Here is a 113266-nt window from a genome sequence, read left to right as displayed (position 1 = left end):
CAAACCCGTCTTCCGGCTTCTCTCGTGCTCCAGATCCTACTCGTGCTCAAGGTTCCCGCGCTCCCATGATTCGTCTCGACACCATCTCCAAGCAGAACGGCCACCAGCTCCTGTTCATCGAGGCCTCCGCGGCGCTCCAGCGCGGCGAGAAGGTCGGCCTGGTCGGCCCCAACGGGTCCGGCAAGACGACGCTGTTCCGCATGATCACGGGCGAGGAGCAGCCCGACGAGGGCCAGGTCTCGGTCGATCGCGGCGTCACCATCGGCTATTTCAGCCAGGACGTCGGCGAGATGGCGGGCCGCAGCGCCGTCGCCGAGGTGATGGACGGGGCCGGCCCGGTGGCCGCCGTCGCGGCCGAGCTCGCGGAGCTCGAGCACGCCATGGCGGACCCGGACCGGGCCGACGAGATGGACGAGATCATCGAGCGCTACGGCGAGGTGCAGCACCGCTTCGAGGAGCTGGACGGCTACGCCCTCGAGGGGCGGGCCCGCGAGGTTCTGGCCGGCCTCGGCTTCAGCCAGGAGATGATGGACGGCGACGTCGGCAAGCTGTCGGGCGGCTGGAAGATGCGGGTCGCGCTCGCCCGTATTCTCCTCATGCGCCCCGACGCCATGCTGCTCGACGAGCCGAGCAACCATCTCGATCTCGAGAGCCTGATCTGGCTGGAGGCGTTCCTCAAGGGCTACGAGGGCGGCCTGATGATGACCTCGCACGACCGCGAGTTCATGAACCGCATCGTCGGCAAGGTGGTCGAGATCGACGGCGGCACGCTGACCACCTATTCGGGCGATTACGAGTTCTACGAAGGCCAGCGCGCGCTCGCCGAGAAGCAGCAGCAGGCCCAGTTCGAGCGCCAGCAGGCGATGCTGGCCAAGGAGATCGCCTTCATCGAGCGTTTCAAGGCGCGCGCCTCGCACGCGGCCCAGGTTCAGAGCCGGGTGAAGAAGCTCGACAAGATCGAGAAGGTGGAGCCGCCGCGCCGCCGCCAGACCGTGGTGTTCGACTTTCCGCCGGCGCCGCGCTCCGGCGAGGACGTGGTGAGTCTCAAAGACGTCCACAAGCGCTACGGCAGCAAGCGCATCTACGAAGGGCTCGACTTCAGTGTGCGGCGGCGCGAGCGCTGGTGCGTCATGGGCGTCAACGGCGCCGGCAAGTCGACATTGCTGAAGCTGGTCGCCGGCGCGGCCGAGCCCGACGACGGCAGCGTGGCGGTCGGCGGCAGCGTCAAGATGGGCTATTTCGCCCAGCACGCCATGGACCTTCTCGACGGCGAGCGCACCGTGTTCGAGCAGCTCGAGGACGCGTTCCCGCAGGCCGGCCAGGGCTCGCTGCGCGCGCTCGCCGGCTGCTTCGGCTTTTCCGGCGACGACGTGGAAAAGCGCTGCCGCGTGCTGTCCGGCGGCGAGAAGGCGCGCCTGGTGATGGCGCTGATGCTCTACGACCCGCCGAATTTTCTGGTGCTGGACGAGCCGACCAATCATCTCGACATGGCGACCAAGGAAATGCTGATCGGTGCACTCTCGCAATACGAGGGCACCATGCTGTTCGTCTCGCACGACCGGCATTTTCTAGCCGCGCTGTCGAACCGCGTGCTGGAGCTCACCCCGGACGGCATCCACCAGTACGGCGGCGGCTACACCGAATACGTCGCCCGCACCGGCCACGAGGCGCCGGGATTGCGGAGCTGATCAGGAGGGGGGCAGGGCGGCTGTAGGGTGGGTTAGGCGCGAAGTGCCGTAACCCATCCGTCGGATGCAAATGATGGGTTACGGCGCTTTCCAAGTGTGACCCAGCCAGCGTGGATTGCTCCCAATAAACGAGGTGGAGAGTAGCTTTGCTGCCGGCGAAGTTTTCGGCCTGCCCCGAGAATTCCGAACGTGACGAACAGCGTGAACTCGTCCTTGTTGCACTTTCCGTAGAGCGCAAAAACCTTGGGGCCTCCGCGGGCTCGTTCCTTAATCGGAATTCTCGGACTCATCTCTTGGCCAATTTTTGCAATGCCCTTGCTTCGGAATCCGTCAGCCGAACGAGCACCTGAGGTGGATGGAAACGGTCTCGGATCTTTCGCAGTTTGCTCATGGAAATTGGTTCAACACGCTCAGCCGCCTCCAATGATATGGCTACCGCTTCCTGAGCACCGTGGAAGTACTCTTTGAATGAGGCGTGATCCAAACCAACTTCATACTTGTGTCTTTGCCATATCTCACTTGGATGCGCTCGATCCACATCCGTGATGGTTACAACACCGACGACTGCTGCGGTGGGGCGGGTAGCATAAATCCAAAGGCGCGAACCGTTCGCTATCTGAGGAATACGCCGACGCAGCTCGATCGTTTTAGTACCATTCAAGATCGCATCCGCAAAATTCGGACGAATCGAGATGATTGCGTCGCATTCGTCAGGCACCGGACCACCCAAGATCAAGAATAGCTGCCAAAAGAGCATTCGGCAGTGCAGTTGTTCTTTGCAGGTTCGACGTCCCCTCGGCGCCGAGTGCTCGCAGTGTATCGAGGCGAACGGGAGTCGGAAACCGAATTAAATTGTCGAATGTTGTTGCTAGAACGTCGGACGAGGCAGTCAGCGGCTCGAGGTCCTCGACAACTGCCCTTTGGCGCAAATCGTCAGGTACCTGAGACTTCAGTATGACAACTGCGTCAACGATGCGGCCGGCCGCAACAATGGCGGCCCGTCCTCCTGACCTCCACGATTCGTAGAAGAGGATCGGCGCACCCGGCCGCATCAACGCCATTGTGCGGGGACTGTTAAAGTAGGTCCGAGAACCAACGAATGCCGCGCGTGGTCGACCGAATAGAGGGAACTGCTCGGCCGTTCCGAGGAGGTCGTCTGCATACGTCTTTGTGATTGGCGCGATAACTCCGTCGCGGCTCGGCCAGATGATCAACGTTGGCGAGAGTGCGTCTTCCAGGGAAGACAGAGAGACTTTCGTCGTGGTCCCGTCGGGACGTCGAACCAGCACGCCGAATTCGAGGGTGGAAGTGTCACGAGGATAATCAGGAAGCTCCAGTCCTGTCCGACGTCGCGTCTGTCGAATGATATTATCCCAAGTGGCGGGTGTTAATGGCCTGCCCATGGCAATCTTAATGAATCTCTCTGGCAGGTTTGTGGGTAAAAATCCTCGGAGCTGGGCTGTGCGCTTCGTGGCCGACTGACCAGGTCCACATTTCAACTCGATCGTTATCGGGCCCGAAGTGCAGGCCTCATAGAGCGCATCATCGAGCAGGTGTTCGACGAATGTGCCGTGCACGACGTGATCAGGCCGCACATGAACCAGGAGCTTGCCAGTCGCATTCACACTTGGCGGCATTTGGTAAATGCTCAGGCCGACGATCTCGCCATTCTCAAACACACCCATTGTTCGAGGACGTGAGAGAGATGAGGTGCTTGGGCAGAACTCCCGGATGACCTCTTCGCTGACTTGCTGAGAGACCAGGTAACGCTTGGCGTCCGGGATCGAAGCCGATTTAGTCTCACATTCTGTCCCCTGAAGCTGGTTGCGCCAGACGTTCGACTCCGGCGTCGGGAGCAGGTGGACAAATTCATCGAGCCCTGCGACATCCACGCCGATCATCTCGAGAATCTCATCGCGCGAGTTCAACAACGCTTCGTCGCTTGTGATGTAGCCGACAGCGCGAGACAGAGCCGCCTCGGCCAGATGACGCGCGTCACTCAACGCTTGGGGGCGGCCTGCCTGCGACCGCTTCTTGTCCTCGAACACGACCCGATGAATATCCGCGGCGAGGGTGTCGACTTCGATTTTCGGGAAGCTCGGCAGCCGTGGAAGTTGCCGCGCCAAACTCAATGTGGGGTCGGCGGCTTCGCCGCGTGATGACCGCTCCAACTCGACAATGAACTCAGGCGCTACCGCTAGACGAACCATGTGTGAAAGCGCAGCACTAAAAAGGTGATTTGCAAGGTCTGAACGCGCACGATCGCGGATGAGATCGAACAGAACGTTCAGATCGAACACATACAGCGGAGCCTCAAAGGCGCTGGGATGACGTAGTCCCAGATCCGCGACAGAAGAAGACATGACGTTCGAGGGGCTCATCAGCGAAAGCAGGCTTTTTGTATCGAGATTACGTGCACGGACAATGATGGTTCTCTGACGAGCCTGTCCACCGGCGCGTGTGCGTCGCTCGATAAAGCCATTTCGCTCGTAGAATGCTTGCGCGTCCGGCAAGTTGGACGCAATGGCCGCTGTCAAATCGATGTATCCTCGTTTCTCCAGGTAGGTCACGAGAGAGCTGATTAGTGCCGACGCGACCCCGCTTCGACGATGACTTGGCGAGACGGCAATCTGCAAAACACGAGCGCTAGGAAACACTCCGCCGAACAAGATATAGCCGGCAATTTCTAAAGTCTCCCCGTCCCGAGCGACCATGGCAAACAGGCGCCTTCGGTAGATGGCCTCGCGCAGGCCCCCTTCCGGGATGAAGCCGAGCGCATCCTTCTCTGCATCACCAATGGCTCGGATGGCCGAGAGGTGGAGCTCCAGGACGGACGGCTCCGTTTCAATGCGATAAGTAAACTTGCCTGAGAACATCATCTGTCGATTGTGCCTCAAGTATAACAAGCTGGATCGCGGGTATGCGACAAGCCAAATACTATAGAATGGAAGGGTGAACATATCACCTGGACGGGGTATAGGAAATCCCCCCGAACCTTATGTGGTACACCGAACAGTTCGTCAGTCTGTCGAGGAAGCGACGCTTCGCCTCGGTCATCCAGCTGTTCTAGACGCGTGCCGCCGTGTTTCTCGCGTGACGGTCGCCACGGGCTACCGCCGCGAAAAATCGCGGTGCCACGGCGAAAACCACACCCGCCGCGGCGGCAGGCACGACGCCGCTCCGGCGGTTTCGGCGAAACTTATCCCCGCTGCGGAAAACAGTCCTATATTCGAAGAGTCTCGCTCGTCGAGGGACGTCGACCGGTGACGTCGGGCGGCGGAGCGGGCCGGTTTTTCGCACGACGGTGTCGTGTGGAACGACCGGCCGCCGGAACTTCCGGGAAATCCGGCCGGCGGATGCGGCGCCTGCGGGTCCGGCCTCGTCCGCCGGGCTCCCGGGGGCTTTTGGGGCTCCGCCCTCCGGGCACGACGACCCGGGCGCGAGGAGCATCGCTGGAGAGGTTTTGGGCTCGGTCGGTCCAAAGCCGCAAGCGCGGCCCGAAAGCCCAAAATCGCCGCGGCGGAGCGCCGGGAGGCGTGCGCATCGACGCTTCGATGCGCGCTGCGTCCCGTCGGACGCAGACAAAGGTGTAGCGCCTGCCGGCGCTCCGCCTCCCTCGGCTTTTCGAAGACCGAGGGCACGGGTCATGGGCAAACCCCGTGCGCGAAAGGCGCGTCGCGGGAGGGAAGGAGATTTTGTGGGAGTACCGAGCGAACGTTTCGGCTTGTTCGGGCACGGCGCTCGCGCTCCTGCTCCCCGCAGGCGGGGAGAAGGTTGGGATGAGGGGGCGTTTCGTGGATACGGAGGCGCCCCCTCACCCGGACCGCTTCGCGGTCCGACCTCTCCCCGCGCAGCGGGGAGAGGTGAAGTGCGCGCCTCAGCCGATCCGGATCCGCGTTTTCGGCCCCACCAGCGCCAGCAGGCGGCGCAGGGCGGCCGGGTCGAGGGCGACGCAACCGGCCGTCGGCCCAAAATTCTCCCGCGTGACGTGGACGAACACGGCGCTGCCGCGGCCGGCCACCCGCGGGCGGGTGTTGTGGTCGAGCTCGATCACCAGGTCGTAGAGCCGGTCGTCGCGCCACAGCCGGTCGCCCGCATCGCGGGCATCGCGCCGGAATGGCCGGTTGTAGCGGCGGTCGCAAGACTCCTCGCACCAGGCGAGGCTTTCGGTGATGCGGCGGACCGGCAGGGCGGTGCGCGGGCGAAAACCGCGATCGGCGCGCCACCACAGGCGGACCGGCCGGAAGACGCCGCGCGGCGTCGCCCCGTCGCCCTCCCGCTTGTCGGCCCGGATGCCTCCGCGGCCGAGCGCCACCGGCAGGCGCAGCGGTCCGGCGGTGAGCCAGCCGCGCGACGGCCGGCCCGGGCGCGGCGCCACGGTGATCTGCCGCAATGCGGCCGGGACTTGTTGCTTCGGGTGATGGTTAAGCCGAATCAAGGGTCTGGCCTGGTTACAATCCGCTCGCGGCGCTTGCTCTTTTGTCCCCGAATGCTCTACTTCGCGCAACGTCGCGTTTTGTGCGTGCGCCAGAGGCCAGCGATGCCGAATGCCAGTAAGATTCTGATCGTCGACGACGAGACCGAGCTGCGCGAGGCCCTGGTCGAGCAGCTCTCGCTGCACGACGAGTTCGAGCCGGCCGCCGTCGACACCGGGGCGAAGGCCGTGCAGGCCGCGAAGAGCGCGCCCTTCGACCTGGTGATCATGGATGTCGGCCTGCCCGATATCGACGGCCGCGAGGCGGTGCGCATCCTGCGCAAGAACGGCTTCAAGGCGCCGATCATCATGCTGACCGGCCACGACACCGATTCGGACACCATTCTGGGCCTGGAGTCGGGCGCCAACGACTACGTACCAAAGCCGTTCCGCTTCGCCGTGCTGCTCGCTCGCATCCGCGCCCAGCTCCGCCAGCACGAGGCGAGCGAGGACGCGGTGTTCGCCATCGGGCCCTACACGTTCCGCCCCAGCTCCAAGCTCCTGGTCAGCCCCAAGGGCAACAAGGTGCGGCTGACCGAGAAGGAGACGGCGATCCTGCGGTTTCTCTACCGGGCCGGGCAGAAGCCGGTGTCGCGCGACGTCCTGCTCCAGGAGGTCTGGGGCTACAATTCGGGAGTCACCACCCACACGCTGGAGACGCATATTTACCGTCTGCGCCAAAAGGTCGAGCGGGACGCGGCGAATCCCGCCATCCTGGTCACCGAGGCGGGCGGCTACAAGCTGGTGCCGTGATCGGCCAGCCGACGGGACCCCGGTACCGTGGCGCCGAGCAGGCCCGGTTCGCGCGAGGGAAAGCGCTCTGACGTTAACAGGTTAGAGTGCGCGAACACGCAAAAACCGGGATTCATTCTTGTCGAATGCGTTCTATTATCGTTTCGGGCCGGCCGGCGGGCGCGCGGTCGGCCTATCCCCGTCGAGCCGGACGCCCCGTGATACCGCCCGTGGCCTGGACCATCGTCGCGACCGCATGAGCATCGAAGACGATATCGGCTTCCTGGAGAGCGTCCCGACGTTCCGGCTGCTGGGGCCGAATGCGCTGCGGATTCTGGCGATCGGCTGCGAAAGCCGGGGGCTCGCCTCGGGCGAGGTGCTGTTCCGGGCCGGCGATGCCGCCGACTGCGGCTATGTGGTGCAGGACGGCGCCTTCCGGCTCGATCCGCCGCGCTCCGGCGGGCCGCTCGTCACGGTCGGCCCCGGCGTGCTGCTCGGCGAGCTGGCCCTGCTGATCGACACGGTGCGGCCCGTGACCGCGACCGCCACCGAACCGGCCTCGGTGATGCGCATCCCGCGCCAGCTCTTCCTCAAGATGCTGGAGGGCTTCCCCGACGCCGCCTATCGGCTGCGCGACCACATGGCGGCCCGCGCCATGGAGACGGCCGACGACATCGCCCAGGTCCGCGCCGGCCTCGATCCGGGACGGTGATGCATCAGTCCGGTAGACTGATGCATCAGATTTCGAGCTTCACCGTCACCGGTACATGGTCGGAGGGGCGCGGCCAGCCGCGCGCCGCGCGGGCGACCGTCATCGACGAGACGCGGTCGCCGATCGCCGGGCTCACCCAGACATGGTCGAGCCGGCGGCCGCGGTCGGAGGCCTGCCAGTCGGCGGAGCGGTAGCTCCACCACGTGTAGAGCTTCTCGCTCTCCGGCACTTTCGCCCGCATGGCGTCGACCCAGCCGCCGGCCGTCTGGGCGGCGACCAGCTTCTCGCACTCGACCGGCGTATGCGACACCACCTTGAGCATCTGCTTGTGGCTCCATACGTCGTGCTCGAGCGGCGCCACGTTGAGGTCGCCGACCAGGATGGCACGGGTGCCATTGACCGGATGCAGGCCGGCGGTGGCGCGCATCTCGTCGAGAAATGCCAGCTTGTGGGCGAACTTCGGGTTGATCTCCGGGTCAGGCTCGTCGCCGCCGGCCGGGACGTAGAAATTGTGGAGCGTCGCCGGATCCTTGAGCCCGGCCTGCTCGCCGAACGTCACCGAAACGTGCCGGCAGTCCTGCTTGTCGCAGAAGCTGCGCGCGTCTTTCGCCTCGAAGGGCAACCGCGAGACGATGGCGACGCCGTGGTAGCCCTTCTGCCCGTTGGTCGCGACATGCGTGTAGCCGAGCCGCGCCAGCCGCTTCGCCGGGAACGCGTCGTTCGGGCACTTGGTCTCCTGCAGGCACAGCACGTCCGGCCGCACCGCCTTGAGAAGCTTGGCGACGAGATCGATCCGCAGCCGGACCGAGTTGATGTTCCAGGTCGTGATCGTGAGGGGCATCGGCACCTGCTCTTACCGCCGCCCTTGATAGCCCGGACGACGGCAGGAGCAAGGCGGTTTCGGGTCCGAGATGCCTGGGTTCCCGCTTCGGAGCAGGGGGACGTCCGGAACCGTGGCGACTGGTCGGATTTTATACTACTCTAAGGTCTCGGAGATATTCGGGAGAAGGCCTCGCATGCCGTCGGCCGAGAAGATCAGCATCACCATGACGGGCGACATGCTGCGCACGATCCGTGACAGCGTGGAGGCCGGAGAGTACGCGTCGACGAGCGAGGCGCTTCGTGACGCCGTGCGGGTCTGGCAGCGGCAGCGGCTGGAAGATGCCGAACGCCTGGCCGCGATCCGCGCCCGGGTGAACCGCTCCCTCGACGATCCCCGCCCCGATCTCGATGCCGGCGAGGTGGAAGACCGCATCGCGACCCTGGCCGCGCAATTGACGGTTCCGTCGCGCCGCGATGCGTAAGTTGGCGGTCCGCTATCGGCCGGAAGCGGTCGCCGACCTCGAGGATGTCTTACGGTACATCGCGCGCGCCAGCGCCAGCGCTTCGATCGCGGAGCAGTATGTCCGGCGGATCATGGACCGCTGTAACCGCATCGGCGAGACGCCCCGCGCAGGCCGTTCGCGCGACGACTTGCGGCCCGGCTTGCGGACCGTCGCGTTCGAGAGGACCGTCGTCATCGCCTACATGGTCGAGGCAGATGCCGTCCGTATCGTCAATGTGTTCTATGGTGGACGTGACTTCGAGGCTCTCTATCGGGGCGCAGACTCAGCCACGGAGACAGAATCCGGCGACTGACGGCCACGGCCGTGCGCGCCTGAAGTCGGCGCGGCCTCAGAACTGACGGCCGCTACTGCAGGATCCGCTCGTAATTGATCTTGAACATGCCGGGGTCGGGCTTCTTGGCGGGGTCGAGATTGTAGACCGCGACCGTGGTGTCGTAGCCCTGCGGGTCCGTCACGGTCCACTGGCGGAGCTGGTAGTCCTTGGCGCCGAACATCATCATCAGCTTGTGCGTGCCGGTGAGCGCCTGCTTCTCCTCGATGACGACGGTGACGAACACGTCGTCGGCCGACACCGACACCAGGTTGGTGTCCTTCATCAGGTCGATCTTCTCGACCAGCAGGTAGCGCAGCGGCGTCTGCGACAGCGGATAGAGGTCCTGGGTGGCGAGCTTGCGGTCGCGCACCACGACCGAGTTGCCGTCGGCGATCACGTCGATCGGGCTCGGCGGGTTGTACTCGAAGCGCACCTTGCCGGGCTTCTGGATGAAGAACTGGCCCTCGGTGCGGCCGCCGTCCGGGCCGACCTGGATGAAGTTCCCGACCAGGGTCTGCATGCCGGACAGATAGCCGCTGACCTTGTCGGCGAGCGCCTTCTGGGAGCCGTTGAACACGCCGGGCTGCGCCGGGGCTACGACCGGAACCACGTTGCCGGTGGTCTGCGGGCCGGTGAGGGCCGGCGCCGAGAGCGGCGGCCGGGCCGGCTGGGTGGCCTGCGCCACCCGCTTGGGCGACGGCACCGGCAGCGGGATGGACTGCGTTGCCGCCATCGCCGTGGCGCCGACGAGGCTGACGCCGATCAGCATGGTTCCGACCAGCGCGGCCGCCCCCGAAGTCCGCATGACCATCTCCGATTCACCCCGTGCCCAGAGAAAAACCTGTCGTCCAGGTCTATGGCGATTTCGCGGCCCGGGAGACGCGGCAACCGCCCCGGCACCGGCCCTGGTCGCCCGGTGCGGCACGCCGCCACTCTCGCCCCAACCGGGTCCGAGTCTCAAGCCTCTTTCGCGGCCGAAGGCCGTCCGGCGCCGGGTTAGTCCGCCCGGCGCGCCGCGCCTCAATAGCCCTCGGCGCCCTCGCCTTCGCCGACCAGGATCTCGCGCTTGCCGGCGTGGTTGGCCTGGCCGACCACGCCTTCGGCCTCCATTCGCTCCATCAGCGAGGCGGCCTTGTTGTAGCCGATCTGCAGGCGCCGCTGGATGTAGCTGGTCGAGGCCTTGCGGTCGCGCATCACCACCTGGACGGCCTGCTGGTAGAGGTCGCCGCCCTCCTGGCCCATGGCGGTGCCGTCGAACACCGCCTCGCCGTCGCCCTCCGGCTCCTCGACCGTGACGTCCTCGACGTATTGCGGCGTCCCTTGCGTCTGCAGGTGGCGGACGATCTTCTCGACTTCGTCGTCGGACACGAACGGGCCGTGCACGCGGCTGATGCGGCCGCCGCCCGCCATGTAGAGCATGTCGCCCTGGCCGAGGAGCTGCTCGGCGCCCTGCTCGCCCAGGATTGTGCGTGAGTCGATCTTGGAGGTGACCTGGAAGGAGATGCGGGTCGGGAAGTTGGCCTTGATGGTGCCGGTGATGACGTCCACGGACGGCCGCTGCGTGGCGATGATGACGTGGATGCCGGCGGCGCGGGCCATCTGGGCGAGGCGCTGCACGGCGCCTTCGATGTCCTTGCCGGCGACCATCATCAGGTCGGCCATCTCGTCGACCACCACCACGATGTAGGGCAGCGGCTCGAGGTCGAGCTCCTCGGTCTCGTAGATCGCCGTGCCGCTCTCCTTGTCGTAGCCGGTGTGCACGGTGCGGCTCAGCCGCTCGCCCTTGGCCTTGGCCTCGGCGAGCCGCACATTGTAGCCGTCGATGTTGCGCACCCCGACCTTGGAGAGCTTCTTGTAGCGGCTCTCCATCTCGCGCACGGCCCATTTCAGCGCCACCACGGCCTTCTTGGGATCGGTGACGACCGGGGTCAGCAGATGCGGGATGCCGTCGTAGACCGACAGCTCCAGCATCTTCGGGTCGACCATGATGAGCCGGCACTGGTCCGGCCGCAGCCGGTACAAGAGGCTCAGGATCATGGTGTTGACGGCGACCGACTTGCCCGAGCCGGTGGTGCCGGCGATCAGGAGATGCGGCATGCGGGCGAGATCGACGATCACCGGGTCGCCGCCGATCGTCTTGCCGAGGCAGAGCGGCAGCTTGGCGCTGGAGTCGTGATACTGCTCGGCCGCCAGCATCTCGCGCAGATAGATTTTTTCCCGCACGGCGTTGGGGAGCTCGATGCCGATCACGTTGCGGCCCGGCACCACGGCGACGCGGGCCGACACGGCGCTCATCGAGCGGGCGATGTCGTCGGCGAGCCCGATCACCCGCGACGATTTTATGCCGGGCGCCGGCTCGAGCTCGTAGAGGGTGACGACCGGGCCAGGGTGGGCGTCCAGGATCTCGCCGCGCACGCCGAAATCGGACAGCACGGTCTGCAGCGCCGCCTCGTTGGCCTTGATCAGCTCCATCGATGGCGCGTGGCGGTCGGAGGCCTTGGGGGCCGCCAGCAGGTTGATCGACGGCAGCTCGTACTCGCTCGGCTTCGCCTTGGCCGGCGCCTTCTTGGCGGCCGGCTTCTTGGGCGAGCGCTTCGGCGCCGGATCGTCGGCGGCGTCCTCGACCTCGTCGGTCGGCACCTCGTCGAAGGGCGGCGCGTCGTCGAACGCACGGCGCTCGACCGCGTCGACGTCCTCGCCGTCGAAGCGCGGCTCGCGGCGGTCGAGCGCGAAATGGTCGAGGTCGGGCGCGCGCGACGATCTGGCCAGCTTAACGCCCGCCGTGACTCCGTGGCGGAGAAGCCGCAGCGCCCGCGCCTTCAGGCTGAGCAGCGAATGCACGACGAAGCCGATCGAAATCGAGGCGCGCTCGTCCTCGTCCTCGGCGTCGGCCTCGCGCGTCTGAGGCGGTGCGGCCGGAGCGGGACGGGTGGGGGCGGCGGGCGCATCCTCGTCGTGCTCGGCGAATCCGACCCCGCTGGCGAACAGGATTGCGGCGGCCGCGAGCGCCCCGTAGAGGAGGCACAGGATCAGGGGGCCGACGCCGGCCGGCAGCAGTGCGGCGGGGTTGCGCACCAGCGCGTCGCCGACCACGCCGCCGAGCCCGCTCGGCAACGGCCAGGCGGCGCTGCGCGGCAGGCACGCGGCGAATCCGGCGGCGAGCGGCGCTCCCAGCGCCCAGGCGAGCACGCGCCACTTCTCGCGATCGAAGCGGCGCTGATTGGCGAGCCGCCACCCCCAGGCGGCGACCGGACCGACCAGGGCCAGGGTGGCGAGCCCGAAAAGCTGCATGAACAGATCGGCCGCGATCGCGCCCGGCACGCCGAGCAGGTTGCGCACCGGCGCGCTGGTGGCGTGGCTGAGGCTCGGATCCTTGACCGACCAGGTGACGAGCGCCGCCGTGCACAGCATGGCGAGCCCGACCAGCAGGAGCCCGCTCGCCTGTCGGATGCGCCGCTCCAGCCCGGCGCGGAACTCGTCCGGCAGCAAGGCGGCGGCTCCGATTCGGCGCTGCAGTGCGGGCATGGCGACTCCACTCGTTTCTGCCCTGGCGGCCACACGGCGCGGCCGCGCCCCTTCAGCCCAGCACGGCGACGAGGCGATGCAACGCCTCGGCCGTGGTCTCCTCGTCCTGCACCATGGCGATCCGGATATAGTCGGCCCCCGGATTGCTGCCGTCGGCCTGGTCGCGGGCGATGTAGCGTCCAGGCAGAACCCGCACGCCGGCCTCGCGCCACAGCCGCAGTGTCACGGCCTCGCTGCCGCCGAGCGCGGCGACGTCGAGCCACAGATAGAAGCCGCCGGCCGGCCGCACGTAGCCGTAGCGGTCGCCGACGATCTGGTCGGCGAGATCGAATTTTCGCGCGTAGAGGCGGCGGTTCTCCTCGACGTGAGCCTCGTCGCCGTATGCCGCGGCCGCGACGATCTGGGACGGCACCGGCACCTGCGGGGCGGCGACGTTGCGCAGATCGAGGAATTTTTGCAGGAACGCCGCGTCGCCGGCCGCGAAGCCGACCCGCAGCCCCGGCAGGTTCGATCGCTTCGACAGCGACTGGAACACCACGGCGTTGGAGAAGTCGCGTCCGGCCGCCTGCAGGATGCCGGGCGGCGCGTGGCGCGTATAAATCTCCGAGTAGCATTCGTCGGCGAACACCAGGAAGCCGTGACGGCGCGCCAGCGCCAGCAGCCGCGACAGATAGGCGAGATCGGCGACGGCGCCCTGCGGATTGGCCGGCGAGGCGATGTAGAAGGCGACCGTGCGGGCGAGCAGCGCCTCGTCGAGCGCGTCGAGGTCGGGCAGGAAGCCGGTGTGCTCGAAGGCCGGCACATAGACGACGTCGCATTCGGCCGCGGTGCCTCCGGCCGGATAGGCGGCGTAGAACGGGTTCGGCACCAGGATGGCGGGCCGCCCGGTCGGGCGGGTGCGCGTCGCCTCGACATGACGCTTGGCGGCGATCGCGCCGAGAAACAGCCCCTCGCGGGTGCCGCACAGGACCAGAAGCTCGCTAGCCGGATCGACCGGGCGCGGCAGGTCGTAGCGCCGCGTCAGCCAGGCGGCCGCGGCGGCCCGGAAGCTGTCCGTGCCCTTGCCGGCCGGGTAGCGGCCGAGCGAGGCGATGTCGGAGACGAGCGCGGCGGCGACGAAGCTCGGCACCGGGTGCTGCGGCTCGCCGATCGACAGGTTTATGGGCGCGCGGCCGGGATCGCTGCCGGCCAGAAGCTCGGTCAGCCGGACGAAGGGCGAGCGTGTGTCGAGCGGCCTTCCGGACGAAGGCGAAGGCACGCGGGCGGCGGGCGTCATGGACATCGATGATGCGTTCGTCGGGCGACCTCCGCCGCCGGCCGGCGGAGACGCGGTTCAACCATAGAGGGGGCGAGGTTAAGGCGCGATTAACCATCGACCGTCAAGCCCCGGAGCCATGCGCTCCGGCAGGCTGTCGTTTTCCCGCACTGCGCGGCTCGCGGCCGGGATCGAGGACGGCGCCGGGCACAAAAAAAGAGGCCCCGACACAAGGTCGGGGCCTCCGATCGAAAGGGGCGGTGCCGGGTCTCCGCCCCCTCCGAGTCCTGTGTTGCCTTACATGTTGTAGGCACGCTCGCCGTGGTCGGCGAGGTCGAGGCCCTCGCGCTCGGCCTCGGGAGTCGGCCGTAGCCCGACGACCAGATCGACGATCTTGTAGAGGATCGCCGAGCCGACGCCCGACCACACCAGCGTGGTGCCGACGGCTTTGCCCTGCGCGACGAGCTGGGCCATGAAGTCGTAGTCGGCGATCTTGTTGGCGACGTAGTCGAAGATGCCGGTGCCGCCGAGCGCCGGGTTGACCAGGATGCCGGTGGCGATGGCGCCGACGATTCCGCCGATGCAGTGGACACCGAACACGTCGAGGGCGTCGTCATAGCCGAAGGCGTTCTTCACCACCGAGCAGAAGAACAGGCAGACGACGCCGACAACGAGGCCGAGCACGATGGCGCCCATCGGGCCGGCATAACCGGCCGCCGGCGTGACGGCGACGAGGCCGGCGACGCAGCCGGACAGCGCGCCGAGGAGCGACGGCTTGCCCTTCACGATCCACTCCGCGAACATCCACGACAGTGCGGCGGCGGCGGTGGCCACGAACGTGTTGGTCATCGCCAGCGCGGCCGAGCCGTTCGCCTCGAGGGCGGAGCCGGCGTTGAAGCCGAACCAGCCCACCCACAGCAGCGCGGCGCCGATCATGGTCTGGGTCAGCGAGTGGGGAGGCATCAGCTCCTTGCCGAAGCCGATGCGCTTGCCGACCAGGAGGGCGCCGACCAGGCCGGCGATGCCGGCATTGATGTGCACCACGGTGCCGCCGGCGAAGTCGATGGCGCCCCACAGGAACACCTGACCGGCGTCGGCCATCACCTCGTCGAGCTTGGCCTGCGCGGCCGCCTTGGCGGCGCCGTCGGTCGCGGCCGCGAGTGCGGCGGTGGCGTCGGCGATCGCGTCGGGGCCGGCCCAGTACCAGACCATGTGGGCGATCGGGAAGTAGATCAGCGTCACCCAAAGCGGGATGAACAGCGCCAGCGCCGAGAACTTCATGCGCTCCGCGAAGGCGCCGACGATCAGGGCCGGCGTGATCGCCGCGAAGGTCATCTGGAAGCAGACATAGATCAGCTCCGAGATGTTGGCGCCGACCGAGAAGGTGGCGGCCTTCGAGTCCGGCGTCACGCCGGCCAGGAACAGCTTGGAGAAGCCGCCGATGAAGGGCGAGCCGCCCGTGAACGTCACCGAGTAGCCGTAGAGGGCCCACAGGACGACGACGATGCAGACCGTGTAGAAGACATGCGCCAGCACCGAGAGCATGTTCTTCTGACGCGCCAGGCCGCCGTAGAACAGCGCGAGGCCCGGGATCGTCATCAGCAGCACCAGCACCGACGAGGTCATCATCCAGGCATTGTCGCCCTTGTTGACCGTCGGCTCGGCCGCGAAGGCCGTGCTCGCCGCCAGCATCGCGATCGCGAACGTCGCGAGCCCCGCACGATACGGATTCTTGTATGTCATCATGTTGCTCCTGTCCGTTGGGTGCGGGTTACAGTGCCGCATTGTCGGTTTCGCCGGTCCGGATGCGGACCGCCTGGTCGATGCCGACGACGAAAATCTTGCCGTCGCCGATCTGGCCGGTCTTGGCGGCGCTCGAGATGGTCTCGATGACCTTCTCGACCTGATTGCTCGGCACCGCGATCTCGACCTTCACCTTCGGCAGGAAGCTCACGGCGTATTCGGTGCCGCGATAGATTTCGGTGTGGCCCTTCTGTCGCCCGTAGCCCTTCACTTCCGTCACGGTCATGCCGTAGACGCCGATGGACGTGAGCGCATCGCGGACCTCGTCGAGCTTGAATGGCTTGATGATGGCCATGACGATTTTCATGAATTCGATCCCCGCTAGAGCCCCCTCTGTGGTGAGGACGGGCTGAAATACACGGCTCCGCACGCGAGATCGCCCCCCGCAGGCTTAGCCACGCCTCCCCCCGAATCAAACGGCGTGCCAACCGGGTTCAAAAGAGCTGCGGCGCTGATTCTGCGGTGCTTTGCCACGCCGTCGCGCTGCGCTGCGCAATGACGGCGGGTGCGGGGCGGCCAAAAGCCGGGCCGCCGGGGCGCGATGGCTATGGGATGCGCAATCGCGGCGGGTTTTCTGCCTAATATTTAGTCGACGACCCGCGCGACGGTTGCCGACGCGTAAACAGGCACGCGATGGTGCGGCGTAGCCCGATGGGGTCGGCAGCTCCGCGCACGAACAGAACCGACCGGCGAAACGCCGGGTCGGGTCTGTCGGACGGCATAGAAGCAGCCGGGTTCCGAAGACGCCTCAGAGCGCGTCGGCGTCGGTCTCGCCGGTGCGGATCCGCATGGCGCGGACCACGTCGGTGACGAAGATCTTGCCGTCGCCGATCTGGCCCGTGCGGGAGGCCGAGGTGATCGCCTCGATCACGGCGTCGACCTGCGTGGCCGGCACCACCACGTCGATGCGCACCTTGGGCAGGAAGCTGACGACGTACTCGGCGCCCCGGTAGACCTCGGTGTGGCCCTTCTGGCGGCCGTAGCCCTTGACCTCGGCGACCGTCATGCCGCTGATCCCGATGCGGGTCAGCGCCTGGTGCACCTCGTCGAGCTTGAACGGCTTGATGACCGCGATGACGAGCTTCATGCCGGCCCCCTCTGTGGTGCTCGGCGGCGCCGTTGCCGCCCAGGCGCCGCGCCCGGCCCGGCCGGTGGCGCCCATCATGGTGACGCGAACCTCGTCCGCGCGCGGATGCGACGCCGACGGCGAAAGGATGCGGCCCGCACCCTACGACAATGCTGCGCCGCCGTCAGCCGTCGCGTGCATGTCCAGTGCGGATCGCGCTACGCGCCGCGTCCCGCGCGCTCAGTCGTGGCGGGGACGGATGACGCCTTCCTGCGCCACCGACGCGATCAGCGTGCCGTCGCGCGCGAAGATCAGGCCGCGGCCGAAGCCGCGCCCCCCGCAGGCGTTCGGGCTGTCCTGGCAGTACAGGAGCCACTCGTCGGCCCGGAACGGGCGGTGGAACCACATCGCGTGGTCGAGGCTCGCCGCCATGAAGTCCTTCTCGAACAGCGTGCGGCCGTGCGGGATCATCGAGGCGTCGAGCAGCAGCATGTCGGACGCGTAGGCGAGCACGCAGCGGTGAATCGCCGGTTCGTCGGGCAGCCGGCCGGTGGTGCGGATCCACACATGGAAGCGGCCTTCCGGATGCGCCTTGCCGAGATAGCGCTCGAACTCGACCGGGCGCAGCTCGATCGGCCGCTCGCGCTCGTAATAGCCGCGCACCGGATCGGGCATCAGCGGCAGGATGCGCTCCTTGAGCTCGAGCTCGCTCGGCAGCGTCTCCGGGTCGGGCACGTGCGGCATCTCGAACTGGTGGTCGAAGCCCTGCTCGGGCTTGTGGAACGACACCATGGCCGAGTAGATCGGCCGTCCGTGCTGGATCGCGGTGACGCGGCGGGTCGTGTAGCTCTTGCCGTCGCGCAGGCGCTCGACCTCGTAGATGATCGGCACCTTGGGGTCGCCGGCCAGCAGGAAATAGGCGTGCAGCGAGTGCGGCGGCCGCTCGGCGATTTCCGCGACGGTGCGGCAGGCGGCGACCAGCGCCTGGCCGATCACCTGGCCGCCGAACACGCGCTGCCAGCCGGATTGCGGGGAGCGCCCGCGGAAAAGGTTCACCTCGATCGGTTCGAGATCGATGATCGACAGCAAGTGCTGGACGGCGGACGCCATGAGTTCCGGACCATGAGGCTGGTGGGGTGGAACCGCCAATGACGCCGGCGCGCCGCGCAAAGTCAAGGCGAGCGGAGGAGGCGGATCGTCCGGTCGCATGGTCGCGGCCGCCTGCCCGGTGCTATAGGTCTGCCGGCGCCGCGCCGGTCGGGCTCGCGGCGGTAGAAGGCACGGATTTCATGACCTCGGACCGCACCAAAGTCCTCGTCGCCGGTGGCGGCTTCGCCGGCCTCGCGCTCGCGCTCGCGCTGCGCCAGTCGCTCGGCTCGGGCTTCGCCGTCACGGTGGCGGATCCGGCGCTGGCGCGGCCGGCCGTCGATGCGCGCGCCTCGGCGATCGCGGCGGCGACACGGCGCATGCTGGAGACGCTCGGCGTGTGGCCGGCGGTCGCCCCCGCCGCCCAGGACATCCTCGACATGGTGATCACCGACAGCCGGCTCGACGACGCCGTGCGGCCGGTGTTTCTCACTTTCGCGGGCGAGGTGGCGCCGGGCGAGCCCTTCGCCCAGATGGTCGAGAACGGCGTGCTCTTGAAGGCGCTGACCGAGCGCGCCAAGGTCGACGGCCTCGATCTTCGCGCGACGTCGGTCACCGGATACGAGCCCGGCCCGCACGGCGTCACGGTGCGACTGGCCGACGGCGCCGTGGTCGAGGCGAGCCTCCTGGTCGCCGCCGACGGCGTGCGCTCGCGGCTGCGCGACCTCGCCGGCATCGGCACGGTCGGCTGGGAGTATGGCCAGTCGGCGATCGTCACCACGGTGAAGCACGAGCGCGAGCATCACGGACAGGCCGTCGAGCATTTTCTTCCCGCCGGCCCGTTCGCCATCCTGCCGCTGACCGACAACCGCGCCTCGCTGGTGTGGGTCGAGACGACGGCGGAGGCCGCGCGCATCGTCGCACTGCCGGACGACGCCTTCCATGCCGAGCTGGAGAAACGCTTCGGCCTGCATCTCGGCGAGCTCGCCGCCGTCGGGCCGCGCCAGGCCTTTCCGCTCGGCCTCGCGGTGGCGCGCCGCTTCGTCGACGACCGCTTGGCGCTGGTCGGCGACGCCGCCCACCGGGTCCATCCGATCGCCGGCCAGGGCCTCAATCTCGGGCTTCGCGACGCGGCCGCGCTGGCCGAGGCCGTCGCCGATGCGGCTCGGCTCGGCCTCGATGTCGGCGGTCCCGACGTGCTCGAGCGCTACCAGCGCTGGCGGCGTTTCGACACCATGACGATGGGGCTGGCCACCGACGGGCTGAACCGCCTGTTCTCCAATCGCTCGGACCTCTTGCGCCTTGTCCGCGACCTCGGCCTCGGCCTGGTCGACCGCGCGCCGGTGCTCAAACGTGTCTTTGTGCGCGAGGCGGCGGGGCTGTCGGGCGAGGTGCCGAAGCTTCTCAAAGGCGAGGCGTTGTAGGGGCTGCGATCTGCGTTCGCTGCATCCGTCGTCCCGGGGCGCTGCGAAGCAGCGAGCCCGGGACCCATACGCCCGGTCTTCCGTGAGCCACCGGCACCGGGGGTATGGATTCCGGGCTCGCGGACCCGACGGTCCGCGCCCCGGAATGACCGGGGCGTCACACCATCGGGATCGAGGCGACGTGCTCGCGAAACGCCGGGCGCGCGTCGATCGCGGCGTACCAGCGCTCGAGGTTCGGGAACGCCGGCCGCTCCGCCACCAGCTCCAGAAACCGGCGTGCCATCACGGCCACGGGGATGTCGCCGTAGGAAAAGGCGTCGCCGGCCAGATAGGGCGTCCTGGCCAGCGCCGCGTCGGCGATGCCGAAGGCCGCGATGCTCTTGGCCTTGCCGGCCGCAATCGCGGCCTCGTCGCGCTGCTCCGGCGGGGTGCGCACGAGCTGCCAGAACACCGGGATGATGGCCGGCCCCGCGATGGTGAGCTGCCAGTCCATCCACTGGCCGGCGCGGGCGCGCTCGCGCGCGTCGGCGGGCTCCAGCGGGCCCGGCCCGTAGGTGGCGGCGAGATAGCGCACGATGGAGTTCGACTCCCACAGCAGGAAGCCGTCGTCCTCCTCGAGCGTCGGCACCAGCCCGTTGGGGTTCCGGGCCAGATAGTCCGGGTCCTTGTTGCCGCCGAACGGCCCGCCGATGTCGATGCGCTCGTGCGCGAGGCCGAGCTCGCCCACCGCCCACATGACCTTCTGCACGTTCGACGAGGTGGTGCGGCCCCAGATCTTCAGCATTTGTTCTCCCAGCTTCGGCCTTCTGCTCCGGTCATTCCGGGGCGGCGCGCAGCGCCGAACCCGGAATCCAGAGGCAACGCATGTGTTCGGGGCTGGATTCCGGGTTCGCGCCTCCGGCGCGCCCCGGAATGACGGGTGCGCAGCCTCAGTCGAGGCGGCGGGCCTCCTCGACCAGCATGATCGGAATGCCGTCGCGGATCGGATAGGCGAGCCGGGCCGACCGCGAGACCAGCTCCTGGCGCTCGGAATCGTATTCGAGCGGGCCTTTGGTCAGCGGGCAGACCAGGATTTCGAGGAGCTTGGGATCGACCGAACCGGCCGCGCGGTCGGGAGGCGTCGAGGTCATGCGGTGAATTTCCGTTGTCACGGGGGGTCGCTCGGCCGAAGGGTCGAGCCGGGGCAGGATAGCCCCGGCGGCGGTGCGCCGGCAACGGGCGCGGCCGCCTCACTGCAGCGAGGCGTCGCTCGGGTTGCGGCCCTTGGCGAGCTCGATCTTGGTGACGGCGACCAGGATCTCGGCGCGGGTCTTGAGGTCGGGCGCCTCCAGCAGGGCCTGCTTCTCGGCCGGTCCGTAGGGGGACATCATGGCGAGCGCGTTGACCAGCGCCTCGTTGGGGGCGTTCTCGATGCCGTCCCAGTCGGCCTTCAGCTTGTTGGCTTCGAGGAAATCGCGCAGCGCCTGCAGCAGCGTCTCGCGGTCGACCGCCTTCTCGCCCTTGCGGGCGACGAAGTCGTCGGCGAACGGCCCAAAGGTGACCAGGCACTGGCGGTAGGGCGTATCGACCGACAGCTCGTGCTCCAGGCGGAACCGGGCGACCCCGGTGAGCTGCAGCAGGTAGCGCCCGTCCCCGGTCTCGGCGAGCTGGGTGATGCGGCCGGCGCAACCGACCTTGAACAGGTTCGGCTTGTCCTCGGGGCCCGGATGGCCGCTGTCCGGCTGGATCATGCCGATCAGGCGGTGGCCGCTCCGCAGCGCGTCGTCCACCAAGGCCAGGTAGCGCGGCTCGAAGATGTTGAGCGGCATCTGGCCGCGCGGCAGCAGCAGGGCGCCCGGCAGCGGGAACACCGGCAGCGTCGACGGCAGGTCCGCGGGTCCCCGATAGGTGGTGTTCATGGGCATGGCCGTCTCCGTGACCTTGGTCCGGCGCGGCCGGAGTCTCAGGCGAACAGGATCGAGGACAGCCGGCGGCGGCCCGAGACGGTCGCCTCGTCGGTCGGGCCCCAGGCTTCGAAGAGCTGGACGAGCTGCTTGCGGGCGCCGTCCTCGTTCCATTTGCGGTCGCGCCGGGCGATCTCCAGCAGGTGATCGACCGTCTCGGCACGGCGGCCCTTGGCGTTGAGGGCGAGCGCCAGGTCGAAGCGGGCCTGGTGGTCGAGCGGGTCGGCCGCGACCTTCTTCTCCAACTCGACCAGGGGGCCGAGCGCGGCGGCCTGCTCGGCGACCTCGAGGGCGGCGGCGGCGGCCGCGACAGGCGGCTGGCTGCGCTTCGCCTCGGGCACCATGGCGAGCGTCTGCCTGGCCTGCTCGAGCTCGCCGGTCTCGACATGGCAGCGGGTCAGCCCGGCCATGGCGTGGATGTTCTCGGGGTCGTGCGCCAGCACCTCGGCATAGATCTCCGCCGCCGACGCGGCGTCGCCCTCGACCAGGGCCGCGTCGGCGGCCTCGATCGCCTGCTGCACCGGATCGTCGGCCGCGCCTTTGCCGCCGGTCAGGCGCTCGACGAAGGCCACCACCTGCTGCTCCGGCAGCGCCCCCATGAAGCCGTCGGCCGCCCGGCCGTCGGCGAAGGCGATGACGGCGGGAATCGATTGAATGCCCAACTGCTGCTGGAGCTGCTGGAAGACGGCGCCGTGCTCGTCGATGTTCAGCTTGCAGAGCTTCACCTTGCCCCGGGCGGCCCGCACCACCTTCTCGAGGATCAGGGTGAGCTGCTTGGAGGCCGGGGAGCGCGGCGACCAGAAATCGACCAGCACGGGCTGCCGGCGCGATTCCTCGATGGCGTCCTTCATGAAGCCCTGGGTGGTCGTGTCCTTGATCAGCCCGTCCGCGGCCACCGCCGCTCCGCCGTCCTGCAACATATGGAGTGTCCTTTATCGGGGTGCCGCCGCGCCCCTCCGCCCGACTAGATGGGGAAGCACGGAACTCATTGCAATCGCGACGTCAATCGGGCGCTTCGCCGCTCCCGTCTCGGTTTCCGTCTAGGTTCCCGTCCTGGCTGCCGCCCGAGACGGCGGCGATGCGGGGCTCGTGGCCCGTATGGCGCAGGAACCGTACCAGGTCGGCGGGCGCGATCGCCGTCGTCATGGTGTTGATCAGCGGATGGTAGTTCAACGTCTCCTCGGCCAGCATGGGCGTGTCGAGCACCACGGTCACCCGCAAGGCCGCGTCGTTGATGGCCGCGAACGGCGTCACCGAGCCGGGCTCGACTCCGAGCGCTTCGCGCAACAGCTCGGCCGAGCCGAACGAGAAGCGGCCGGCCTCCAGCCACCGGTGCAGGCCCTTGAGGTCGATCGCCGCGTCCTCGAGCGCCACCACCAGGAACAAGGTGCCCCGGCGGTCCTTCAGAAACAAGTTTTTCGTATGCCCGCCCGGGATCTCGCCGCGCAGCGACTGCGATTCCTCGACCGTGAACACGGCTTGATGCCGCACCGTGCGGTGGGCGACGCCGAGGCGGTCGAGGCAGGCGAACAGGTCGTCGGGCGTGGCGGGCATGGGGCGATGTGGTGGCTGCGCTCGTCGGCGCGCGGCACTGGACCGCGCCGGACAGTCTCCGTCAACCCTGTCGAAAGCCCGCCTGCCGCCCGGCACCGCTGGCGTGCAAGCCCGGTCCTTCAGGTGCGTCACGACGGTTGCCAAGCGATCCGAGTTTGGGTAGAGAAGCGCCTCGGTGGCCGTGCCGCCGCAGGATGCGGGCGTAGCTCAGTGGTAGAGCACAACCTTGCCAAGGTTGGGGTCGAGGGTTCGAATCCCTTCGCCCGCTCCAAGTCCGCTCGGTTTACCGGCGGGTCATCAGTGTGATTTTGCGGACGCGTGCAATGTTGCCCGTCTTGTTGCGCTTTGTGACGTTTGCTCCCACACCCGTTCCACCGGTTGCCGGCCGATTCAAGACCGCGTCGCTGTTCGTTCCCGACTACCGCAGCGGCTGGTCGATCCGCCTCAACGCGCGTCCCCCCGGCCGTGGTCGCGCCCGCCGTCAGCTCGGCCGCCTGCTCGACAGCCGCCACCGGGTTTCCTGACGCGCCTGTCGCCGTGCCGCCGTCGCCGACCTGCCTCACTCGCCTGCCGCCAGCGCGCCGCGCGAGCGCTGATCCGCGACCCCGACCAGGCCGTCCGGCGTCGCCGCCACCGTGTGGGCCGAGCCCGAGGTCGCGCCGATACGCAGCCGGTGGCCGAGCGCCGCCAGCCCACGGACCGTCGCCTCCGGCATGCTGCGCTCGACCAGCACCTCGTCGGGCCGCCACTGGTGATGGACGCGCGGCGCCGCCACGGCCTCGGCCGGCGCCAGGCCGAAGTCCAGCCGGTTCACGATCACCTGCAGCACCGTCGAGATGATCCGGCTGCCGCCCGGCGCCCCGGTGACCAGCACCGGCTTGCCGTCCTTCAGCATGAGGGCCGGCGTCATCGAGGAGAGTGGCCGCTTGCCCGGCGCCGGCGCGTTGGCGGCCCCGCCGACCAGCCCGAAGGCGTTGGGGGCGCCCGGCTTGGCGGCAAAATCGTCGAGCGTGTTGTTGAGCAGCACGCCGGTGCCGTCCGCCACCAGGCCGACCCCGAAGTTGAAGTTGAGCGAGGTGGTCAGCGCCACGGCATTTCCGTCGCGGTCGACCACGGAGAGGTGCGTCGTGTTGGCACCCTCACGCCCCAGCGCCGGGCTGTCCGGGCGGATTTCCGACGCCGGCCGGGCTTTTGCCGGGTCGATGCCCTGGCGCAAGGTGGCGGCGTAGTCCTTCGACAGCAGCCGTTCGAGCGGCACGTCGACCTTGTCGGCGTCCCCCAGAAACGCCGCGCGGTCCGCATAGGCGAGCTTCATCGCCTCGATCTCGAGATGCAGCGCCGCCGGCGAGCCGGCGCCGAGCTTTTGGAGATCGAAACCTTCGAGGATGTTCAGCATCTCGACCAGATGGACGCCACCCGAGGAGGGCGGCGGCATGGCGATGATGTCGAAGCCCCGATAGGTGCCGCGCACCGGCGGGCGCTCCACGGCGCGGTAGCCGGCGAGGTCGGCCTTGGTGAGAATCCCGCCGGCCGCCTGCGCGGCGGCGACGATGCGATCGGCGATCGGCCCGTCGTAGAAGGCCGCGGGGCCGTCGGCCGCGATCGCCTCCAAAGTCTCGGCGAGGTCGGGCTGCACCAGGCGATCGCCCTCGGCGGGCGGCCGCCCGTCCTTCAGGAACACCCGCGCCGAGGACGGCCAGCGGGCGAGGCGCGGCGCCGCCAGCATCAGCGAATCGAGCAGGTCCTCCTGCACCGGCACGCCGGCGCGGGCGAGCGCGATCGCCGGCGCGATCAGCTCGGCGAGCGTCAGCCGACCGGAGCCGAAGCGCCGATGCGCCAGCGCCAGCCCGGCGACGCTGCCCGGCACCCCGATGGCGAGCGCGCTGTTGCGCGACTTCTGCGGATCGGCATTGCCGGCCGCATCGAGGAACATGCCGGCGGTCGCCGCCGCCGGCGCGGTCTCGCGAAAATCGATGGTCGCGTTCTCGCCGGAGGCGCGATGCAGCACCAGGAATCCGCCACCGCCGAGATTGCCGGCGCGCGGCAGCGCCACGGCGAGCGCAAAGGCGGTCGCCACCGCCGCGTCGACGGCATTGCCGCCGCGCGCCAGGACGGCAGCGCCGATCCGGCTGGCCTGGGCGTCCTGGCTCGCCACCATGCCGGCTCGCGACGTCACGCCGGCCGCACCGGTCTGCCCGGTGCTCGGCGCCATCGCGGCCTCCTGGGCACGCGCGACGATCGGCGCGGCGATCAGCAGCGCGAGGAGGGAGACGACGGCGAGACGCATGCTTGCATGTCCGAAACAGAGAAGGGGCGGCGCGGTGGCCGCCCCTTCGTGAGAGGGTGGGATCAGAAGCGGCCGGCCACGTCCAGGAAGGCCTGCACGGCCTCGAACAGCTTCAGCCGGTTCTTCTCCATGATGATCGTGTGGGTGCCCTCGGCCAGCCAGACATAGCGCTTGTCGGGCGCGTTCTTGAGCAGCGGAAACAGCGTCTGCGCCATATAGGGCGGTGTGTCCTGGTCCCACTCGGCCTGCACCAGAAGGGTCGGCACCGTGATCTTGGCCGGATCGTAATAGGCCTTGCCGGCGCCCCAGAAGTCCGCCGTGTCCTGGACCGTGCCGTTGGGGGCGCGCAGCACCGGCGGGGTCATGGCGGCGCCGACCGGATCGGTGGCGAAGGTGGCGTCGGCCCACTGGTCGAACCAGCCGGCCGGGATCAGGGTCGCCTTCTTGTCCTCGGGCACGCCGGTGAGCCAGCGCCCGAGCGCCTGGTCGCGCCGCACCATACGGTAGGCCGGGATCGGGCCGGCGCCGGCCTGCACCAGCGACGGCGTCGTGCGGATCCATTGCGGGGCGTAGAGGGCGAGGCGCTCGACCTTGTCGGGATTTTGGGTCGTGTAGGTCGCCATCAGGGTGGTGCCCCACGACCAGCCGAGCAGCGTGAGGCGCGGAATGCCGCGGCGCTTCAGGATGTGGTCGACGACCGCGCCGATGTCCTTGACGGCGGTGTCGCCCCGCACGATGGCGCCGTGCGCCTCCGGCTTGTCGGCCATCTCGGGCGGACGTGTCGACTTGCCGTAGCCGCGCAGGTCGAGCAGGTATACGTCGTAGCCGCGCTGCGCGATGTAATCCATCCACGACAGGCCGCCGAGCGGCAGGTCGAACGCGGTGTGGGCCGGATAGGTCGAGCCGTGCACGAACAGCACGGTGCGCTCCGGCCGGAAGCTCGACATGTCGGCGCGGTGCTTGTTGCGGACATAGATCGAGATGCCCGGATCGACCGCGGGCACCATCGTCTCCTCCATCACGACGGCGGGCGCCGTGGCGGCTGGTGCCGCCGTCTGGGCGAGCGCCGGAACGCTCGCGAAGGCGATGACGGCGGCGAGCAGCAATCGGTCGAGCATGTCTTGGTCCTCCCTGATGCAGTCGAGGCGCGGCGCGGTCAGCGCGCCTGCGCGTGATACTCGGGGTTCGGCCGCATGTCGGTCGCCGATGCGAGCCGGTTGGTCATGTTGAAGAAGGCCGCGACGGCCGCGATATCCCAGATGTCGCGATCCGAGAAGCCGACGGCCCGCAAGGCGGCGCGGTCCTCCTCCTCGACGGTCCAGGGCGCTGCCGTCAGCGTCACGGCAAAATCCAGCATGGCGCGCTGGCGCGGCGACAATCGGGCGGCCCGGAAGTTCGTCACCATCTGCTCGCCGAGCACGGGATCGCCCGACAGCGCTCGTACGGCAGCGCCATGCGCCACCAGGCAGTAGTGGCAGTGGTTGTGCGACGACACCGCCACCGCGATCATCTCGCGCTCGAGTTTTGACAGGCCCGAAGGCGCCAGCATCAGATCATTGTAGACGGCGACGAAGCCTTCCAGCTTCGCCATGTCGAAGGCGTATGCTTTCAGAACGTTCGGGACGAAGCCGAGCTTTTCGTCGCATTTTTCGAAATACGCGGCCATGGCCGGGCTGAGCGGAGCGGCCGGGAGGTCGAGCGCGATCACCGGCTCGTCGTCGCGGCGCGCGGTGGTGTCCGTATCGGATGCAATGGCCGAACCCGTCTTCTCCATGCGCGCCTCCTCTCCGCCCGACCGATGGTCTAGACTGCAGCCTACATGGCGGCGGCACGCGAGGCGACCGTCGGCGCAGGAGAGACGATGAGCGCAGCCGCGGGCGACGAAGCGGAGCGAGGCGCCGCCGCCGGGGCGCCTCCGGGTGCCGCCCGCCCGGCCGCCCTCACCGACGGCGAGGTCGCGGCACTGCGCGCCGACACGCCGGCGGTCGGCCATCACGTCCACCTCAACCATGCCAGCGCCAGCCTGGCGCCCGGCGCCGTGATCGCGGCCATGGAACAGTTCCTCGCCGCCGAGCGCGCCATGGGGGTGCATGCAGCGATCGAGGCCCATGCGGGCGCGCTCGACGAGGTCCGCCGCCTGGTCGCCCGCCTGGTCGGGGCGGAGCCGGCCTCCATCGCCTTCGCGGACACGGCGACACGCGCCTTCGCGACGGCGCTCGGCGCGCTGGTCGCCGGCGGCGCCCGCCGGCTCGTCACGGTGCGCAACGAGTGGGGGCCGAATCTCCTCAATGCCGGGCTTTTGGGCGAGCGCGCCGGCCTCGCGGTCGAGGTCCTGCCGGTCGACGCGCAGGGGCGCGTCGAGCCCGACAGGCTGATCGAATCCGTCCGCGCCGGTGATGTCGTGGCGCTGCCGCTGGTGCCGACCGCGAGCGGTCTCGTCAACGACGTCGCGGCGCTGGCGGCGGAGCTGCGGGCGCGCGACGCGCTGGTGATGATCGATGCGGCGCAAGCGGTCGGGCAGATGCCGGTCGACGCCGCGGCTCTGGGGGCCGACGTATTGGTGTTTCCCTCGCGAAAATGGCTGCGCGGGCCGAAGGGTGTCGCGGTGCTGTCCGTCTCGCCGCGGGCGCTCGCCCGCGCCGGGTCGCCGTCGTCGGTCGACATGGCCGGCGTCCGCTGGGACCGCGACGACCGTTTCGCTGTGCGCGACGGGGCGTTGCGCTTCGAGAGCTTCGAGTTCAACCCGGCGGTGCGGCTCGGCCTCGGCGCCGCCGTGCGCCTGGCGCTGTCGCTCGGCCCGGCCCGCATCGCGGTGCGCATCCGCGACCTCGTCGCCCATGCGGTCCGCTGCGCCGAGGCGGCCGGGCTGCCGCCGCCGCTCGAAGCCGGCTCGGAGCACGGCTCCGGCATTTTGACCTGGGCCGACCCGCAACGCGACATCGGCCGCATCGCCACGGCCCTGCAGGCGTCCGGCGTCCGGGTCGCCGTGATAGGGGCCGAGCACGCCCGCCTCGCGCTCGCCGACCGCGGCGTCACGGCGGTGCTGCGCGCCTCGATCCACGCGGTCAACTCACCGGCCGAGATCGACGCCTTCGTGGCCCGTCTCGCTGCCGGGTGGCGGCGCTGACGCACCTGCGAGAAGGGCCGGATCCTCCGTCCGGTTGTGTGCGCCCGCGTGTCTCGCGCCGCGAACCGGCCTATATATCGGGTCGGCAGGTGCGGGCGACTCGATGGAGCACAGCATGGATGCGGAAGCCGGGCCGGGTCCCGACGAGTCGGTCATCCCCAAGGTCGTCGCCGAGGCTGCTGCGATCGTGGCCGCGAAGGCCGAGGCCGCCGACGTGGCGCTGGTCGGCGTCATGTTCGCCGACGTGGCGCCCGAGGATCTCGGCGGCTATGCGGCCGACGAGCTCGCCGCGATGGCGATCGCGGCGCGCGCCTTCATGGCCGAGCGGCCTGCCCGCACGCCGACGATCCGCATCGTGACGCCGGCCGCCGAGGCTGCACCGTCGCCCGTCTCGGTGATCGAGATCGTCAACGACGACATGCCGTTCCTGCTCGACTCGGTGCTCGGCGCCTTGCGCGAGCGCGGGCTCGAGCCGCTGCTCGCCGCCCATCCGGTTCTGGCCGTCGCGCGCGACGGCGCCGGGCGTCTCGTCTCGTGGGCGCCGGCCGGTGGCGCCGCCGAGACGAGGCCGCGCGAAAGCCTGATCCACGTGCATGTCGAGCGGATCGCCGATGCGGCGCGGCGCGACGAGACCATCGCGGCGCTCAAAGCGACGCTCGCCGACGTGCGGTTCGCGGTCGAGGACTGGCGCGCCATGCGCGAGCGTCTCGACGCCGTGATCGCCACGCTGGAGCGCGAGCCGCCGCCGCTGCCCGCCGGCGAGGTCGCCGAGGCGGCCGCCTTCCTGCGCTGGCTGACCGAGGACAACTTCACGTTCCTCGGCATGCGGACCTATGTGATCGATCGCGGCGATGCGGCGGCGGCCGCCGCCGAGGCCGATCCCGCCGACGCGCTCGGCATCCTGCGTCAGAGCGACGTGCGGGTGCTGCGGCGTGGCCGCGAGTTCGTCACCATGACGCCGGAGGTGATGGAGTTCCTGCAGGAGCCCAAGGCCCTGATCATCACCAAGGCGAATGCACGCTCGCGCGTGCATCGGCGCGTCCACATGGACTATATCGGCATCAAGCGCTTCGATGCCGGCGGCCATGTCGTCGGCGAGCTGCGCCTGCTCGGCCTGTTCACGGCGACGGCCTATACGCGCTCGGCCCGCAGCATCCCGTATCTGCGCCGCAAGATCGACGCCGTGATGGGGCGGGCCGGCTTCCCGCCGGCGGGCCATTCGGGTCGCGCCCTCGTCAACGTGCTGGAGACCTATCCGCGCGACGAGCTCTTTCAGATCGACGAGGAGACGCTGCATCGCTTCGCCCTGGTGGTGATGCATCTCGGCGAGCGGCCGCGCGTGCGCGTGCTGGCGCGGCTCGACCGCTTCGACCGCTTCGTCTCGGTGATCGTCTACGTGCCGCGCGACCGCTACGATTCCACGGTGCGCGAGGCGATCGCCGACCATCTCGCCTCCGTCTATGCGGGCCGCATCGTCGCCTTCTATCCGTGGTTTCCGGAAGGCCCGCTGGTGCGCGTCCACTACATCGTGGCGCGCTGGGCCGGCGACACGCCGTGCCCGAGTCGCGCTGCGCTCGAGGACGCCGTCTCGTCGATCGTGCTGACCTGGCAGGATCGCCTCGCCGCCGAGCTCGACGCGACGCTCGATCCGGCGCGCGCGATCTCGTTGCGCGAAAAATACGCCGATGCGTTCTCGCGCGCCTACCGGGCCGCCTTCACGCCGGCGACCGCGGTCGTCGACATCCGCATCCTCGAGCGGCTCACCGCCGAGCGTCCACTCGGCGTCGCCTTCCATCGCCGCACCGGCGACGCGGCGGCCTGCGCGCGCCTGAAGGTGTGGAGCTTCGGTCGGCCGATCCCGCTGTCCGAGCGGGTGCCGGTGCTGGAGCACATGGGCTTCCGGGTCGTCGACGAGAGCACGTTCCGGGTCGATGCGCCGGCCGGCGACGGTCCCCAAATGGGCGCTCATGTGTGGCTGCACGACATGACGCTGGAGCGGCTCGACGGCGGCGCCGTCGATCTCGATCTGCTCGGCCGCCGGCTCGAAGCCGTGTTCCTGATGGCGATGCGCGGCGTCGCAGAGGACGACGGCTACAACGCGCTGGCGCTCGTCGCCGCGCTGCCGTGGCGTGAGATCGCACTGCTGCGCATGCTGTCGCGCTGTCTGCGCCAGGTCGGCGTGCGGTGGTCGCAGGACTACATGTGGTCGACGCTGGCGCGGCACCCGGCGCTCGCCGAGAAGATCGTCACGCTGTTCCACGCCCGCTTCGAGCCGCGCCGGGGTCTCTCGGTCGACGGCCGCGCCGACATGCAGGCGACGCTCCTGCAGGAGATCGAGACCGCGCTCGACGCGGTCGACAGCCTCGACGAGGACCGCATCGTGCGCCGCTTCGTCAACGCCGTGCTGGCGGCGGTGCGCACCAACTTCTATCAGCTCGATCGCGACGGCCAGCCGAAATCGGTTCTGGCGATCAAGTTCGACAGCCGCCGCATCGAGGATCTGCCGCTGCCGCGGCCGCTCTGCGAGGTGTTTGTCTATTCGCCGCGGCTGGAGGCCGTGCATCTGCGCTTCGGCAAGGTGGCGCGCGGCGGCATCCGCTGGTCGGACCGGCCGCAGGATTTCCGCACCGAGGTGCTGAGCCTGGTCAAGGCCCAGCAGGTGAAGAACGCCGTCATCGTCCCGGTCGGCGCCAAGGGCGGCTTCGTGCCGAAGCACCTTCCCACGGGCAATCGCGAGGCCGTGCAGGCCGAGGGCATCGCCACCTACAAGGCGTTCATGGGCGCGCTGCTCGACGTCACCGACACGATCGGGCCGGACGGCGCCGTGGTGCCGGCCGACACGGTGCGGCACGACGGCGACGATCCTTATCTGGTGGTCGCCGCCGACAAGGGCACGGCGACCTTCTCGGACATCGCGAACGGCATCGCGCAGGCTCGCGGCTTCTGGCTCGACGACGCCTTCGCGTCGGGCGGCTCGGCCGGCTACGACCACAAACAGATGGGCATCACGGCGCGCGGCGCCTGGGAGGCGGTAAAGCGCCATTTTCGCGAGATGAACGTCGACATCGGCCGGACGCCGTTCAGCGTGGCGGGCGTCGGCGACATGTCGGGCGACGTCTTCGGCAACGGGCTTCTGCGCGAGCGCACCACCAGGCTGATCGCGGCGTTCGACCATCGCGACATTTTTGTCGATCCGAATCCAGACCCGGAGCGAAGTTATCAGGAGCGGGCGCGGCTGTTCGCCCTGCCTCGATCGAGCTGGCAGGATTATGATCGCGCGCTGATCTCGTCCGGCGGCGGCGTGTTTTCGCGAGCCGCCAAGGAGATCGTGCTGTCGCCGGAAGCGCAGGCCGCCGTCGGGCTCGCAAAGGAGCGCGTCACGCCGGCCGAGCTGATGAGCGCGATTCTCACGGCGCCCGTCGATCTGCTGTGGTTCGGCGGCATCGGCACCTATGTGCGCGCCTCCGAGGAGACCAACGAGCAGGCCGGCGACCGCGCCAACGATGCGATCCGGGTGATCGCCGACTCGCTGCGCTGCAAGGTGGTGGGCGAGGGCGCCAATCTCGGCATGACCCAGCGCGGCCGCATCGCCGCGGCGCGCTCCGGCGTGCGGCTCAACACCGACGCGATCGACAACTCGGCCGGCGTCAACACGTCGGACGTCGAGGTGAATCTCAAGATCGCGCTCGGCCGGCCGCTCGCCGACGGCCGCATCGACCGCGCCGGACGCGACGCACTGCTCGCCTCGCTCACCGACGACGTGGCGCGCCTGGTGCTGCGCAACAACTATCAGCAGACCCAGGCGCTGTCGCTGGCACAGCGGCGCGGCCTCGAGGATCTCGGCTTCCAGCAACGCCTGATGCAGACGCTGGAGCGCCGCAGCCTGCTCGACCGCGCCGTCGAGCTCCTGCCCGACGACGTCGAGATCGCCGAGCGCCGCGCCCGCAGCGAGCCGCTGACGAGGCCCGAGCTCGCCGTGCTGCTCGCCTATGCCAAGCTGTCGCTCGGCCACGACCTGCTCGACTCGGCGATCCCCGACGACGTCTATCTCGGCCGTGAGCTGGGCCGCTATTTCCCCGTCGCGGTGGCGGACAGGTTCCCCGACGCGCTCACCGGCCACCGGCTGCGCCGCGACATCATCGTGACGCAGCTCGCCAACTCGATGATCAACCGCGGCGGCCCGACCCTGGTGGTGCGCATCGCCGACCAGACCGGCGCCGGCCCGGACCGCATCGCCGCGGCCTTCGCGGCGGTGCGCGACTCCTACGACATGGTCGCGCTCAACACCGAGATCGAGGCGCTGGACAACCGGATCGACGGCGGCCTGCAGCTCGCGCTGCTCGAATCGGTGCAGAACCTGCTGCTCGACCGCATGGTGTGGATGCTGCGCCGGATCGACTTCTCCGGCGGGCTCGCCGGCATCGTCGCCCATCATCGCGAGGGGATCGCGACGGTCGTCGAGGCGCTCGACCGCATCCTGCCGAAGGACGCCCAGACGGCGCGTGCCGCCCGCACAAACGAGCTCGCCGCCGCCGGCGTGCCGGAGGCGCTGGCGCGCCGCCTCGCCAACCTGCCGCAGATCGCCGCGGCGACCGACGCCGTGCTGGTCGCCGACCGCACCGGCCGCCCGGTCGCCGAGGTCGCCGCCACCTGGTTCGCGGTCGCCGCCTATTTCGAGGTCGACCGGCTCGCCGGGTCGGCCCGAAAGATCGTGATCGCCGACTATTTCGACCGGCTGGCGCTCGACCGCGCGCTCGACCAGATCGGCGACGCGGCGCGCCGCATCGCGGCCGAGATTCTGGCGGGCGGCGCTTTCGGCGAGGCGGCGGTCGCGGCCTGGGCGAAGGCGCGCGGCTCTGCCGTCGAGCGGGTGCGCGCCGCCGTGCACGAGATCGCCGGCTCCGGCCTGACGCTGTCGCGCCTCTCGGTCGCCGCGAGCTTCCTGGGCGATCTGGCGCCGGGGTGAGTCATCGCTCGCTGGTCATTCCGGGGCGCCGCCCGATGACAGGCTCCGCGGCGAACCCGGAATCCAGCCCGGACGTCGGTGCTCGCCGCTGGATTCCGGGTTCGCGGGCCTTTGGCCCGCGCCCCGGAATGACCGCGCGAAAGCCGGTTGCGTCCGCCCCGCCGCACGGCGCACAATGCCGCCTCTGGTTGTCCCGTACGTTTCTCACGACGGCCAAACGATGACCTGGGCGCCCCTGCAGTACGACGAGCCGCTCTACCGGCCCCCCAGCGAGGGCCGCAACCTGATCATTCAGGCGGCGATCGGCTGCTCGTTCAACCGCTGCACCTTCTGCGCCATGTACAAGACCAAGAGCTTTCGGGCCCGCCCGCTCGGCGACGTGTTCGCCGACATCGAGGCGGCGGCGCGGCTGTGGCCGGACGCCGACCGCATCTTCCTGGCCGACGGCGATGCGCTGGTGCTGGCGACCGAGAGCCTGGCCGTGATCCTCGACCGGCTGGCCGCGGCCTTCCCCCGGCTCGACCGGGTGTCGTGCTACGCGACGCCCATCAATCTGGTGCAGAAGTCGCCGGGCGAGCTCCGGCTGCTTCGCGAGAAGCGCCTGTCGCTCGTCTATGTCGGGGTCGAATCGGGCGCGCCGACCATCCTGTCGCGCATCCGCAAGGGGGCGACGCCCGAGGGCATCGCCGAGGCGCTGAACCGGGCCGACGCGGCCGGCATCGCCGTGTCGGCGACCGTGATCCTCGGCATCGGCGGCAAGCGGCTGTGGCGCGAGCATGTGGAGGGCACCGCCGCCGTCATCAACGCGGCGCCGCCGGCGTTCCTGTCGACGCTGCAGCTCCGTCTCGGCGCGGATGAGCTGGAGGAGTTCGTCACCCGCTTTCAGCGCGACGGCACGCCGTTCGAGGAGCAGGACGACGAGGGCGTGCTGGCCGAGCAGGAGGCGCTGCTCGCCGGGCTCGATCCGAAGAAGGCGATCGTGTTCCGCTCCAACCACGCCTCGAACTGTCTGCCGCTCGCCGGCACGCTCCCCGCCGACCGCGACCGCCTCGTCGGGATCGTGACGGCCGCCCGCCGCGGCGCCCCGGTGCTACGGCCGGAATTCTTGAGAGGGCTGTGACAGCAAAAGACTTCGTCATTCCGGGGCGCTGCGAAGCAGCGAGCCCGGAATCCATACTCGCAAACCGGGGTTATGGATTCCGGGCTCGCGGGCTTGCAGCCCGCGCCCCGGAATGACGAGGATCAGATCCTCACACCACCATCCGGCTCACTGCCGTTCGCGCCTCGGCGGCGATGCGCGACAGATCGAGGCCGGGGATGCGGCCGTCCTCGACGACCAGGCGGCCGTTGCAAAAACCGTATTTCACATGCGCCTGGCCGCCGCCCGCGACCGGGCCGATGGCGGGGTCGTGCAGGCCGGCGTAGCGGATGTGGTCGAGCGAGTAGACCATCAGGTCCGCGGCCATGCCGGGCGCGAGCGTGCCGACCTTGTCCAGGCCGAGCACCGTGGCGCCGCCCGCCGTGCCCCAGCGGATCACCTCTTCCACCGTGACGCTGGCGGCGCCGTCGCGGGCGCGGTGCACCAGCCACGCCATGTGGGTCTCGTCGATCATGTCGGCGGCCTCGTTGGAGGCCGAGCCGTCGACGCCGAGCGACACCCGTCCGCCGATGCGCGCCAGCGCCGGCGCCGGCGCGATGCCGGAGCCGAGCCGGCAGTTCGACTGCGGGCAATGCGCCATGCCGGTCTTGGTGTCGGCCAGCAGGCGAATCTCGTCCGGATCGAGATGCACTAGATGGGCGAAGAACACGTCGGGCCCGACCCAGTCGTGCCGGGCGACGAACTCCAGCGGCTTGCAGTGATGCACGTCGCGGCAGAAATGCACGTAGTCGAGCGATTCGGAGAGATGGCTGTGCAGGCCGATTCCCATCTTTCGCGCCGCCGCCGCGAACTGGGGCAGCTCGTGCGGATGCACCGACCAGGTCGGCGTGGTCGGCGCCAGCACCACCTTGCGCATCGCGTCGCCGTTCGCCTGATGGAAGCGGCGCACGTCGCCCTCGACGCTCGCCAGCATGCCGTCCAGCGTTTCGGGCCGCGCCTCCGGCGGCGGGTTCACGTCGATGTCGCGCACCCGCGTCGCGCCGCCGCGCATCAGCACGAAGCGGACGCCGAACTTTTCCGCCACCTCGAACAGCACGGCGCTGCCGTCGAACCCCATCTCGGGCCAGTAGGCGTAGTTGTGGTCCGCGATGGTGGTGCAGCCGGAGAGCAGCAGCTCGGCGATGCCGATGGTGGCGGCGAGGCGGAGATTGTCTTCCGTGGCGAAGCGCCGGTAGGCCACCGGCACGGCGGAGAGCCACGGCACGAGCTGCAGGTCGATGCCGGCCGGCACGCCCTTCAGCAGCGCCTGGAACAGGTGATGATGCGTGTTGATCCAGCCCGGATAGATCACGCAGTCGGTGGCGTCGAGCACGCGCTCGCCGGGTTTCGGCGCGAGCGTGCCGATCTCCGCGATGTGCGTGCCTTCGATGCGGATGTCGGAGCCGCGCGCGCGTGCCGCGCCACCCGCGCCGCCCGCGCCGCCCGTCATGATGGCGGTGGCGTTGCGAACGAGAAGGTCCATCAGGTCTCCGGAACGAGCTCGCTCTCGTGCCAGTCGCCGAGCGCGAGCTTCGACAGCGCCACCATCAGGAGGAAGAGAGCGACGCCGGTGAGCGTGATCAGGAACAGGGCGGCGAACAGCAGCGGGATGTCGAGCTGGAAGCCGGCCTGGAGAATCTGATAGGCGAGCCCGGCCGAGGTGCCGCCCGTGCCGGCGACGAACTCGGCCACCACGGCGCCGATCAGCGCCAGGCCGGACGAGATGCGCAGGCCGCCGAAGAAGTAGGGCGCGGCGCTGGGGATGCGCAGCCGCACCAGCTCCTGCAGCCGCGTCGCCTTGTTCATGCGGAAAAGATTCAGAAGGCCGGGATTGACGCTGCGCAGTCCCAAAATGGTGTTCGAGATGATCGGGAACAGCGCCACGATGGTGGCGCAGACGACCAGCGCCGCGGTCGGCTGCTTGACCCAGATGATGATCAGCGGCGCGATGGCGACGACCGGCGTCACCTGCAGCAGCACGGCGTAGGGAAAGAACGACATCTCGATCAGCCGGCTCTGCGCGAACGCGAAGGCGATCAAGGTGCCGATCAGCACGGCAAAGAAGAACGCCATGAAGGTGACCTGCAACGTCACCAGGAGCGAGTTGAACAAGAGCGGCCACTGCGTCACGAGGGTCTCGGCGACCAGGAACGGCGAGGGGACCAGATATTTCGGCACCTGCCAGTATCGGACCGATCCCTCCCACATCACCAGCATCACCACGCCGACCAGGATCGGCAGGACGATGCCGAGGACGCGGCTGTTCTTGTCGATTGCGGCCATACTCGTTTCCCGGTCTCGCCGTTGGAACTCGGCTCAGATATGCGGCGCGCCCGAGATGCTGGCTTCCGCCAGCAGGACCTGCAGGTCGCGCGCATAGGCGGCGAATTTTTGCGACACTCGGAAGGCGTCGTCGCGCGGATAGGGCTCGTCGATGATCAGCTCGCGCAGCACGCGGCCGGGCCGCGCCGCCATCACGACGACGCGGGTGGAGAGGAACACCGACTCGTAGATGCTGTGGGTGACGAACACCACGGTCAGTTTCTTCTGGAACCAGAGGTCCAGCAGATCCTGGTCGAGCTTGTTGCGGGTGATCTCGTCGAGCGCGCCGAACGGCTCGTCCATCAAGAGGAGGTTCGGCTCGGTGACCAGCGCGCGGGCGATCGAGACGCGCATCTGCATGCCGCCGGAGAGCTCGCGCGGGTAGCAGCCGTCGAAACGAGAGAGGCCGACCATGGCGAGCGCCTGGTCGACGCGGGCGTCGCCTTCCTGCTTCGGCGTGCCGGCGAGATCGAGCGGCAGGCGGACATTGGATCGCACCCGCGACCACGGCATCAGGGTCGGGTCCTGGAAGACGAAGACGAGCTTCCGGCCCGCCTGGCCGACATGGTCGTAGTCGCGCCCCCACCACATCAGGCCGCCCGAGGTCGGCTCGATCAGGTTGGCGACCATCTTGAGCAGGGTCGACTTGCCGCAGCCGGAGGGCCCCAGCAGGGTGACGAACTCGCCCTGGTCGACGGTCAGATCGATCGGCGCCAGCGCCCGCGTCCCGTTGCCGAACACCTTGTCGGCGCCGAGCACCTCGATGGCGGGCGGTCCCGCCGCGGGGTCTGTGTCCGGTGCGCGCACCGCCTGGGCCATCCTCATCGTCGAGTCCACTTCCTCACCGTCGACGGGGCCGGGCACTCGCGTGGTCCCGTCGTTCGGGCTTCGCCTCGGGCGTGCGCGCGGAGCGGCCGCCGGCCGCTCCGCCGCGCGTCACGGCATGATCTTGAGGTCCTTCACGAACTGCAGCGTGTAGGCCGACTTCACGTCGACCTCGGGCTTGAGCAGCTTTTCCTGCACCATGAAGTCGTAGGTCGCCTTCCAGCGCGCATCCGTCATCACGCCGATGCCCTGGGTCGCCGCATCCCCGTCCACCAGGACCTTGCTCTCGCGGAGCTTGCCGATCGCATAGGCGATCTGCTCGTCCTTCATGTTGGGGTTGTCTTTCTTGATCAGCGCGTTGGCGGGGGCGGGGTCGCCGTAGATGTAGCTCTTCCAGCCCTCCATCGAGGCCTTCACGAAACGCTGCACCATGTCGGGCTTGTCCTTCACGGTTTTCTGCAGCGTCACGATGGTGGTGCCGTAGGGCGGATAGCCGTCCTTGGCGAACAGGAAGAAGTTCACCTTGGCGCCGCCCTGCATGGCGGCGAACGGCTCCGACGACATGTAGGCCTGCTGGGCCGTGTTGGGGTCGGCCAGGAAGGGCTGCAGGTTGAACGTGTAGGCGCGGGTCTGGTCGTCCGTGTAGCCGAACTTGGCCTTCATCCACGGCCACCAGTTGGAGCGGCCGGCGGTGGCGACCAGGATGGTCTTGCCCTTCAGGTCGGCTAGGCTCTTGACGTCCGGGTGGGTCATCAGGCCCTGCAGGTCCGACTGGAACGAGGTCGCCACCGTCACGGCCGGCACGCCCTGCTCGAGCGCCTTGAACACCGAGAAGTCGTAGCTCATCAGGAAGTCGGTCTGCTCGGCGCCGAGGATCTGCATGCCGTTGATCTGTGGGCCGCCCATGCGGACCGTCACGTCGAGCCCGTACTTCTTGTAGATGCCGGTGGCGACCGCCTGGTAGAAGCCGCCGTGCTCGGCCTGGGCGTACCAGCTCGTCAGAATCGTGACCTTGTCCTCGGCGCGGGCGGGCGCGGCGGTCAAGGCGACCGTGGCGGCAAGGCAGGCAAAAGCGGCCAACGGGCGCACGAAAGCAGGCATGGAGACCTCATCCTTTGGCGGAAAATCAGACGGGGCGGCACCGAAGCGGAGAGACGCCGGCGTGAATACGCCGACCAGAGACGTTCGCTGACACCCTGCCTGACGGTCCCGCGCGGCGACGCCACGCACCTTCCAGATCGGCGATCACGTGTCGGGTCGAAAACCGACCGACGTCGCGCCGCACGACAAAATGACGCCGCTTGCCGAGGCTCGCAAGCTGTCGGGTGCACACGATTAGTGGCATTGGCGCACCGATTGTCAATCAACGGCAACGTCTCGATTTTGGGCAGATGCCCAATCTTTTGTCGCGGCTGCGAGGCGAGCAGGTGGGGTGCGTCTCGAAGGACCGGCCGTGAGATCTCGCACGGCGGCTCGATCGCCTTGGCCTGCAAGCGGTCGCGTGACGGTCCGTGCAGGTCACGCTGGCCGGTTGATGCGCGGCCGCGAGGGCACGCAGGTCGCCCGCGACGCCGGCGCATGGCTGTGGATGAGGAGGGCGGTTCGGCGACCGGTCGAGATTGCGAGCCACCGGCGGCGAGGCATCGGGGTCGAGGCCGGCCGGGGGGATCTTCGGCCAGTATCGAAGAAACCGTTTACCATCAGAGGCTTTTCGGGATCGATCGCAGCCGATTACCGCACTGCCGAAAACCGGATCTTGACATTTGCTGATGTATGACGAATTTCAATATTCGTTACTCGTCACCCTTCATCTGGCTGTGCCATGTCCCGGTTCGTCGCCTCTGTCCTCCGCCTCTCCGGCGCCGTCCGGTCGGTCTGCACCGTCGTGCTGGCCGCGGTCTTCTCCGTCCCGAGCGCCGTCGCACCCCATGCCGCCGCCGCCGCTCTTCCCGCCCCGACGTCCCCTCGGGGTGCCGGGAGGGCGGCGGTGGTGGCGCCGCTGATCGCCATCGCTCTTGCCGTCTCCGGGTGCGACGCGAGCAACGGCAGCACCGGCAAGTCCGCGCAAGTCCTCGACCGTCCCGTCCTGGTCGCCCCCGTCCACTACGAGGACCTCGCCGAGACCCGCACCTTCGCGGCCACCATCAAGCCGCGGATCGAGAGCGATCTCGGCTTTCGGGTGACCGGAAAGGTGGCGCAGCGCCTGGTCCAGAACGGCGACCGGGTGCGCAAGGGCCAGCCGCTCCTGCTTCTCGACACCAACGACCTCAAGCTCCAGCTCGAGCAGTCCGAGGCCGAGGTGCGGGCGGCCAAGACCAATCTGGTGCAGGCCGAGGCCGACGAGCAGCGCGCCACCGAGCTGCAGAAGAAGGGCTGGACCGCGGCCGCCACGCTGGAGAAATCCCATGCCACAGCCGAGGAGGCGCGTGGCCGCCTGACCCGGGCGCAGCGCTCGCTCGACCTCGCCCGCAATTCTCTCGACTATGCGAGCCTCGAGGCCGACGCCGACGGCGTCATCACGGCGACGCCGGTCGAGCCGGGGCAGGTCGTCGCCTCCGGCCAGGCCGCCGTGCGGCTGGCCCGCCTGGCCGAGGTCGAGGCGCTGGTGGCGTTTCCCGAAACCTTCGTCGAGCGCGCCCGCGAGGCCTCCGGCAGCCTGACCCTGTGGTCGGTGCCGGACCGGGTCTACGAGGTGAGGCTGCGCGAGCTGTCGCCGGCCGCCGACACGGCGACCCGCACCTATGCGGCCCGCTACACGATTCCGGCCGCCGACGAGGCGGTGCGGCTCGGCATGAGCGCGACCCTGACGCTGCGCGAGGGCACCGGCACGCGCTCCGCGCGGCTGCCCCTCACGGCGCTGTTCAACCACGGCCATGGCCCGTCCGTCTGGGCGGTCGACGACAAAGGCCGGCTCACGGCGCGCACCGTGAAGGTGGCGCGCTACGACGGCCGCAGTGTGCTGATCACGGACGGCGTCGCCGAAGGCGAGAGCGTGGTGATGCTCGGCGTCCAGAAGCTCGACGCCGGCCTGATCGTGCGCCCCGTCGCGTCCCTGTCGTTCTGACCCGGAGGCGACGATGCGCCGCTTCAACGTCTCCGCCTGGGCGGTCGCTCATCCGACCCTGGTGCTCTTCCTGATCATCATGCTCGGCGTCATGGGGGCGCTGTCCTACAAGAATCTCGGTCGCGACGAGGACCCGTCCTTCACCATCAAGGTCGCGGTCGTCACCGCCGCCTGGCCGGGCGCGACCACCGAGGAGATGCAGTTCCAGGTCGCCGACCGCATCGAGAAGAAGCTGCAGGAGCTGCCCTGGTTCGACAAGGTCACGACCTACTCGAAGCCCGGCTTCGTCGCCGCCCTGATGGAGTTCCGCGACACCACGCCACCCGGCCAGGTGCCGTATCTGTTCTATCTGGTCCGCCGCAAGATGGCCGACCTCAAGCCCGACCTGCCGGACGGCGTGATCGGCCCGAACATCAACGACGAGTACGGCGACGTCGATTCGGTGCTCTACACGCTGCGCTCCGACGGCGCCGACTACGCCCAGCTCAAGCGCGTCGCCGAATCGATGCGGCAGCGTCTTCTGAAGGTGCGGAACGTCACCAAGGTGACGATCTACGGCACCCAGGAGGAGCGCATCTTCGTCGACTTCGATCACGTCAAGCTCGCCAATCTCGGCATCACCACCCAGGCGATCTTCGACAGCCTCGCCAAGCAGAATGCGATGGCGCCGGCCGGCGTCGTGCAGTCGGCCTCGCCGCGGATCCCGCTGCGGGTGACGGGCGCGCTCGACGGCGTCGAGGCCGTGAAGGAGACGCCGGTCGCGGCGGCGAGCGGCACGGTGGTGCGGCTCGGCGACATCGCGACCGTCAGCCGCGGCTTCGTCGATCCGCCCGAATACCTGCTCCGCCAGCGTGGCGCGCCGGCGCTCGCCGTCGGCGTCGTCATGCAGAAGGGCGCCAACATCCTGCATCTCGGCGAGGGCGTCGACGCTGCCATGGCCGAAATCGAGCGCGCCACGCCGCTCGGCTTCACCTGGGAGCGCATCGCCAACCAACCCAAGATCGTCGAGGAGGCGGTCGGCGATTTCATGCAGTCCTTCCTCGAGGCGCTCGCCATCGTGCTCGGCGTCAGCTTCCTGTCGCTCGGCTGGCGCACCGGCATCGTCGTCGCGCTGTCGGTGCCGTTGGTGCTCGGCATCGTCTTCACCATCATGCTGCTGATCGGGCTCGATCTGCATCGCGTCACGCTCGGCGCCCTGATCATTTCGCTCGGCCTCCTGGTCGACGACGCCATCATCGCGGTCGAGATGATGGTGGTGAAGATGGAGCAGGGGTTCGACCGCGCCCATGCGGCCTCGTTCGCCTGGCAGTCGACCGCCTTCCCGATGCTGACCGGCACGCTGGTCACGGCGGCGGGCTTCCTGCCCGTCGGCTTCGCGGCCTCGTCGACCGGCGAATATGCGGGCGGCATCTTCTGGGTGGTGTCGATCGCACTCCTGGCGTCGTGGGTCGTCGCCGTGGTGTTCACGCCCTATCTCGGCGTCAAGCTGCTGCCGAACTTCAAGGTGCATCACGCCGACGATCCGGACGACATCTATCACACGCCGTTGTACCGGCGGCTGCGGGCGCTGATCGGCTGGTGCGTGCGCCATCGCGTCTGGGTGGTGGCCGGTACGCTCGCGGTGTTCGTGCTGTCCGTGCTCGGCTTCGGCAAGGTGGCGCAGCAGTTCTTTCCATTGTCGGACCGCCCCGAGCTGTTCGTCGAGATGCGCCTGCCCGAGGGCACCGCGATCGGTGCCACGCTCGAGACGGCGAAACGCGCCGAGGCGATGCTCGCCGGCGACGAGGACGCCGCGACCTGGACCACCTATGTCGGGCAGGGGCCGCCGCGCTTCTGGCTGGGCATCAGCCCGGCGCTGCCGAACGAGGCCTATTCCGAGATCGTCATCGTCTCCAAGGATGTGCCGGCGCGCGAGCGCCTCAAGGCGAAGTTCGAGACCGCCGTCGCCAAGGGCGCACTCGCCGAGGCACGGGTGCGCGTCAGCCGCCTCGACTTCGGCCCACCGGTCGGCTTCCCGGTGCAGTTCCGGGTGATCGGCACCGATCCCAACACGGTCCGCGGCATCGCCTATCAGGTCCGCGACATCATGCGGGCCAACCCCGCCGCGATCGAGGCGCAGCTCGACTGGAACGAGCAGATGCCGTCGGTGCGCCTGGTGCTCGACCAGGACCGGGCCCGCGCCCTCGGGCTCGATCCGCAGGCCGTCGCCCAGACGCTGCAGACGCTCGTCACCGGCTACACGGTCACGACCATCCGGGACCGCACCGAGAAGGTCGTCGTGGTGGCCCGGGCGATCGCGCCGCAGCGCGGCGACCTCGGCGCCATCGGCGATCTCACCGTCGTGGCGCGCAACGGCGTGCCGGTGCCGCTGTCGCAGGTCGCCCATATCGAGCAGGGCCACGAGGAGGCGATCTTCTGGCGGCGCAGTCGCGACATGGCCATCACGGTGCGCACCGACATTCGCGACGGCGTGCAGGCGCCCGACGTGTCGGCCGCGATCTGGTCGGCGCTGGCGGACCTGCGCGGCAAGCTGCCGGCCGGCTACCGGATCGAGATGGGCGGCGCCATCGAGGAATCCTCCAAGGCCAATGCGTCGCTGTTCGCGGTCTTCCCGGTGATGCTCGTCGCGATGCTGACGATCCTGATGATCCAGCTCCAGAGCTTCTCGCGACTGGCCCTGGTGCTGCTGACCGCGCCGCTCGGCCTGATCGGGGCGACCCTCGGGCTGCTCGTCTCGGGGATGCCGTTCGGCTTCGTGGCGCTGCTCGGCCTGATCGCGCTCGCCGGGATGATCATCCGCAACACCGTGATCCTGGTCGATCAGATCGAGCAGGACGTCGCCGCCGGCAGCAGCCGCGGCGAGGCGATCGTCGACGCCACGGTGCGGCGCGCCCGACCCGTGGTGCTCACGGCGATGGCGGCCGTGCTGGCCATGATCCCGCTGTCGCGCTCCGGCTTCTGGGGCCCGATGGCCGTCACCATCATGGGCGGCCTCCTGGTCGCGACCGCGCTGACGCTCTTGTTCCTGCCCGCCCTCTATGCCCTGTGGTTCCGCCGCTCGCTCGACGAGCGCGGCACCGGCGAGTCCTCGGACGAGGATACGCCCGAGGCCCCGGATGCCGCCGACGCGCCGCGGCTCGCGCCCGGAACCCCGGCCGACCACCGTATTCCCGAGCCGCAACAACCATGAGACATTCCCGCCGAATCCCCGATACAATCGCCGCCACGGCGTTGCGACATCCGCCGTTCCAGGGAGGCGGGGCCGTGAACGACATGACGCGTGCCGAGATCCGGGAGTCCGACACCCGCACCCGCATCCTCACCACGGCCGACCGACTCTACCGGCAGATCGGCTATCAGAAGACGACGGTCGCCGACATCGCCCGCGAGCTCGGCATGTCGCCGGCGAACATCTATCGCTTCTTCCGCTCCAAGGACGAGATCAACGAGGCGGTGGGCCATCAGTTGCTCGGCGAGGTGATCACGACCGCGGTCGAGATCGCGCGGCGCGATGCACCGGCGGCGGAGCGACTGCGCGCCCTCTTCGCGACCGTGCAGCACATGAACGCCGAGCGATTCACGGTGGAGAAGAAGCTGCACGAGCTCGTCGCGCTCGCGATCAGCGAAAACTGGGAGATGGTGAAGGCGTATGTCGAGCGGATGGACGGCGTCATCGCGACGATCATCGCCGACGGCACGGCGCGCGGCGAGTTCCGCTCCGGCGATACGAAGCATGCGGCGCGCTGCCTGCACACCGCGATGATCCGCTACTCGCATCCGCGCCTGATGGTCGAGTGCGCCGATTTCCCTGATCCGACGCTCGACCAGATGCTGGACTTCATCCTCGCCGCGCTGCGGTGAACTTTCTGTCGTTCCGGGGCGGCCCGGAGGGCCGAGCCCGGAACCCATAACCCCTGTCCTTTCGAGAGCAACTGGCACCGGGACTATGGATTCCGGGCCTGCGCGCTCACGCGCATCCCGGAATGACGACATTTCTCACCCCGCCGGCTTCGTCATCACCTGTAAGAGCGCGGCGGGGTCGGCGATCACGGCGAACGTCTCCTTCGCCGTGAGCAGCGTCGCCGCTTCGGCGACCGTGTCGGCGTCCTCGACACGGGCGAGCGCCACCACCAGCGCGACGTCGACGTCGCCCTTTCGGCGGGTCGCCCGCTCCGGCAGCATGGCGGCGTGGGCGGCGAGCAGCGTCGGATCGCCGGCGAGCCGCGCCAGGGCCGGCATATCGGCCGCGCCGGGCGGCTCCGCCGCCAGCGCCTGGGCACGGCACAGCACCGCCGGCGGATCGCGCTCCTCCGGGATCAGCAGCAGGCCGGCGCGGCGCAGCGCCAGCCCGACGCGCTCGCTCGACGTGACCGCGACGGTCGGGATCGCCAGCACCAGCCCGGCCACCACGGGCGTCATCCACAACAGGAGCGGGGCCGACACCGCATAGGCACCGGCGCCGAGGGCGAGGCCGAGCACCACGTGCCAGCCGTAGATCTTCGTCAGCAGGCCGAAGCCGGCATGCGCCGCGTCGCGCTGCTGCGCCTGCCAGCCGGCGTCGCGGCCGAGCAGGATTTCTGCGACGGCACGCGACTGCAGCAGCATCATGATCGGGGCGATCAGGCTGGTGACGAACGTTTCGAGAATCACGCTGGTGAAGCACCGCAGGATGCCGCCGGTGCCGCGTCGCTCGGACCTTTGGGTCATCGCAGCGAACCAGCCGAGAAATTTGGGGACGACCAGGATGCCCATGGTGCCGGCAAACACCCAGGCGGCGCGGACCGGGTCCTGGGCCGGCCATTGCGGAAACAGCGAGAAGCCGGAGGGGAAATACTCGGGCTTCACGAACTGCGCCTGCAGCGAGATCAGGATGCCGACCAGCAGGAACACCAGCCACAGCGGCGACGTGACATAGGAGCCGATGCCGGTGATCAGGTGCAGCCGCGACACCCAGTGCAGGCCGCGTGCCGGCAGCACGCCGAGATGCTGTAGGTTGCCCTGGCACCAGCGGCGATCCCGCACCGCATACTCGGTCAGCGACGGCGGGCACTCCTCGTAGGAGCCGCCGAGCCCGGGCGCCATGTGGATGCCCCAGCCGGCGCGCCGCATCAGCGCCGCCTCGACGAAGTCGTGACTGAGGATGTGGCCGCCGAACGGTTTTCGCCCCCGCAGCAGCGGCAGCCCGGCCTGGCCGGAAAAGGCCTCGACCCGGATGATGGCGTTGTGGCCCCAGTAGTTGCTCTCCGAGCCGTGCCACCAGGCGATGCCACGGGCAATCAGCGGGCCATAGACGCGGCCGGCGAACTGCTGGATGCGGGCGAACAGCGTGGTGCCGTTGAGCACCACCGGGAAGGTCTGGATCAGGCCGACGCCGGGATGCCCCTCCATCGCGGCAGCGAGCCGCACGATCGTGTCGCCGGTCATCAAGCTGTCGGCGTCGAGCACCAGCATGTGCGCATAGGCGCCGCCGAAGCGCGTCGTCCACTCGGCGATGTTGCCGGCTTTTCGCGCGACGTTCTCGCGGCGGTGGCGGTAGAAAATGTTGCGGGCGCCGGTGCGCTCCAGCAGGGCCAGGTAGGCCGCCTCCTCGCGCACCCAGACATCGGGGTCGGTGGTGTCGCTCAGCACGAAGACATCGAAATGGGTGAGGCGGCCCGTTTCGGCGATCGACTCGAAGATCGCCTGCAGGCGCGACATCACCCGGTGCGGATCCTCGTTGTAGGTCGGCAGCAGCACGGCCGTGCGGTTTGTCAGCTCGGGCAGCGGGGCGGTCGGGTCGATGCCGAGCGTGTGGTCTGGCCCGACCAGGATGGCGAAGAAGCCGATCACGGCGCTGACCAGCGAGAAGGCGATCCAGGCGAACAGCGAGACGAAAAGGGCGAGCACGACCGCTTCCGGAACCGTCAGGCCCTGGACCTGCAGCACCTCGTACATCTCGTAGCCGCCCCCCGCCGTCAGGGCCGCGGCCGAGCCGAACACGAACAGGCGGCGCAGGGCGGTGCGCTGCGGCGCCCGTGCCGGTCCCTGTGCGCCGGTGGGACGCCACAGCGATTGCTCCGGCATGGCGAGCGGCCGTTCGGCCGGCAGGTAGGCCGGCGGCGTGGCGCGGCGGGTCGCGACCGTGTCGTGCATGGAGGTCACGGCGTCCATCGGTACAGCCAGGTCTCGGACAGCGCCTCGTCGCCGCGCATCAGCCGGGCGCGCAGCTCGACGACGGTCTCGCGCTCGGGGGCGAGCTCGAAGGAGAAGCGCCAGCCGCCCGTCACCGGGTTGGGCTGCGTGACCACGTTGAGGATCTTGCCCTTGTCGGTCTCGACGGCGCCGCGCACGCTCGCCGGATCGATGCCGGCGAGCTTGTCGCCTGTGATGTCGAGCACGAAGCGGCGGGTGTCGTCGGGTCCTGCGCCGGCACGGGTCGCCGCGATGGCGGCGAGCGGCGGCGCGCCGGCCTTGCCGGCGCCCCAGTGCAGCCGGTAGGTGAACCAGTACTCGCCCTTGCCGGCGAGCGGGTCCTTCGGCCGCCAGAACGCGACGATGTTGTCGTGGATCTCCTCCTTGGTCGGGATCTCGACGAGCTGGATGGCGCCCGCGCCCCAGTCGCCGATCGGCTCGACCCACAGGCTCGGCCGCGTCTCGTAGCGCGCCTCCAGATCCTGGTAGGAGCGGAAGTCGCGGCTCCGCTGCAAGAGGCCGAAGCCGCGTGGATTGGTGTCCTCGAAGGTGCTGATCTGCAGGTCTGTCGGGTTGACCAACGGGCGCCAGATCTCCTCGCCGCGGCCGTTGCGGATGGCGAGCCCGTCGGAATCGTGCACGGCGGGGCGGAAGTCATCGACGCCGGCGCGATCGTTGGGGCCGAAGAAGAACATGCTGGTGCAGGTGCCGATGCCGGGCAGCGGCACGTCGGTGCGCGGATAGAGCGTCATCTCGACGTCGAACACCGTGGTCTCGCCGGGCCGGATGGTGAAGCGGTAGGCGGCGGCGGCGCTCTTCGAATCGAGCAGCGCATGCACCACGATCGAGCCGGTCTGCTTGGCCGGCTTCTCGATCCAGAAGGCTCGGAAGGCGGGGAACTCCTCGCCCTTGGGATCGCCCGTGCCGATCGACAGGCCGCGTGCCGACAGGCCGTAGGTTTGCCCCTTCGCCACGGCGCGAAAATAGCTGGCGCCGAGGAAGACGGCGACCTCGTCGTAAGTGTCGGGCCGGTTGATCGGCGTGTGCAGGCGGAAGCCGGCGAAGCCGACGCGGGCGTCGGGGGGCAGCGGCGGCACGGCGCCGAAGTCGAAGAGGTCGGCCGCATAGACGATCGGCCGTGCCTTGCCCTGCGACACCTCGTGGAGGGCGACCCGCTCGGCGAACAGGAAGCCGCGGTGGAAGAACTGCACCTCGAAGGGCAGGCCCTCGCCGCGCCACAGCGCCCGGTCGGGCTTGAACCTGATGGTGCGGTACTTGTCGTAGTCGAGATCCGTGAGGCCGGCCGGCAGCTTGGTGTCGGGCGCCTCGTAGGGCTTCTCGGCCAGCGCGCGCGCCGTCTTGCGCACCACATTGGCGTCGAACGGCGTCTCGGCCGGGGTCTGCGGCGGGCTCTTGTCCGGCGCCTGCGCGAAGGCCGGCCCGGCACGTCCCGCGCCCGCCAGCACGAACGGCAACGCCAACGACCCGACCAGCAGGTCGCGACGACTCGTGTTTCTCGTGGTGATCACCAGACCCTCGGGGAAGGTTCGACCCTGCGTCGACAATCGCGCGCGGGCACCCGAGTTCCATGCCGCAGGTATTCGGCTGTTGCGTGACGGTATTTTGGTCCACGCGCGGGCAAAGCATGGCACGTCTGCCGCAGAGATGAGCGGACGTTCACACCCGCATGCCCTCGATGGCGCGTACGAGCTGCTCGGCGAACACGGCGGCCGGGATCGGCAGGTTGCGGCTGCGGAGCTGGCCGAGCACCAGCGGAGCCGGCGGCACGTCGCGCGGATCGAGCGGGCGGGCGACGACGCCGGGCGTGGCGTCGGGCGAAACATCGGCGCCGATCTCGATCTGGAACGAGATCACCCGGTCGCGCCGCACCAGGCCGCGCAGCATCTCGAAGGAGTTCGACTCGGCGACGATGCGCAGCGTGACGCCGGTGCGGGCGCAGGCGGCGTCGACGAGCTGGCGGCCGCCGAGCGTGCGGTCGGCGAGCGCCACGGGATGGTCGGCGCAGTCGCGCAGCCGCAGCGTCTTTTTCGCGGCGAGCGGGTGGTCGTCCGGCATCAGCGCGACCAGGCGCTGCTCGACGGTCATCAGCGGCCGGAAGCTGGCGTGGAACGACGGGCGGTAGACCGCGACCAAGTCGACCGCAAAGGCCTCGAGCTCGGCCATGGCGCGATCGTGATCGGCCACCCGCACCTCGAACGTGACATAGGGATAGCGGGCCCGGAACGCGGCGATCTCACGCGGCAGGAAGTCGTAGGCGAGCGCCTGGCTGCAGGCGATCCGCACGGTGCCGCGCTTGAGCCCGCGCAGATCCTCGATCTGCGACTTCATCCGCTCGACGTCGCCGGCCTGCTCGCGCAGATAGCGCACGAACACCTCGCCGGCCGCGGTGAGCCGCACGCCGCGCGGCTTGCGCTCGAACAGGTCGGCGCCGAGCTCCTCCTCCAGATCCATGATGCGGCGGTTGACGGCCGAGGCCGTGACGGCGAGCCGCTCGGCCGCCTTGCGGATCGAGCCGGTGCGGGCGACCTCGTCGACATAGCGCAGGATTTTCAGGTGGCGCATGGGGATCGGGTCCTGGACGAGACGTTTCCTCGCCGTCGTTCCGGGGCGGCCCGCAGGGCCGAGCCCGGAACCCATAACCCCTGTCTTTCGTGAGCAATCGGCGCCGGGATTATGGATTCCGGGCCCGCGCGCTGGTGCGCGCGTCCCGGAATGACGAAGTGAAGTGATGCCTTTTCGGCAACGATACAGCAAAAAATCAGCGGCGGAAGTCACCGCTGCGATCGGCTAGCGTCAGGGCGTCTGCAGGGCACGGCCGCGTCTCGGCACGGTTGTTGCCAGCAGAACCGCTTCCCGCGCACCCCCGCGCCCCGCCGCCCGGATCGGACCTCGATGCCCCACACGGCCCCGCCAAAAACGCTGCGTTTCGTGCGCGAGCGAAAGCCGGTGCGGATCGTCCGCTTTCCGGCGGCGGCGTCGGGCGAGACGATCGAGATCGATCTCGGCCGCACCGCCATGCTGGTCGTCGACATGCAGAACGACTTTTTGCATCCGGACGGCTGGTTTCCGCGCGCCGGAGTGGACACCGCTGCTCTCCGCGCCATCGTGCCCGGTCTCAATGCACTCGGCGCGGCGCTGCGGGCGGCCGACGTCCCGGTCCTGTGGATCAACTGGGGCGTGCGGGCCGACTGCGCCAATCTGCCGGCGACGCTCCTCCACAAAGGCCGCAAGGGCGGCACGCGTCCCGGCTATGCCGAGCCGTCGCCGTCCGGCCGCGGCGACATCCTGGTGCAGGGCCATTGGGGCGCGGCCACCATCGACGAGCTCGTCGTCGCGCCGCAGGATCTCGTCGTCCACAAGCACCGCTACAGCGGCTTCCACGACAACGAGCTCGACTCGGTGCTGCGCGCCCGCGACGTGACGACACTCTTGATCGCCGGCATCAACACCGACCGCTGCGTGTTCTCGACCCTCACCGACGCGAGCTTTCGCGGCTACGACTGCGTGCTGCTGTCCGATCTCTGCGCCACGCCGGCGGCGCCCTCCGTCACCGAGGTCATCCTCGATCTGGTCGATCTGCTCTACGGCGCCGTCTCGACCGGCGCCGCTCTCGAGACCGCGCTCGCCGGGGCCGGTTCCTCGCCTTCCCCCACCCGACAGGAGATTTCGCGATGAGCTTCTTCCGTTCGACCTCGGCGCTCGCACTCGCTGCGGCGCTCGCGGTCGCCGCCGCGCTGCCGACCGCCGCGCTCGCCGACACCAAGCTGAAGATGGTGCTGAACTGGAAGTATCAGGGCCCGCAGGGCTTCTTCTTCCTGGCCGAGGACCGCGGCTACTTCAAAGCCGAAGGCATCGACATCACCATCGACCAGGGCGACGGCTCGGCGACGCCGATCCCGAAGGTGGCGAGCGGCACCTACGACGTCGGCTTCGGCGACATCAACGCGCTGATCGACTTCGCCGCCAAGAAGCCCGAGGAGGCACCGGTCGCCGTCTATGTGATGTTCAATCAGCCGCCCTTCACGGTCGCGGTGAAGGCCGACAGTCCGATCAAGACCCCGAAGGATTTTGAAGGCCGCACGCTCGGCGGAGCCGCGAACGACGGGGCACTGAAACTGTTCCCGGCGTTCTGCAAGATCGCCAAGATCGACTGCAGCAAGGTGTCGATCACCAACATGGCACCGAACCTGCGCGAGCAGATGCTGATGCGCGGCCAGGTCGAGGGCGTGTTCGGCTACGTCAACACCATCCGGTTCTCGGCCAAGCTGATCGGCGTCGACCCGGACAAGGAGATCCGCTTCATCAACTACGGCGACTACGGCATGGACCTCTACTCCAACGCCATCATCGTGCCGAAGAAGCTCGCCAAGGAGCATCCCGAGGTGGTGAAGGGCCTGGTCAAGGCGATCAACAAGGGCGTGCTCGACGGCCTCAAGGATCCGGCCGCCGCCGTGGCCTCGGTCGCCAAGCGCGAGCCGCTGATCAAGACCGACGTGGAGCGCGAGCGCTTCGACGCCACCGTGAAGGCGGAGATGAACCACCCCGAGATCGCCACCATCGGGCTCGGCAGCATCGACAAGGCGCGGCTCAAGAAGGCGATCGACATCATCGTCGACGCCAACGGCCTGACCCGGACGCCGACCGTGGACGAGATCTTCGACCCCGGCTTCCTGCCGCCGGCCGCCGACCTGCCGAAGAAGCTGTTCTGACATCTGTCATTCCGGGGCGCGGGCCGAAGGCTCGCGAGCCCGGAATCCATATCCACAGACAGGGGTTATGGATTCCGGACAGCCGAGCGTCGCTCGACTTCCGGAATGACCGACGAGAGTTGTCGTTTGCAGTCGGACAAACATCATAAGAAGACCCCGCATGAATCTCGATCTCGCCGGCCGCGTCGTCCTGGTCACCGGGCCCGCCAAGGGCATGGGCGCGGCGATCTCGCTCGCCTTTGCGGACGAGGGTTGCCGGCTGGCGCTGATCGGCCGCGACACCGCCGCCATCGAGCCGGTCGCCGACGCCGCCCACGCGCGCGGGGCCGCCGCGATCGTCATCCCCTGCGACGTCACCGACGCGGCGCAGTGCGCCGCCGCCGTCACGCAGACGCGCGCGGCCTACGGCCAGATCGACATTCTGGTGAACGTCGCCGGTGGTTCCGGGCCGATCGGCAAGACCGGCGTCGAGACCACGCCGGACGAGTTCGACGAGATCGTCACGCTCAACATGGGCGGCTGCTTCAACACGATCCGGGCGGTGCTGCCCGACATGATGGCGCGGCGCTGGGGCAAGATCGTCAATGTCGGCGGCACCTTCGGGCTGCGGGGGAGGGCCGGGCGGCTCGCCTACTCGGCCTCGAAATGGGGTCTTCGCGGGATCACCAAGAGCTTTGCGCTGGAAGCCGGCCCTCACAACATCAACGTCAACTGCGTCGCGCCCGGCATGGTCGAGGGCCCGCGCTTCCGCGACAAGGTGTGCGCCGACATGGCGAAAAAGCTCGGCATCACGATCGACGAGGCGATGAAGCGCCACGCCGCCGATTATGCGCTGAAGCGCGTCTCGACCGACGCCGATGTCGCCAACGCCTGCCTGTTCCTGGCGAGCGACGTGTCCCGCCAGATCACCGGCGTCGACTTACCCGTCGACGGCGGCTGGGCGATGCTGTGAGGCGCAGATGAATGTCGCCGCGGCAATGTCTCTTCCGTCATTCCGGGGCGCCGCGCAGCGGCGAGCCCGGAATCCATACTCACAGACAGGGGTTATGGATTCCGGGCTCGCACCTTCGGTGCGCCCCGGACTGACCGAGGTGAGATAATGAGCGGTCGACCATGAAGGAGACCCCGATGAAGGCCGATCTCGTCATCCATGGCGGCACGGTGGTGACCGACGCCTCGGCGTTTCCGGCGAGCGTCGCCGTCAAGGACGGCCGGGTGCTGTCGGTCGGCGCCCGCGAGGCGATGCCGGAGGCGGCCGAGACGCTTGACGCCACCGGCCTGCATGTGCTGCCCGGCGCCATCGACGTGCATGTGCATTTTCGCGAGCCCGGCTACACCCACAAGGAGGATTTCGGCACCGGCACGGCGGCGGCCGCCTTCGGCGGCGTGACGACCGTGTTCGACATGCCGAACGTGATCCCGCCGACCGGCACGGCCGAGGCGCTGGCGATGAAGCACAAGCTCGCCTCCGAGAAGGCCCATGTCGACTACGGCCTCTATGGCCTCCTGGGCGAGGACACGATCGCGCATGTACCGGACCTCGTCGCCGGCGGCGTGATCGGCTTCAAGCTCTACATGGGCAACACCTTCGGCAATACGCCCTCGCCCTCGACGGGCGGCATGCTGGAGGCCTTCGAGGTGGTGGCACCCACCGGCAAACGCGTCTCGCTGCATGCCGAAACGGCGTCCATCATGGCGCGGCGGGAGGCGCGGCTTCGTGCGGCCGGCCGCAAGGATCCTTTGGCGCATCTCGCGGCGCGGCCCGCCGTGGTCGCGGTCGAGGCGGTGGCGCGGGCCGCGATCCTGTCGGAATGGACCGGCTGCCGCATCCATGTGCTGCACATCTCCTCGGCCGAGGAGCTGCGGCCGCTTCGCGAGGCCAAGGCGCGCGGCGTCGACGTGACGGGCGAGACCTGTCCGCAATATCTGCTGCTCGGTGCCGAGGACTACGGCCGGCTCGGCGGCGTCATCCGGGTCAATCCGCCGGTGCGCGAGGCCCGCAATCAGGCGCCGCTGTGGGCCGCGCTGATGGACGGCACCATCGACATGATTGCCACCGACCACGCGCCCCACATCCCGGACGAGAAGGTGCGCGACGACATCTTCACGGTCGACTGCGGCTTCCCCGGCGTCGAGACTCAGATGCCGCTGATGCTCACCGAGGTCGCGGCCGGGCGCATGTCGATCAGCGACTATGTGGGCTGGACCGCGGTCGCGCCGGCGAAGTGCTGGGGGCTGTATCCCAGAAAGGGCGTGTTGCAGCCGGGCGCCGACGCCGACATCGCCATCGTCGATCTTGGGCACCACTGGGCCATCGACGACCGAAAACTGCAGTCGCGCGCAAAAATCACGCCGTGGCACGGGCGCGCCGTCACGGGCCTGCCGGTCCACACGCTGGTGCGCGGCCGCTTCGTGATGAAGGACCGCACGCTGGTGGAGAGCGCGCGCGGCTGGGGTCGCTCGGTCCACACCATTCAGGAGATGCCGAAGCCGGAGCTGCGGAACCCCGACAGCACCATGACGGCGATCGTCCAAAAGCCAGACGGCGCCAGCGGGGTCGCCGCATGAATGCGCCGGCTCCGATCGTGCCGCTCGCCTCCGATGCCATCCCGGCCGGTCCGGTCGTCGAGCCGAGCCATGTCGACGCCTATGTGGAGCTCGAGCGTGCCACCGTCACGTATGGGCGTGCGCCGAATCTGGTTCACGCGCTCGCCGAGACGAGCCTCCGCATCGCCAAGGGCGATTTTGTCGCGCTGGTCGGCCCGAGCGGCTGCGGCAAGTCGACCATCCTGAAAATGGTCGGCGGGATTTTGCGCGCCTCGACCGGCTTCGTCTATGTGGCCGGCCGCGAGGTCGGGGCCGAGCCGGTGCGCATCGGCATGGCGTTCCAGAATCCGACCATGCTGCCGTGGCTGTCGATCCGCGACAACGTGATGATGCCGCTCAAGATCGTGCCGCCGTTCCGGGGCGAGTACCGGGCCAAGCGCAAGACCGAGTTCCGCGACCGCGTCGAGGCGCTGCTCGCCCAGGTCGGCCTCGCCGGATTCGGCGACAAGCATCCGTGGCAGCTCTCCGGCGGCATGCTGCAGCGCGCCTCGCTGTGCCGCGCGCTGGTGCACGAGCCGCAACTGCTGCTGCTCGACGAGCCGTTCGGCGCGCTCGACCAGTTCACCCGCGAGGAGCTGTGGGCGATCATGCAGCAGCTCTGGATCACCCGGCGGCCGACCGTTCTGCTCGTCACCCACGATCTGCGCGAGGCCGGCTATCTCGCCAACCGCATCTGCGTGATGAGCGCGCGGCCCGGCCGCATCGTCGACGACCGCGTGTTCGAGGCGCCGCGCCCGCGCACGCTGGCGATGACCTACGAGCCCGACTTCGTCGCCATGACGCAGCGCCTGCGCGAGCTGATCGTCGAATCGCGCGGCGACGTGCCGGCGACGGTGTGAGGCATGACATGATCCTGAGTGACGTTGTCAGGACGTCAGCGGCGGCAGCTTCTTTCCTTGGCGCTGGCGAATCCAGCGTTCCCTCCCCCACAACGGGGGAGGGAGCAGGACGCAGCGCGTGGCTTCGTCCTGTACGTCATGACCGGGTCGACGCATGCACACACGCATCCCGTGACGCCGGAGGATTCTGAGATGAGCTCCAACGTCCAGCGCAAGATTGCCTCGGTCGCCCTGATCGTCGGGTTGTTCGTGGTGTGGGAGGTGCTGTGCCTCGCCTTCGGGGTGAGCGACTCGGTGCTGCCGCGCCCGAGCCAGGTCTTCGTCACGCTCTGGCAGCGCATGCCGGCGCTGTGGCCGCATACGCTGCAGACCCTCTACACGACCATGCTGGGCTTCGTGCTCGGGGTCGGGATCGGCATCGTCATCGGCGTGCTGATCGGCTGGTCGAAGCTCGCCTACGACGTCGCCTATCCGCTGCTGGTCGGCTTCTCGTCGATCCCCAAGGTCGCCGTGGTGCCGATCTTCGTCCTTTATTTCGGCGCCGGCACGGTTCCGGCCGTGCTGACGGCGCTGATCATGAGCATCTTCCCCGTGGTCGTGAACGTCGCCACCGGACTCGCGACGACCGAGCCGGAGCTGGAAGACGTCATGAAGACGTTGCGCGCGACGAAATTCGACATTCTGTGGAACGTCGGGCTGCCGCGTGCCATGCCGTACTTCTTCGCCTCGCTGAAGGTCGCCGTCACGCTCGCCTTCGTCGGCTCGGTCATCTCCGAGACGGTGGCGTCGAACCGCGGCATCGGCAACGTGATGATGATCGCGTCCGCCTCGTTCGACGTGCCGCTGGTGTTCGCCGGCCTGTTCATCCTGGCCGCGCTCGGCATCGCGCTCTACGGCATGTTCTCGCTGGTCGAGAACCGGATCACCGGCTGGGCCCACCGCAAGACCGAGTTCGCGATGGGGTGAGGCAGGCGGCGCTCGATCGTCAGGACCAGGAGGCCGTTCGTCATGACCACCCGTATCGAGGCCGCGGTTCTTCTCGCCGATCCGGGCGGGCCGACGCAGACGAACCAGACGATTACGGTCGCCGACGGCCGCGTCGCCGCGGTCGCGCCGGCCGCCTCGGCCGCGACCAGCGGCAATTTGGTGATGCCGGCCTTCGTCAACGCGCACGACCATGCCCGCGTGGTGCGCAACAGCCAGATCGGCAATTTCGATGTCGCCCTGGAGGCGTGGCTGCCGCAGCTCGCCGCCATCCCGGCGGTCGATCCGTGGCTCACCGCGGCGGTCGCGTTCGGTCGCAGCGCGTGCGCCGGCATCGCCACCGAGATGGCGCACTACACCCGCGTGCAGGGGCTCACGGCCTATCTCGACGAGGCGCAGGCGGTGGCCAAGGCGGCGCGCGACGTCGGCATCAGGATCGCCTTCGCGGTCCAGTGCCGCGACCGCAACCCGCTGGTCTACGGCGCGCAAGAATCCGTGCTGAAGCGCCTGTCGCCCGCCGCTTGCGCCTGCGTCAGCCAAAAATTCCTGGGCGCGCCGCTGCCGGCGGCCGAGCAGGTGGCGCTGGTCGAGGCGACCGCGGCCGCGATCGAGGGCGACGGCGTCACGGTGCAGTACGGCCCGGCCGGCCCGCAATGGTGCAGCGACGATCTCCTGTCCCGCATCGCCGAGAGCTCGGCCGTGCACGGGCGGCGCGTGCACATGCATCTGCTGGAAAGCCGCTATCAGCGCGCCTGGGCCGACAAGACCTACCCGCAGGGCATTCTCCGGCACCTCGATGCGCTCGGCCTCGTCAACTCGCGCGCCTCCTTCGCGCATGGCACTTGGCTCGGGGCCGACGAAATGGAGCTGATCGCCGCGCGCGACGCCACCATCGTGGTCAACATCTCGTCCAACCTGGTGCTGCGTTCCGGCATTGCGCCGCTCGCCGAAATGCTCAGGCGCGGCTGCCGCGTCGCCATGGGGCTCGACGGCGTCGCCCTCGACGAGCGGGAGGATCCGCTCGCCGAGATGCAGCTCGCCTATCTGCTGCACAAGGGCGAGGGCTTTGAAACCCGCATGTCCCGCGAGCAGGTCTTGCGCTTCGCGCTCGCCGCCGGCCGCTTCGCCGTGCTCGGCGACCAGGACGGCGGCGCGATCGTGCCGGGCGCAGCGGCCGATCTGCTGGTGCTCGACTGGGACGCGCTGACGGCCGACCGGCTCGACGATACCGTGCCGCCGCTCGACACCGTGTTTTCACGCGCCCGCCGCCGGCATGTGAAGGACCTGTACGTCGCTGGCCGCCACGTCGTGCGCGACGGCACCGTCACGGGCGTCGACCTGCCGGCGCTGGAAGCCGAGCTGCTGACCACGCTTCGCCGCCGCTTCGGCGCCACGGCCGACATTCGTGCCGCGCTGCCGGACCTGCGCGCCGCCCTCGGCGCGCACTATCACCCCGATGCCTTCGTGTGTTCCTGAAGAGAGTCCGATGACCCGTCGCGCCTATGTCCATCGCATCTCCGCCACCGCTCCGGACGACGTCTCCGGCATCGAAGCCGCCATCAGGGACGGCCGCGTCGATCCGGCCGGCATCGTCGCCATCTTCGGCAAGACCGAGGGCAACGGCTGCGTCAACGATTTCGCCCGCGGCTTTGCCACCCAGTCGCTCGGCCTGATGCTGCAGCGGTATATGTCGGCCGACGCCGCGCATGCGGTGTGTCTGGTGATGTCGGGCGGCACCGAAGGCGGCATGGCGCCGCACTGGACCGTTTTCGAGCGGCGCGAGACCAACGAGACCGCGACAGGACCGGCGCTCGCCATCGGCCGCACCCGCACGCCGATGCTGCCCTTCGCGGCGCTCGGCCGCGGCGCCGAGGTCGACATGGTGGCCGAAGGCGTGCGCGCCGCGATGAGCGACGCCGGGATCGAGAATCCGGCCGACGTGCATTTCGTCCAGATCAAATGCCCGCTGCTGACGCTGCAGCGGATCGGCGAGGCGGAGGCGAAGGGCGACACCGTCGCGACCCGCGACACGCTCAAGTCCATGGGCCTTTCGCGCGCCGCCAGTGCGCTCGGTGTCGCCGTCGCGCTCGGCGAGATTTTTCGCGACACGATTACCGACGACAAGATCGCGGCCGATTATTCACTTTGGTCCGGCCGCGCCTCGTGCTCGTCGGGCATCGAGCTGTTGGACCATGAGATCGTCGTGCTCGGCTCCTCGCCGGAGTGGGTCGGGCCGCTCGTCGTCGACCATGCCGTGATGAGCGACGGGATCGACGTGGAGCCGGTGCGGGCCGCCCTGCGGCGGCTCGGCTTTGCGGCCGACGGCCAGCTCGGTCCGGCGGAGCGCAGCCGCCTGGTCGCGCTGTTGTCCAAGGCGGAGGCGAGCCACGACGGCAAGCTGCGCGGCCATCGCCACACCATGCTGGACGATTCCGACATCTCGTCGACCCGCCACGCCCGCGCCTTCGTGTGCGGCGCGCTGGCCGGCCTCGTCGGCCATGCCGAGATCTACGTCTCGGGCGGCGCCGAGCACCAGGGCCCCGACGGCGGCGGGCCGGTGGCGGTGATCGCCGAACGGTCGGCCTGAGGGAGGCGAGTCTGTTCCGCTCGTTCCCGCCACATCTCTGCCTCACCGGCGTCATCGCCGGGCTTGACCCGGCGATCCATCCTTCTGCGAACAAGTGTTTTTGCGAAGCGTGATGGATGCGCGGGTCGAGTGTTCAGCCCGAGGACATGGCAAACACCTGTTCGGAGACATGGCTGACGGGTCGTATGGGGAGCCTGGAGCTACGTCCTGTCGGAGGGCTCCTCCCCGGCGATGAAGCGGCGGCGCTTCAGAAGCTCGGTGGCCAAAAAGTCCATGAACACCCGCACGCGGGCGGCCTGGCGCAGGTCCGGATGGGTCAGCAGCCAGAGATCGGCGGCGAGCGCCGGATCGGGCGGGGCGAGGCGCACCAGCGCCCGCCGCGCGTCGCCGATGAAGCAAGGCAGGTGGCCGATGCCGAGCCCATGCTCCACCGCCTCGGCGAGACCGAGCACCGAGTTCACCCGGTAGACGATGCGCTCGGGCGCCACATGGGCGCGGACATACTTCACCGCCTGCAGGGCGGCGAGGTGCTCGCCCAGCGCGATCCAGTCGCGCCCGAACAGGGCCGTCTCGTCGCGCGGCGCGCCGTCCGGAAACTCCGCGGCCCGACCGTACAGGGCCCAGCCGATGGTCGCGGCGCGGCGGCCCACGAGGGTCTCGGGCGGCTGGTCGGTCGCCCGGATCGCCACGTCGGCGTCGCGCTTGGACAGATTGAGGGCCTGGTTCGACAGCACGACGTCGAGCCGCACATCGGGGCAGTGCCGGCGGAAGTCGCCGAACAGCGGCGTGAGCAGATGCACCAGCAGCGAATCGTTGGTGGTCACCCTGAGCTCGCCCGAGGGCGACACCTCATGCCCGGCGATCCGCCGCGTGAAGGCGACGACGTCGTCGTCCATCCGGCGGGCGAGCGCGATCATCTCCTCGCCGGCCGCGGTCGGCGCATAGCCGGTGCGGTGGCGCTCGAACAGCGCCACGCCCAGGGCGGCCTCGATCTGGCCGAGCCGGCGGAACACCGTCGAGTGGTTGACGCCGACCAGGGGCGCTGCAGCCGGCAGGGTGCGCGCGTCGGCGATCGCCTTGATCAGCCGGAAGTCGTCCCAGGCCAGTGTCTTGTGCGAGTCGGGCATCGGGGGCGGACCTTTTGTTCAGCAGTGCAATACAACTGGCCGCTGTGCACATCAAGAATTGCATGGATGCAATGGCGGTGGCGGCGCGGCGCCCCATCTCTGCCCAGACACCGACAGTTTGACGGGGCGATGGCGCCCCGCAGGAGGCTCAGATGCCCCACGGCATTCATCACGTCACGGCGATGGCCGGCCGCGCCCACCGCAATCTCGACATCTATGCCCGCACGCTCGGGCTGCGGCTGGTCAAGAGGACCGTGAACTTCGACGATCCCGGCACCTATCACTTCTATTACGGCGACGAGACCGGGCAGCCCGGCAGCATCGTCACTTTCTTCCCGTGGGAGCATGCCGCGCCCGGTCAGGTCGGCGTCGGCGAGACCATGGAGACGGCGCTGCGCATCCCGGAGACCGCCGTCGCGTTCTGGACCCACCGGCTGGTCGCCGCCGGCCTGCGCCACGAGGCGCCGCAAAAGCGGTTCGGCGAGACGGTGCTGCGGGTCCGCGATCCGGACGGCATGCGGCTGGCGCTCGTCGGCGTGCCCGGCCTCGAGGCCGAGCCGGCCTGGAGCACGGCCGAGATCCCGGCCGAGGCGGCGATCCGCGGGGTCCACAGCGTCGGCCTGCTGCTGGCCGACCCGGCGCCGACGGCCGCGATCCTCACCGACGTGCTCGGCTTCGCCGAGGTCGGCCGCGACGACGAGGTGGTGCGCTATCGCGCCGTCGATGCCAGGGACGCGGGAGTCGGCGCCACCGTCGATCTTCATACGGCCGGCGGCCCGGCGCGCGGGCGGCTCGGTGCCGGCTCGGTTCATCATGTGGCGTTCCGGGCGGCTGACGACGCGGCGCAAGCCGACATGGTCGCGCGCCTCGCCGACCGGCACGGCATCACGACGACCGGGCAGCGCGACCGCAACTATTTCCGCTCGGTCTACTTCCGCGAGCCGGGCGGCGTGCTGTTCGAGATCGCCACCGACCAGCCGGGTTTTGCCGTCGACGAGCCGATCGCGTCCCTCGGCACGGCCCTGAAGTTGCCGCCGCAGCTCGAGCCGCGCCGCGCCGCCATCGAGGCGGTGCTGCCGCAGGTGGCGTGAGTTTTTCGGCCCGGCATGGCGCCGCGCTCCTTCTCCCCGCGTGCGGGGAGAAGGTGGCTCGTCGCGTGGCGGCGAAACGGATGAGGGGGCGTCTCGTGGATGCGGAGGCGCCCCCTCACCCGAGGTCCGCGCTGAGCGCGCGGACCTCGACCTCTCCCCGCGTGGCGGGGAGAGGTAAAGAAAGAGATCACGAGGCCCCCTTCACCCCCGAGGCCCAAATGTCCGTCGTCGCCAAAGACACGTCTGCGCTGAACCTTCACATCCATCGCTTCGAGCCGGCGAAGACGCCGGGTCGTCCGCCTCTGCTGGTGCTGCACGGCACCGGCGGCGACGAGACCGATCTGATCGGGCTCGGCCGCGCCGTCGCGCCCGGCGCGGCGTTGCTGTCGCCGCGCGGCAACGTGCTGGAGGGCGCCGCGCCCCGATTCTTCCGGCGGCTCGCCGAGGGCGTGCTCGACCAGGACGACGTGCGTCGCCGCGCCGCCGACCTCGCTGCGTTCGTGAGCGCAGCGCGTGAGAAATACGGGATCGCGGCGCCGGTCGCGCTCGGCTTCTCCAACGGCGCCAACATCGCCGCCGCGCTGCTGCAGCTTCATCCCGGCACGCTCAGCGGGGCGGTGCTGCTGCGCGTCATGGTGCCGCTCGACTCGGCGCCGCCGACCCAAAAGCTCGACCGCACGCCCGTCCTGATCGTGTCGGGCGATGCCGATCCGATCATGCCGCCGGGCGATCCTGAAAAGCTCGCCGCCGTGCTCGCCGCGGCCGGCGCCGACGTCACGCACCGCACGATTCCGGCCGGGCACGGCCTGACGCAGAGCGATCTCGCGCTCGCCGCAGCCTTCCTGGCGAGGTTGGCCTGATCAATCGGTCCAGCCCGCGCCTGTATCAGATCGCACCGAGGACCTAGAGAAATGCAGCTCACCGGGATCCACCACTTGACTGCCGTCACGGCGGACGCGCGTGAAAACCACGCCTTCTACACCGGGACGCTGGGGCTGCGGCTGGTCAAGAAGACCGTCAACCAGGACGACGTCTCGGCCTATCACCTCTTCTATGCGGATGGCCTCGCCTCGCCCGGCTCCGACCTAACCTTCTTCGACTGGCCGGTCGGGCGCGAGCGGCGCGGCACCCGCAGCATCAGCCGCACCGGCCTGCGGGTAGCCGGCGAGGCGAGCCTCGCCTGGTGGCGGCAGCGCCTTGCCGACGCCGGCGTCGTCCGCGGCGACATCGTGCTGCGCGACGGCCGCGCCACCCTCGATGTCGAGGACCGCGAGGGGCAGCGACTCAGCCTGATCGACGACGGCGGTTCCGGCGAGGCGCATGCCTGGGCCGACAGCCCGGTGCCGGCCGAGCACCAGATCCGCGGCCTCGGGCCGATCACCATCTCGGTGCCGGATCTCGCCCCGACCGACGCGGTGCTCACGGCCGTGATGAACATGACGCCCGCGCGAGATTACGAGACGCCGGGCCACCCCGGGTCGCAGACGCATGTCTATGCGATGGGGGAGGGCGGGGCGGCGGCGGAGCTGCATGTCGCGGTCGAGCCCGGCCTGCCGGTCGCGGCGCCGGGCGCCGGCGGCGTCCATCACGTCGCCTTCCGGGTGCCGGATGCGGCGTATCAGGATTGGGCGGAGCGGTTGCGGCGCATGCGCGTGCCGTCGAGCGGTCCGGTCGACCGCTACTATTTCCGCAGCCTCTATTTCCGTGAGCCGAACGGCATCCTGTTCGAGATCGCCACCGACGGCCCCGGCTTCGCCGTGGACGAGCCGTTGGAGACGCTCGGCCGCACCCTGGCGTTGCCGCCGTTCCTCGAGTCGCGGCGCCGCGAGATCGAGGCCGGCCTCGCGCCCTTGTGACGCGGGGGCGCGAAGCGCGCGACGTATCGCCACGGCTCGGACCAGGTCGCGGCGGCGCGGACGAGTTATGGTAATATCGCCTCAACCGTGTTGCGGCATCGCGCAGACGGTCTGAAGTAATGCGGGCCGGCGCGGTCCGGTCCGGCGGTCTTTTTCCGACGCATCGGATTGGAGTGTCTCAATGCGCATCATCTATGCCCTTGCCGTTGTGGTGTTGACCCTCGTCGTGCTCAACAAGATGCCGTATCCGGGCGCCAAGCAGGTCGTGATGGCACCGCCGAGCCCGGTCGCGGTCGCGGTCGCCGCGACGCCCGCTCCGGCGAAAGCCGCTGAAGCGCCGGCCCCGGCCGTCGTCGCGAAGCCCGAGCCGCCGCGCGTCCAGTATGTCAGCAGCCGCCAGTGCGTGCGCAGCGCGTTCGGCGCGATCAACTGCACCGAGCTGACCACCGTCGTGCGCTGATCCTGCCGGCCTGACGGCTGGAGCGGTTTTCGCTGACGTCGACCCACGCTCCGCTCGTTCCCGCGCAAGCGGGAACCCAGGGTTTGTCTGCCGTGTCGCCCCTGGATCCCCGCCTTCGCGGGGACGAGCGGTAACGATTCGTTCATCGCCACCGGAACCGGCCCCAGGCGTCTGTTGCGTCATCGCGCCGGTTCGCGCCGCGTTGGTGAAACGCGGACGCAGGTCCCGCTGCCGTCGTCAGTCCTTCAGGTCGGCGTCCGAGAAGCTGCCCAGGCGGCTCGTGTCCCGGGCCCGGAACGTGACGGTGCGGAGCATGGTGCCCAAGCCCTCGCCGGTCGCGCAGGCGACCTCCTGGGCCCAGCGGCGGCGCAGCGGCGCGGCCGTCCTGTCCCAATGGCGCTTGTCGACGATCACCGAGACGTTCGGCGGAAACTGGCTGAGCTCGGCGATGATGCCGGTCTCGGTCAGCCGCTTCACCTCGGCGGCGGCGTGCTCGCGGTCGCATCGGTAGGATTCGGACGGTGGTCCGAGGCGGGTCGCCGGCGCCGGCGTGGCGGTCCGGGTCTGGGCGCCCGCGTCCACGGCGCAGAGCACGAGACCCGCGGCTAGCAGCAGGCGTCCCGGTGTGATCGGCATTGGGTTGTCCTCGCTGGTGCGAGAAGGGCGCCGGACGCCCGCCGCGACTCCGGCTCGGTCGGCTATTGCGGCTTCGTGCTTCGCGTCTGCTGCCACTGGAGGAACTGGCGGAACAGCGCCTCACGGTCGCCGTCGGCGCTGGCGCCGGAGCTCGTCAAGAACTCCTGGAAATCATTGCGCAGCGACTTCTGCTGCCGCGCCGAGGTGTCGGCGCGCAGCTTCTGCACCATCCGGTCGGCGACAGCGAACCGCGTCCAGCCCGGCACCGTGGCGGCCGGATTGATCTCGCGCCATTTCGGGTGGAAGGGCGGCTTCTGCAGCTTGTCCCAGTTCTCGAACAGGCGCGTCACCAGCCGCTCGACCTTGGCGTGGCGCGGCGTGTTGGGTGCCCAGTTGTAGACGGCCAGCACGGCCGGCACCCCGATGGTGTCGACGGTGCGGCCCGGCGGCACCAGGCCGGGATACTCTTTGTCGGTGAACTCGCCGATCCCGTAATAGTCCGCCATGCTCTTCGAGAACGGCACCGGCAGAAGGTGCAGGCCGGAGCCGGGCGGGATCTTGGCAAAGAAGTCGACCGGCTTGGTCACCACCCGCACCAGCGCCGAGACGTCGCCGGCGCGGAGCTGCTGCAGCGCGCTCGACTGGTCGATCATCACCTGCTGGACCGGGATGCCGAGCCGCTGGAAGACGATCGTGCCGGTCAGGCTCGAGCCGCTGCCGGCCGGGCCGAAATTGACCTTCTTGCCCTTGAGGTCCTGGATGGTGCGGATGTCCTCGCGGGCCAGGATGTGCAGCTCGGAGATCGGCAGCGACAGGATGTAGTTGACCCGCACCGCCAGGTTCGGGGTGCGCCGCTCGACCCGGAAGTACTCGAACACGTCGGCCTGGGTGACGGCGGCGTCGACGCCCTGGAGATAGAGGAGATCCTCCAGATTGGACGCCGCTCCGTAGGAGACGATCGGCAGGATGCGCAGGTTGTCGCCGTCGTCGAGTGCCTTGGCGAGCTCGTCGACGAACCGCATGTTGGAGCCGTCGAGCAGGCCGCCGGCGACGCCGATCGTCCAGGCGTTCTTGCGTTGGCGGACGATCGCCTCCGGTCCGGAGTCCTGCAGCGATGACGGGATCGATTGGGCCCGCGCCGGGCTCGGCGCCACGTCCGGTACGAGCGCCAGCAGCAAAGCTGCCAGCACGGCTACGCGATACAACATGTCCCCTCCGCCCCCCGGTCGGGTCTACGCATCGCCCGCCCAACGTCAGACAGGCGACAGATCTGCCAGCAGGCGAGAGGTGAGCCTCAGCGGCGCCGAATCCGTGGCTGACCGATGGCATAATCTTGAACACGTATTAGTACGTGCATTTCGACTAGCGTGGCCGGAAAGCGGGGTCGGCTCCCGCCCGGCGGTTGTTCAGAAATGGCGGAATGCGCGGTTATTTGCGGCGGCGCCGCAACGCGGCATCGGCGGGCCGCCGGGGGACCCGGATGCCGGCGTTGCGCTTTCCGGCTTAGACGCCGCCGTTGACTCGCCGTATCATCCGCCAGCCCTGCCGTCCGCTGCGGTGGCATGCTGGACACTCCCGGCCCCGCCGCCGTGCCGCCCCTCGAATGAATTTTCGCCATTAGAGAACGGAATAGCGAGGATGCCGATGCTCCGATCGTTGTGTCTGCTCGTCATGGCCGCGCTCGTCGGCGCAGCCCTGCAGCCCTCCGCCGCCGAGGCCCAAAGCTTCACTCGCGCCGTGCGGATCGTCGTGCCCTATGCGCCGGGCGGCTCGTCCGACATTTTGGCGCGACTCATCGCTCCGAAGTTGCAGGAGGCCATCGGCCAGGCCGTGGTGGTCGAGAACAAGCCGGGCGGCTCGGGCAATATCGGCGCCGACGCGGTCGCCAAGGCGGCCAAGGACGGCCACACCCTGCTGCTGCTCGACGTCGGCACGCTGGCGCTGGCGCCGAGCCTGTTCGCAGACCTCACCTTCGATCCGCAAAAGGATCTGGCGCCGGTCGGCATGATCATGTTCGCGCCCTATGTGCTGGCCGTGGCGCCGCAATTGCCGGTCAAGTCGGTGGCCGAGCTGGTCGCCTATGCCAAGGCCAATCCGGGCAAGGTCGCGGTGGCCAACTCGGGCATCGGTGGCATGAATCACGTCACCCCGATCCGCATCGGCAAGGCGCTCGGCATCGAGTGGAAGAACGTCCCGTACCGGGGCGGCGCCGCGGCGACGCGCGCCGTGGTGTCGGGCGAGAGCCAGGTGATCTTCAACGGCGTCTCGGGCTCGCTGCAGTTCGTCAAGAACGGCCAGCTCGTCGGCCTCGCCGTGTCGGGTCCGGCCCGGCTCGCCTCGGTACCGGACCTGCCGACCTTCGACGAGGCCAAGCTGCCGGCCGGCGATTCCGGCACCTGGCAGGGCCTGATGGTGACGGCCGGCTCGCCGCCCGAGCTGATCGCCAAGCTCGACGCCGAGCTGCGCAAGATCCTGGCGAACCCCGACATCGCCCAGAAGATCGCCGATCTCGGCGGCACCGTGAAGGCGGACGGCCCGGCGGCCTTCAAGGCCTGGCTCGCCGAGAACGTGAAGACGCTGGGCGAGGTCGTGCGCGAGAACGGCATCAAGGGCGAGTGAGGGGCGCGACGAAGGGACGGCTGATCAGTTCGTGGTCATTCCGGGGCGCGCGGGACGCGCGAACCCGGAATCCAGCGATGGACACGGTGCGTCGGGGCTGGATTCCGGGTCTCGGCTGCTCCGCAGCCGAGCCCGGAATGACCGAACGAGAGGGTTCGCCCGAACCTCGAAGAACGGGAAGGATGATCGCATGACCGGTCGCCGCATCGACCTGCAGGATCTGCTGTTCGGCCTCTTCCTGGTCGGCGTCGCCGCCTTCACCACGGTCGCGACGTGGAGCCTGCGGGTCGGCACGGCGGCCAATATGGGGCCCGGCTACATGCCGCGGGCGATCGCCGCCTTGGTGTGCGCCTTCGGCCTGTTCTTCGTCGGGCGCGGGCTCGTCAGCCCGTTCAAGAGCATCGCGCCGCCGCAACCGCGCGCCGTGATCTTCATCCTCGCCGCGGTCGCCGCCTTCGCCGTGCTGGTGACGACGGCCGGGCTGATGATCGCCTCGGTCGTCACCATCGTCATCGCCGGTTTTGCCAGCCGCGAGATGCGCGTCGTCGAGACGGTGCTGTTCGGCAGCGCCATGGCGGTCGGCGCCGTCCTCGTGTTCGTCCAAGCCCTGAAGCTGCCGGTGCCGATCTGGCCCTGGTGAGGAGCCGGCCGCGATGGATCTGTTCAGCAATCTCGCCCTCGGCCTCGCCACCGCGGTGGAGCCGATCAATCTCCTCTACTGCCTGATCGGCGTCGTCATCGGCACCGCCATCGGGGTGCTGCCCGGCATCGGCCCGATCCCGACCGTGGCGCTGCTCTTGCCCTTCACGTTCGGGCTCGACGCCACCTCGGCCTTCATCATGCTGGCCGGCATCTTCTACGGCGCCCAGTACGGCGGCTCGACCACGGCCATCCTGGTCAACGTGCCGGGCGAGACCTCGTCGGTGGTCACCTGCCTCGACGGCCACAAGATGGCGCAGCAGGGCCGCGCCGGGCCGGCGCTCGCCATCGCGGCGATCTCCTCGTTCTATGCCGGCACCATCGCCACCGTGGTCATCTGCCTGCTCAGCCTGCCGCTGTCGGCGCTGGCCCTGAAGTTCACCGCGGTCGAGTATTTCAGCCTGCTGGTGCTCGGCCTCTTGGCCGCCGTCGTGCTGGCGCACGGCTCGGTCATGAAGGCGCTGGCCATGGTGCTGCTCGGCCTGCTGCTCGGGCTGATCGGCATCGACGTGTCGTCGGGCGCCGCCCGCATGACCTTCGGGGTCGCCGAGCTCGGCGACGGCATCGACTTCGTGCCGGTCGCCATGGGCCTGTTCGGGCTGGGCGAGATCATGGCCAATCTCGAGCGGCCGCCGGTACGCCAGGTGGTCAGCCAGAAGGTGCGCGACCTGATCCCGAGCTGGGCGGATCTCAAGGCCAGCTTCCCGGCGATGACGCGCGGCACGCTGATCGGCTGCATTCTCGGCGTGCTGCCGGGCGGCGGTGCGGCGCTGCCGCCGTTCACGGCCTATGCGGTCGAGAAGAAGCTGTCGAAGAACAAGGCGATGTTCGGCCACGGCGCCATCGAGGGCGTCGCCGCGCCGGAGGCCGCCAACAATGCCGGCGCCCAGACCAGCTTCATCCCGCTGCTGACGCTCGGCATCCCGGCCAATGCCCTGATGGCGCTGATGATCGGCGCCCTGATGATGCACGGCATCCAGCCCGGCCCGCAGATCATGACCGAGCAGCCGCAGCTCGTCTGGGGCGTCATCGCCTCGATGTGGGTCGGCAACCTGATGCTCCTGGTGATCAACCTGCCGCTGGTCGGCATCTGGGTGTCGATGCTGAAGATCCCCTACCGGCTGATGTTCCCGGCGATCGCGCTGTTGTGCTGCATCGGCACCTACGGCATCGCCAACAGCGTGTTCAACATCTGGCTGATGCTGGGCTGCGCGCTGGTCGGCTACTTCTTCATCAAGGTCGGCGCCGAGCCGGCGCCGCTGCTGCTCGGCCTCGTGCTCGGCCCGCAGCTCGAGGAGAATTTCCGCCGCGCCATGCTGCTCTCCGACGGCGACCTGCTGGTGTTCCTGCAGCGGCCGATCAGCGCGGTTCTGCTGGTCGTCGCGGCGATGCTGATCCTGGTGCTGCTGTCGCCGACGGTTTTCCGCAAGCGCAAGGAGGCGCTGGCGGAGTAGACTGCCGCCATGACGATCGAGCCATCCGGACAGCCACTCGAGGTCCCGCCGGCCGGGACCAAGCGCGTCAACCTGGCCCTGCAGGGCGGGGGTGCCCACGGCGCCTTCACCTGGGGGGTGATCGATCAGCTCCTCGCCGACGGGCGGCTGCGGATCGAGGGTATCTCCGGCACCTCGGCCGGCGCCGTGAACGCCGTGATGCTGGCCGACGGGCTCGCCCGCGGCGGACCGAAGGAGGCGCAGAAGCGCCTCGCCGACCTGTGGCACGCCGTCAGCACGCGCGGCCAGCTCGACACGATGCAACGGGCCGTGATGGACCGTCTGCTGTCGTTCTTTCCGCTCGAGAGCACGCCGGTGGGGATGTGGTTCGACGCGCTGGGGCGCTTCTTCCCGCCCTACGATCTCCGTCCGCTCGACATCAATCCGCTTCGCGACCTGATCGAACGGTTCGTCGACTTCGACGCGGTGCGCGTCCACGACGCCCTGCAGCTATTTGTCTCGGCCACCGACGTTCACACCGGCCGCCTGCGCGTCTTCTCGCGCGAGAAGATCACGGCCGACGTGATCCTGGCGTCGACCTGCCTGCCGATGCTGTTCCGGGCCGTCGAGATCGGCGGCGTGCCGTACTGGGACGGCGGCTATCTCGGCAATCCGGCGCTCTTTCCATTCTTCCACACCACGGCGACCGAGGACGTGCTGATCGTTCAGCTCAATCCGCTGGAGCGCCGGATGACGCCCACCACGTCCCGCGAAATTCTCGACCGCGTCAACGAGATCAACTTCAATTCCTCGCTGCTCTCCGAGGTCCGCGCCATCGAGTTCGTGGCGCGCCTGATCGACGAGGGCCGCCTGCCGCACGGCACCGCGCCGGGCGAGTACCGCCGCATCAAGCTGCATCGCATCGCGCTCGACGTGATCGGGCACGACCTCACGGCAGCCAGCCGGATGTCGACCGATTTCGAGTTCTTCGAGTTCCTGCGCGACGAGGGCCGGCGCTCGGCGCGCACCTTTCTCGACGCGCATTTCGACGACATCGGCGTGCGCGGCACCGTCGATCTCAGCGCCGAGGCGCGAGCCGAATGGGCCTGACGGCCAGCGCGGTTTTGCAGTGCGGGTCGGTGACCGACCCGCGACCGGTGACAACGATCGGCGTCTTGCGCACAATGGGCGTATCTCTTCACGCTGCGAGGTCCGCCATGCTCCGCCTCGTCGCCGGCACTTTCGTCCTGGTCGGCTCGACCACCGTCGCGCTCGCCCAGCTCACGACGACGCCGGGGCCGGGCGGCATCCCGATCGCGCCCGGCGCACCCGTGCAGGGCTATACGCCGGGCGGGGTCGGCGTCGGCGGCACCACGATCGCGCCCGGCGCCGCGGCCCGCGGCGTGCCGATGTATCGCGAGGCGCCCGGCGGCGTGCCCGTGCTGGTGACGCCGGAGCCCGGAGCGGACGGGCCCGGCTCGGGCCGCCGTCGCGCTGCGCCCGCCGGCGCGTCCGCGGCCGTCCCCGACTGCAGCACGCGCTCCTGCCTGCCGGACTCGCTGCGGCTGACCATCGACAGCGACGAGACTGCACCGGATCGCGCCGCGCCCTCGGACAAGCCGATCGGCTCGCTGCAGGCGCTCGCCGCGGCGCTCCGCACCTGCTGGGTTCCGCCGCCGGGAGACCAGCGCCGGGCCGGCATGCAGATGTCGGTCCGTTTCGGCATGAGTCGCGCCGGCGCCCTGATGGGCGCGCCGCTGGTGACCTATGCGACGCCGGGCGTGAACGCCGACACGCGGCGGGTCTATCGCGACGCCATCACGGCGAGCCTCGACCGCTGCACGCCGCTCCGCTTGTCCGAGGGCTTCGCCGTCGCCGTCGCCGGCCGGCCCCTCAATGTCCGCTATGTCGACGATCGCAAGGCCAAGACCGGCGCGCCCTGACGGTCCGCGGAGTTGGCGGGCTGCGAGGCCCGCCGCAGGATCAGCGGCAGGACGCCGCCGGCGGCGAGGATCTCGATCTCCAGCGACGTCTCGATCGCCGCCGTGGCGACGATGCGGTCGATGCGGCCGTCGCGGCGATGAATCGCGACCGCGACGCTCGCGCGCGGCGCCAGCTTTTCGGGCGCCGCCTCGATCTCGATCTCGTCGCCGCTCGCGAGCGCCAGCGCGGCCGGGCCGGCCTCGGCCGGCAGCCGCAGCGGCAGGATGCCCATGCCGATCAGGTTCGAGCGGTGGATGCGCTCGAAGCCGAGCGCCAGCACGGCCCGCACGCCCAGGAGCGCGACGCCCTTGGCGGCCCAGTCGCGCGACGAGCCCATGCCGTAGCGCTCGCCCGCCACCACCACGACGGAGTAGCCCTCGGCGCGGTAGCGCGCGGCCGCTTCGAACAGCGGCAGCATCGCGCCGCTCGGCGCGTGGATGGTCGAGCCCGGCGGGATCGCCGGGTCGAGGAGGTTGCGGACCGTCTTGTTGGTGAACAGGCCGCGCAGCATCACCTCGAAATTGCCGCGCCGCGCCGCATAGACGTTGAGGTCGGCCGGGTCGTCGCCGCGCCCGACCAGATGGCGTGCCGCCGCGCTGCTCCGCCCGATCGCCCCGGCCGGCGAGATGTGGTCGGTGGTGATGTCGTCGCCGACGACCAGGATCGGATGCGCCCGGAGATGGCCGAGCCGGCTGCCCTCGCCGGCCGAGGCGAAGGGCGCCCGGCGGATATAGGTCGACGCCTCGTCCCACGGAAACAGCGCGCCCGACGGCGCGTCGAGGGTTTCCCACGCCTCGCTCGCCTCGGCCAGGGCATAAGCGGCGTCGTAGTCGGCCGGGTCCGCGGCGGCGGCCGTCGCGGCCTCGATCTCGGCGCTGGTCGGCCACAGTGCGGCGAGATGCACGGGCCGGCCGTCGCGGTCGTGGCCGATCGGATCGGTGAGAATGTCGCGGTCGACGTCGCCGGCGAGCGCATAGGCGACCACCAGGGGCGGCGAGGCGAGGAAGCCCGCCTCGATCTGCGGGTGCACGCGGCCGGGAAAATTGCGGTTGCCGGACAGCACCGCGACGGGAAGGATTCCACGCTCGGCCATGGCGGTCTCGATCGCCGGCGTCAGCGGGCCGGAATTGCCGATGCAGGTGGTGCAGCCGTAGCCGACGATGTCGAAGCCGATCGCCGCGAGATCGTCGAGCACGCCGGCGCGGCGAAGATACCGCTCCGCTGTCGGCGAGCCGGGCGCGAGCGAGGTCTTCACCCAGGCGGGCGGGACGAGTCCGCGCTGCCGCGCCTTGCGGGCCAGCAAACCGGCCGCGACGATCAGGCGCGGATCGGACGTGTTGGTGCAACTGGTGACCGCCGCGATGGCGACGGCGCCATCCGGCGGCGCGCCTGCGTTGGCGTTGCGTGAGGCGTCGAGCGGCCGGATCGCGGCGAGCGCAGTGCGGGTCGCGGCCGGCGACAGCCGGTCCTGCGGGCGCCGCGGGCCGGCGAGGCTCATCTCGACCGCGTCGAGCGCGATCTCGATCTCGTCCGTGTAGCGCGGCCGTGCGTCGGGATCGAACCACAGGCCCTGGCGCTGCGCATAGTCGCGCACCAGCGCGACGTGCTCGGCCGGGCGGCCCGTGGCTGTCAGGTAATCGAGCGTCCGGGCGTCGATCGGGAAATAGCCGGAGTTGGCGCCGAACTCCGGCGTCATGTTGGCGATCACGGCGCGCTCGCTCGCCGACAAGGTGGCGACGCCGGGGCCGAAGAACTCGACGAAGCGGTCGGCGAGATCGAGCCGGCGCAGCCGCTGCGTCACCGTCAGGGCGAGGTCGGTGGCGAGGCAGCCGTCGCGCAACGCTCCGGTGAGCCGCACGCCGACCACGTCGGGCACCCGCAGCGTCGTCGGGACGCCGAACAGCGCGCCCTCGGCCTCCAGCCCGCCGACGCCCCAGGCCAGCACGCCGATGCCGTTGATCATCGGTGTGTGGCTGTCGGTGCCGATCAACGTGTCGGGCATGGCCCACTCGACGCCGTCCTCGACTCCGGTCGTCACCACGCTGGCGAGCCGTTCGAGATTGAGCGTGTGCATGATGCCGGTGCCGGGCGGATGGACGCGCACGCCAGTGAGCGCCCGGGTCGCCCATTTCATCAGCCGGTAGCGCTCGGCATTGCGGTCGAGCTCGCGCGCCATGTTGCGGGCGAGCGCGTCTGCCGTGCCGAAATGGTCGACCGCGATCGAGTGGTCGACCGACACGTCGACCGGCAGGATCGGCGCGAGCCGGGCCGGATCGTGGCCCGCCTCGGCGAGCGCTGCGCGCAGGCCGGCGATGTCGACCAGCGCCGGCACGCAGGTGGTGTCGTGCATCATCACCCGGGTCGGCGAGAACGGGATCTCCGCCTCGCTGGTGCCGGTGTCGAGCCAGGCCAGGATGGCGCCGGCCGCCTCGGGCGCGGCCGGGCCGGCTTTGCGCAGCACGTTCTCGAGCAGGATGCGGTGCAGCCAGGGCAGCCGGGCGAGCTTTGGCCCGGCGAAGGCCGGCAGGTCGACGATGCGATAGGTCCGCTCGCCGCTCGTCAGCGCGCCGAATGTCGTCATGCCGACTCTCGCCTTTCGATCGGGTTGCCGGCCACGGCGGGGACTCTCGAGACTTGGGCGCGTGCCGGGCGCGCGACCGGGTGGCAGCCGAGGGTCCTGCTCGTCGATGCGGGCGAACCGGTCATGACAAAAAACAACCAAGATGGCGGAGAGAGGAGCTCTCCGTCAGCTCCACGGCGCATCCGAGAATCCGCCTGTGACCATGCATCACGGGCGGAACGACTGTCGTCCCCTCTACCGCTGCGGAGACCGGCGCGTCAATCGACGCCGGGCGGGCCGCCGGGATGGACCGACGTGGCGAGAGGGATCTCTCCTCACGCCCCATCCCCGACAATCCGCAGGGGTCCGCCTTCGCCCATGATCACGGCGTCAATGACGGGGTTTCGACGGAGAGGGAAGCAGGCGCAGGCGAGTCATCATTTGAAGCGGCCTCTCTATCCAGAGATAGCTGACTTGCCCGTAAAGGATCGCTGCCGAGAAGAACGCGATGATGGCTGCTCCATTCAGCCAGACGACCTCGCCATGAAGCCCCGCCCAAAGCCTGCCCAAAGCAGATATGGCCAACAAATGAGACAGGTAGATCGAGTAGGACCAATCCCCGATCCGCATCATCCATTTCGGCAACACATGCCTGCCGTCGCGCTCCAAGATCACCGCCCCATAGACGATCAGCGAGGCGGGAATTCCGAATACGACGACGCGGCGCCATTCCACGGCCTCCATGCCGTAGCCCACGGTTTGCGAAAACACGCCGTAAGCAAGACACCAGAATGCCAGACCGACGACAATGGCCGTTTTGGGAAACCGTCCCTGTTGCGACAGGTAAGCCCGTCCAATCAGCGCGCCTGCAATGAACTCCAGCGTCAGCGGATGGAATACGAGCTGAATGGTTGCGGACTCGGACGTCACGTCGAAGGCCCGCCAAGCACACACGGCCCCAAACCATGCGACCAGCATGTGACCCAAAAAGCGCCTTGGGACGAGAAGGAGCAGCCCAAAGGCGACATAAAAATACATCTCGTGGATCAGGCTCCATCCGACCGCGAGCAACGGCATCTGGCCTTGCGGCAAGGGAAGCAGCATGAAGGAGGCCAGCAGGTCGACTTGGTTGCCTTGTGCGTTGTTCACCCAGCTCGGACGGATCAGGAATACGACCAACACCATCAGGCTGTAGAACCAGTAGAGCGGATAGATGCGGGTCACCCGATGGGCAAAAAACTCCATCGCATCGGGCAGCCCCGCACCGGAGTTGCGGGTGACATGAACCATCACGAACCCGGAGATGACGAAAAAGATATCGACGCCGGAAATGCCGATGGACAGAAAGGCAGGGAGGACAGGTTCGCCGGAAAAATACTTTTCCTCGATCTTGGTCAGGTGCGCAATCAGGACAAGCATGACTGCCACGCCGCGCAAGGCTTGGATGTTTTTGACCATTCCAGAATCGATCGCTGCGGGGCTGATCAGGAGGAGAGAGGAGGGGGAATACGCGTGTCACTTGAACGCACGATCAGTATGCACCGAAATGGTGGTGCACATCCAGCGCGACGCCGGGATGGACATGATCGTCACGCGGCTCGCCGGCGCTCCGAAGGTGCCGGCGGAGAGCCATGGCCGGCGATGGGGAACCGAGCATCCGGCCGATGGCCGATCGATCGACCCGCCGAGGCGCGAATGACCGCATGTGTCGGCGATGCATCGGATGCATCTATTGTGGAGTATTAGTCATTTGACGGTTCACCCGCACTGGCCGATTGGGTGAAAGGTCGTGAGGAGTCCCACGTCGCGGGCCGGCAAGGCAGTGGTTTCCAAAACGCCTCGATAGTCGTGCCGCGTCCGGCGATCCACACGCTGTCGCGCAACGAGAGTCGATCAAGACCGAAATCAAGCCCTCCCGCCAGATCCTGTCTCTCCTGACTCCTCGAGGAGATGCCACGATGAACCGTCGAGAAAGCATGATCACGCTCGCAGGCATAACCGCCGGACTTCAGTTGTGCTCACTCCCAGGCGTTTTCGCCGCAGAGGGGCCGGTTCCGACCGCCAAGGCCCCGGCCGTGCCCGGGCCGGTTCCCGATACCCGGAAGCCGGTGTTCCGGATGCCGGCCGGCGCCGTCGACACGCATATGCATATCTATGGACCCATCTCGAAATATCCCTACTCGGAGGATCGGTCGTACACGCCTCCCGAAGCCACGGTGGAAAGCTTCCGCAAGCTCCAGGGCATCCTCGGCGTGCAGCGGGCCGTCATCGTCAACGCCACGATCTACGGGACCAACAACCGCATCGTCACCGACGCCATCGCGGGCAGCAACAACGCCTATCGGGGCATCGCCACCATCGACGACAAGCTGTCCGACCGCGAGCTGGAAGCGCTCGACAAGGCCGGGATCAGGGGATGTCGGTTCACGTTCCTGAGCCGGCTTCGCAACGCCCCGGACACCAGCGTCTTCGATCGCGTCATCGACCAGATCAAGGGCCTGGGCTGGCACGTCGACATCTATCTCGAGGCCGACAAGCTGGACATGTTCGCGCCCCGGCTGCGGAAGCTGCCGATTCCGTATGTCATCGATCACATGGGTGCGATCAAGGTCGCGGACGGGCTCGAGGCGCCCGGCTTCAAGGCGCTGGTCGAGCTGTTCAAGACCGACGAGAAGTGCTGGATGAAGATCACCGGGCCGGAGCGCGCCACGGCGGCGGGGGCTCCGTTCACGGACGTCGTCCCGTTCGCCCGGAAGCTGGTCGAGACGGCGCCCGATCGGGTGCTGTGGGGAACCGACTGGCCGCATCCGAACGTGAAGTTCATGCCCAACGAAGGCGACCAGGTGGATCTCATCCCGCTGTATGCGCCGGACCCCGCGGTCCAGCGCAAGCTCCTCGTCGAGAATCCGCAAAAGCTGTTCAAGTTCGATCCGGTCTGACGGCAATCGAGCCGACGCAACCGGATCTACGTCTGGCAGGGCCGATGCGCCGCGTCAGCGTCGCATCGGCCCGATGACGTTCGGGGTCGAGCCGTCCGGGCGCTTGCGTCGACCGCGTCCTCGGACCTTTCAAGCCTGCAAAACAAAAACTGATCGCGGACGCCGCTCGCGCGGTGCCGCGATCAATTGGTCGGCCTGGTTCCGCGGCGGCAGGGCCGGTTCGACGCTGCCGTCACCAAGCGATCCGTGCTCGTCCAACCAAGCGACGAGACACGGCGTCCGCGCGGTTCAGCCAGGCTCCATGCCGGTTTTCTTGAAGGCCGCCGCACCGGCCGGCGAGACGAGGAACTTGATCCACTCCTTCGCCGCGTCGACGCTTTTTGCGTCGACCATGATGCTTGCGGTGAATTGGGTCATCTGCTGAATGTTTGCGGGCAGCGGGCCGATGATCTCGCAGTCCGGGAAGGCGATCAGCTCGCTCACCTGCTGCAGGCCGATCTCGACCTCGCCGCTGGTGAGTATGCTTCCGACGAAGATGCCGGTCGGGGTCTGCTTGAGCTTGTCCTTGATCTCGTCGGTGATGCCCAGGCGCTGGAACAGGGTGACGAGATAAACGCCGCTCGGACCGGTCGAATAACCGATCGACTTGGCGGCCAGCAGCGTCTTCTTGAACGCCTCGATTGTGCTGATGTCGGGCTTCGGGGCGCCCTTCCGCACGGCGACGACGATTCCCGACTTGGCGAGATCGACGCGGCTGTCGGCCACCACCTTGCCGCTCTTGGTGTGCTCGTCGATCGACGGCCGGGCCATGATCAGCACGTCGTAGGTTTCGCCGGCCGCCAGCCGCTTGTTGATGTCGACCGTTCCCGAGAAGATCGTCGTGACCTTGTGCCCGGAGGCTTTCTCGAACTCCGGAACCAGGGCACGATAAGCCTGCTCGGGCGCCTGGGTGGACATCACTCGTATTTCGGCAGCATTGGCGACGACGGAGAAGAGAAGCGCAATCGCCGTTGCTGCGAGGACGCGGAATTTCATGCTGGTTCTCCATGAGCCATAACGACGGCCGTAAGCCATGCATCACGCGTTGCGCTCGGCCCGCGGGGGCCGAGCGCCCGACACGCTCAGTTCGGCTTCATGCCCGACACCTTCGCGGCTTCGCGGCAGAGCTCGAGGTCGTTCTTGAGGAACGCGATGACCCCGGTCGGGGTCATCAGATCCGGCGTGACCACGTCGATGCCGAGCTTGGCGAACTGGTCCAGCACCAGCTTCGATGCCAGCGCCTTGGCCAGCGCCCCCTGCAGGCGGTCGACGACATCGGACGGCGTTGCGGCCGGCACGAGCAGGGCGACGTAGCTGCCGGCGATGAAATCCGGGACACCGGCCTCGATCATGGTCTGGACGTCGGGCGCCAGCGACGAGCGCTTTTCCGCACCGATCGCGAGAATCCGGACCTTGCCGTCGACATGGAGGGGAAGCGGGATGGAGAATTCCGTCATCGCGGCCCGGGCGCTGCCGCCGATCAGGTCCGGCATCAGGGCTCCGCCGCTGCGGTAGGGCACGTGAACCACGTTGGCGCCGGTCTTGGCGATGAACCGCTCCAGCGTGAAATGGGTGGCGCTGCCGTAACCGCTGGTGGCGACCTCGATCGGGCTGCTCTTCGAGAGGGCAACGAATTCCGCCACGGACTTCACCGGAAGCGACGGCGTCACCACCAGGGCGTGCGGAACGATGCCGGTGAGGCCGATCGGCATGAAATCCTTCAGCGTCTCGTATCCGACCTTGGCCTGGATGAACTGGTTGTTGACCAGCGGACCATTCGGCCCGATCAGGATCGTGTAGCCGTCGGGCGTCGAGCGGGCGACCAGCTCGGCGCCGATGCTTCCCCCCGCGCCGGGGCGGTTCTCGACGACGATCGGCTGACCCAACTGCTCGGTCATGCCCTGGCCCACCAGGCGCGCCACCGTGTCGGCATTTCCGCCCGCCGCGAACGGCACGACAAATCGAATGAAGCGATCCGGAAACGCGGCTCGGGCGGGCCGTGTCAGCAGCAGACCGCCTGCGAGACCACCCGCCGCGGTGATCAAAGTGCGGCGCGATATCGTCATTTGCCCTCTCCTTCGTCTCTAAGCGTCGACGGGGGGCGCCGGAATGGTGCGACGCCCCTTTGTCTCTTCTGAATTATGCGGCATCAAGCACGTGCGAATGGACACCCACGTTACCGTAAGGGGGAGCCTGGAAGTAATTCAAAGTATTCGAGATTCGATGCATCGTTTTCATGTTCGCGGGCCGTCCGCCGTCGCCCCCGGGCGGTGGCGAGCCGGCGTTCGGGGACAGCGCGGCATGCGGTACCGCGTTCGCCCGGCGCGTGAAATCCGCCCTTCTGAACACTCCCGAAAACCGCTATCGTGCGGACGAGACTTATGTAATCCGGAGATCCGGGTCGCCTCCTCCGGTCCAGGATCCAATCCCCGAACCAAGACACGGGACGGACCCGCTCTCTCCTGAAGCCGCTCAGGCGCGATGTCGCTATTGCGGGCATCATCACCCGAATCCCGTCAGCATGCGAGGCTCACGTGCGTGTCGATTTTCTCGGAATCCAGGCCTTCTTGAGCATCGCCGAGCGCGGCAATTTCCAGCGGGCGGCCGCACATCTCAATTTGTCGCAGACGGCACTCAGCCACCGCATCCGCAAGCTCGAGGACGATCTCGGGGTCAAGCTTCTGTCGCGCACCACCCGTCCGGTCACGCTGACCCGTGCCGGCCTGCAGCTCCTGCCGAGGGCTCAGGCGACCCTGGAGGATCTCTCCGCCGCGATGGACGAGGTCCGGCACGAGGGGACGACCGGAGAACAGCAACTCTCCATCGGCTGCCTTCCCACCATCGCCCAGCGCTACCTGCCGCACATCATCCGGCGGTTCAGCGAGCGTTATCCGGCCGTCGCCGTGCGCGTCTACGACAACTCCGCCTCGGAGATCAGCGAGCTCGTCCGGGCCGGTACGGCCGAATTCGGCCTGACGATCGTCGCTGCGAACCGGTCCGACCTCGCCATCAACATCCTGCTCAAGGAGGCGTTCGTTCTGGTTTGTGCGACCGATCATCCGCTGGCCAAGGAAGCGGCGATCAACTGGAGCGCGCTCGCCCCCTATCCGCTGATCCGGGTCAGCCAGCAGACCGGCAACCGCCTGCTTCTCGACGACGCGCTGGGCAGCCGACGCGAGAAGTTGCAATGGCTCTATGAGGTGCAGCACACCGCGACGGCCGTCAGACTGGTCGCCGCCGGCGTCGGCGTGACGATCCTTCCGAGGCTCGCCGTCAACAGCGCCGAAGCCGATATTGCGATGGTGCCGTTGCACAACCCGAAAGTGACACGCGCGCTGGGCATCGTCTCCAGAGCCGGTGTTCCGCTTTCTCCTCTCGCCGAAGAGCTCAGCCGGATGATCGTGCGGGAGCTTCGAAAGGAGCGCCGCTCGACTGTATGATATGAATTCATGCTACCTCAAAAACTTAGAATTATTTCGCATGGGAGCGGCGATCTACACTGATCCTCGGCCGCCGGAGCCGAACCGAGTGCTCCGGCCGTGCAGGAGGACGCCGTGCAGAGTGGCATCAGATGCATGATCTTGCGTGGCGGCACCTCGAAGGGTGCCTATTTTCTCGCGGATGATCTGCCCGTCGAGAAGACGGCGCGTGACCGCATTCTGCTGGCCGCACTCGGCTCGCCCGATCCGCGCCAGATCGACGGCATCGGTGGTGCCCATCCGCTGACCAGCAAGGTCGCGATCGTCTCGCGATCGACGGCCCCGGGCATCGACATCGACTTCCTCTTCGCTCAGGTCTCGGTCGACCGTGCGAAGGTCGATACGACGCCGAATTGCGGCAACATTCTCGCCGGCGTCGGCCCGTTCGCCATCGAGCGCGGGCTGGTCGCGGCGACGGCGCCGTCGACCAAGGTGACGGTGCGCACCGTCAACACCGGCACGGTGGCCGAGCTTCTGATCGCCACGCCGCACGGGACCGTCGAATACTCCGGCGATGCGAGAATCGACGGCGTGCCGGGCACCGCCGCGCCGATCCCGATCAACTTCCTCGACGCCGCCGGCTCGGTCTGCGGGTCGCTGTTGCCCACCGGCAATCCGGTCGATGTCGTGCAGGGCGTGCCGATGACGCTGATCGACAACGGCATGCCGGTCGTCGTCATCGAGGCCTCGGCGCTCGGCAAGACCGGCTACGAGACCCCGCAAGAGCTGATGGCGGACTCGGCCTTCCGGTCCCGGCTCGAAGCCATCCGGCTCGAGGTCGGCCCGCTGATGAAGCTGGGCGACGTGACCAGCCAGGTGGTGCCCAAGATGGTGCTGGTCGCGCCGCCGAAGAACGGCGGCCACGTCTCGACACGCAGTTTCATCCCTCACGAATGCCACGCCGCGATCGGGGTTTTCGCCGCCGTGTCCGTCGCCACCGCCTGCGTGCTGCCGGGCTCGCCGGCGCAGCGCTGCGCGGTCGTTCCGCCCGGGCCGGTCAAGACCATGTCGGTCGAGCATCCGACCGGCGAGTTCACGGTACGGCTGGAGGTCGGCGACGGCACCGGTCCCGTGGTCGAGCGGGCCGGCCTGCTGCGGACGGCCCGACTGCTTTTCGACGGGCGCGTGTTCGTTCCCGCCGTTGCCGCCGAGGGATTTGCCGCCGGAGCCACGATGGCCGCCGTCTGAGCGGCGCGCCGGCACCTACCCTTTCTGCCCCCAGTTACGCGAGGAGACTTTCGACATGTCCGAGAAAACCAAGACCGGTCTGGTCGTCACGGCCCATCCGGGCGATTTCGTCTGGCGCGCCGGCGGCGCCATCGCGCTGCACGCCAAGAAGGGCTACCGGGTCAAGATCGTCTGCCTCGCCTATGGCGAGCGCGGCGAGAGCCAGTTTGCCTGGAAGCAGCCCGGCATCACGATGGAAAAGGTCCGGGCCGGCCGCAAGGACGAGGCCGAGCGCGCCGCCGCGATGCTGGGCGCCGAGATCGAGTTCTTCGACGCCGGCGACTATCCGCTGCATCTCACGGCGGAGCATCTCGATCGGCTGATCGACATCTATCGCGAGCTCAATCCGTCCTTCGTCCTCACCCACGCTTTGGAAGATCCCTACAACGTCGACCATCCGGAGGCGGCGCGCTTCGCCCAGGAGGCGCGCATTCTCGCCCAGGCGATGGGCCACAAGCCGGGCGCCGACTACACCTACGCGGCGCCGCCCGTCTTTCTGTTCGAGCCGCATCAGCCGGAGATGTGCAACTTCAAGCCCCAGGTGATCCTCAACATCGACGAGGTCTGGGAGATCAAGCGCAAGACCTTCGAGATCCTCGCCGCCCAGAAGCATCTGTGGGCCTATTACGAGCGGGTGGCGCTGAACCGTGGCGTCCAGGGCGGCCGCAACACCGGCAAGCCGATGACCTATGGCGAGGCCTATCAGCGGCTGTTCCCGATGGCGCTGGGGGAACTGGCATGAAGACGGTCTGCGTCTGCAACCCCCCGCGCACCGAGCCGGCGCTGGTCGAGCGGCTCGCCACGCTCGGCGTCGCCACGGCCCACGAGGCCTACGGCCGCATCGGCCTGATGAAGCCCTATATGCGTCCGATCTACACGGGCGCCGAAGCGACCGGAACGGCCGTCACGGTGCTGGCTCAGCCGGGCGACAACTGGATGATTCACGTCGCCGTCGAGCAGTGCCAGCCGGGCGACATCCTGGTGGTCGGCTGCACGGCCGACAACACCGACGGCATGTTCGGTGAGCTGCTCGCGACCTCGCTCAAGGCGCGTGGCGTCGTCGGCCTCGTCATCGACGCCGGCGTGCGCGACGTGAAGGGGCTGCGCGAGATGGGCTTCCCGGTGTGGTCGAAGGCGATCTCGGCGAAGGGCACGGTCAAGGCGACGCTCGGCGCCGTCAATGTCCCGATCGTCTGCGCCGGCCGCGTCGTGGAGCCGGGCGATGTCGTCATCGCCGACGAGGACGGTGTCGTCGTGATCGCCAAGGCCGACGCGGCCGAGGTCGCCGTCAAGGGCGAGAAGCGGATCGCCGACGAGGCCGGCAAGCGCGCCAAGCTCGCCGCCGGGACGCTCGGCCTCGACATGTACAACATGCGCGAGCCGCTCGCCAAAGCCGGACTGGTCTATGTCGACCCCGACGGACGGAGGATCGGACATGAGTGAACGCCTGACATTGATCGGCTTCGGCGAAGCCGGCCGCAGCATCGCGACGGGCCTGGTCAAGGAGGCGAAGGTCCCGGTGAAGGCCTTCGACCTGCGGTTTGCCGGGCCCGATGGCGCCGCCTTGAAGAAGACGGCGGAGGCGGCCGGAATCCAGCCCTGCGGCGACCTCCGCGAGGCGCTCGACGGGGCGACCATCGTGCTGTCGCTCGTCGTCGGCAGCGCGGCCGTGGCCGCGGCCCGCTCGGCCGCCGCGTTCCTCAAGCCCGGCTGCTTCTATATCGACATGAACTCGGTTTCGCCCGGCACCAAGCGTGCGGTGGGCGCGGCCGTCACGCCCTCCGGCGCGGATTATGTCGAGGCCGCCGTCATGGCGCGGGTGCCGCCCTACGGGCATCGCGTCCCGCTGCTGCTGGCGGGGCCGAAGGCGCAGGAGCTGGCGGAGCGGCTCGGCAAGCTCGGCATGAAGGCCGAAGCGGCCGGCGACACGGTCGGCCAGGCGTCGCTCAACAAGATGCTGCGCAGCATCATGATCAAGGGCATCGAGTCCCTGCTGTTGGAGAGCTTGGTCGCCGCTCGTCGCTGGGGCATCGAGGAGCGCATCCTGGATTCCGTGTCGGAGACGTTCCCGGGCTTGGATTGGCGCCAGGTCGCGACCTACTACCTCGGCCGGACGGCCATTCACGGGGCCCGGCGCGTGACCGAGATGGCGGAGTCGGCCGACACGGTGGCCGAGCTCGGGCTGGATCCGATCATGGCCAAGGCGACCGGCCAGCGCATCGCCTGGGCCCACGAGCGTCTGCGCAACGTCACCTGGCCCGGCGGAGAGCCCAAGAGCTACACCGAGATCCTGGACGTTCTCGACAAGGTGCTGACCGCGGAAGAGCAGAAGGCCAAAGCGTGACATGAGATCGCGCTGACGGGTCAGCCGGCGGGGCACATCCAAATGCCCCGCCGGCCGACGACGCGGTGTGCTCGGCCGGCGGGGCGACCCCGTAGCCTCGAGCCCGCGTGAGCAACGACACGCCCTCCCGACACGTCATTCGCGGGCTCGACCCGCGACTGCCCAGTTCAGCGTCGTGGCGGTGTTCCTGGAGATTCCCCCTTCCGGGACGGCAATGGAGCGCGAGCGGGTCCTGCGCGCGGCAGGAGCATTCGGGAATGCCGAAGCCCTATACAGAAATACTGCCGATCGCGGCTGACATTCCGTATTAAGACGGAGGTCGAGTGATATACTCTGCAGCTCGTCAATCTTCACGTAAACGCTTCCGCGGGTTGGCGATCATGTCCGCAATCGCCGTCGCTCGCAGATCACCGACATGTCCCGCAGCCCAAAGGTCAAGGATCCAGTTTACACGACCGGGCGCGTTTCGGACTCGCCTTTGAGCGTTTGTCATGCGGAAAGTCGCTGACGTCCATTTACGACCTACGACGCCTCAGTTTGCTCCGATCCGCACGTGTGGCAGACGTCGCACTCGGCATACCCGCTCCTGCTGATGACGTTTCCCGTGCATCCGTCCGAGCGGCAGGCTTCCCGAACGACCGAGTAGTCGACGCCGCACATCAGGCAATGGAGGGTGAATTTGTCCTTCAGATAAGCCGTCCTGGACCGGACCGGATCGACCTCGTGATACCGTACGGAAGCGTCTGTAACGCAGGCATGGCAGAGGTATCTCCGCGTGGTCTTCTCGATACCGAAAAGCTTCTTGAACGCGCTCTTCTTTATAGCAGTGAAGATTAACGGAAGCTCGCACATGACTTCGGCGGCCGCGGACGTGTACTTACCATCCTGGAAGAATGCTAAGCCGGTGCGCGAGGCGAAATTGACGCGGTCCGTGAGCCAAGCCCTTTCACTCCAGAGCTCGATGTACTGGTCGACCAAGAGTTCCAAGAGCGTTTCGGGCTCGAATTTGGAGCCTGCATGACCCAGGTGCGCGATTTTGTTCCTGAGCGAGCGGATTTCGTTGTACGACCGGATGTACTCGTCGCTCAACGTTTCCTTGCAGAGCGAATTCACCGATGCCGGAAGGTCAGATGCGTCGATGGTCCGCAATTCCGAGAAGTCGATGTCTCCTGGAACGGTGCTAAGTTTGGGGGTGCTGTTGAGCAGCAGAAGGTAGGGGCTGACCGCACAGATCCTCGCCTTCAATGCCAGCTCGTTTGATTGCTGGATCACCGAGCAGACGGCCTGCAATTCTGGCTGGCACCCTTCGATGTATTCCGACCACTCCTCCGCCCAGCCGCCTTTCTCCGGTCGCGAATCTTCGCCCGGGGGGAACGCCTCGTCGAAGTGAACCCGAACGTATATCAGGGACGACCAGGCCGAGAAATACAGCCGCAGCGCGACATCGTTCAAAGTCTGCGGCGTCGGGACGTTAACGATCATTTGGGAGCCGGCATTCATTGGACGAGGGCGCGGACACGATCGCAGCGAGGTACCATAGTCTATGCCGTCTCGCTCTGCCTGCACCTATTGGTCGGGTACCGCAACGTGCGGATCGTCTGCTCGTACCCATGTCGCGCTCCTAGAGCCTTCCGCGACGCCCGCGGCGCCAGCGCTCGTCGACCGGGCGGCGAAGCCCCCCGCAACTGTCAAATTGCCATTCTATCTCAAGGTCTTAAGCCGTCGATTGTGGATCGCCGAATCAAATACGCAACGCTCAAAATCGCTCATTCCATAGATCGGCAGAGATCCGCCGCCCGTCCGCGGATTCTAGGAGACCGCCAGACCCTTGGGGAGGCTCGACGCATCCTCGCGCGTTCGACTAGATTGCGGTCATGAACGGACGCCTTAGACCTCTGCCGGGTACCGCGAGCGCCGGGTCTTGGCGCATGCAGAACGCCGACTCGGTCATCTCGGACGGGCGCCTCGCGACCTTCGCCATTCTCCGAAGCCCCGACGCCGGCGGCTTCTCGCTGATCGGCACCGGCTTCTATCTTCAGGTCAAGGGAGGCTTCGCCACAGCGGCCCATGTCGCGCTCGAATCGGAGCGACAGCTCGCTGAGAGGCGGGACTCGGTCGGGATCGCGCACACGCTGCCGGACGGTCGGACCCTCTTCCTTCCGATCTGGAGGTTCTTCGTCCACCCGACCGCCGACGTCGCGTTCGGCATTCCGCGGTACGAATTCGTCGACGATGCGTCGGGCAGCGTCGTCAGGCCCAAAGTCCTTTCGCTGTCCTCGCGGCCGCCTTCGATTGGCTCACCCGTCAGCACCTGGTGTTACCCGCTTCACTCCGTCGTCGACACGGATGAAGGAAAGGTCTTCAGGTTGCAGCCTGACTTTTACGATGGCGCCCTTGAGGAGCACTTCGAGGAGCGCGGCCCGTCGGCAAAGCTGAAGCCGCCCTACTTCCGGACCAGCATCAACCTGCATGGAGGGTCGAGCGGCGGTCCCGTCTTCGACGCCGCCGGGCGTGTGTTCGGGATCGCGTCGTGCAGCTACGACGGCGCGACCGACATCGCTTTCGTCACTCCCGCGGAAGCGCTTCTAGATCTTTCGATACCCGAGCGTATTTCGGACGCGGCAGCGGGCGGACCTACGACGACGTTGCGGCAACTCGTCGAACGAGGGCTGATCGCAATGGACGCCGACACGACCCTGGCGAAGGGGACCGAGGACGATGTTTGAAGACGATGCCGCTGTTCTCCGGACTGCTTTGGAGGCGGTCTCGAAGGACTACAAGCGGCAGGAGATGAAGCGGACGTTGCTTGGAGGCGGCCCGAGTGACGGCGCGGTTGCCACGCTCGTGACCGCGATCGAACGATGCAACGCCTATCGCGCGATCGCAGGAAAAGTTCTGTTCAGTGGCGGCTCGGGACCAGTTATCGACGCCCATGGTCTGGCCGTACGGCTGTTCGACAAAGGCGTCCACTTCACCGACGACGTCGAAGGCGCGGTCTCTTGGCTCATGCGCCTGATGACCACGCGCGAAACCACGGGTCTTTTAAAGGCTGCGTTCTGGGGATTGCGCGTCGATCACGACGTCTCTTTGGCGCAGTCAGCGCGGCTGACACCGTTCGATGCTCTTTCCGATTCTTACATGAAGAGAAAGATCTTGGATCGGGCGAACCCCTGCTACGACGGCTCGCAGTGGCTTCTGCAGACGTACTATAACCGTCCGACCGCCGCGCTCGTCGAGACGCTGCAAGAATTTCCTTACATCCGGAGCGACGCTGCGGCTTTCGGAGTCATGAACAACGCCATTTGCAGGATCGATGAAATATCTATCCTTCTCCAAGCCTGCTGCATTGGTCATCCGGTCGCGATCGCGTGCTGGTTCGAATACGCGGATAAAGAACTGGAATGGGCCGAATGGGAGAACAGCCTCACGTGGCTGCTTCCGGAGATCAACCCGTCCGTTAAGCTTGCTATTCCGGTCGACTGCGATCGGATCGTCGCGAGCATCAATAGCTATGGACGTCTGGAGGGCGAGCAGCGATCGCGACTTCTCCGGTCGATGGAGAGATTCCGTTTGAGCCAATCACGCAAACAGGAGATCGATCGCGTCCTGGATCTGGCTCTCGCGTTCGAGATCGCCTTGAGCGATCAGGGCGACAACGCTCCGCCGAGTTGGAAGGTGAGTGTAAGAACCGCACAACTCGTCGGAGGCCCAGTCGCCCTGCGTTCGCAGAATCGACAGTCGATCGCCTCGCTCTACGAACTCCGCAACCAGGCGACGCACGGAGGCTCATTGAAGCCTCGCGGCGGAAAGATCGTCGACGCAATCCTACAGGGGGCTTTTGCTTTGTACGTTTCCGCGATCGGGAAATTGCTCGATCTCGGCACCAAGCCGGATTGGAAGATCGTGGAGTTGGAGCCGCCAGGATAAGCCGGTCGAGCCATGATCGCGCTCGCGCGATCATGAAAATTCGATCGGCTCTATCCGACCCGAGCCGACAGTCGGCGATGTTCGCTGTCGATGTGTTCGAACAGCGCATACTCCGCGTCGGTCATCAAGGCGTTGTCGTACTCCTCGTACCGCGAGCGATCGGCACGATTGATGAGATCCTGCAGCTGGGGTTTCGCATACCGGACATTCTTGCGCACCAGATCAATGATCGCGACCAACGGAAAGTCGCCGCCATATTCGACCTCAGCGCTCGACGAACTCTGTTTGTCGAAGAGCGCGTGAAAAGCCCGATTGATGCCTCGCGAGCGCCGCTCATACTCTCCGAGCGCTTCCCAGGCGTTCTCGACCCGATGCCGCAAGCGCGGCGAAGCGGGGGCGGTGCAGACCGTGATGTGCCGCGTCAGGAAGAGCGCATTGAGCGGACGATAGAGATGCATCAATCGGTCACGTTCTTGTGCCCGGGAATGCTGCCGGCGTTCGGCAGCATGCGCAAGCCACAAGCTCACGAGATTGCAGATGGTCAACGTCGCCAGGACGAACAGCACAACCGGGACGTTCGAGCGCACCGGTTCGGGAAGCGCGAGCAGGAATGGCGGCCATAGCCAGATCGACGCGAGGGAAATGAGTAGACCCGCCAACAGCCATGTCGGAATGGACTTGAACGCATCGATCAACTTCGTTGCGGGCACACCGAGCGTGGGGTCCATTCCAATCTCCTGCAGCAGATGGAACATGTAGGCGCGGCACGCCGCAATATAATAGGCAATGACGCCCGCCGGCACTTCGGCGTCCCCATTTCCCTTATGTCGATGCGCGCGACGCGCTGGTGACTGCTTTGCTCGATAGGTAAATTTCTCCCTCTACGAGGCGTAGTGGAGAAAGATTCAGAACCTCAACCGCCCTGAATCACCCCAACTATAGAGTCGAGAATCGCGGCGCGTCGTGGCACAACCCGGTGCAGAGTGCTCCACCGCAGTGCTCCACCGAAGAAACTCGGCCGATCTGTAAGTTGTTGATTTTGAAGGAGTTTCCCGCTTACAGCTTTAGGTGGCGGAGAGGGAGGGATTCGAACCCCCGATACGGTTACCCGTATGCCGCATTTCGAGTGCGGTGCATTCAACCACTCTGCCACCTCTCCGCGGGGCCGAGTGCAGGACGACGACGTCGCCCGGCGCGTCGGACTTCTACACGAAGCTTCATTGCCGAGACAAGGCCGCTGCGGCGGGATCGCCTGCGCGACCCACGGTCCTGCCGCGCGCCTCTCCGGGGCGGCCAGGGCGCCCCGGGGGGCCGGACCGGTCCAGAACCCCGGTTTCCTTGACAGGACGTCACCCAGTCGCCATAAACCCAAAACGTGCCGCGGGCCCTCGGGCCCGCGCGTTTTGTTTTGGCTGCAGCGTGGATTTTGGCGCTCCGGCCATCGTCCGGCCGCCCTGCGGCCGATCAAGAGCAACCGACTGAAAGAAGCCGGCCCGTCCAGGCCGGATCCGAACACGAGGACAGAAAGATGTTCGCAGTCATCAAGACCGCCGGAAAGCAGTTCCGGGTGGTCGCCGACGACCTGCTGCAGGTCGACACCATCGCGGGCGAGCCCGGCGACGTGGTCACCTTCGGCGAGGTTCTGGTGGTGGGCGGGGACGAGACCCTGCTCGGCGCCCCGACGGTCGCGGGCGCCGCGGTCGCGGGCGAGATCGTCCGCCAGGGCCGTGGCCCCAAGGTCATCGCCTTCAAGAAGCGCCGCCGCAAGAACTCGCGGCGCAAGCGCGGCCACCGACAGGACTTCACGGTGGTGCGCATCACCGAGATTCTGACCGAGGGGCGTGCGCCGTCACGGACGGCGAAGCCGGCCGAATCGGCACCGGAGGCTCCGGCGGCGGAATAGGGCGCCGCCGAGGCGCCGGAATGGCCCGCGGGCTTAACATCTCGTGACCGTTCCGGTGATGATTTGGTCACAAATCGAAGCTAGAACCCCTTAAGCGAAACGGATTCGAGCGATGGCTCACAAAAAAGCAGGCGGCTCCTCGCGCAACGGGCGTGATTCGGCCGGTCAACGTCTCGGCGTGAAGAAGTTCGGCGGCGAGCAGTGCCGGGCCGGCAACATCATCGTGCGCCAGCGCGGCACGAAATGGCATCCGGGCGTGAACGTCGGCCTCGGCAAGGATCACACTCTCTTCGCCACGGTCGACGGCACGATTCAATATCGCGCCAAAGCCCGTGGCCGCACCTACGTGTCGGTTGTACCGGCGACGGAGGCTGCGGCCGAGTAGACGGTGGATCAACGAGGTCCGCCGGCGCCAGTCACCCGGTGGACCCTCGTCAGAACGGGTTCGTGGAGGGGGAGACGGGGCGCCGGCTCCCCCTCTTCTTTTCTGGACTGAAGGAGCCCGCGATGACCATCCTCGAACGACCCAGAGACGGCCTGCCCGAGACCTGTACCCACGTCCTCGAGACTGGCCGACTGATTCTGCGGGCGCCGCGACTCGAGGACGCGAAAACTGTAGCGACGCTCGCCGACGACCGCCGGATCGCCGAGAATACGCTCCGCATCCCGCATCCCTATGGGCTCGGCGACGCCGAGGACTGGATCGCCTCGACCAATCTCGACAGCCGCGACGAGACCTTTCTGATCGCCCGGCGCGACGGCACCGTGATGGGCGCCTGCGGGCTCGAATGGCGCAACGGGCATTCGCCGGAGATCGGCTACTGGCTGGGCGCCCGCTATTGGGGCCAGGGCTTCGCCACCGAGGCGGTGCGCGCGCTGGTCGACCATGCCTTCGCCGACCACGGCTACAACGCCCTGCAGGCCGGAGCCCGCACCAGCAACCCGGCCTCCCGCCGCGTGCTGGAGAAGTGCGGGTTCCAGTGGACCAGCGTGGTGCTCCACCGCATCCGCGCCATCCGCTCGTCGGCACCGGTCGACTGCCTGCGGCTGGAGCGCGCCATCTGGTCCTCGCTGAAGGACTGGGGCCGCACCTCGACCCGCGTGCGCTACGTGGCGTAGCAATTTATCGATCGAAACGGTCGTCGGCGCCGGCGCGCCGGCGACCCGACACGGTGTCGTGATCGGAACTGGGCCGCTGCGATTGCCGCCCCGGCTCGTCCGCGCTACCAGTTCGGCATGAAATTCCTCGATCAGGCCAAGATCTACATCGCGTCGGGCGCCGGCGGGAACGGGTGCATCTCGTTTCGGCGGGAGAAGTTCATCGAGTTCGGTGGGCCGAACGGCGGCGACGGTGGACGCGGCGGCGATGTCGTGGCGGAGTGCGTCGACGGCCTCAACACGTTGATCGACTACCGCTACCAGCAGCACTTCAAGGCCAAGACCGGCACCCACGGCATGGGCAAGGACCGGGCCGGCGGGCGCGGCGCCGACGCGATCCTCAAGGTGCCGGTCGGCACCCAGATCTTCGACGAGGACAACGAGACGCTTTTGGCCGACTTCACCGCGGTCGGGCAGCGCGTCGTCATCGCCAAGGGCGGCAATGGCGGCTTCGGCAACGCCCATTTCAAGACCTCCACGAATCAGGCGCCGCGCCGGGCCAATCCGGGCCAGCCCGGCGAGGAGCGCACCATCTGGCTGCGCCTCAAGCTGATCGCCGATGCCGGCCTGGTCGGCTTGCCCAATGCCGGCAAGTCGACCTTGCTGGCCGCCGTCAGCGCCGCCAAGCCGAAGATCGCGGACTATCCCTTCACGACGCTGCATCCGCAGCTCGGCGTCGTCTCGGTCGACGGCCGCGAGTTCGTGCTGGCCGACATTCCGGGCCTGATCGAGGGGGCGAGCGAAGGCGCCGGGCTCGGCACGCGGTTCCTGGGCCATGTGGAGCGGTGTCGCGTGTTGCTGCATCTCGTCGACGGCACCGGCGAGCATGCCGGCAAGGCCTACAAGACGGTTCGGGCCGAGCTCGCCGCCTACGAGCACGACCTCGTCGACAAGCCCGAGATCGTCGCGCTGAACAAGATCGACGCGCTCAGCCCGGAGGATCTCAAGCAGCAGGTCGCCCGCCTCAAGCGCGCCGCCAAGACGACGCCGCTGCTGCTGTCGGGTGTGACCGGCAAGGGCGTGCCGGAGGTCCTGCGCGCCGTGTTCGCCGTGGTCGAGGGGGCCCGCGCGGCCGAGCGCGCCGACCTGGTGCCGGAGCCCGCCGGCTGGCAGCCGTGACGGTCAGCCGACATCGCCCGTCAGGGTGACGTCAGCGGACAGCCTGCATTTCCTTACCGAGACTTCATTTGAACACAGCCGCCGGCTGGGTGGATAACCCGACTTGGGCGAGAGACTTTCGGGGGCCGTCATGTCGCGCCAAGCTCTGTTGCGGCTGCATCGCTGGATCACGCTGGTGTTCGCGGTGCCGCTCGCCGTCCTGCTGATCACCGGCCTGATCCTCTCCTTCGAGCCCATGGTGGCCGGCTCCGCGCCCGGCACCGTGACGGCCCAAAAGCTCGACGAGCTGCTGGTCCGCCACGATCCCGCCGGCAAGGCGCGCGGCGTCGCGCTGCGGCCCTATGACGGCTCGCTGATGCTCTCCGGCGTGCGCGACCAGCCGATCGTGATCGATTTTTCGACCGGCGCGGAGCGCGCCGACATCGGTCCGTTGGCGAGCCTGTTCGGCGCTTCGCGCCGCCTGCACGAGCACCTGATCTTCGACCTCGGCTGGCTGGTGACGGCCAGCACCATCGCCATGCTGGCTCTCGCCGTGCTCGGCATCCTGATGGGCTGGCCGCGGCTCAACCGCTCGCTCTCGGGCTGGCACAAGGGTATCGCCTGGGTGGCGCTGCCGCTCGTGATTCTCAGCCCGCTCACCGGCCTCGCGCTCGCCTTCGGCATCACGCTTTCGGCCGGCTCGCCCCCGGCGGCGGGGCCGGCGGTGCCGTTGCGCGAGGCGGTCCGGATGGTCACGGCCGCGCACGATCCTTCCACCCTGCTGTGGGTGCGCCAGCGCGGCAAGGCCCAGCTCGCCCGCATCGATGTCGGCGGCGAGCACGCGGTGTTCGCGGTCGGCCGCGACGGCTTGGTGCCCACGGCGCGCAACTGGCCGCGGCTGATCCACGAGGGCAACTGGGCCGGCGCGTGGTCGGCCCTCGTCAATGTGGTGACGTCGGTCGTGCTGCTCGGCCTGCTCGGCACCGGCCTGTGGATTTGGGCGCGTCGGCAGATCCGTCGCCGCCGCAGCCGCGTGCGCGTGACGACCGTCGCTGTGGCCTGACGCGCGCGCTGCGGATCGCCTCAGGTCTCGGCCAAAATCTCCATCAGGCGCTGCGCATCGTGCGGGGCGGCGCTCTTCTGCTCGTTGTCGAAATAGACGTAGACGGTGCGCATCTGGTGCCGCCAGGTGCGGATATGGTCGGCCCACTCGCGCAGCGTCGCGTCCGGGTAGCGGTCGTGATGGTCGCCTTCCGGCCCGTGGCCGCGCACATAGACGTGGCGCGCCGTCAGCTCCCACGGGGCGCGGGCGTCGCGATGGTCGGACAGGCACAGCGCGACGTCATGCTTGCGCAGCAGGTCGTAGACCTCGTCGTCGAACCAGCTCGGGTCGCGCACCTCGAGCACATAGGGCCGGCCGGGCGACAGCAGGCCGAGGAAAATCTGCAGGCGCTCGCGGTCGAGGATGAAGCGGGCCGGAAGCTGGAACAGCACCGGCCCGGCCTTGCGGCCGAGCGCGTCGAGCCGTGTCTGCATCAGCGCCAGGCTGTCTGCGGTGCGCGGCGACAGTCGCTTCCAGTGGGTGATGAAGCGCGATGCCGTCCAGGAGAACACGAAGTTGTCCGGCGTCTGGTCGCGCCAGGCCGACACCGCGGCGAGCGGCGGCGTGCGGAAGAACGAGCCGTTGATCTCGGTCGAGTTGAAGCGGCCGGCGTACCAGGCGAGCCATTTCCGCTTCGGCAGGTCGTCGGGAAAGAACACGCCGCGCCAGCCGTCATGGCTCCAGCCCGACGTGCCGATATGGACCATGGTCGTCACGGGCACGGCGTGGCCTCCTGGTTCGAGGGCGCTCCTCGGGGCGGCACCGCGATGCCGCCTTCAGGGTAAACCCCTGGGCCGTAATTCGGTTTCCGCTGCGTCGCGGAGCGTATCCCGACACCGTCGCGGCGCTGGCGCCGGACCGTGCGGCAGCCCTGCGACCGGCTCGATTGCCAAACCCGGCCTCGGTATGGGATGGCATGCCCATGTCGTCCTCCGTCACGCTCAGAAGTCCGCGCATGTCTGGTACGCCGCCCGCCCTGACCGATTTCGGCCGCATCGTCGTCAAGGTCGGCTCATCGCTTCTGGTCGACGTCGAGGCCGGCGGCGTGAAGGAGGCCTGGCTCGCCTCGCTGGTCGAGGATCTCGCCGGCCTGCATCGCGACGGCCGCGACGTGCTGGTGGTCTCCTCGGGAGCGGTCGCGCTCGGCCGCTCGCTGCTGCGGCTGCCCAAGGGGCCGCTCGCCTTGGAGGACAGCCAGGCCGCCGCCGCCATCGGCCAGATCGCGCTCGCCCGCATCTGGGCCGAGGCGCTCGGCCGCCACGGCATCACGGCCGGGCAGATTCTCGTCACGCTCGGCGACACCGAGGAGCGCCGCCGCTATCTCAATGCCCGCTCGACCATCGCGCGGCTGCTCGACTGGCGGGCCGTGCCGGTGATCAACGAGAACGACACGGTGGCGACCAACGAGATCCGCTACGGCGACAACGACCGGCTCGGCGCCCGCGTCGCCACCATGGCGAGCGCCGACCTGCTGGTACTCTTGTCCGACATCGACGGGCTCTACACGGCGCCGCCCGGAATCGACCCGAGCGCGACCCTGATCCCGGTGGTCGAGCGCATCACCCCGGAGATCGAGGCGATGGCCGGGGATTCGGCCTCGGAGCTCTCCAAGGGCGGCATGCGCACCAAGATCGAGGCCGGCAAGATCGCCACCACGGGCGGCACCCACATGGTGATCGCCTCCGGTCGGATCGAGCACCCGCTGCGCGCCATCGCCGAGGGCGGCCGCGCCACCTGGTTCCTGGCCGCCGGCAACCCGGTGACGTCGCGCAAGAAATGGATCGCCGGCTCGCTGGAGCCGAAGGGCACGCTGACGATCGACGCCGGCGCCGTGGCGGCGCTGCGGCGCGGCAAGAGCCTGCTGCCGGCCGGCATCGTGCGCATCGAGGGCGAGTTTTCACGCGGCGATGCCGTGCTGGTGCGCGGGCCGGACGGCTTCGAGATCGGCCGCGGCCTGGTCGCCTACGACGCCGCCGACGCCGAGCGCATCCGCGGCCACTCCTCCGGCGACATCGCCGGCATTCTCGGCACACACGGCCGCACCGCGATGATCCACCGCGACGATCTGGTGCTGGGGCAGGGGTAGCGCGTCAGCTCAAGAACGCGTCCAGGGCGGTGCCGACGGCGTCGGCGGTTGCGACATCGAGCGAGCCGATACGACGGAGTATTCGGCTCGTATCGATGCAGGCGATCTTGGCGGGTCGGACGACCGACAGCGCAGTGAGCCCGGTGGCCGCAGGATCGACCATGTCGACATCGCAGTCCCAGCCCTTGTTTTCGGCGCTGGTGATCATCGCCACCCAGACGAGGCCCAAAGCTGCAAGACGCGAGTTGGAGATGACCAGCGCCGGGCGACGCTTTTCAGCGAGTCGATCTGCATAGGGGAACGGGACGACCACGACGTCCCAGCGCGCGTAGGCCGTGCCGGGATCAGAGGTCGGCATAGGCCTTTTCGTCAGCCTCACTCGACCATTCGGTAAAGATCGCGAACGGGTCCTCGACCTCCTCGAGCCGTGCCTTGTCCAGGATCACGCCTTCGGGCGACAACCGATAGCGAAGAGTATCTCCCGGCTGGAGTCCGAGCCGTTCCCGTACTTCTGCTGGAACGACCGTTTGGCTCGCTGCCGAGATTGTCGAGTAAACCGAGTGTCGTGTCGGCTCTTGTCCCATACCGGTAGGATATGATCCGGACGTCGGCCGTCAAGGAGGGCGCTACGACCCCGCAGCCAAAACCTTGGCGATGGCGGGTCGCAGTACCGTGTCGAGATTGTTCGCCGTGACCGGGCCGACCAGCTTGTAGGCGACGGTGCCGTCGCGGCCGATCACGAAGGTCTCGGGGACGCCGTAGACGCCCCATTCGATGCCGGCACGGCCGCGCAGGTCGGCACCGGTCGCCGCATAGGGATTGCCGTAGCGCTCCAGGAACCGGATGGCGTTGCTCGGGTCGTCCTTGTAGTTCAGCCCGACGATGCGGATGCGCTTGTCCTCGGCGAGCCGCATCAACAGCGGCGCCTCGTCCCGGCACGGCACGCACCACGACGCCCAGACATTGAACACCGTGACGGCGCCCTTCAGGTCGGCGGCCGTGACGCCGGGCACCGGCTGGCCGTCGCGCGTCAGCCCGGCGATGCCGGGCAATTCGGTGACGGGCGCGGCGCGGCCGATCAGGGCGGAGGGCAGGGCAGCGGGATCGCCGGCGCCGAGCCGGTAGAGAAACAGGGCGGCCACGCCCAAGAACACCGCGAGCGGCAGCAGCACAAGCCAGCGCCGGCGGGCGCCGGCCGGCGGGTCGGAGGGCAACGCCGTCATGCCGTGGTCTCCTTGACCGGATCGGCCGGCGATGTCGGCAGCCGCGGCTCGGCGGAGCGGCGGCGCACGCCGCGCGCCTCGAGATCGGCGAGCAGGCGGGTCTGGCGGCCGTGATCGATCCACACCGAGCCGATCAGGGCCATGACCACGACGAGCGTCACCGCATAGGAGGCGACGATGAACACCGCATGGGGGCCGAGACCGAGGTCCATGCTCAGGCTCCCCGCGCCGTCTGCGCCTGCAGCAGGCGCAGCGTGCGCACCCGCCGGCGCAAGACCTCGTTGCGCATGGCGCCGAGATGCAGCGCGACGAACAGCAGCGTGAAGGCGATCGTCATCGCGAGCAGCGGGATCAGGATGGCCGGGTGGATGGTCGGGCCGCCGAGCCGCACCACCGAGGCGGGCTGGTGCAGCGTGTTCCACCAGTCGACCGAGAACTTGATGATCGGCAGGTTGAGGGCGCCGACCAGGGTGAGGATGGCGGCGGCGCGGCCGGCGCGGGCCGGGTCCTCGACGCTGCGCCACAGCGCCAGCAGGCCCAGATACATGACGAACATCACCAGCACGGAGGTCAACCGCGCGTCCCACACCCAGTAGGTGCCCCACATGGGCCGGCCCCACAGGGCGCCCGTCAGCAGGCAGACGAACGTGAAGGCGGCGCCGAGCGGGGCGGCCGTCTTGGCGGCGACGTCGGCCAGCGGATGGCGGAACACCAGGGTGCCGAGCGCCGAGATCGTCATCATGCCCCAGCAGAACATGCCGAGCCATGCGGCCGGCACGTGAATGAACATGATCTTGACGGTGGCGCCTTGCTGGTAGTCGTCGGGCGCCTCGAAGGCGCCGTTGAGCGCGAACGCGAAGGCGAGCACGGTCAGCGCCGTCAGCCAGGGCAGCACCCGGTCGACGATGCGCAGGAAGCGGGTCGGATTGGCAAGGTCGATCCAGGCCATTTCTGTCTCTTAGTCCGCACGTCCTGGCGGCGCAATGCGACACTTCTACGGAGCTTTCGTCACCTCCCCCTGGGTGTCGCGGCTTCGCCGCGACGGGGAGGTCGGACCGCGAAGCGGTCCGGGAGGGGGTGACAGGCGAAGCCTGTGTTCGCGGCTTCACCCCACCCCGACGCGCTGCGCGCGTCGATCATCCCCCTCGAGGGGAGGGTGAGGCGCTCACTCCATCCCCTGTCGCAGCGTCGCGCCGGCCGCGAAGGGGCCGACCACGAGGCTCGCGAGCGTCAGGGCGCACAGGATCGTGAACGGGGTGCCGAACGGCACCGGGCCGACCACGGCGGCATTGGAGGCGGCGACGCCGAAGATCAGCACCGGCACGGTGAGCGGCAGAACCAGGACCGGCAGCAGCAGTCCGCCGCGGCGCAGCGCGGTGGCCAGCGCCGCCCCGATCAGGCCCGTGAAGGTGAGGGCCGGGGTGCCGACCAGCAGCGTCAGGGCGACGGCCCCGATGGCGGCCGGCTCCAGATTGAGGAACAGGCCGAGCACCGGTGCGGCGATCACCAGCGGCAGGCCGGTGGTGAGCCAGTGGGCCAGGCCCTTGGCGGCGACGGCGAGCTCGATCGGCAGGCGCCCCATCAGGATCAGGTCGAGCGAGCCGTCGTCGTGGTCGGCGGCGAACAGGCGGTCGAGCGCCAGCAGTGAGGCGAGCAGCGCCCCGATCCACAGGATCGCCGGGCCGATCCGGCGCAGCAGCTCCAGATCCGGCCCGATGGCGAACGGCATCAGGGTGACGACGGTGAGGAAGAACAGCACCCCCATCATGGCGCCGCCGCCGACCCGCAGCGCGATCCGCATGTCGCGGACCAGGAGGGCGCGCAGCGCCGTCATGGGGAGACTCCGGAGTGGCGGAAGAGGCGCGCTATCGCTGCGGCCGAGATCGTGGCCACCCCCCTCCCTGTCCCTCCCCCACAAGGGGGGATGGAACGCTGGAGCCGCGACGTCGTCGCGCTCGGACCAGAGGTGCTCGTGATCGGGCTCTGCATCGAAACATGCCGCAGCCGGCTCCCTCCCCCCTTGTGGGGGAGGGGTGGGGAGGGGGGTAAGCCCGGATCGCGGAGCAAGTGAGCAGCACACGTCCCGCTCATGCCCGTCCTCCCAGCCGCAGCTCGCGGGTGCCGGCGAGGCCGAGCGGGCCGTGGGTGGCGGCGAGCAGCAGGCCGCCGCCGGCGAGGTGCGCGGTCATCAGCGCGGCGAGGCGTTCCTGCGAGGCGGCATCGAGGGCCGAGGTCGGCTCGTCGAGCAACCACACCGGCCGCTCGACGGCGACCAGCCGGGCGATCGACAGGCGCCGGCGCTGCCCGGCCGAGAGGTAGCCGGCCGGCAGATCGGCGATCTCGTCGAGCGCGACCGCGGTGAGCGCCTCGGCCATCGCAGCCCGCTCGCCGTCGAGGACGTCGATCCAGAAGCCGAGATTCTCGGCGACCGTCAGGGACGGCTTCAGGGCGTCCTGGTGGCCGAGATAATGCGCCTGCTCGGGGACCGTCAGCTCGGGGTCGCCGCCCTCCAGCGCGACCAGGCCTTCGGTCGGCCGCACCAGCCCGGCGATCAGCCGCAACAGCGAGCTCTTGCCCGCCCCGTTGGGTCCGAGGAGAATCAGTGCCTCGCCCTGACCGACCCGGAAGTCCAGCCCGGCGAAGATCTCGCGTTGCCCCCGCACGCAGGCGAGATCGCGTCCGATCAAGTCCATGGCCGTTCCGACATGACCCCCGGCCGGCCGGTCGAAGGCCGCCCTCCGCTTCGTCTTGTTTAGAACATCGATGATGTAGCAGAATTCCAAGAAAGCTCTTATAAGCCGTTCGTGCCCAAGATCTCCAACCCGACGACACCCCGGCGCCGTATCACAGGCGATCACTATCGCCCCGGGGCGATCTCGTCGACAGGCAGTCCGGCGCCCGCCGGAATGGAACAGGCCTCATGACCGCAATCGACAGCTTCAAATGCACCCGGACCCTCAAGGTCGGCACCAAGAGCTATGTCTATTACAGCTTGCCGGTCGCCGAGAAGAACGGCCTCAAAGGCATCGCGCGGTTGCCCTTCTCCATGAAGGTGCTGCTTGAGAATCTGCTGCGCCACGAGGACGGCCGCACGGTCACCAAGGACGACATCCTGGCCGTCGCGGCTTGGCTGAAGAAGCGCACCTCGACGCGTGAGATCGCGTTCCGCCCGGCCCGCGTCCTGATGCAGGACTTCACCGGCGTGCCGGCCGTGGTCGACCTCGCGGCGATGCGCGACGCCATGAAGGCTCTCGGCGGCGATTCCAAGAAGATCAACCCGCTGGTGCCGGTCGACCTGGTCATCGACCACTCGGTCATCATCAACTATTTCGGCGACAACGACGCCTTCAAGAAGAATGTCGACGAGGAGTACAAGCAGAACCAGGAGCGTTACAAGTTCCTGAAGTGGGCACAGCGCTCCTTCGAGAATTTTCGCGTTGTTCCTCCGGGAACCGGCATCTGCCACCAGGTCAATCTCGAATACCTGTCGCAGACGGTGTGGAGCGCCAAGGGCAAGGCCCTGGTCGGCGGTAAGACCGTGACGGCCGAGATCGCCTATCCGGACACGCTGGTCGGCACCGATTCGCACACCACCATGGTCAACGGCCTCTCCGTGCTCGGCTGGGGCGTCGGCGGCATCGAGGCCGAGGCTGCGATGCTCGGCCAGCCCTATTCGATGCTGCTGCCCGAGGTGATCGGCTTCCGGCTCGACGGCAAGCTCAAGGAGGGCGTGACGGCGACCGACCTGGTGCTGACCGTCACCCAGATGCTGCGCAAGAAGGGCGTCGTCGGCAAGTTCGTCGAGTTCTTCGGCCCCGGCCTCGCCGGCTTGACCATCGCCGACCGTGCCACCATCGGCAACATGGCGCCCGAATACGGCGCCACCTGCGGCTTCTTCCCGATCGACGAGGACACGATCGAGTTCCTGACCGGCACGGCCCGCACCACCGCGCGGGTTGCGCTGGTCAAGGCCTATGCCAAGGCGCAGGGCATGTACCGCACCCGCAGCACGCCGGACCCGGTGTTCACCGAGGTGCTCAAGCTCGATCTCGCCAAGGTCGAGCCGTCGCTCGCCGGACCGAAGCGGCCGCAGGACCGGGTGCCGTTGAAGAAGGTGAAGGCCGGCTTCGCCGCCTCGCTCGCCGACGAGTTCGGCAAGACCGAGGGGGCCGACAAGCGGTTCGAGGTGGAAGGCCGCGACCACGATCTCGGCCACGGCGACGTGGTGATCGCGGCGATCACGTCGTGCACCAACACGTCCAATCCGAGCGTCATGCTCGGCGCCGGCCTGCTCGCCAGGAAGGCGGTGGCCAAGGGCCTCAAGGTGAAGCCCTGGGTGAAGACCTCGCTCGCGCCTGGCTCGCAGGTGGTCGGCGAGTATCTCGCCAAGGCCGGCCTGCAGAAGGACCTCGACAAGCTCGGCTTCAACCTGGTCGGCTTCGGCTGCACCACCTGCATCGGCAATTCGGGTCCGCTGCCGGCGGAGATTTCCAAGGCCATCAACGAGAACGACCTGGTCGCCGCGGCCGTCCTGTCGGGCAACCGCAACTTCGAGGGCCGGGTCAATCCGGACGTGCGGGCGAACTATCTCGCCTCGCCGCCGCTGGTGGTCGCCTACGCCATCGCCGGCAACATGAACTTCGATCCGGTCAAGACCCCGCTCGGCGTCGACAAGGCCGGCAAGAAGGTCTTCCTCAAGGACATCTGGCCGACCAACCGCGAGATCGCCGCGGCCGTCAAGAAAAGCGTCACCCGGCAGATCTTCGCCAAGAAGTATGCCGACGTGTTCAAGGGCGACGCCAACTGGGGCAAGATCGGCGTCAAGGGTGGCCTCACCTACGGGTGGGACATGGGCTCCACGTATGTGCAGAACCCGCCCTATTTCGACGGCATCGGCAAGACGCCGGCGGCGACCACGGATGTCGTCGAGGCGCGGGTGCTCGGTCTGTTCCTCGATTCGATCACCACCGACCACATCTCGCCGGCCGGTTCCATCAAGCTGACGTCGCCGGCGGGCCAGTACCTGACCGAGCACCAGGTGCGGCCGGTCGACTTCAACCAGTACGGCACGCGGCGCGGCAACCACGAGGTGATGATGCGGGGCACCTTCGCCAATATCCGCATCAAGAACCAGATGGTTCCGGGCGTCGAGGGCGGCGTCACCATCCACTACCCGTCCAAGCAGCAGATGCCGATCTACGACGCGGCGATGCGCTACCAGACCGAGAAGGTGCCGCTGGTGGTGTTCGCCGGCAAGGAGTACGGCACCGGCTCGTCGCGCGACTGGGCCGCCAAGGGCACGGCGCTGCTCGGCATAAGGGCCGTGGTCGCGCAGTCCTTCGAGCGCATCCACCGCTCCAACCTGATCGGCATGGGCGTCGTCCCGCTGGTGTTCGAGGAGGGCACCTCGTGGAAGACGCTCGGGCTGAAGGGCGACGAGCGGGTCACGCTGCGCGGGCTGGGCGCCACCCTCGAGCCGCGCCAGACGCTCGAGGCGGAGATCACCTCGGCCAACGGCAAGGTCCAGAAGGTGCCGCTGATCTGCCGCATCGATACGCTCGACGAGCTCGAATACTTCCGCAACGGCGGCATTCTGCACTACGTGCTGCGCCAGCTCGCCGCCTGACGGACGACGGTTCGAATGCTGCGGCCGCCGCGCTCGCGCGGCGGCCGTTCCGTGTGTGTCCCACGCACCACTCGCCATCCTCGCCCGTACGGGCTAACACGGCCTCACCGCGAAGTGAGTGGCGGGTGAGCGGGGCGGCGTCTATCCCAGGTCCAGGCATCGATTCCACCCGTGCTGCACATCGCCCTTCGAGGGGTCCTGCGGTCCAGCGCAACGGACCGATCGGCTCGCCGCCGCGCCGGTGAAGCCCAAAACAAAACGGCGAGGTTCAGTATGACGACGAGGCACGCGCTCATCTCCGGCGGTCTCGTCATTGCTCTCGCCGGGGCCGCGCTGCCGTCGGCCGCGTCGGCGCAATCGGGCACCACTCCGCCCTCCGCCGACCCATTGCCTGCGACGCGGTCCCTCTCCGCACCCCCTCCCGTGACCTCGTCCCCGGCCTCGGCCGGCGGCCCGCAATTGTCGTCGGCACATACCACCCCGGTCCAGTCGCTCGGGGCGCAGACCCGCGCCGTGGTCGAGCTGTTCACCAGCCAGGGCTGCTCGTCCTGCCCGGCCGCAGACCGGGTGCTCGCCGAGCTGAAGAAGGACCCGACCCTGATCGCCGTCAGCATGCCGGTGACCTACTGGGATTACCTGGGCTGGAAGGACACGCTCGCCGATCCGCGCCACACGGCGCGCCAGGCCGCCTATTCGCATGCGCGCGGCGATCGCGCCGTCTACACGCCGCAGGTCATCGTCAACGGCACCCTGCCGGTGCTGGGCAGCGACAAGGCCGCCATCGAAGGCGCCATGGCGAAAAGCCGCGCCCGCGGCGCCGCCCTCTCGGTTCCGGTCCGGCTGTCGGTCGCCGACGGCAAGGTGTCGGTGAGCACCGAGGCGCCCAAGGGCGGCGTGGCCGCGGGAGTGGCGATGGCCGGGCCCCCGGCGGGCGCGCCCGCTGCCGCAATGGCCGGCGAGGTGTGGCTGCTCGGCGTCTCCTCGGCCGTGGAGGTTGCGGTCGGACGCGGCGAGAACAACGGCCGCACCATCGTCTACAGCAATGTGGTGCGGCGCTGGCACAAGCTCGGCGACTGGACGGGCGGCCTGCGCTCCTGGTCGGTGCCGGTCGGCGAGGTCGCCGGCGACAAGGTCGACGCCGTCGCGGTGCTGATCCAGGGCGGCAGCTCCACCGCGCCCGGCACCATTTTCGGCGCTGCCTTCGAGCGGCTGAAGTAGCTCTTCTCGCGTCGTTCAGACCGGCCGCCGCGGCATCGCTGCCGGCGCCGCGGTCGCATGGCCCGAGACCGGACACACGCCGAAACGAAAAAGGCCGGCGGGGAGCCGGCCTGTCTCGCTGCAGATCATGGGTGCGGAAATCATGGCGCCGCTGTCCTGATGCGGGGGTCTCGGAGACAGGCGCCTTGGCGACAGGGTCCGGCCCTTACGAGCCCGGGGGGCTGGGGGGCTGAGGAACCGGTTCTCTTCTTGGACCGGACCCTATGCCAATCCTCATAAGATGCCAGCCCGGCTCGACCGCGGCGAGGCCGAAATCCGGCAGCATTATGAAGCGTCTAACGAACGCGTGATCGTTTCGTGAGGCGCCGTGACAGGGCCGGCAGTAGCGGGCTCGATCTGCCGCTGCGGCGTTGCGTCGTCGTCGGTCCACCCGTCCACCGCGTGATGATCCGGCAGCGCCGCAATGCCGCTGCGGCGCGACGCGATACTTGCCCTCGTCGGGTCCCGGCGCGATCATGACGGTCTCGTGACCACATCACCCGACCATACCAGCCGACCAGGAGGAGCCGCATGAGCCTCGAGCTTGGCGACACGGACCCGAGCGAGTCCCGCGGGGGCGAGGGAGCGGGCTTCGCCTCCGTCCCGGCCAGCCCCGCCCGCGTGACCTTCAGCAGGCCCGAGCTGTCCCGCATTCTCGGCCTCTACGGCCGCAAGGTCGCGTCGGGCGAGTGGCGCGACTACGCCATCGACTTCCACAAGGACCGCGCCGTCTTCTCGGTCTTCCGGCGCAGCGCCGAGGTGGCGCTCTATCGCATCGAGAAGAACCCGAAGCTGTCGCGCCGCCAGGGCGCCTACCGGGTCGTCTCGGCGACCGGATTGATCGTCAAGGTCGGCCACGAGCTCGACCGCGTGCTGCGCGAGCTCGACAAGGCGAGCCTCAGGGTCGTGTAGGGGCGGCGGCACCGCGCCGAAGGGCCCGTCCGTCAGGGCGGGTTCGTGGCGCCGTCGCCGAGCGCACGCTGCATCATCACCGAGCCGAGCCAGCGGTCGAACTTCCGGCCGACCCCCTCGAGGATGCCGACCAGCCGGAAGCCGGCATCGCGGTGCAGCTCGATCGAGGGAATCTGCTCGGCGTCGCCGATCACCGCAATCATCTGGCGGAAGCCGCGCCTCTCGCTCTCCACCAGCAGCCGGAACAGCAGCGCGCGGCCGAGCCCGGCCCGCATCGCCGTCGGGGCGACATAGATCGAGTCCTCGACCGTGAAGCGATAGGCCGGCCGCAGCCGGTACGGCCCCGCATAGGCGAAAGCCAGCACGGTCCCCTCGCTCTCGGCGACCAGATAGGGATGCCCGCTCGCCTGCAAGGTCGACAGGCGGCGCGCCATCTCGGCCTCGGCGGGCGGATCGACCTCGAACGAGGCGGTGCCGTGCATCACCGCATGCGCATAGATGGCCGTGACCGCCGGGATGTCGGCGAGGGTCGCGGGACGGAAGGTCGTCGGTGCCGGCGTCAGCGTCATGATTCGCCGATAATGCCGCTTTTCGGCGAAGTCCGAAAGAAAACGCCCCGGCCGGGGCCGGGGCGTCGTGCGGTTCAGTCATGGTGCAGCGCGATCAGCGGCGGTCGCCGACCAGCCGCAGCAGCATCAGGAACAGGTTGATGAAGTCCAGGTAGAGCGACAGCGCGCCCATCACGGCCTTGCGGCCGGCGACGGTGCCGTCGTCGTTCACGTCGTACATCTCCTTGATCTTCTGGGTGTCCCAGGCGGTGAGCCCGGCGAAGATCAGGACGCCGGCGGCCGACAGGGCCCAGTCGAGCCCGCTCGACTTCAGGAAGATGTTCACCAGGCTGGCGATGATCAGGCCGAACAGGCCCATGATCAGGAACGAGCCCATCCCGGAGAGGTCACGCTGGGTCGTGTAGCCCCACAGGCTGAGCGCCCCGAACGCGGCCGCCGAGATGAAGAACACCCGAGTGATCGACGACGCCGTGTAGACCATGAAGATCGAGGCGAGCGACAGGCCGAGCAGCCCCGCATAGACGAAGAACAGCAGGCGGGCCGTGCTGGCCTGCAAGCTGTTGATGCGGAAGCTCATGAAGAACACCAGCCCCAGTGGGGCGAGCACCAGCACCCACATCAGAGGGCTGCCGAACATCGCCTGCCCGAACGAGGTCAGGCCGGTGATGTTGCCGGCCGCGTCGGTGATCACGGCCATCTGGAAGGTGAGCCAGGCGGTGATGCCGGTCAGCGCGACGCCGCCCGCCATGTAGTTGTAGACGGTGATCATGTGGGCGCGCAGGCCCGCATCGACCGCAGCAGCCCGGCCGGCGCCGGGGAAGGCTGCGACATTCCGGTCGAAGTCCGACATCTATCTCTCCGTGTGGACCCTTGAGCCCTGGCCCCACGCGGACATTCGCGCGCGGCCGAGTACGTCCCAATCTAGTGCGCCATCGGGGCGCGCGCTAGGCGGGTGCAACGCCTTGTCGCGCCGGCCGAAATCGACCGGCCCGAAAGGCCGCGATGATTACGACTTGGTAAACTGGCGGAAGTCCGGCTCGCGGTGGAACCAGAACTGATAGCCGCCGACGGACTTCTGGGTGGCGACGTCGTGGATCGGCTGGTTGAGCGGGACGATCGGAACCTCCTGCATGCAGAGCGTGATGAAGTCGGTCACGGCCTTGGCGTACTCGACCTTGTCCTCGGTGAAGCGCGCCCGGTCGATCAGCTTGTCCATCTCGGGGTTCCTGTAGGCCGAGATGTTGAAGATCGAGTTGTTGCCGTGCAGGTTCCAGTAGAAATAATACTCGGGATAATCGAGCCAGCCGCTGAAGCGGTTGAGCACCAGCGGCAGCTCCTTCCGGTTCAGCGTCGTGCGCCAGTTCGCGCCGGGGATCTTGTCGATCGCGGCGCGCACGCCGATCTTGGCGAGGCTTTCCTGGATCAGGACCGCGGTCGGCTCGCCGACGGTTCCGGTGCCGACATCGAGCGACAGCGTCGTGTCGAGGCCGTTCGCGAAGCCCGCTTCGGCCATCAACGCCTTCGCCTTGGCGAGATCGGTCCGGTAGGGGAACGGCTGCGGCCATACGGGCTTCTCGGCCGTGGCCGGCCCGCCATGCATCGGGTTCGCGCGCCCGAAGAACGCGCTGGCCTGGATGTCGTCGTAAGGCACCGCCCAGGCGATCGCCTGGCGCAGCTTGGCGTTGTCGAACGGCGGCTTCGCGGTGTTCAGCGCCAGATACCAGAGCGCGTTCGGGATCGGCACGCCGGTGACCCTGACCTTCCCTTCCTTGATCATCTGGTCGAAGTCTTTCGGCGGAAAGCCGGTCGACAGGTCGGCGTCGCCGCGCTCCAGCATCGCGCGGCGGGTGCCGGGCGAGGGCACGTCGCGCGCGATGATGCGACGGATTTTCGGCAGCGGCCCGCTCTTCCAGGCGTCGAAACGCGTCAGGATCGTTTCGCTGCCGGGCTTCCAGCTCTCCACCCTGTAGGCGCCGCCGCCGGCCTCGTTCTGCTTGAGCCAGGCGAGTGCCCAGGGATCGGCCTCGGTCGCGTTCTTCCTGGCGAGCTCGGAATTGATGACGAACGGCACCACGACCGCGAGGTTGAACATCAAGAGCTTGTCCTTGCGGACGAAGTCCACCCGGAACGTGTGGTCGTCGACCGCGACGAACTGCTCGCGCTTCTCCAGGCTGCCGGCCGACATCTGGAAGGTCGGGAACCCGCCGACCGAGACCGAGCGGTCGAACGACCACTTCACGTCCCTGGCGGTCACCGGCGTGCCGTCGTGGAAGGTCGCATCCCGGCGCAGCTTGAACGTGCAGGACATCCCGTCCGAGGCGATCTGCCAGCTCGCCGCGAGCTCGGGCGCCAGCACCTCGCGGTCGTAGGACGGCGTGCCGTCGGGGAGCGTCTTCGTGCCGTAGGTCATCAGCCGGTCATAGCAATTCCACGCCACGCCGTTGACGGTCTGGTTCGAGCCGACGCCCTGCATGTCGAGGCTGTTCGGCCCCAGCTCCTGCACGACCAGCAGCGTTTCGGCGCGCGCGCCCTGCGCAAAGGCGGTTCCGCCGCCGGCAAGCATCAGGCCGGCCGCACCGGTCGTCTGGAGGAATTGGCGGCGATCGAGCCACGAACCAAATACCGGCACCGAAAATCTCCTGCTGTCCCGAGGGTCGCGCAACGCGCAGCCTAAAATGAATGCAAGAGCCGTACCGGGTCGCGCCGGCCGGGCACAAAAAAGCCCCGGCCGAGCCGGGGCTTTTTCGCAGACCGGATGTCGGCCGAGCTATTCGTCGCGCTGCCCGAGGAGCTGCAGCAGCAGCGTGAACAGGTTGATGAAGTCGAGATAGAGCGACAGCGCGCCCATGATGGCAGAACGCTCCATCACGTCTCCCTCCATGGCGCCGTAGATGTACTCGCTCTTCAGCCGCTGGGTGTCGTAGGCGGTGAGCCCCGCGAACACCAGCACACCGATCATGGAGATCAGGAACTGCATCATCGTCGAGCCGAGGAAGATGTTCACGACGCTGGCGATGATGATGCCGAACAGGCCCATGATCAGGAACGAGCCCATGCCGGTGAGATCGCGCTGGGTGGTGTAGCCCCACAGCGACAGCGCGCCGAACGACGCGGCCGTGATGAAGAACACCCGCACCACCGAGGTGTGCGTGAACACCATGAAGATCGAGCCGAGCGACAGGCCGACCAGCGCGGCGTAGAGCCAGAACAGCATCTGCGCGGTCGCTGGGCGCATGCGCTCGACGCCGAACGAGAGCGCGAAGACGAGGCCGAGCGGCGCCAGCATGACGAGCCACTTCAGCGGGCTGACGAAGACGGCGTAGCCGATCGGCGTCAGATACATGCTGCCGATGCGGGCCGGGCCTTCGACGCCGCCGCGCAGCACGGCTCTGGCGGCCGCCGCCGGATCGCCCGTGACCGACAGCATGTAGATGCCGAGTGCAGCACATCCGGTGATCGCGAGGCCCAGCACCATGTAGTTGTAGACGCGCAGCATGTAGGCGCGCAGGCCGGCATCGATCGCGGCCGCTTCGGCACGGCTCACCGTCCCGTAAGGCGCTCCGATGGTGTTACGCTCGTAGTCCGACATCGTCGAACCCCCTTCTCGTGTTGTCCGCCTCCGCGGCGTGTCGCCCCGCGGTTCGAGCTCGTTCGATCGCGCCCACTATATGCGATCGGACCCCGAATCCCGGCGGCGACGGATTGTCGCAAAGCCGGAATTTCCATTCATAATCGAGCATTTGCGCGCGGCGTGTTGTCGCAAAGAAGGGTGCCGGAAGGGTTAAAGCGCTCTCAACACCGCAGCCGGCTTGCGTCCCAGCGCCGCCACGGTGCCTACGAGCCCGCAGGCGATCGTCACGGCGAGTGCGATCAAGGCTGCAACCACGGCCGAGCCGGCCTGCCAGGTGAAGGGCAGCGTCATCAGGTCGGTCACCACCCGCCAGCCGGCGATCGAGCCGGCGGCGACCCCGAACAGCACGGCGGCGCCGCCGATCAGCAGGTATTCCAGCAGATAGGCGGCGAGGAGCTGGCGTCGCGTCGCGCCGAGCGTCTTCAGCACGACGGCGTCGTAGACGCGGTGGCGGTGGCCGGCCGCCAGCGCGCCGCCGAGCACCAGCACGGCCGAGACCAGCGTGATGGCGCTCGCCGCCTGCACGGCGCGCACCAGGTTGGCGATCACGCCGGCGATCTGGTCGAGCGCGTCCTTGACGGGCACCGGGGTGATGCCTGGCCAGGTGTCGGCCACCGCGTTGAGGAGCACGGCCTCGGCGGTCGGCGAGCCGCCATCCGAAAACGTCACGGTGGCGATGTCGGTATGCGGCGCCCCGGCGAAGGCGCCGGGCGAGAACACCAGGACGAAATTGATGCCGAGCGACTGCCAGTCGACGGTGCGGATGTTGGCGATCTTCGCCGCGATGTTGCGGCCGAGCACGTTGACCGTGACGGTGTCGCCGATCGTCAGGCCGATGCCGTCGGCGATCTTCTTCTCCAGCGACAACAGGGGTGGACCCTTGTAGTCCGCGCCCCACCAGGTGCCCGCGACGATGCGCGAGCCGGCCGGCACCGTGCCCGCATAGGTGATGCCGCGGTCGCCGTGCAGGGCCCAACTCGCATCGGGGCGGATCTTCAGATCCTCGGCCTTGACGCCGTTGGCCGCGACGATGCGGCCGCGCAGCATCGGCACCCGCTCGAAGGTGGCACCCGGCGCCTGCGCTTTGACGAAGGCGTCGAAGCGCGGCGCCTCCTGGCTCGGAATGTCGAGGAAGAAGAACGACGGCGCGCGCTCCGGCAGCGCCGCGGTGAACTGCTGGCGCAGATTGCCGTCTATCTGCAGGATGGTGACGAGCAGCGCCATGCCGAGGCCGAGCGAGATCACCACGGTCGGGGTCAGGGCGCCGGGCCGGTGGATGTTGGCGATGGCGAGGCGCAGCACGGCCGAGCGCGGCCGCGGCGCCCGGCGCGCGATCTGCATCACGCCGGAGGCGACGAGGCGCAAGAGCAGCAGCACGGCGACGGCGCTGGCCACGAACGCGGCGGCGATGCGGCGGTCGTAGGAGGCACCGATGGCGAGCGCTGCAAGCGCGGCGCCTGCCAGCAGGGCGGCTGCCATGTAGCGCCGGCGCGGGCGGCGCTGGTCCGGCATCACGGCGTCGCGGAACAGCGCCGACACCGGCACGTCGTGGGCGCGCCCGAGCGGCCAGGCCGAGAAGGTCACGGCGGTGAGCAGGCCGTAGAGCAGCGCCAGCGCCAGCACGTCGGCATGGAGCGCGGGGGCGAGCGGCAGCGGCAGCACGCTGCCCAGCGCCGCCGCGAGGCCGAACGGCATCACGGCGCCGAGGGCGAGGCCGATCACGCCGCCGAGCGCGGCCAGCAGCAGGATCTGCACCAGATAGAGGCCGACCACCTCGGTGCCGGTGGCGCCGAGCGATTTCAGGGTGGCGATGGTGTCGCGCTTGCGGTCGAGATAGTGGCGGGTCGAGTTGGCGACACCGACGCCGCCGACCAGCAGGGCGGTGAGGCCGACCAGCGTGAGGAACTGGGCGAAGCGGTCGATGTTGCGCTCGAGCTGCGGCGAGGCGTTGCCGCTGGCACGGATGTCCCAGCCGGCGTCGGGGAAGCGGCGGTTCGCCGTCTCGGTGAGGGCGTCGGCGGCGGCGATCGGATCGCTGCCGGCGAGGCGCAGGCGATAAATCCAGCGCACCAGGCTGCCGGGCTGGAGCAGCGCGCTCGCCCGCAGGGCCTCGTCGCCGACCATCAGGCGCGGCCCGAAGCCGACGCCGCCGGCGAGGCGGTCCGGCTCTCGCACCACGGTCGCCTTCAGCACCAGCGTCACCGCGCCGACCGTCACGCGGGCGCCGGGCGACAGACCGAGCCGCGCCAGCAGCAGCGGATCGGCGACCGCGCCATAGGCGTCGCCGTCGCGGGCGAGAAGCTTTGACAGCGGCGCCGGCGGGTCGGTCTCCATCGCGCCGAAAAGCGGGTAGGCGGCATCGACTGCCTTCAGCTCGACCAGCGTCGAGCGCCCGTCCACCGTGCGAGCCAGCGCCCGCAGCGCCGCGGCAGCCGAGAGATCGCCGGCGCGGGACAGAAACGCATGCTCGTCGGCATTCGTCTCGCGCTGCACCAGCGTGAACGAGATGTCGCCGCCGAGGATGGCGCGGCCCTGCTGAGCGAGTCCTTCCGTGAGGCTGCGTGAAAGGGAGCCGACGCCCGCGATGGTCATCACGCCGAGCGCCATGCAGGCGATGAACACGCCGAAGCCGCGCAATCCGCCGCGCAGGTCGCGCCCGGCGAGCCGCACCAGCGTGCGCCAACGCCCGCCGCTTCTCGCGCGACTCGGCGACAGGTCGGCGTCGACGGCCGTCATGGCGATACGGCCGCGCGCTCGGGAGCGCCGACCTCGATGCGGCCGGAGCGCATCGGCACCACCCGGTCGCAGCGCGAGGCGAGTGCCGCGTCGTGGGTGACCAGCACCAGCGTCATGCCGCGCTCGGCCTGGCGGGCGAACATCAGATCGACGATGCCGCGGCCGGTCGCCTCGTCGAGATTGCCGGTCGGCTCGTCCGCCACCAGGATTTTCGGTGCCGGCGCCAGCGCGCGGGCGAGCGCGACGCGCTGCTGCTCGCCGCCCGAGAGCTGCGAGGGATAATGGCCGAGCCGCTCCGCGAGGCCGACCGCGGCGAGCTCGGCGCGGGCGATGTCGAAGGCGTCGCGGTTGCCGGCCAGCTCCAGCGGCACGGCGACGTTCTCGATCGCCGTCATGGTCGGGATCAGGTGGAAGGACTGGAACACTATGCCGATTTTTCGGCCGCGGAACCGCGCGAGATCGTCCTCGTCGAGACGGCCGAGGTCGGTGCCGTCGACCACCACGCGCCCCGAATCCGGCCGCTCCAAGCCGGCCAGCACCATCAGCAGGGTGGATTTTCCCGAGCCCGACGGTCCGGTGAGGCCGATCGCCTCGCCGTGGCCTATATCGAGGGCGATGTCCTTGAGGATGTGGACCCGCGCCGCATCCCGTCCGAGCGCGAGATCGACGCCGGACAGCGAGATGGCGGGAGCGAGGGAGCGGATGATCGTGGAGCTGGTGTCGTCCATCATAAGGTCTGTGCTGCGCGAACCGTGCCTGCGCGATCCGGGGTTGCGCAAGCCGGACTTGCGCGAGGCGAGGCTGCCGGCCGGCCGCGACCCGTCGCCGGGTTCGCGACGGGAGCCTCCCTCATATGGGGCTCCGGGCCGCCGGGTCCAGCCGCCGGCGCGATTGCGCGCCGTGGTGGCGGCGGCCGTTCTGCTCGCCGGGACGGCTGCCGCCGGGGCGGCCGAGCCTGGCCCGGCCGGGCCGCTGCGCATCGTCGCGTTGGGGGATTCGCTGGTCGCGGGCTACGGCCTGCCGCCCGGCGACGGCTTCACGGCGCAGCTCCAGAAGGCGCTCGCGGCCAAAGGTCACACGGGCGCCCGTGCCGTCGAGATCGTCAATGCCGGCGTCTCGGGCGACACCGCCCAGGACGGCCTCGCCCGGCTCGACTGGGCGCTTCCCGACGATGCCGACGCCGTGCTGGTCGAGCTCGGCGCCAACGATGCACTGCGCGGCATCGACCCGGCCGTCACCCGCAAGGCGCTCGACGAGATCCTGCGCCGGCTGACCGCGCGCGGCATTCCGGTGCTTCTGTGCGGCATGCAGGCGCCGCCCAATCTCGGGCCGGACTACAAGACCGCCTTCGACCCGCTGTTTCCGGCGCTCGCGGCCACCCACAAGGTGCCGCTCTACCCGTTCTTTCTCGACGGCGCGGCGGCCGAGCTCGGCCTCAACCAGCCGGACGGGATGCATCCCAACGCCGCCGGCGTGAAGACCATCGTCGCGCGCATTCTTCCGGCGGTCGAGGCCCTGGTCGACCGCGCCGCGGCGCGCCGCGACCGTTCGTGAGCCGCCCGCTGCCGTTCCGCTCGCTTCGTTCTATGAGCCCGCCATGCCGAGACTGTTCACCGCCGTCGAAATTCCCCCCGCCGTCGGCGACGCACTGGGGATGCTGCGCGGCGGCCTGCCGGGCGCCCGCTGGATCGACCCGGAGAACTACCACCTGACGCTGCGCTTCATCGGCGACATCGACGATGCGCTCGCCCGCGACGTCGCCCAGGTGCTGGACGGCGTCACGCGGGCGCCGTTCGATCTGCGCCTCGATGGTCTGGACGCCTTCGGGGGCCGCAGGCCGCGCGCCGTGATCGCGGCAGCATCGGCGAGCCCGGCGCTCGTCGAGCTGCAGGCCGAGCACGAGCGGCTGTTCCGGCGCATCGGGCTTGCGGCGGAGGGTCGCAAGTTCTCGCCGCATGTCACGCTGGCGCGGCTGCGCGCCAGCTCGGCCCGCCAGGTCGCCGACTATCTGACCACCCGCGCCGGCTTCCGCTCGGCGTCGTTCCGGGTCGATCGCTTCGTGCTGTTCTCGTCGCGCGCCTCGGTCGGCGGCGGGCCCTATGTGGTCGAGGCCGCCTATCCGCTGGGCGCGGCCGCCGTCGCGGGCGGCGCGTGAGCGGACCGATCAGCGGAGCGGTCGTTCGTTCAGACGCTGCGGTCCACGACTTGGCCGGTGGATTGGTCGCCGCCGGCCTGGAGACGCTGCTTGATCGCGTCCGCGATGGATTTCTCGACCGCCGTCCGGGCGTCCGGGTCCATGGCCGCGAGGGCCTCTTCGGTGAGCCCCATCTGCTTGAGGAGCGATTCGCGAAGCCGCTCCGCCGGCGTCTTCTTGACCTCCTTCAGGAACTCGGTCTCGGCGGTGTTCTTTTCGAGCGGCTTCGAGACTTTGCCTTTGCTCACCTCGCTCGCCGAGGAGGATGACGAGGACGACGAGAAGAACGACGATCCGATCGAAATGGTCATGCAGGCCTCCACGTTCATGGGGACGGCCACGCAAATTGCGAACCACGTCCTTCGGCTTGGAAACGTGAAGAAACAATGGGCCGGCCGGCGGCGCTGCCCGCCCGGACGGTCGGTCGAAATTGCCGATGTGGCAGGATCTGCAGGCTTTCGTCGGCCCCCCGCGGCAGGCGGCAGCAATGGCCTGCCGGCACCGAGGAGGGGCGCGGCTACGTCGCCGATGACGAGGAGGAGGACGGACCGGATGGCTTGAGCAGGCGGGACTGCAGGTCGATGCAGGCGGCCGCGAAGCTGTGGCCGTCGGCGAGGAGCTCCTGGATCAGCGACAGCGGGGTCGGGCGCGGATTCTGAACCTTGCCGACCACGGTGCCGAAGTCGAACGAGAACTCCGTTGCGAACTTGCGGGCGAGCTGCTGCATCCGGTGGTTCTCGGACAGGCAGGCGACGTGCATGAGGTTGATCGAGCGGTTGCGTGC

The 113266-nt window shown here is 68.6% G+C and carries 100 protein-coding genes and 2 tRNA genes (1 of these 102 cut by a window edge); 50 read left to right on the top strand and 52 right to left on the bottom strand.

All coding sequences use genetic code 11. The features are described 5' to 3' along the window. The first annotated feature begins 65 nt into the window (after window positions 1-65). Entirely contained in the window at window positions 66-1688 is a 1623-nt protein-coding gene (locus tag HXX10_RS02950) for an ABC-F family ATP-binding cassette domain-containing protein (protein ID WP_296519996.1), read from the top strand. A 286-nt stretch (window positions 1689-1974) separates the two neighbouring features. Here HXX10_RS02950 and HXX10_RS02945 read toward each other — a convergent pair whose 3' ends face one another. From HXX10_RS02945 to HXX10_RS02935, 3 genes are all read right to left on the bottom strand, one after another. Continuing rightward, window positions 1975-2406, bottom strand: coding sequence for an ASCH domain-containing protein (locus HXX10_RS02945; RefSeq protein ID WP_296519995.1), 432 nt, complete (start codon window positions 2404-2406; stop codon window positions 1975-1977). Next, window positions 2399-4567 (bottom strand): GNAT family N-acetyltransferase, encoded by a 2169-nt coding sequence (locus HXX10_RS02940; protein ID WP_296519994.1) that lies wholly within the window; start codon window positions 4565-4567, stop codon window positions 2399-2401. Before HXX10_RS02940 ends, HXX10_RS02945 begins: the two co-directional genes overlap by 8 nt. Before the next feature lie 998 nt (window positions 4568-5565). After that, the gene (locus HXX10_RS02935; RefSeq protein WP_296519993.1) at window positions 5566-6081 is read right to left on the bottom strand and encodes a L,D-transpeptidase family protein; all 516 of its coding nucleotides are present in this window, start codon (window positions 6079-6081) and stop codon (window positions 5566-5568) included. 147 nt (window positions 6082-6228) lie between these two features. On the opposite strand from HXX10_RS02935, the gene HXX10_RS02930 reads away from it, so the two are divergent. Together HXX10_RS02930 and HXX10_RS02925 are read left to right on the top strand one after the other, a co-directional pair. Further along, complete coding sequence (locus tag HXX10_RS02930; protein ID WP_296519992.1) at window positions 6229-6915, top strand: response regulator transcription factor; 687 nt, start codon at window positions 6229-6231, stop codon at window positions 6913-6915. A gap of 235 nt (window positions 6916-7150) precedes the next feature. Beyond that, window positions 7151-7606: a Crp/Fnr family transcriptional regulator gene (locus HXX10_RS02925; RefSeq protein WP_296519991.1), complete on the top strand. Its 456-nt coding sequence runs from the start codon at window positions 7151-7153 to the stop codon at window positions 7604-7606. Between the two features lie 25 nt (window positions 7607-7631). Here HXX10_RS02925 and HXX10_RS02920 read toward each other — a convergent pair whose 3' ends face one another. Further along, window positions 7632-8447 (bottom strand): exodeoxyribonuclease III, encoded by an 816-nt coding sequence (locus tag HXX10_RS02920; RefSeq protein ID WP_296519990.1) that lies wholly within the window; start codon window positions 8445-8447, stop codon window positions 7632-7634. A gap of 175 nt (window positions 8448-8622) precedes the next feature. Here HXX10_RS02920 and HXX10_RS02915 point away from each other — a divergent pair, with 175 nt between their 5' ends. Both HXX10_RS02915 and HXX10_RS02910 read left to right on the top strand, forming a co-directional pair. Next, window positions 8623-8910 carry a type II toxin-antitoxin system ParD family antitoxin gene (locus HXX10_RS02915; protein ID WP_296519989.1) on the top strand — a complete coding sequence of 96 codons (288 nt, stop codon included), beginning with the start codon at window positions 8623-8625 and terminating at the stop codon, window positions 8908-8910. Further along, window positions 8903-9244, top strand: coding sequence for a type II toxin-antitoxin system RelE/ParE family toxin (locus HXX10_RS02910; protein ID WP_296519988.1), 342 nt, complete (start codon window positions 8903-8905; stop codon window positions 9242-9244). The genes HXX10_RS02915 and HXX10_RS02910 overlap by 8 nt, the downstream gene beginning before the upstream one ends. Window positions 9245-9296: 52 nt before the next feature. On the opposite strand, the gene HXX10_RS02905 is transcribed toward HXX10_RS02910, so the two are convergent. The 7 genes from HXX10_RS02905 to tesB all read right to left on the bottom strand — a co-directional run bounded on the left by HXX10_RS02905 (window position 9297) and on the right by tesB (window position 18024). Then, window positions 9297-10070 (bottom strand): outer membrane lipoprotein carrier protein LolA, encoded by a 774-nt coding sequence (locus HXX10_RS02905; protein ID WP_296519987.1) that lies wholly within the window; start codon window positions 10068-10070, stop codon window positions 9297-9299. A 215-nt stretch (window positions 10071-10285) separates the two neighbouring features. Then, a complete protein-coding gene (locus tag HXX10_RS02900) occupies window positions 10286-12790 on the bottom strand; it encodes a DNA translocase FtsK (RefSeq protein WP_296519985.1) in 2505 nt (834 codons plus the stop codon). 52 nt (window positions 12791-12842) lie between these two features. After that, the gene (locus tag HXX10_RS02895; RefSeq protein WP_296519984.1) at window positions 12843-14072 is read right to left on the bottom strand and encodes an aminotransferase class I/II-fold pyridoxal phosphate-dependent enzyme; all 1230 of its coding nucleotides are present in this window, start codon (window positions 14070-14072) and stop codon (window positions 12843-12845) included. Window positions 14073-14342: 270 nt separating this feature from the next. Further along, a complete protein-coding gene (locus HXX10_RS02890) occupies window positions 14343-15788 on the bottom strand; it encodes an ammonium transporter (protein ID WP_296519982.1) in 1446 nt (481 codons plus the stop codon). Window positions 15789-15816: 28 nt separating this feature from the next. After that, the gene (locus HXX10_RS02885; RefSeq protein WP_296519981.1) at window positions 15817-16155 is read right to left on the bottom strand and encodes a P-II family nitrogen regulator; all 339 of its coding nucleotides are present in this window, start codon (window positions 16153-16155) and stop codon (window positions 15817-15819) included. A gap of 441 nt (window positions 16156-16596) precedes the next feature. After that, window positions 16597-16935 (bottom strand): P-II family nitrogen regulator, encoded by a 339-nt coding sequence (locus HXX10_RS02880; RefSeq protein ID WP_296520064.1) that lies wholly within the window; start codon window positions 16933-16935, stop codon window positions 16597-16599. Between the two features lie 219 nt (window positions 16936-17154). Beyond that, a complete protein-coding gene (gene tesB / locus HXX10_RS02875; protein ID WP_296519980.1) occupies window positions 17155-18024 on the bottom strand; it encodes an acyl-CoA thioesterase II in 870 nt (289 codons plus the stop codon). 179 nt (window positions 18025-18203) lie between these two features. On the opposite strand from tesB, the gene HXX10_RS02870 reads away from it, so the two are divergent. Continuing rightward, window positions 18204-19424, top strand: a complete 1221-nt coding sequence (locus HXX10_RS02870) for a ubiquinone biosynthesis hydroxylase (RefSeq protein ID WP_296519979.1) — start codon at window positions 18204-18206, stop codon at window positions 19422-19424. 157 nt (window positions 19425-19581) lie between these two features. Here the strand turns inward: HXX10_RS02870 and HXX10_RS02865 are convergent, their stop codons facing one another. The 5 genes from HXX10_RS02865 to HXX10_RS02845 all read right to left on the bottom strand — a co-directional run bounded on the left by HXX10_RS02865 (window position 19582) and on the right by HXX10_RS02845 (window position 22921). Beyond that, entirely contained in the window at window positions 19582-20208 is a 627-nt protein-coding gene (locus tag HXX10_RS02865; RefSeq protein WP_296519977.1) for a glutathione S-transferase family protein, read from the bottom strand. 145 nt (window positions 20209-20353) lie between these two features. Continuing rightward, window positions 20354-20554 (bottom strand): Trm112 family protein, encoded by a 201-nt coding sequence (locus HXX10_RS02860; protein WP_296519975.1) that lies wholly within the window; start codon window positions 20552-20554, stop codon window positions 20354-20356. Window positions 20555-20653: 99 nt separating this feature from the next. Beyond that, complete coding sequence (locus HXX10_RS02855) at window positions 20654-21328, bottom strand: LON peptidase substrate-binding domain-containing protein (RefSeq protein WP_296519974.1); 675 nt, start codon at window positions 21326-21328, stop codon at window positions 20654-20656. A 38-nt stretch (window positions 21329-21366) separates the two neighbouring features. Further along, entirely contained in the window at window positions 21367-22287 is a 921-nt protein-coding gene (locus HXX10_RS02850) for a co-chaperone YbbN (RefSeq protein ID WP_296519973.1), read from the bottom strand. Window positions 22288-22369: 82 nt separating this feature from the next. After that, window positions 22370-22921, bottom strand: a complete 552-nt coding sequence (locus tag HXX10_RS02845; RefSeq protein WP_296519971.1) for a prolyl-tRNA synthetase associated domain-containing protein — start codon at window positions 22919-22921, stop codon at window positions 22370-22372. A 196-nt stretch (window positions 22922-23117) separates the two neighbouring features. Between HXX10_RS02845 and HXX10_RS02840 the strand changes: the two genes are divergently transcribed. Further along, window positions 23118-23192, top strand: a tRNA-Gly gene (locus HXX10_RS02840). Between the two features lie 288 nt (window positions 23193-23480). On the opposite strand, the gene ggt is transcribed toward HXX10_RS02840, so the two are convergent. The 3 genes from ggt to HXX10_RS02825 form a co-directional block, all read right to left on the bottom strand. Next, a complete protein-coding gene (ggt, locus tag HXX10_RS02835; RefSeq protein ID WP_296519970.1) occupies window positions 23481-25208 on the bottom strand; it encodes a gamma-glutamyltransferase in 1728 nt (575 codons plus the stop codon). Window positions 25209-25270: 62 nt separating this feature from the next. After that, window positions 25271-26326: an alpha/beta fold hydrolase gene (locus HXX10_RS02830; RefSeq protein ID WP_296519969.1), complete on the bottom strand. Its 1056-nt coding sequence runs from the start codon at window positions 26324-26326 to the stop codon at window positions 25271-25273. 38 nt (window positions 26327-26364) lie between these two features. Beyond that, window positions 26365-26982 (bottom strand): peroxidase-related enzyme, encoded by a 618-nt coding sequence (locus HXX10_RS02825; RefSeq protein ID WP_296519966.1) that lies wholly within the window; start codon window positions 26980-26982, stop codon window positions 26365-26367. A gap of 87 nt (window positions 26983-27069) precedes the next feature. Between HXX10_RS02825 and HXX10_RS02820 the strand changes: the two genes are divergently transcribed. From HXX10_RS02820 to HXX10_RS02810, 3 genes are all read left to right on the top strand, one after another. Further along, window positions 27070-28335 (top strand): aminotransferase class V-fold PLP-dependent enzyme, encoded by a 1266-nt coding sequence (locus tag HXX10_RS02820; RefSeq protein ID WP_296519964.1) that lies wholly within the window; start codon window positions 27070-27072, stop codon window positions 28333-28335. A 115-nt stretch (window positions 28336-28450) separates the two neighbouring features. Further along, complete coding sequence (locus tag HXX10_RS02815) at window positions 28451-33301, top strand: NAD-glutamate dehydrogenase (protein ID WP_296519963.1); 4851 nt, start codon at window positions 28451-28453, stop codon at window positions 33299-33301. Between the two features lie 220 nt (window positions 33302-33521). Next, on the top strand, window positions 33522-34421 hold the full coding sequence (locus HXX10_RS02810; protein WP_296519961.1) for a radical SAM protein: 900 nt from the start codon (window positions 33522-33524) through the stop codon (window positions 34419-34421). A gap of 130 nt (window positions 34422-34551) precedes the next feature. On the opposite strand, the gene HXX10_RS02805 is transcribed toward HXX10_RS02810, so the two are convergent. The 4 genes from HXX10_RS02805 to HXX10_RS02790 all read right to left on the bottom strand — a co-directional run bounded on the left by HXX10_RS02805 (window position 34552) and on the right by HXX10_RS02790 (window position 38687). Then, complete coding sequence (locus tag HXX10_RS02805; protein WP_296519959.1) at window positions 34552-35922, bottom strand: amidohydrolase family protein; 1371 nt, start codon at window positions 35920-35922, stop codon at window positions 34552-34554. After that, complete coding sequence (locus HXX10_RS02800) at window positions 35922-36722, bottom strand: ABC transporter permease (RefSeq protein WP_296519957.1); 801 nt, start codon at window positions 36720-36722, stop codon at window positions 35922-35924. The genes HXX10_RS02805 and HXX10_RS02800 overlap by 1 nt, the downstream gene beginning before the upstream one ends. 33 nt (window positions 36723-36755) lie before the next feature. Beyond that, the gene (locus tag HXX10_RS02795) at window positions 36756-37580 is read right to left on the bottom strand and encodes an ABC transporter ATP-binding protein (protein WP_296520063.1); all 825 of its coding nucleotides are present in this window, start codon (window positions 37578-37580) and stop codon (window positions 36756-36758) included. Window positions 37581-37697: 117 nt separating this feature from the next. Continuing rightward, window positions 37698-38687, bottom strand: a complete 990-nt coding sequence (locus HXX10_RS02790) for an ABC transporter substrate-binding protein (protein WP_296519955.1) — start codon at window positions 38685-38687, stop codon at window positions 37698-37700. An 886-nt stretch (window positions 38688-39573) separates the two neighbouring features. On the opposite strand from HXX10_RS02790, the gene HXX10_RS02785 reads away from it, so the two are divergent. The 3 genes from HXX10_RS02785 (at window position 39574) to HXX10_RS02775 (ending at window position 44511) form a co-directional block, all read left to right on the top strand. Continuing rightward, window positions 39574-40650 carry an efflux RND transporter periplasmic adaptor subunit gene (locus tag HXX10_RS02785; RefSeq protein ID WP_296519953.1) on the top strand — a complete coding sequence of 359 codons (1077 nt, stop codon included), beginning with the start codon at window positions 39574-39576 and terminating at the stop codon, window positions 40648-40650. Between the two features lie 13 nt (window positions 40651-40663). After that, a complete protein-coding gene (locus HXX10_RS02780) occupies window positions 40664-43840 on the top strand; it encodes an efflux RND transporter permease subunit (RefSeq protein WP_296519951.1) in 3177 nt (1058 codons plus the stop codon). An 83-nt stretch (window positions 43841-43923) separates the two neighbouring features. After that, window positions 43924-44511, top strand: coding sequence for a TetR/AcrR family transcriptional regulator (locus tag HXX10_RS02775; RefSeq protein ID WP_296520061.1), 588 nt, complete (start codon window positions 43924-43926; stop codon window positions 44509-44511). A gap of 135 nt (window positions 44512-44646) precedes the next feature. Here HXX10_RS02775 and mdoH read toward each other — a convergent pair whose 3' ends face one another. From mdoH to HXX10_RS02760, 3 genes are all read right to left on the bottom strand, one after another. Then, window positions 44647-46800: a glucans biosynthesis glucosyltransferase MdoH gene (gene mdoH / locus HXX10_RS02770; RefSeq protein ID WP_296519949.1), complete on the bottom strand. Its 2154-nt coding sequence runs from the start codon at window positions 46798-46800 to the stop codon at window positions 44647-44649. Next, on the bottom strand, window positions 46788-48350 hold the full coding sequence (locus tag HXX10_RS02765) for a glucan biosynthesis protein (protein WP_296519947.1): 1563 nt from the start codon (window positions 48348-48350) through the stop codon (window positions 46788-46790). The genes mdoH and HXX10_RS02765 overlap by 13 nt, the downstream gene beginning before the upstream one ends. 148 nt (window positions 48351-48498) lie before the next feature. Next, window positions 48499-49404, bottom strand: a complete 906-nt coding sequence (locus HXX10_RS02760) for a LysR family transcriptional regulator (RefSeq protein WP_296519945.1) — start codon at window positions 49402-49404, stop codon at window positions 48499-48501. 330 nt (window positions 49405-49734) lie between these two features. On the opposite strand from HXX10_RS02760, the gene HXX10_RS02755 reads away from it, so the two are divergent. From HXX10_RS02755 to HXX10_RS02720, 8 genes are all read left to right on the top strand, one after another. Continuing rightward, complete coding sequence (locus HXX10_RS02755; RefSeq protein WP_296519943.1) at window positions 49735-50517, top strand: cysteine hydrolase family protein; 783 nt, start codon at window positions 49735-49737, stop codon at window positions 50515-50517. Further along, window positions 50514-51551 (top strand): ABC transporter substrate-binding protein, encoded by a 1038-nt coding sequence (locus HXX10_RS02750; protein WP_296519941.1) that lies wholly within the window; start codon window positions 50514-50516, stop codon window positions 51549-51551. Before HXX10_RS02755 ends, HXX10_RS02750 begins: the two co-directional genes overlap by 4 nt. 160 nt (window positions 51552-51711) lie before the next feature. Beyond that, entirely contained in the window at window positions 51712-52503 is a 792-nt protein-coding gene (locus tag HXX10_RS02745) for an SDR family NAD(P)-dependent oxidoreductase (protein WP_296519939.1), read from the top strand. Between the two features lie 161 nt (window positions 52504-52664). After that, window positions 52665-54119 carry an allantoinase AllB gene (allB, locus tag HXX10_RS02740; protein ID WP_296519937.1) on the top strand — a complete coding sequence of 485 codons (1455 nt, stop codon included), beginning with the start codon at window positions 52665-52667 and terminating at the stop codon, window positions 54117-54119. After that, window positions 54116-54997: an ABC transporter ATP-binding protein gene (locus tag HXX10_RS02735; RefSeq protein ID WP_296519935.1), complete on the top strand. Its 882-nt coding sequence runs from the start codon at window positions 54116-54118 to the stop codon at window positions 54995-54997. Before allB ends, HXX10_RS02735 begins: the two co-directional genes overlap by 4 nt. A 192-nt stretch (window positions 54998-55189) precedes the next feature. Continuing rightward, window positions 55190-55963 carry an ABC transporter permease gene (locus HXX10_RS02730; RefSeq protein ID WP_296519934.1) on the top strand — a complete coding sequence of 258 codons (774 nt, stop codon included), beginning with the start codon at window positions 55190-55192 and terminating at the stop codon, window positions 55961-55963. A 42-nt stretch (window positions 55964-56005) separates the two neighbouring features. Beyond that, window positions 56006-57457: an amidohydrolase family protein gene (locus HXX10_RS02725; RefSeq protein WP_296519933.1), complete on the top strand. Its 1452-nt coding sequence runs from the start codon at window positions 56006-56008 to the stop codon at window positions 57455-57457. Window positions 57458-57467: 10 nt separating this feature from the next. Then, window positions 57468-58568, top strand: a complete 1101-nt coding sequence (locus tag HXX10_RS02720; RefSeq protein WP_296519932.1) for a ring-opening amidohydrolase — start codon at window positions 57468-57470, stop codon at window positions 58566-58568. A gap of 200 nt (window positions 58569-58768) precedes the next feature. Here the strand turns inward: HXX10_RS02720 and HXX10_RS02715 are convergent, their stop codons facing one another. Next, window positions 58769-59695, bottom strand: a complete 927-nt coding sequence (locus HXX10_RS02715) for a LysR family transcriptional regulator (protein ID WP_296519931.1) — start codon at window positions 59693-59695, stop codon at window positions 58769-58771. A gap of 152 nt (window positions 59696-59847) precedes the next feature. On the opposite strand from HXX10_RS02715, the gene HXX10_RS02710 reads away from it, so the two are divergent. The 4 genes from HXX10_RS02710 (at window position 59848) to HXX10_RS02695 (ending at window position 63102) form a co-directional block, all read left to right on the top strand. After that, window positions 59848-60786: a ring-cleaving dioxygenase gene (locus tag HXX10_RS02710; protein ID WP_296519930.1), complete on the top strand. Its 939-nt coding sequence runs from the start codon at window positions 59848-59850 to the stop codon at window positions 60784-60786. 218 nt (window positions 60787-61004) lie between these two features. Continuing rightward, complete coding sequence (locus HXX10_RS02705) at window positions 61005-61646, top strand: alpha/beta hydrolase (RefSeq protein ID WP_296519929.1); 642 nt, start codon at window positions 61005-61007, stop codon at window positions 61644-61646. A gap of 51 nt (window positions 61647-61697) precedes the next feature. Next, window positions 61698-62642 carry a ring-cleaving dioxygenase gene (locus HXX10_RS02700; RefSeq protein ID WP_296519928.1) on the top strand — a complete coding sequence of 315 codons (945 nt, stop codon included), beginning with the start codon at window positions 61698-61700 and terminating at the stop codon, window positions 62640-62642. Between the two features lie 181 nt (window positions 62643-62823). Next, the gene (locus HXX10_RS02695; RefSeq protein WP_296519927.1) at window positions 62824-63102 is read left to right on the top strand and encodes a hypothetical protein; all 279 of its coding nucleotides are present in this window, start codon (window positions 62824-62826) and stop codon (window positions 63100-63102) included. A gap of 237 nt (window positions 63103-63339) precedes the next feature. On the opposite strand, the gene HXX10_RS02690 is transcribed toward HXX10_RS02695, so the two are convergent. Together HXX10_RS02690 and HXX10_RS02685 are read right to left on the bottom strand one after the other, a co-directional pair. Beyond that, window positions 63340-63738, bottom strand: coding sequence for a hypothetical protein (locus HXX10_RS02690; protein WP_296519926.1), 399 nt, complete (start codon window positions 63736-63738; stop codon window positions 63340-63342). Between the two features lie 62 nt (window positions 63739-63800). Next, window positions 63801-64946: a TAXI family TRAP transporter solute-binding subunit gene (locus tag HXX10_RS02685; RefSeq protein WP_296519924.1), complete on the bottom strand. Its 1146-nt coding sequence runs from the start codon at window positions 64944-64946 to the stop codon at window positions 63801-63803. 436 nt (window positions 64947-65382) lie between these two features. On the opposite strand from HXX10_RS02685, the gene HXX10_RS02680 reads away from it, so the two are divergent. The 5 genes from HXX10_RS02680 (at window position 65383) to HXX10_RS02660 (ending at window position 70432) form a co-directional block, all read left to right on the top strand. Then, window positions 65383-66357 carry a tripartite tricarboxylate transporter substrate binding protein gene (locus HXX10_RS02680; protein WP_296519923.1) on the top strand — a complete coding sequence of 325 codons (975 nt, stop codon included), beginning with the start codon at window positions 65383-65385 and terminating at the stop codon, window positions 66355-66357. Window positions 66358-66547: 190 nt separating this feature from the next. Continuing rightward, entirely contained in the window at window positions 66548-66997 is a 450-nt protein-coding gene (locus tag HXX10_RS02675) for a tripartite tricarboxylate transporter TctB family protein (protein WP_296519922.1), read from the top strand. Between the two features lie 13 nt (window positions 66998-67010). Further along, window positions 67011-68510 (top strand): tripartite tricarboxylate transporter permease, encoded by a 1500-nt coding sequence (locus HXX10_RS02670; RefSeq protein ID WP_296519921.1) that lies wholly within the window; start codon window positions 67011-67013, stop codon window positions 68508-68510. 9 nt (window positions 68511-68519) lie between these two features. After that, window positions 68520-69599: a patatin-like phospholipase family protein gene (locus HXX10_RS02665; RefSeq protein WP_296519920.1), complete on the top strand. Its 1080-nt coding sequence runs from the start codon at window positions 68520-68522 to the stop codon at window positions 69597-69599. 107 nt (window positions 69600-69706) lie between these two features. After that, on the top strand, window positions 69707-70432 hold the full coding sequence (locus HXX10_RS02660) for a hypothetical protein (RefSeq protein ID WP_296519919.1): 726 nt from the start codon (window positions 69707-69709) through the stop codon (window positions 70430-70432). Here HXX10_RS02660 and acnA (HXX10_RS02655) read toward each other — a convergent pair. Both acnA (HXX10_RS02655) and HXX10_RS02650 read right to left on the bottom strand, forming a co-directional pair. Then, window positions 70393-73053 (bottom strand): aconitate hydratase AcnA, encoded by a 2661-nt coding sequence (gene acnA, locus HXX10_RS02655; RefSeq protein ID WP_296519918.1) that lies wholly within the window; start codon window positions 73051-73053, stop codon window positions 70393-70395. The two genes, HXX10_RS02660 and acnA (HXX10_RS02655), sit on opposite strands and share 40 nt — an antisense overlap. A 369-nt stretch (window positions 73054-73422) precedes the next feature. Then, entirely contained in the window at window positions 73423-74490 is a 1068-nt protein-coding gene (locus tag HXX10_RS02650; protein WP_296519917.1) for an acyltransferase, read from the bottom strand. On the opposite strand from HXX10_RS02650, the gene HXX10_RS02645 reads away from it, so the two are divergent. Both HXX10_RS02645 and HXX10_RS02640 read left to right on the top strand, forming a co-directional pair. Next, on the top strand, window positions 74477-74731 hold the full coding sequence (locus HXX10_RS02645) for a hypothetical protein (RefSeq protein ID WP_296519916.1): 255 nt from the start codon (window positions 74477-74479) through the stop codon (window positions 74729-74731). The genes HXX10_RS02650 and HXX10_RS02645 overlap by 14 nt on opposite strands. Window positions 74732-75176: 445 nt before the next feature. Next, on the top strand, window positions 75177-75971 hold the full coding sequence (locus HXX10_RS02640; protein ID WP_367141920.1) for an amidohydrolase: 795 nt from the start codon (window positions 75177-75179) through the stop codon (window positions 75969-75971). 288 nt (window positions 75972-76259) lie between these two features. On the opposite strand, the gene HXX10_RS02635 is transcribed toward HXX10_RS02640, so the two are convergent. Then, window positions 76260-77006 (bottom strand): substrate-binding domain-containing protein, encoded by a 747-nt coding sequence (locus HXX10_RS02635; protein ID WP_296519913.1) that lies wholly within the window; start codon window positions 77004-77006, stop codon window positions 76260-76262. A gap of 86 nt (window positions 77007-77092) precedes the next feature. Then, window positions 77093-78076, bottom strand: coding sequence for a tripartite tricarboxylate transporter substrate binding protein (locus HXX10_RS02630; protein ID WP_296519912.1), 984 nt, complete (start codon window positions 78074-78076; stop codon window positions 77093-77095). A 501-nt stretch (window positions 78077-78577) separates the two neighbouring features. On the opposite strand from HXX10_RS02630, the gene HXX10_RS02625 reads away from it, so the two are divergent. From HXX10_RS02625 to HXX10_RS02605, 5 genes are all read left to right on the top strand, one after another. Continuing rightward, on the top strand, window positions 78578-79450 hold the full coding sequence (locus HXX10_RS02625) for a LysR family transcriptional regulator (protein WP_296519911.1): 873 nt from the start codon (window positions 78578-78580) through the stop codon (window positions 79448-79450). A gap of 135 nt (window positions 79451-79585) precedes the next feature. Then, a complete protein-coding gene (locus HXX10_RS02620; RefSeq protein ID WP_296520060.1) occupies window positions 79586-80677 on the top strand; it encodes a 4-oxalomesaconate tautomerase in 1092 nt (363 codons plus the stop codon). A 55-nt stretch (window positions 80678-80732) separates the two neighbouring features. Continuing rightward, entirely contained in the window at window positions 80733-81458 is a 726-nt protein-coding gene (locus tag HXX10_RS02615) for a PIG-L deacetylase family protein (RefSeq protein WP_296519909.1), read from the top strand. Further along, window positions 81455-82159 (top strand): 4-carboxy-4-hydroxy-2-oxoadipate aldolase/oxaloacetate decarboxylase, encoded by a 705-nt coding sequence (locus HXX10_RS02610; protein ID WP_296519908.1) that lies wholly within the window; start codon window positions 81455-81457, stop codon window positions 82157-82159. The genes HXX10_RS02615 and HXX10_RS02610 overlap by 4 nt, the downstream gene beginning before the upstream one ends. Then, window positions 82152-83060 (top strand): NAD(P)-dependent oxidoreductase, encoded by a 909-nt coding sequence (locus HXX10_RS02605; protein WP_296519906.1) that lies wholly within the window; start codon window positions 82152-82154, stop codon window positions 83058-83060. The genes HXX10_RS02610 and HXX10_RS02605 overlap by 8 nt, the downstream gene beginning before the upstream one ends. A gap of 522 nt (window positions 83061-83582) precedes the next feature. Here the strand turns inward: HXX10_RS02605 and HXX10_RS02600 are convergent. Continuing rightward, complete coding sequence (locus tag HXX10_RS02600; RefSeq protein WP_296519905.1) at window positions 83583-84542, bottom strand: hypothetical protein; 960 nt, start codon at window positions 84540-84542, stop codon at window positions 83583-83585. A 446-nt stretch (window positions 84543-84988) separates the two neighbouring features. Between HXX10_RS02600 and HXX10_RS02595 the strand changes: the two genes are divergently transcribed. Beyond that, window positions 84989-85786: a serine protease gene (locus tag HXX10_RS02595; protein WP_296519904.1), complete on the top strand. Its 798-nt coding sequence runs from the start codon at window positions 84989-84991 to the stop codon at window positions 85784-85786. Continuing rightward, window positions 85779-86987: a HEPN domain-containing protein gene (locus HXX10_RS02590; protein WP_296519903.1), complete on the top strand. Its 1209-nt coding sequence runs from the start codon at window positions 85779-85781 to the stop codon at window positions 86985-86987. The genes HXX10_RS02595 and HXX10_RS02590 overlap by 8 nt, the downstream gene beginning before the upstream one ends. A gap of 50 nt (window positions 86988-87037) precedes the next feature. Here HXX10_RS02590 and HXX10_RS02585 read toward each other — a convergent pair whose 3' ends face one another. Both HXX10_RS02585 and HXX10_RS02580 read right to left on the bottom strand, forming a co-directional pair. After that, on the bottom strand, window positions 87038-87715 hold the full coding sequence (locus tag HXX10_RS02585) for a hypothetical protein (protein WP_296519902.1): 678 nt from the start codon (window positions 87713-87715) through the stop codon (window positions 87038-87040). 341 nt (window positions 87716-88056) lie between these two features. Further along, window positions 88057-88146 (bottom strand) — tRNA-Ser (locus HXX10_RS02580). Between the two features lie 369 nt (window positions 88147-88515). Here HXX10_RS02580 and rplU point away from each other — a divergent pair. From rplU to HXX10_RS02555, 5 genes are all read left to right on the top strand, one after another. Further along, on the top strand, window positions 88516-88890 hold the full coding sequence (gene rplU, locus HXX10_RS02575; protein ID WP_296519901.1) for a 50S ribosomal protein L21: 375 nt from the start codon (window positions 88516-88518) through the stop codon (window positions 88888-88890). 112 nt (window positions 88891-89002) lie between these two features. Next, window positions 89003-89275: a 50S ribosomal protein L27 gene (gene rpmA / locus HXX10_RS02570; RefSeq protein WP_296519900.1), complete on the top strand. Its 273-nt coding sequence runs from the start codon at window positions 89003-89005 to the stop codon at window positions 89273-89275. Window positions 89276-89397: 122 nt separating this feature from the next. Beyond that, entirely contained in the window at window positions 89398-90009 is a 612-nt protein-coding gene (locus HXX10_RS02565) for a GNAT family N-acetyltransferase (RefSeq protein WP_296519899.1), read from the top strand. Window positions 90010-90126: 117 nt separating this feature from the next. Then, window positions 90127-91167 carry a GTPase ObgE gene (obgE, locus tag HXX10_RS02560; RefSeq protein ID WP_296519898.1) on the top strand — a complete coding sequence of 347 codons (1041 nt, stop codon included), beginning with the start codon at window positions 90127-90129 and terminating at the stop codon, window positions 91165-91167. 130 nt (window positions 91168-91297) lie between these two features. Further along, window positions 91298-92209: a PepSY-associated TM helix domain-containing protein gene (locus HXX10_RS02555; RefSeq protein WP_296519896.1), complete on the top strand. Its 912-nt coding sequence runs from the start codon at window positions 91298-91300 to the stop codon at window positions 92207-92209. A 20-nt stretch (window positions 92210-92229) separates the two neighbouring features. Here the strand turns inward: HXX10_RS02555 and HXX10_RS02550 are convergent, their stop codons facing one another. Further along, window positions 92230-92970 carry a DUF72 domain-containing protein gene (locus HXX10_RS02550; RefSeq protein WP_296519894.1) on the bottom strand — a complete coding sequence of 247 codons (741 nt, stop codon included), beginning with the start codon at window positions 92968-92970 and terminating at the stop codon, window positions 92230-92232. 233 nt (window positions 92971-93203) lie between these two features. On the opposite strand from HXX10_RS02550, the gene proB reads away from it, so the two are divergent. After that, window positions 93204-94334: a glutamate 5-kinase gene (gene proB, locus HXX10_RS02545; protein WP_296519892.1), complete on the top strand. Its 1131-nt coding sequence runs from the start codon at window positions 93204-93206 to the stop codon at window positions 94332-94334. Between the two features lie 4 nt (window positions 94335-94338). Here the strand turns inward: proB and HXX10_RS02540 are convergent, their stop codons facing one another. The 7 genes from HXX10_RS02540 to ccmA form a co-directional block, all read right to left on the bottom strand. Next, window positions 94339-94692: a type II toxin-antitoxin system PemK/MazF family toxin gene (locus tag HXX10_RS02540; protein ID WP_296519891.1), complete on the bottom strand. Its 354-nt coding sequence runs from the start codon at window positions 94690-94692 to the stop codon at window positions 94339-94341. Next, entirely contained in the window at window positions 94679-94918 is a 240-nt protein-coding gene (locus HXX10_RS02535; RefSeq protein WP_296519890.1) for an AbrB/MazE/SpoVT family DNA-binding domain-containing protein, read from the bottom strand. The genes HXX10_RS02540 and HXX10_RS02535 overlap by 14 nt, the downstream gene beginning before the upstream one ends. A gap of 42 nt (window positions 94919-94960) precedes the next feature. Beyond that, on the bottom strand, window positions 94961-95557 hold the full coding sequence (locus HXX10_RS02530) for a DsbE family thiol:disulfide interchange protein (protein WP_296519889.1): 597 nt from the start codon (window positions 95555-95557) through the stop codon (window positions 94961-94963). Beyond that, window positions 95554-95769, bottom strand: coding sequence for a heme exporter protein CcmD (gene ccmD, locus HXX10_RS02525; RefSeq protein WP_296519888.1), 216 nt, complete (start codon window positions 95767-95769; stop codon window positions 95554-95556). The genes HXX10_RS02530 and ccmD overlap by 4 nt, the downstream gene beginning before the upstream one ends. Before the next feature lie 2 nt (window positions 95770-95771). Further along, complete coding sequence (locus HXX10_RS02520; protein WP_296519887.1) at window positions 95772-96506, bottom strand: heme ABC transporter permease; 735 nt, start codon at window positions 96504-96506, stop codon at window positions 95772-95774. A 216-nt stretch (window positions 96507-96722) separates the two neighbouring features. Further along, a complete protein-coding gene (gene ccmB, locus HXX10_RS02515) occupies window positions 96723-97391 on the bottom strand; it encodes a heme exporter protein CcmB (RefSeq protein WP_296519886.1) in 669 nt (222 codons plus the stop codon). Between the two features lie 253 nt (window positions 97392-97644). Then, on the bottom strand, window positions 97645-98250 hold the full coding sequence (gene ccmA, locus HXX10_RS02510; RefSeq protein WP_296519884.1) for a heme ABC exporter ATP-binding protein CcmA: 606 nt from the start codon (window positions 98248-98250) through the stop codon (window positions 97645-97647). 227 nt (window positions 98251-98477) lie between these two features. On the opposite strand from ccmA, the gene acnA (HXX10_RS02505) reads away from it, so the two are divergent. The 3 genes from acnA (HXX10_RS02505) (at window position 98478) to HXX10_RS02495 (ending at window position 103352) form a co-directional block, all read left to right on the top strand. Continuing rightward, window positions 98478-101183 carry an aconitate hydratase AcnA gene (gene acnA / locus HXX10_RS02505; protein WP_296519882.1) on the top strand — a complete coding sequence of 902 codons (2706 nt, stop codon included), beginning with the start codon at window positions 98478-98480 and terminating at the stop codon, window positions 101181-101183. 423 nt (window positions 101184-101606) lie between these two features. Then, window positions 101607-102401, top strand: a complete 795-nt coding sequence (locus HXX10_RS02500) for a thioredoxin family protein (RefSeq protein WP_296519880.1) — start codon at window positions 101607-101609, stop codon at window positions 102399-102401. A 570-nt stretch (window positions 102402-102971) separates the two neighbouring features. Next, window positions 102972-103352, top strand: coding sequence for a DUF2794 domain-containing protein (locus HXX10_RS02495; protein ID WP_296519879.1), 381 nt, complete (start codon window positions 102972-102974; stop codon window positions 103350-103352). 32 nt (window positions 103353-103384) lie between these two features. On the opposite strand, the gene HXX10_RS02490 is transcribed toward HXX10_RS02495, so the two are convergent. From HXX10_RS02490 to HXX10_RS02465, 6 genes are all read right to left on the bottom strand, one after another. Beyond that, window positions 103385-103921, bottom strand: coding sequence for a GNAT family N-acetyltransferase (locus HXX10_RS02490; RefSeq protein WP_296519877.1), 537 nt, complete (start codon window positions 103919-103921; stop codon window positions 103385-103387). Window positions 103922-104015: 94 nt separating this feature from the next. Next, on the bottom strand, window positions 104016-104771 hold the full coding sequence (locus tag HXX10_RS02485; protein WP_296519876.1) for a Bax inhibitor-1/YccA family protein: 756 nt from the start codon (window positions 104769-104771) through the stop codon (window positions 104016-104018). A 156-nt stretch (window positions 104772-104927) separates the two neighbouring features. Continuing rightward, on the bottom strand, window positions 104928-106550 hold the full coding sequence (locus HXX10_RS02480; protein ID WP_296519874.1) for an ABC transporter substrate-binding protein: 1623 nt from the start codon (window positions 106548-106550) through the stop codon (window positions 104928-104930). 138 nt (window positions 106551-106688) lie between these two features. Further along, window positions 106689-107510: a Bax inhibitor-1/YccA family protein gene (locus HXX10_RS02475; RefSeq protein ID WP_296519871.1), complete on the bottom strand. Its 822-nt coding sequence runs from the start codon at window positions 107508-107510 to the stop codon at window positions 106689-106691. A gap of 192 nt (window positions 107511-107702) precedes the next feature. Further along, window positions 107703-110288: an FtsX-like permease family protein gene (locus HXX10_RS02470; RefSeq protein ID WP_296519870.1), complete on the bottom strand. Its 2586-nt coding sequence runs from the start codon at window positions 110286-110288 to the stop codon at window positions 107703-107705. Then, window positions 110285-111016, bottom strand: a complete 732-nt coding sequence (locus HXX10_RS02465) for an ABC transporter ATP-binding protein (RefSeq protein WP_296519868.1) — start codon at window positions 111014-111016, stop codon at window positions 110285-110287. The genes HXX10_RS02470 and HXX10_RS02465 overlap by 4 nt, the downstream gene beginning before the upstream one ends. A gap of 175 nt (window positions 111017-111191) precedes the next feature. Between HXX10_RS02465 and HXX10_RS02460 the strand changes: the two genes are divergently transcribed. Further along, on the top strand, window positions 111192-111842 hold the full coding sequence (locus HXX10_RS02460) for an arylesterase (RefSeq protein ID WP_296520059.1): 651 nt from the start codon (window positions 111192-111194) through the stop codon (window positions 111840-111842). A gap of 43 nt (window positions 111843-111885) precedes the next feature. Beyond that, window positions 111886-112443: an RNA 2',3'-cyclic phosphodiesterase gene (thpR, locus tag HXX10_RS02455; protein ID WP_296519865.1), complete on the top strand. Its 558-nt coding sequence runs from the start codon at window positions 111886-111888 to the stop codon at window positions 112441-112443. 29 nt (window positions 112444-112472) lie between these two features. Here the strand turns inward: thpR and HXX10_RS02450 are convergent, their stop codons facing one another. Further along, window positions 112473-112793: a hypothetical protein gene (locus tag HXX10_RS02450; protein ID WP_296519864.1), complete on the bottom strand. Its 321-nt coding sequence runs from the start codon at window positions 112791-112793 to the stop codon at window positions 112473-112475. A 206-nt stretch (window positions 112794-112999) separates the two neighbouring features. Then, on the bottom strand, window positions 113000-113266 hold the 3' end of the coding sequence (locus HXX10_RS02445; RefSeq protein WP_296519862.1) for a GNAT family N-acetyltransferase. It continues 339 nt past the right edge of the window; only the last 267 of its 606 coding nucleotides appear in the window; the start codon falls outside the window, past its right edge — the gene reads right to left on this strand; its stop codon occupies window positions 113000-113002.

The organism is Rhodoplanes sp. (genome assembly GCF_013377085.1).
Taxonomy (GTDB): Bacteria; Pseudomonadota; Alphaproteobacteria; order Rhizobiales; family Xanthobacteraceae; genus Rhodoplanes.
Note: the sequence above shows the minus strand (reverse complement) of the source record. Positions and strands in the feature narration are given on the sequence as shown.

Bases quoted from the DNA above. Each gene is read 5' to 3' on its own strand.
- HXX10_RS02950 (WP_296519996.1), top strand. From the start codon at position 66: ATGATTCGTCTCGACACCATCTCCAAGCAGAACGGCCACCAGCTCCTG.
- HXX10_RS02940 (WP_296519994.1), bottom strand. From the start codon at position 4,567: ATGATGTTCTCAGGCAAGTTTACTTATCGCATTGAAACGGAGCCGTCC.
- HXX10_RS02930 (WP_296519992.1), top strand. From the start codon at position 6,229: ATGCCGAATGCCAGTAAGATTCTGATCGTCGACGACGAGACCGAGCTG.
- HXX10_RS02925 (WP_296519991.1), top strand. From the start codon at position 7,151: ATGAGCATCGAAGACGATATCGGCTTCCTGGAGAGCGTCCCGACGTTC.
- HXX10_RS02920 (WP_296519990.1), bottom strand. From the start codon at position 8,447: ATGCCCCTCACGATCACGACCTGGAACATCAACTCGGTCCGGCTGCGG.
- HXX10_RS02915 (WP_296519989.1), top strand. From the start codon at position 8,623: ATGCCGTCGGCCGAGAAGATCAGCATCACCATGACGGGCGACATGCTG.
- HXX10_RS02910 (WP_296519988.1), top strand. From the start codon at position 8,903: ATGCGTAAGTTGGCGGTCCGCTATCGGCCGGAAGCGGTCGCCGACCTC.
- HXX10_RS02905 (WP_296519987.1), bottom strand. From the start codon at position 10,070: ATGCGGACTTCGGGGGCGGCCGCGCTGGTCGGAACCATGCTGATCGGC.
- HXX10_RS02900 (WP_296519985.1), bottom strand. From the start codon at position 12,790: ATGCCCGCACTGCAGCGCCGAATCGGAGCCGCCGCCTTGCTGCCGGAC.
- HXX10_RS02895 (WP_296519984.1), bottom strand. From the start codon at position 14,072: ATGTCCATGACGCCCGCCGCCCGCGTGCCTTCGCCTTCGTCCGGAAGG.
- HXX10_RS02890 (WP_296519982.1), bottom strand. From the start codon at position 15,788: ATGACATACAAGAATCCGTATCGTGCGGGGCTCGCGACGTTCGCGATC.
- HXX10_RS02885 (WP_296519981.1), bottom strand. From the start codon at position 16,155: ATGAAAATCGTCATGGCCATCATCAAGCCATTCAAGCTCGACGAGGTC.
- HXX10_RS02880 (WP_296520064.1), bottom strand. From the start codon at position 16,935: ATGAAGCTCGTCATCGCGGTCATCAAGCCGTTCAAGCTCGACGAGGTG.
- tesB (WP_296519980.1), bottom strand. From the start codon at position 18,024: ATGGCGTCCGCCGTCCAGCACTTGCTGTCGATCATCGATCTCGAACCG.
- HXX10_RS02870 (WP_296519979.1), top strand. From the start codon at position 18,204: ATGACCTCGGACCGCACCAAAGTCCTCGTCGCCGGTGGCGGCTTCGCC.
- HXX10_RS02865 (WP_296519977.1), bottom strand. From the start codon at position 20,208: ATGCTGAAGATCTGGGGCCGCACCACCTCGTCGAACGTGCAGAAGGTC.
- HXX10_RS02860 (WP_296519975.1), bottom strand. From the start codon at position 20,554: ATGACCTCGACGCCTCCCGACCGCGCGGCCGGTTCGGTCGATCCCAAG.
- HXX10_RS02855 (WP_296519974.1), bottom strand. From the start codon at position 21,328: ATGCCCATGAACACCACCTATCGGGGACCCGCGGACCTGCCGTCGACG.
- HXX10_RS02850 (WP_296519973.1), bottom strand. From the start codon at position 22,287: ATGTTGCAGGACGGCGGAGCGGCGGTGGCCGCGGACGGGCTGATCAAG.
- HXX10_RS02845 (WP_296519971.1), bottom strand. From the start codon at position 22,921: ATGCCCGCCACGCCCGACGACCTGTTCGCCTGCCTCGACCGCCTCGGC.
- ggt (WP_296519970.1), bottom strand. From the start codon at position 25,208: ATGCGTCTCGCCGTCGTCTCCCTCCTCGCGCTGCTGATCGCCGCGCCG.
- HXX10_RS02830 (WP_296519969.1), bottom strand. From the start codon at position 26,326: ATGCTCGACCGATTGCTGCTCGCCGCCGTCATCGCCTTCGCGAGCGTT.
- HXX10_RS02825 (WP_296519966.1), bottom strand. From the start codon at position 26,982: ATGGAGAAGACGGGTTCGGCCATTGCATCCGATACGGACACCACCGCG.
- HXX10_RS02820 (WP_296519964.1), top strand. From the start codon at position 27,070: ATGAGCGCAGCCGCGGGCGACGAAGCGGAGCGAGGCGCCGCCGCCGGG.
- HXX10_RS02815 (WP_296519963.1), top strand. From the start codon at position 28,451: ATGGATGCGGAAGCCGGGCCGGGTCCCGACGAGTCGGTCATCCCCAAG.
- HXX10_RS02810 (WP_296519961.1), top strand. From the start codon at position 33,522: ATGACCTGGGCGCCCCTGCAGTACGACGAGCCGCTCTACCGGCCCCCC.
- HXX10_RS02805 (WP_296519959.1), bottom strand. From the start codon at position 35,922: ATGGACCTTCTCGTTCGCAACGCCACCGCCATCATGACGGGCGGCGCG.
- HXX10_RS02800 (WP_296519957.1), bottom strand. From the start codon at position 36,722: ATGGCCGCAATCGACAAGAACAGCCGCGTCCTCGGCATCGTCCTGCCG.
- HXX10_RS02795 (WP_296520063.1), bottom strand. From the start codon at position 37,580: ATGGCCCAGGCGGTGCGCGCACCGGACACAGACCCCGCGGCGGGACCG.
- HXX10_RS02790 (WP_296519955.1), bottom strand. From the start codon at position 38,687: ATGCCTGCTTTCGTGCGCCCGTTGGCCGCTTTTGCCTGCCTTGCCGCC.
- HXX10_RS02780 (WP_296519951.1), top strand. From the start codon at position 40,664: ATGCGCCGCTTCAACGTCTCCGCCTGGGCGGTCGCTCATCCGACCCTG.
- HXX10_RS02775 (WP_296520061.1), top strand. From the start codon at position 43,924: ATGACGCGTGCCGAGATCCGGGAGTCCGACACCCGCACCCGCATCCTC.
- mdoH (WP_296519949.1), bottom strand. From the start codon at position 46,800: ATGGACGCCGTGACCTCCATGCACGACACGGTCGCGACCCGCCGCGCC.
- HXX10_RS02760 (WP_296519945.1), bottom strand. From the start codon at position 49,404: ATGCGCCACCTGAAAATCCTGCGCTATGTCGACGAGGTCGCCCGCACC.
- HXX10_RS02755 (WP_296519943.1), top strand. From the start codon at position 49,735: ATGCCCCACACGGCCCCGCCAAAAACGCTGCGTTTCGTGCGCGAGCGA.
- HXX10_RS02750 (WP_296519941.1), top strand. From the start codon at position 50,514: ATGAGCTTCTTCCGTTCGACCTCGGCGCTCGCACTCGCTGCGGCGCTC.
- HXX10_RS02745 (WP_296519939.1), top strand. From the start codon at position 51,712: ATGAATCTCGATCTCGCCGGCCGCGTCGTCCTGGTCACCGGGCCCGCC.
- allB (WP_296519937.1), top strand. From the start codon at position 52,665: ATGAAGGAGACCCCGATGAAGGCCGATCTCGTCATCCATGGCGGCACG.
- HXX10_RS02735 (WP_296519935.1), top strand. From the start codon at position 54,116: ATGAATGCGCCGGCTCCGATCGTGCCGCTCGCCTCCGATGCCATCCCG.
- HXX10_RS02730 (WP_296519934.1), top strand. From the start codon at position 55,190: ATGAGCTCCAACGTCCAGCGCAAGATTGCCTCGGTCGCCCTGATCGTC.
- HXX10_RS02725 (WP_296519933.1), top strand. From the start codon at position 56,006: ATGACCACCCGTATCGAGGCCGCGGTTCTTCTCGCCGATCCGGGCGGG.
- HXX10_RS02720 (WP_296519932.1), top strand. From the start codon at position 57,468: ATGACCCGTCGCGCCTATGTCCATCGCATCTCCGCCACCGCTCCGGAC.
- HXX10_RS02715 (WP_296519931.1), bottom strand. From the start codon at position 59,695: ATGCCCGACTCGCACAAGACACTGGCCTGGGACGACTTCCGGCTGATC.
- HXX10_RS02710 (WP_296519930.1), top strand. From the start codon at position 59,848: ATGCCCCACGGCATTCATCACGTCACGGCGATGGCCGGCCGCGCCCAC.
- HXX10_RS02705 (WP_296519929.1), top strand. From the start codon at position 61,005: ATGTCCGTCGTCGCCAAAGACACGTCTGCGCTGAACCTTCACATCCAT.
- HXX10_RS02700 (WP_296519928.1), top strand. From the start codon at position 61,698: ATGCAGCTCACCGGGATCCACCACTTGACTGCCGTCACGGCGGACGCG.
- HXX10_RS02695 (WP_296519927.1), top strand. From the start codon at position 62,824: ATGCGCATCATCTATGCCCTTGCCGTTGTGGTGTTGACCCTCGTCGTG.
- HXX10_RS02690 (WP_296519926.1), bottom strand. From the start codon at position 63,738: ATGCCGATCACACCGGGACGCCTGCTGCTAGCCGCGGGTCTCGTGCTC.
- HXX10_RS02685 (WP_296519924.1), bottom strand. From the start codon at position 64,946: ATGTTGTATCGCGTAGCCGTGCTGGCAGCTTTGCTGCTGGCGCTCGTA.
- HXX10_RS02680 (WP_296519923.1), top strand. From the start codon at position 65,383: ATGCTCCGATCGTTGTGTCTGCTCGTCATGGCCGCGCTCGTCGGCGCA.
- HXX10_RS02675 (WP_296519922.1), top strand. From the start codon at position 66,548: ATGACCGGTCGCCGCATCGACCTGCAGGATCTGCTGTTCGGCCTCTTC.
- HXX10_RS02670 (WP_296519921.1), top strand. From the start codon at position 67,011: ATGGATCTGTTCAGCAATCTCGCCCTCGGCCTCGCCACCGCGGTGGAG.
- HXX10_RS02665 (WP_296519920.1), top strand. From the start codon at position 68,520: ATGACGATCGAGCCATCCGGACAGCCACTCGAGGTCCCGCCGGCCGGG.
- HXX10_RS02660 (WP_296519919.1), top strand. From the start codon at position 69,707: ATGCTCCGCCTCGTCGCCGGCACTTTCGTCCTGGTCGGCTCGACCACC.
- acnA (WP_296519918.1), bottom strand. From the start codon at position 73,053: ATGACGACATTCGGCGCGCTGACGAGCGGCGAGCGGACCTATCGCATC.
- HXX10_RS02645 (WP_296519916.1), top strand. From the start codon at position 74,477: ATGTTTTTGACCATTCCAGAATCGATCGCTGCGGGGCTGATCAGGAGG.
- HXX10_RS02650 (WP_296519917.1), bottom strand. From the start codon at position 74,490: ATGGTCAAAAACATCCAAGCCTTGCGCGGCGTGGCAGTCATGCTTGTC.
- HXX10_RS02640 (WP_367141920.1), top strand. From the start codon at position 75,177: ATGCATATCTATGGACCCATCTCGAAATATCCCTACTCGGAGGATCGG.
- HXX10_RS02635 (WP_296519913.1), bottom strand. From the start codon at position 77,006: ATGAAATTCCGCGTCCTCGCAGCAACGGCGATTGCGCTTCTCTTCTCC.
- HXX10_RS02630 (WP_296519912.1), bottom strand. From the start codon at position 78,076: ATGACGATATCGCGCCGCACTTTGATCACCGCGGCGGGTGGTCTCGCA.
- HXX10_RS02620 (WP_296520060.1), top strand. From the start codon at position 79,586: ATGATCTTGCGTGGCGGCACCTCGAAGGGTGCCTATTTTCTCGCGGAT.
- HXX10_RS02615 (WP_296519909.1), top strand. From the start codon at position 80,733: ATGTCCGAGAAAACCAAGACCGGTCTGGTCGTCACGGCCCATCCGGGC.
- HXX10_RS02610 (WP_296519908.1), top strand. From the start codon at position 81,455: ATGAAGACGGTCTGCGTCTGCAACCCCCCGCGCACCGAGCCGGCGCTG.
- HXX10_RS02605 (WP_296519906.1), top strand. From the start codon at position 82,152: ATGAGTGAACGCCTGACATTGATCGGCTTCGGCGAAGCCGGCCGCAGC.
- HXX10_RS02600 (WP_296519905.1), bottom strand. From the start codon at position 84,542: ATGATCGTTAACGTCCCGACGCCGCAGACTTTGAACGATGTCGCGCTG.
- HXX10_RS02595 (WP_296519904.1), top strand. From the start codon at position 84,989: ATGCAGAACGCCGACTCGGTCATCTCGGACGGGCGCCTCGCGACCTTC.
- HXX10_RS02590 (WP_296519903.1), top strand. From the start codon at position 85,779: ATGTTTGAAGACGATGCCGCTGTTCTCCGGACTGCTTTGGAGGCGGTC.
- HXX10_RS02585 (WP_296519902.1), bottom strand. From the start codon at position 87,715: ATGGACCCCACGCTCGGTGTGCCCGCAACGAAGTTGATCGATGCGTTC.
- rplU (WP_296519901.1), top strand. From the start codon at position 88,516: ATGTTCGCAGTCATCAAGACCGCCGGAAAGCAGTTCCGGGTGGTCGCC.
- rpmA (WP_296519900.1), top strand. From the start codon at position 89,003: ATGGCTCACAAAAAAGCAGGCGGCTCCTCGCGCAACGGGCGTGATTCG.
- HXX10_RS02565 (WP_296519899.1), top strand. From the start codon at position 89,398: ATGACCATCCTCGAACGACCCAGAGACGGCCTGCCCGAGACCTGTACC.
- obgE (WP_296519898.1), top strand. From the start codon at position 90,127: ATGAAATTCCTCGATCAGGCCAAGATCTACATCGCGTCGGGCGCCGGC.
- HXX10_RS02555 (WP_296519896.1), top strand. From the start codon at position 91,298: ATGTCGCGCCAAGCTCTGTTGCGGCTGCATCGCTGGATCACGCTGGTG.
- proB (WP_296519892.1), top strand. From the start codon at position 93,204: ATGTCTGGTACGCCGCCCGCCCTGACCGATTTCGGCCGCATCGTCGTC.
- HXX10_RS02540 (WP_296519891.1), bottom strand. From the start codon at position 94,692: ATGCCGACCTCTGATCCCGGCACGGCCTACGCGCGCTGGGACGTCGTG.
- HXX10_RS02535 (WP_296519890.1), bottom strand. From the start codon at position 94,918: ATGGGACAAGAGCCGACACGACACTCGGTTTACTCGACAATCTCGGCA.
- HXX10_RS02530 (WP_296519889.1), bottom strand. From the start codon at position 95,557: ATGACGGCGTTGCCCTCCGACCCGCCGGCCGGCGCCCGCCGGCGCTGG.
- ccmD (WP_296519888.1), bottom strand. From the start codon at position 95,769: ATGGACCTCGGTCTCGGCCCCCATGCGGTGTTCATCGTCGCCTCCTAT.
- HXX10_RS02520 (WP_296519887.1), bottom strand. From the start codon at position 96,506: ATGGCCTGGATCGACCTTGCCAATCCGACCCGCTTCCTGCGCATCGTC.
- ccmB (WP_296519886.1), bottom strand. From the start codon at position 97,391: ATGACGGCGCTGCGCGCCCTCCTGGTCCGCGACATGCGGATCGCGCTG.
- ccmA (WP_296519884.1), bottom strand. From the start codon at position 98,250: ATGGACTTGATCGGACGCGATCTCGCCTGCGTGCGGGGGCAACGCGAG.
- acnA (WP_296519882.1), top strand. From the start codon at position 98,478: ATGACCGCAATCGACAGCTTCAAATGCACCCGGACCCTCAAGGTCGGC.
- HXX10_RS02495 (WP_296519879.1), top strand. From the start codon at position 102,972: ATGAGCCTCGAGCTTGGCGACACGGACCCGAGCGAGTCCCGCGGGGGC.
- HXX10_RS02490 (WP_296519877.1), bottom strand. From the start codon at position 103,921: ATGACGCTGACGCCGGCACCGACGACCTTCCGTCCCGCGACCCTCGCC.
- HXX10_RS02485 (WP_296519876.1), bottom strand. From the start codon at position 104,771: ATGTCGGACTTCGACCGGAATGTCGCAGCCTTCCCCGGCGCCGGCCGG.
- HXX10_RS02475 (WP_296519871.1), bottom strand. From the start codon at position 107,510: ATGTCGGACTACGAGCGTAACACCATCGGAGCGCCTTACGGGACGGTG.
- HXX10_RS02470 (WP_296519870.1), bottom strand. From the start codon at position 110,288: ATGACGGCCGTCGACGCCGACCTGTCGCCGAGTCGCGCGAGAAGCGGC.
- HXX10_RS02465 (WP_296519868.1), bottom strand. From the start codon at position 111,016: ATGGACGACACCAGCTCCACGATCATCCGCTCCCTCGCTCCCGCCATC.
- thpR (WP_296519865.1), top strand. From the start codon at position 111,886: ATGCCGAGACTGTTCACCGCCGTCGAAATTCCCCCCGCCGTCGGCGAC.
- HXX10_RS02450 (WP_296519864.1), bottom strand. From the start codon at position 112,793: ATGACCATTTCGATCGGATCGTCGTTCTTCTCGTCGTCCTCGTCATCC.